Source organism: Streptomyces sp. 3214.6 (genome assembly GCF_900129855.1).
GTDB classification, from domain to species: Bacteria; Actinomycetota; Actinomycetes; order Streptomycetales; family Streptomycetaceae; genus Streptomyces; species Streptomyces soliscabiei.
The window spans coordinates 5,198,026-5,313,368 of the sequence record NZ_LT670819.1; the positions used below are offsets into that span (position 1 = coordinate 5,198,026).

Annotated in this window: 90 protein-coding genes, 10 tRNA genes, 3 rRNA genes, 1 other RNA gene and 1 riboswitch (2 of these 105 only partly in view); of the genes, 57 read left to right on the forward strand and 47 right to left on the reverse strand. The window is 70.3% G+C overall.

The window, feature by feature from the left end:
- The 9 genes from B5557_RS23420 to B5557_RS23460 form a co-directional block, all read left to right on the forward strand.
- On the forward strand, nucleotides 1-73 hold the 3' portion of the coding sequence (locus tag B5557_RS23420; RefSeq protein WP_079661308.1) for an SCO3933 family regulatory protein. Its footprint begins 284 nt before the window's first position; only the last 73 of its 357 coding nucleotides appear in the window; the start codon falls outside the window, past its left edge; the stop codon is at nucleotides 71-73.
- Nucleotides 73-1,452 carry an FtsK/SpoIIIE domain-containing protein gene (locus B5557_RS23425; RefSeq protein WP_079661309.1) on the forward strand — a complete coding sequence of 460 codons (1,380 nt, stop codon included), beginning with the start codon at nucleotides 73-75 and terminating at the stop codon, nucleotides 1,450-1,452. Before B5557_RS23420 ends, B5557_RS23425 begins: the two co-directional genes overlap by 1 nt.
- Before the next feature lie 83 nt (nucleotides 1,453-1,535).
- On the forward strand, nucleotides 1,536-2,165 hold the full coding sequence (locus B5557_RS23430; RefSeq protein WP_079661310.1) for a DUF2637 domain-containing protein: 630 nt from the start codon (nucleotides 1,536-1,538) through the stop codon (nucleotides 2,163-2,165).
- An 11-nt stretch (nucleotides 2,166-2,176) separates the two neighbouring features.
- Nucleotides 2,177-2,368, forward strand: coding sequence for a mobile element transfer protein (locus tag B5557_RS23435; RefSeq protein WP_079661311.1), 192 nt, complete (start codon nucleotides 2,177-2,179; stop codon nucleotides 2,366-2,368).
- Between the two features lie 16 nt (nucleotides 2,369-2,384).
- Nucleotides 2,385-2,579 carry a hypothetical protein gene (locus B5557_RS23440; protein WP_079661312.1) on the forward strand — a complete coding sequence of 65 codons (195 nt, stop codon included), beginning with the start codon at nucleotides 2,385-2,387 and terminating at the stop codon, nucleotides 2,577-2,579.
- A 24-nt stretch (nucleotides 2,580-2,603) separates the two neighbouring features.
- Complete coding sequence (locus B5557_RS23445) at nucleotides 2,604-2,855, forward strand: SpdD protein (protein WP_079661313.1); 252 nt, start codon at nucleotides 2,604-2,606, stop codon at nucleotides 2,853-2,855.
- Between the two features lie 162 nt (nucleotides 2,856-3,017).
- Nucleotides 3,018-4,298: a replication initiator gene (locus tag B5557_RS23450; RefSeq protein ID WP_079664950.1), complete on the forward strand. Its 1,281-nt coding sequence runs from the start codon at nucleotides 3,018-3,020 to the stop codon at nucleotides 4,296-4,298.
- The gene (locus B5557_RS23455) at nucleotides 4,291-4,524 is read left to right on the forward strand and encodes an excisionase family DNA-binding protein (RefSeq protein ID WP_079661314.1); all 234 of its coding nucleotides are present in this window, start codon (nucleotides 4,291-4,293) and stop codon (nucleotides 4,522-4,524) included. Before B5557_RS23450 ends, B5557_RS23455 begins: the two co-directional genes overlap by 8 nt.
- 10 nt (nucleotides 4,525-4,534) lie before the next feature.
- Complete coding sequence (locus B5557_RS23460) at nucleotides 4,535-5,764, forward strand: tyrosine-type recombinase/integrase (protein ID WP_079661315.1); 1,230 nt, start codon at nucleotides 4,535-4,537, stop codon at nucleotides 5,762-5,764.
- Nucleotides 5,765-5,786: 22 nt separating this feature from the next.
- Here B5557_RS23460 and B5557_RS23465 read toward each other — a convergent pair whose 3' ends face one another.
- Both B5557_RS23465 and B5557_RS23470 read right to left on the reverse strand, forming a co-directional pair.
- Nucleotides 5,787-6,095: a hypothetical protein gene (locus B5557_RS23465; RefSeq protein ID WP_143688219.1), complete on the reverse strand. Its 309-nt coding sequence runs from the start codon at nucleotides 6,093-6,095 to the stop codon at nucleotides 5,787-5,789.
- Between the two features lie 132 nt (nucleotides 6,096-6,227).
- Nucleotides 6,228-6,315, reverse strand: a tRNA-Ser gene (locus B5557_RS23470).
- Nucleotides 6,316-6,386: 71 nt separating this feature from the next.
- Between B5557_RS23470 and ffs the strand changes: the two genes are divergently transcribed.
- The 6 genes from ffs (at nucleotide 6,387) to B5557_RS23505 (ending at nucleotide 16,593) form a co-directional block, all read left to right on the forward strand.
- Nucleotides 6,387-6,485: signal recognition particle sRNA small type (ffs, locus tag B5557_RS23475), an RNA gene on the forward strand.
- Nucleotides 6,486-6,565: 80 nt separating this feature from the next.
- Entirely contained in the window at nucleotides 6,566-8,968 is a 2,403-nt protein-coding gene (locus B5557_RS23480) for a DNA polymerase III subunit gamma and tau (protein WP_079661317.1), read from the forward strand.
- Between the two features lie 149 nt (nucleotides 8,969-9,117).
- Entirely contained in the window at nucleotides 9,118-10,371 is a 1,254-nt protein-coding gene (purD, locus tag B5557_RS23485) for a phosphoribosylamine--glycine ligase (protein ID WP_079661318.1), read from the forward strand.
- 359 nt (nucleotides 10,372-10,730) lie between these two features.
- The gene (locus B5557_RS45305; protein WP_231976468.1) at nucleotides 10,731-13,721 is read left to right on the forward strand and encodes a hypothetical protein; all 2,991 of its coding nucleotides are present in this window, start codon (nucleotides 10,731-10,733) and stop codon (nucleotides 13,719-13,721) included.
- 305 nt (nucleotides 13,722-14,026) lie between these two features.
- Nucleotides 14,027-15,550 (forward strand): N,N-dimethylformamidase beta subunit family domain-containing protein, encoded by a 1,524-nt coding sequence (locus tag B5557_RS23500; protein ID WP_079661319.1) that lies wholly within the window; start codon nucleotides 14,027-14,029, stop codon nucleotides 15,548-15,550.
- Between the two features lie 143 nt (nucleotides 15,551-15,693).
- Nucleotides 15,694-16,593: a phosphoribosylaminoimidazolesuccinocarboxamide synthase gene (locus B5557_RS23505; RefSeq protein ID WP_079661320.1), complete on the forward strand. Its 900-nt coding sequence runs from the start codon at nucleotides 15,694-15,696 to the stop codon at nucleotides 16,591-16,593.
- A gap of 95 nt (nucleotides 16,594-16,688) precedes the next feature.
- Here the strand turns inward: B5557_RS23505 and B5557_RS23510 are convergent.
- From B5557_RS23510 to B5557_RS23545, 8 genes are all read right to left on the reverse strand, one after another.
- A tRNA-Gly gene (locus B5557_RS23510) sits at nucleotides 16,689-16,764 on the reverse strand.
- 37 nt (nucleotides 16,765-16,801) lie between these two features.
- On the reverse strand, nucleotides 16,802-17,410 hold the full coding sequence (locus B5557_RS23515; RefSeq protein ID WP_079661321.1) for a response regulator transcription factor: 609 nt from the start codon (nucleotides 17,408-17,410) through the stop codon (nucleotides 16,802-16,804).
- Entirely contained in the window at nucleotides 17,407-18,657 is a 1,251-nt protein-coding gene (locus tag B5557_RS23520) for a sensor histidine kinase (protein ID WP_079661322.1), read from the reverse strand. Before B5557_RS23520 ends, B5557_RS23515 begins: the two co-directional genes overlap by 4 nt.
- A gap of 29 nt (nucleotides 18,658-18,686) precedes the next feature.
- Nucleotides 18,687-19,430, reverse strand: coding sequence for an ABC transporter permease (locus B5557_RS23525; protein WP_079664951.1), 744 nt, complete (start codon nucleotides 19,428-19,430; stop codon nucleotides 18,687-18,689).
- Nucleotides 19,431-19,516: 86 nt separating this feature from the next.
- Nucleotides 19,517-20,497, reverse strand: a complete 981-nt coding sequence (locus B5557_RS23530) for an ABC transporter ATP-binding protein (RefSeq protein WP_079661323.1) — start codon at nucleotides 20,495-20,497, stop codon at nucleotides 19,517-19,519.
- 170 nt (nucleotides 20,498-20,667) lie between these two features.
- Nucleotides 20,668-20,740: transfer RNA gene (locus B5557_RS23535), tRNA-Gly, on the reverse strand.
- 79 nt (nucleotides 20,741-20,819) lie between these two features.
- Nucleotides 20,820-20,891, reverse strand: a tRNA-Gly gene (locus tag B5557_RS23540).
- Between the two features lie 163 nt (nucleotides 20,892-21,054).
- Nucleotides 21,055-21,372: a histone-like nucleoid-structuring protein Lsr2 gene (locus B5557_RS23545; protein ID WP_079661324.1), complete on the reverse strand. Its 318-nt coding sequence runs from the start codon at nucleotides 21,370-21,372 to the stop codon at nucleotides 21,055-21,057.
- 332 nt (nucleotides 21,373-21,704) lie between these two features.
- Between B5557_RS23545 and purS the strand changes: the two genes are divergently transcribed.
- From purS to purM, 7 genes are all read left to right on the forward strand, one after another.
- Nucleotides 21,705-21,977 (forward strand): phosphoribosylformylglycinamidine synthase subunit PurS, encoded by a 273-nt coding sequence (gene purS / locus B5557_RS23550; RefSeq protein ID WP_020131278.1) that lies wholly within the window; start codon nucleotides 21,705-21,707, stop codon nucleotides 21,975-21,977.
- Nucleotides 21,974-22,678 carry a phosphoribosylformylglycinamidine synthase subunit PurQ gene (gene purQ / locus B5557_RS23555; protein ID WP_079661325.1) on the forward strand — a complete coding sequence of 235 codons (705 nt, stop codon included), beginning with the start codon at nucleotides 21,974-21,976 and terminating at the stop codon, nucleotides 22,676-22,678. The genes purS and purQ overlap by 4 nt, the downstream gene beginning before the upstream one ends.
- Complete coding sequence (gene purL, locus B5557_RS23560) at nucleotides 22,675-24,933, forward strand: phosphoribosylformylglycinamidine synthase subunit PurL (RefSeq protein WP_079661326.1); 2,259 nt, start codon at nucleotides 22,675-22,677, stop codon at nucleotides 24,931-24,933. The genes purQ and purL overlap by 4 nt, the downstream gene beginning before the upstream one ends.
- Nucleotides 24,934-25,081: 148 nt before the next feature.
- Nucleotides 25,082-25,888 carry a maleylpyruvate isomerase family mycothiol-dependent enzyme gene (locus B5557_RS23565; protein WP_079661327.1) on the forward strand — a complete coding sequence of 269 codons (807 nt, stop codon included), beginning with the start codon at nucleotides 25,082-25,084 and terminating at the stop codon, nucleotides 25,886-25,888.
- Nucleotides 25,889-25,946: 58 nt separating this feature from the next.
- Nucleotides 25,947-26,411 carry an META domain-containing protein gene (locus tag B5557_RS23570; RefSeq protein WP_079661328.1) on the forward strand — a complete coding sequence of 155 codons (465 nt, stop codon included), beginning with the start codon at nucleotides 25,947-25,949 and terminating at the stop codon, nucleotides 26,409-26,411.
- 232 nt (nucleotides 26,412-26,643) lie between these two features.
- On the forward strand, nucleotides 26,644-28,173 hold the full coding sequence (purF, locus tag B5557_RS23575) for an amidophosphoribosyltransferase (protein WP_079661329.1): 1,530 nt from the start codon (nucleotides 26,644-26,646) through the stop codon (nucleotides 28,171-28,173).
- Nucleotides 28,174-28,210: 37 nt separating this feature from the next.
- Nucleotides 28,211-29,311 (forward strand): phosphoribosylformylglycinamidine cyclo-ligase, encoded by a 1,101-nt coding sequence (purM, locus tag B5557_RS23580; RefSeq protein WP_079661330.1) that lies wholly within the window; start codon nucleotides 28,211-28,213, stop codon nucleotides 29,309-29,311.
- A gap of 90 nt (nucleotides 29,312-29,401) precedes the next feature.
- On the opposite strand, the gene B5557_RS23585 is transcribed toward purM, so the two are convergent.
- Both B5557_RS23585 and B5557_RS23590 read right to left on the reverse strand, forming a co-directional pair.
- Nucleotides 29,402-29,662, reverse strand: a complete 261-nt coding sequence (locus B5557_RS23585; RefSeq protein WP_079661331.1) for a DUF3073 domain-containing protein — start codon at nucleotides 29,660-29,662, stop codon at nucleotides 29,402-29,404.
- Between the two features lie 311 nt (nucleotides 29,663-29,973).
- Entirely contained in the window at nucleotides 29,974-31,077 is a 1,104-nt protein-coding gene (locus B5557_RS23590) for a Leu/Phe/Val dehydrogenase (RefSeq protein WP_079661332.1), read from the reverse strand.
- Nucleotides 31,078-31,264: 187 nt separating this feature from the next.
- Between B5557_RS23590 and B5557_RS23595 the strand changes: the two genes are divergently transcribed.
- Nucleotides 31,265-32,110: a hypothetical protein gene (locus B5557_RS23595; RefSeq protein WP_079661333.1), complete on the forward strand. Its 846-nt coding sequence runs from the start codon at nucleotides 31,265-31,267 to the stop codon at nucleotides 32,108-32,110.
- 634 nt (nucleotides 32,111-32,744) lie between these two features.
- Entirely contained in the window at nucleotides 32,745-32,951 is a 207-nt protein-coding gene (gene bldC, locus B5557_RS23600; protein WP_003949541.1) for a developmental transcriptional regulator BldC, read from the forward strand.
- Nucleotides 32,952-33,424: 473 nt separating this feature from the next.
- Here bldC and B5557_RS23605 read toward each other — a convergent pair whose 3' ends face one another.
- From B5557_RS23605 to B5557_RS23635, 7 genes are all read right to left on the reverse strand, one after another.
- Nucleotides 33,425-33,616 carry a DUF6274 family protein gene (locus tag B5557_RS23605; RefSeq protein WP_079661334.1) on the reverse strand — a complete coding sequence of 64 codons (192 nt, stop codon included), beginning with the start codon at nucleotides 33,614-33,616 and terminating at the stop codon, nucleotides 33,425-33,427.
- 179 nt (nucleotides 33,617-33,795) lie between these two features.
- Nucleotides 33,796-33,870, reverse strand: a tRNA-Asp gene (locus B5557_RS23610).
- Nucleotides 33,871-33,964: 94 nt separating this feature from the next.
- Nucleotides 33,965-37,948 carry an ATP-dependent RNA helicase HrpA gene (gene hrpA, locus B5557_RS23615; RefSeq protein WP_079661335.1) on the reverse strand — a complete coding sequence of 1,328 codons (3,984 nt, stop codon included), beginning with the start codon at nucleotides 37,946-37,948 and terminating at the stop codon, nucleotides 33,965-33,967.
- 116 nt (nucleotides 37,949-38,064) lie between these two features.
- Nucleotides 38,065-38,138: transfer RNA gene (locus B5557_RS23620), tRNA-Phe, on the reverse strand.
- Between the two features lie 24 nt (nucleotides 38,139-38,162).
- Nucleotides 38,163-38,237 (reverse strand) — tRNA-Asp (locus B5557_RS23625).
- Nucleotides 38,238-38,275: 38 nt separating this feature from the next.
- Nucleotides 38,276-38,348: transfer RNA gene (locus B5557_RS23630), tRNA-Glu, on the reverse strand.
- Nucleotides 38,349-38,428: 80 nt separating this feature from the next.
- Nucleotides 38,429-40,057: a metallophosphoesterase family protein gene (locus tag B5557_RS23635; protein ID WP_079661336.1), complete on the reverse strand. Its 1,629-nt coding sequence runs from the start codon at nucleotides 40,055-40,057 to the stop codon at nucleotides 38,429-38,431.
- A gap of 85 nt (nucleotides 40,058-40,142) precedes the next feature.
- Between B5557_RS23635 and B5557_RS23640 the strand changes: the two genes are divergently transcribed.
- From B5557_RS23640 to B5557_RS23690, 11 genes are all read left to right on the forward strand, one after another.
- Complete coding sequence (locus B5557_RS23640) at nucleotides 40,143-40,493, forward strand: metallopeptidase family protein (RefSeq protein WP_079661337.1); 351 nt, start codon at nucleotides 40,143-40,145, stop codon at nucleotides 40,491-40,493.
- Nucleotides 40,494-40,588: 95 nt separating this feature from the next.
- Entirely contained in the window at nucleotides 40,589-41,152 is a 564-nt protein-coding gene (locus tag B5557_RS23645) for a hypothetical protein (protein WP_079661338.1), read from the forward strand.
- A gap of 304 nt (nucleotides 41,153-41,456) precedes the next feature.
- A complete protein-coding gene (locus tag B5557_RS23650; protein ID WP_079661339.1) occupies nucleotides 41,457-43,691 on the forward strand; it encodes a DEAD/DEAH box helicase in 2,235 nt (744 codons plus the stop codon).
- Nucleotides 43,692-43,916: 225 nt separating this feature from the next.
- Nucleotides 43,917-47,018: an FG-GAP repeat domain-containing protein gene (locus B5557_RS23655; protein WP_079661340.1), complete on the forward strand. Its 3,102-nt coding sequence runs from the start codon at nucleotides 43,917-43,919 to the stop codon at nucleotides 47,016-47,018.
- A gap of 48 nt (nucleotides 47,019-47,066) precedes the next feature.
- The gene (locus B5557_RS23660) at nucleotides 47,067-48,590 is read left to right on the forward strand and encodes an amino acid permease (protein ID WP_079661341.1); all 1,524 of its coding nucleotides are present in this window, start codon (nucleotides 47,067-47,069) and stop codon (nucleotides 48,588-48,590) included.
- Nucleotides 48,591-48,706: 116 nt separating this feature from the next.
- Nucleotides 48,707-48,779: transfer RNA gene (locus tag B5557_RS23665), tRNA-Lys, on the forward strand.
- Nucleotides 48,780-49,007: 228 nt separating this feature from the next.
- Nucleotides 49,008-49,412, forward strand: a complete 405-nt coding sequence (locus B5557_RS23670) for a hypothetical protein (RefSeq protein ID WP_079661342.1) — start codon at nucleotides 49,008-49,010, stop codon at nucleotides 49,410-49,412.
- Nucleotides 49,413-49,505: 93 nt separating this feature from the next.
- Entirely contained in the window at nucleotides 49,506-51,881 is a 2,376-nt protein-coding gene (locus tag B5557_RS23675; protein WP_079661343.1) for a glycoside hydrolase family 3 C-terminal domain-containing protein, read from the forward strand.
- Between the two features lie 130 nt (nucleotides 51,882-52,011).
- The gene (locus tag B5557_RS23680; protein WP_079661344.1) at nucleotides 52,012-52,806 is read left to right on the forward strand and encodes a DeoR/GlpR family DNA-binding transcription regulator; all 795 of its coding nucleotides are present in this window, start codon (nucleotides 52,012-52,014) and stop codon (nucleotides 52,804-52,806) included.
- A 16-nt stretch (nucleotides 52,807-52,822) separates the two neighbouring features.
- Nucleotides 52,823-53,200, forward strand: coding sequence for a DUF4406 domain-containing protein (locus B5557_RS23685; RefSeq protein WP_079661345.1), 378 nt, complete (start codon nucleotides 52,823-52,825; stop codon nucleotides 53,198-53,200).
- On the forward strand, nucleotides 53,197-53,865 hold the full coding sequence (locus B5557_RS23690; RefSeq protein ID WP_079661346.1) for an NUDIX domain-containing protein: 669 nt from the start codon (nucleotides 53,197-53,199) through the stop codon (nucleotides 53,863-53,865). The genes B5557_RS23685 and B5557_RS23690 overlap by 4 nt, the downstream gene beginning before the upstream one ends.
- A gap of 33 nt (nucleotides 53,866-53,898) precedes the next feature.
- On the opposite strand, the gene B5557_RS23695 is transcribed toward B5557_RS23690, so the two are convergent.
- Nucleotides 53,899-54,540, reverse strand: a complete 642-nt coding sequence (locus B5557_RS23695; protein ID WP_079661347.1) for a GTP cyclohydrolase II — start codon at nucleotides 54,538-54,540, stop codon at nucleotides 53,899-53,901.
- Between the two features lie 128 nt (nucleotides 54,541-54,668).
- Nucleotides 54,669-55,280 carry a MarR family winged helix-turn-helix transcriptional regulator gene (locus B5557_RS23700; RefSeq protein ID WP_079661348.1) on the reverse strand — a complete coding sequence of 204 codons (612 nt, stop codon included), beginning with the start codon at nucleotides 55,278-55,280 and terminating at the stop codon, nucleotides 54,669-54,671.
- Between the two features lie 103 nt (nucleotides 55,281-55,383).
- Between B5557_RS23700 and B5557_RS23705 the strand changes: the two genes are divergently transcribed.
- From B5557_RS23705 to B5557_RS23720, 4 genes are all read left to right on the forward strand, one after another.
- On the forward strand, nucleotides 55,384-56,511 hold the full coding sequence (locus B5557_RS23705; RefSeq protein ID WP_079661349.1) for a dihydrofolate reductase family protein: 1,128 nt from the start codon (nucleotides 55,384-55,386) through the stop codon (nucleotides 56,509-56,511).
- A 95-nt stretch (nucleotides 56,512-56,606) separates the two neighbouring features.
- Nucleotides 56,607-56,680: transfer RNA gene (locus tag B5557_RS23710), tRNA-Met, on the forward strand.
- A gap of 300 nt (nucleotides 56,681-56,980) precedes the next feature.
- Nucleotides 56,981-57,147: riboswitch (cyclic di-AMP (ydaO/yuaA leader) on the forward strand.
- Nucleotides 57,148-57,156: 9 nt separating this feature from the next.
- Nucleotides 57,157-58,194 carry a M23 family metallopeptidase gene (locus tag B5557_RS23715; protein WP_079661350.1) on the forward strand — a complete coding sequence of 346 codons (1,038 nt, stop codon included), beginning with the start codon at nucleotides 57,157-57,159 and terminating at the stop codon, nucleotides 58,192-58,194.
- A gap of 254 nt (nucleotides 58,195-58,448) precedes the next feature.
- A complete protein-coding gene (locus tag B5557_RS23720) occupies nucleotides 58,449-59,393 on the forward strand; it encodes an aldo/keto reductase (RefSeq protein WP_079661351.1) in 945 nt (314 codons plus the stop codon).
- A 69-nt stretch (nucleotides 59,394-59,462) separates the two neighbouring features.
- On the opposite strand, the gene B5557_RS23725 is transcribed toward B5557_RS23720, so the two are convergent.
- The 4 genes from B5557_RS23725 to B5557_RS23740 all read right to left on the reverse strand — a co-directional run bounded on the left by B5557_RS23725 (nucleotide 59,463) and on the right by B5557_RS23740 (nucleotide 64,633).
- Entirely contained in the window at nucleotides 59,463-60,878 is a 1,416-nt protein-coding gene (locus B5557_RS23725; RefSeq protein ID WP_079661352.1) for a PrsW family intramembrane metalloprotease, read from the reverse strand.
- A gap of 57 nt (nucleotides 60,879-60,935) precedes the next feature.
- Nucleotides 60,936-61,787 (reverse strand): tRNA (guanosine(46)-N7)-methyltransferase TrmB, encoded by an 852-nt coding sequence (gene trmB / locus B5557_RS23730; RefSeq protein WP_173877722.1) that lies wholly within the window; start codon nucleotides 61,785-61,787, stop codon nucleotides 60,936-60,938.
- Between the two features lie 89 nt (nucleotides 61,788-61,876).
- The gene (gene lhgO, locus B5557_RS23735; protein WP_079661353.1) at nucleotides 61,877-63,094 is read right to left on the reverse strand and encodes an L-2-hydroxyglutarate oxidase; all 1,218 of its coding nucleotides are present in this window, start codon (nucleotides 63,092-63,094) and stop codon (nucleotides 61,877-61,879) included.
- Nucleotides 63,095-63,208: 114 nt separating this feature from the next.
- Nucleotides 63,209-64,633 carry an MFS transporter gene (locus tag B5557_RS23740; RefSeq protein WP_079661354.1) on the reverse strand — a complete coding sequence of 475 codons (1,425 nt, stop codon included), beginning with the start codon at nucleotides 64,631-64,633 and terminating at the stop codon, nucleotides 63,209-63,211.
- A 705-nt stretch (nucleotides 64,634-65,338) separates the two neighbouring features.
- Here B5557_RS23740 and B5557_RS23745 point away from each other — a divergent pair.
- Both B5557_RS23745 and B5557_RS23750 read left to right on the forward strand, forming a co-directional pair.
- Nucleotides 65,339-67,459: an asparagine synthase-related protein gene (locus B5557_RS23745; protein ID WP_079661355.1), complete on the forward strand. Its 2,121-nt coding sequence runs from the start codon at nucleotides 65,339-65,341 to the stop codon at nucleotides 67,457-67,459.
- A gap of 247 nt (nucleotides 67,460-67,706) precedes the next feature.
- A complete protein-coding gene (locus tag B5557_RS23750) occupies nucleotides 67,707-71,189 on the forward strand; it encodes a BTAD domain-containing putative transcriptional regulator (RefSeq protein WP_079661356.1) in 3,483 nt (1,160 codons plus the stop codon).
- On the opposite strand, the gene B5557_RS23755 is transcribed toward B5557_RS23750, so the two are convergent.
- Nucleotides 71,176-73,062 carry a sigma-70 family RNA polymerase sigma factor gene (locus B5557_RS23755; protein WP_079661357.1) on the reverse strand — a complete coding sequence of 629 codons (1,887 nt, stop codon included), beginning with the start codon at nucleotides 73,060-73,062 and terminating at the stop codon, nucleotides 71,176-71,178. The two genes, B5557_RS23750 and B5557_RS23755, sit on opposite strands and share 14 nt — an antisense overlap.
- A gap of 272 nt (nucleotides 73,063-73,334) precedes the next feature.
- The gene (locus tag B5557_RS23760; RefSeq protein ID WP_079661358.1) at nucleotides 73,335-74,108 is read right to left on the reverse strand and encodes a TetR/AcrR family transcriptional regulator; all 774 of its coding nucleotides are present in this window, start codon (nucleotides 74,106-74,108) and stop codon (nucleotides 73,335-73,337) included.
- A gap of 378 nt (nucleotides 74,109-74,486) precedes the next feature.
- Between B5557_RS23760 and B5557_RS23765 the strand changes: the two genes are divergently transcribed.
- The 3 genes from B5557_RS23765 (at nucleotide 74,487) to B5557_RS23775 (ending at nucleotide 78,702) form a co-directional block, all read left to right on the forward strand.
- Complete coding sequence (locus B5557_RS23765) at nucleotides 74,487-75,866, forward strand: NAD(P)/FAD-dependent oxidoreductase (protein WP_079661359.1); 1,380 nt, start codon at nucleotides 74,487-74,489, stop codon at nucleotides 75,864-75,866.
- Nucleotides 75,867-76,092: 226 nt separating this feature from the next.
- Nucleotides 76,093-77,745 (forward strand): ATP-binding SpoIIE family protein phosphatase, encoded by a 1,653-nt coding sequence (locus B5557_RS23770; protein ID WP_079664953.1) that lies wholly within the window; start codon nucleotides 76,093-76,095, stop codon nucleotides 77,743-77,745.
- Nucleotides 77,746-77,886: 141 nt separating this feature from the next.
- Nucleotides 77,887-78,702, forward strand: coding sequence for a class I SAM-dependent methyltransferase (locus B5557_RS23775; RefSeq protein WP_079661360.1), 816 nt, complete (start codon nucleotides 77,887-77,889; stop codon nucleotides 78,700-78,702).
- 54 nt (nucleotides 78,703-78,756) lie between these two features.
- On the opposite strand, the gene B5557_RS23780 is transcribed toward B5557_RS23775, so the two are convergent.
- On the reverse strand, nucleotides 78,757-80,046 hold the full coding sequence (locus tag B5557_RS23780; RefSeq protein ID WP_079661361.1) for an MFS transporter: 1,290 nt from the start codon (nucleotides 80,044-80,046) through the stop codon (nucleotides 78,757-78,759).
- A 104-nt stretch (nucleotides 80,047-80,150) separates the two neighbouring features.
- On the opposite strand from B5557_RS23780, the gene B5557_RS23785 reads away from it, so the two are divergent.
- From B5557_RS23785 to B5557_RS23810, 5 genes are all read left to right on the forward strand, one after another.
- Nucleotides 80,151-80,699 (forward strand): MarR family winged helix-turn-helix transcriptional regulator, encoded by a 549-nt coding sequence (locus B5557_RS23785; RefSeq protein WP_079661362.1) that lies wholly within the window; start codon nucleotides 80,151-80,153, stop codon nucleotides 80,697-80,699.
- A 654-nt stretch (nucleotides 80,700-81,353) separates the two neighbouring features.
- Nucleotides 81,354-82,879 (forward strand): 16S ribosomal RNA (locus B5557_RS23795).
- 301 nt (nucleotides 82,880-83,180) lie between these two features.
- Nucleotides 83,181-86,301 (forward strand): 23S ribosomal RNA (locus B5557_RS23800).
- An 87-nt stretch (nucleotides 86,302-86,388) separates the two neighbouring features.
- Nucleotides 86,389-86,505, forward strand: a 5S ribosomal RNA gene (gene rrf, locus B5557_RS23805).
- Together the 16S, 23S and 5S rRNA genes form the textbook arrangement of a ribosomal RNA operon.
- A 69-nt stretch (nucleotides 86,506-86,574) precedes the next feature.
- Nucleotides 86,575-87,126 (forward strand): GNAT family N-acetyltransferase, encoded by a 552-nt coding sequence (locus B5557_RS23810; RefSeq protein ID WP_079664954.1) that lies wholly within the window; start codon nucleotides 86,575-86,577, stop codon nucleotides 87,124-87,126.
- Nucleotides 87,127-87,130: 4 nt separating this feature from the next.
- Here B5557_RS23810 and B5557_RS23815 read toward each other — a convergent pair whose 3' ends face one another.
- From B5557_RS23815 to B5557_RS23845, 7 genes are all read right to left on the reverse strand, one after another.
- Complete coding sequence (locus tag B5557_RS23815) at nucleotides 87,131-88,711, reverse strand: type IV secretory system conjugative DNA transfer family protein (RefSeq protein ID WP_079661363.1); 1,581 nt, start codon at nucleotides 88,709-88,711, stop codon at nucleotides 87,131-87,133.
- A 15-nt stretch (nucleotides 88,712-88,726) separates the two neighbouring features.
- Nucleotides 88,727-90,157 (reverse strand): ATP-binding protein, encoded by a 1,431-nt coding sequence (locus tag B5557_RS23820; RefSeq protein ID WP_079661364.1) that lies wholly within the window; start codon nucleotides 90,155-90,157, stop codon nucleotides 88,727-88,729.
- Between the two features lie 14 nt (nucleotides 90,158-90,171).
- Nucleotides 90,172-91,731, reverse strand: coding sequence for an SCO6880 family protein (locus B5557_RS23825; protein WP_079661365.1), 1,560 nt, complete (start codon nucleotides 91,729-91,731; stop codon nucleotides 90,172-90,174).
- Nucleotides 91,728-93,059, reverse strand: coding sequence for a hypothetical protein (locus B5557_RS23830; RefSeq protein WP_079661366.1), 1,332 nt, complete (start codon nucleotides 93,057-93,059; stop codon nucleotides 91,728-91,730). The genes B5557_RS23825 and B5557_RS23830 overlap by 4 nt, the downstream gene beginning before the upstream one ends.
- On the reverse strand, nucleotides 93,049-93,873 hold the full coding sequence (locus tag B5557_RS23835; RefSeq protein ID WP_079661367.1) for a hypothetical protein: 825 nt from the start codon (nucleotides 93,871-93,873) through the stop codon (nucleotides 93,049-93,051). The genes B5557_RS23830 and B5557_RS23835 overlap by 11 nt, the downstream gene beginning before the upstream one ends.
- Before the next feature lie 201 nt (nucleotides 93,874-94,074).
- Nucleotides 94,075-94,383 carry a hypothetical protein gene (locus B5557_RS23840; RefSeq protein ID WP_004000049.1) on the reverse strand — a complete coding sequence of 103 codons (309 nt, stop codon included), beginning with the start codon at nucleotides 94,381-94,383 and terminating at the stop codon, nucleotides 94,075-94,077.
- Between the two features lie 402 nt (nucleotides 94,384-94,785).
- Nucleotides 94,786-96,147: a S53 family peptidase gene (locus tag B5557_RS23845; protein WP_079661368.1), complete on the reverse strand. Its 1,362-nt coding sequence runs from the start codon at nucleotides 96,145-96,147 to the stop codon at nucleotides 94,786-94,788.
- Nucleotides 96,148-96,456: 309 nt separating this feature from the next.
- On the opposite strand from B5557_RS23845, the gene B5557_RS23850 reads away from it, so the two are divergent.
- Nucleotides 96,457-97,011, forward strand: a complete 555-nt coding sequence (locus B5557_RS23850; RefSeq protein ID WP_099937218.1) for a GNAT family N-acetyltransferase — start codon at nucleotides 96,457-96,459, stop codon at nucleotides 97,009-97,011.
- Nucleotides 97,012-97,093: 82 nt separating this feature from the next.
- Here B5557_RS23850 and B5557_RS23855 read toward each other — a convergent pair whose 3' ends face one another.
- On the reverse strand, nucleotides 97,094-97,336 hold the full coding sequence (locus B5557_RS23855) for a DUF397 domain-containing protein (protein WP_079661370.1): 243 nt from the start codon (nucleotides 97,334-97,336) through the stop codon (nucleotides 97,094-97,096).
- A gap of 134 nt (nucleotides 97,337-97,470) precedes the next feature.
- On the opposite strand from B5557_RS23855, the gene B5557_RS23860 reads away from it, so the two are divergent.
- Nucleotides 97,471-98,220 carry a trypsin-like peptidase domain-containing protein gene (locus B5557_RS23860; protein WP_079661371.1) on the forward strand — a complete coding sequence of 250 codons (750 nt, stop codon included), beginning with the start codon at nucleotides 97,471-97,473 and terminating at the stop codon, nucleotides 98,218-98,220.
- A 16-nt stretch (nucleotides 98,221-98,236) separates the two neighbouring features.
- Here the strand turns inward: B5557_RS23860 and B5557_RS23865 are convergent, their stop codons facing one another.
- Nucleotides 98,237-99,013, reverse strand: coding sequence for a carbonic anhydrase (locus B5557_RS23865; RefSeq protein ID WP_443031269.1), 777 nt, complete (start codon nucleotides 99,011-99,013; stop codon nucleotides 98,237-98,239).
- 238 nt (nucleotides 99,014-99,251) lie between these two features.
- On the opposite strand from B5557_RS23865, the gene B5557_RS23870 reads away from it, so the two are divergent.
- On the forward strand, nucleotides 99,252-100,259 hold the full coding sequence (locus B5557_RS23870) for an NlpC/P60 family protein (RefSeq protein ID WP_079664955.1): 1,008 nt from the start codon (nucleotides 99,252-99,254) through the stop codon (nucleotides 100,257-100,259).
- Nucleotides 100,260-100,428: 169 nt separating this feature from the next.
- Nucleotides 100,429-101,139, forward strand: a complete 711-nt coding sequence (locus B5557_RS23875; protein ID WP_079661373.1) for a phosphatase PAP2 family protein — start codon at nucleotides 100,429-100,431, stop codon at nucleotides 101,137-101,139.
- Nucleotides 101,140-101,215: 76 nt separating this feature from the next.
- Here the strand turns inward: B5557_RS23875 and B5557_RS23880 are convergent, their stop codons facing one another.
- On the reverse strand, nucleotides 101,216-102,781 hold the full coding sequence (locus tag B5557_RS23880) for an FAD-binding oxidoreductase (protein ID WP_079661374.1): 1,566 nt from the start codon (nucleotides 102,779-102,781) through the stop codon (nucleotides 101,216-101,218).
- Between the two features lie 118 nt (nucleotides 102,782-102,899).
- Nucleotides 102,900-103,070: a hypothetical protein gene (locus B5557_RS44270; protein WP_173877723.1), complete on the reverse strand. Its 171-nt coding sequence runs from the start codon at nucleotides 103,068-103,070 to the stop codon at nucleotides 102,900-102,902.
- Between the two features lie 164 nt (nucleotides 103,071-103,234).
- Here B5557_RS44270 and B5557_RS23890 point away from each other — a divergent pair, with 164 nt between their 5' ends.
- Together B5557_RS23890 and B5557_RS23895 are read left to right on the forward strand one after the other, a co-directional pair.
- Nucleotides 103,235-104,071, forward strand: coding sequence for a hypothetical protein (locus B5557_RS23890; protein ID WP_079661376.1), 837 nt, complete (start codon nucleotides 103,235-103,237; stop codon nucleotides 104,069-104,071).
- A 121-nt stretch (nucleotides 104,072-104,192) separates the two neighbouring features.
- The gene (locus B5557_RS23895; RefSeq protein ID WP_079664956.1) at nucleotides 104,193-104,444 is read left to right on the forward strand and encodes a hypothetical protein; all 252 of its coding nucleotides are present in this window, start codon (nucleotides 104,193-104,195) and stop codon (nucleotides 104,442-104,444) included.
- Here B5557_RS23895 and B5557_RS23900 read toward each other — a convergent pair.
- Entirely contained in the window at nucleotides 104,430-104,762 is a 333-nt protein-coding gene (locus tag B5557_RS23900) for a metal-sensitive transcriptional regulator (RefSeq protein ID WP_079661377.1), read from the reverse strand. The two genes, B5557_RS23895 and B5557_RS23900, sit on opposite strands and share 15 nt — an antisense overlap.
- 214 nt (nucleotides 104,763-104,976) lie before the next feature.
- Here B5557_RS23900 and B5557_RS23905 point away from each other — a divergent pair, with 214 nt between their 5' ends.
- Nucleotides 104,977-105,597 (forward strand): DUF47 domain-containing protein, encoded by a 621-nt coding sequence (locus B5557_RS23905; protein WP_079661378.1) that lies wholly within the window; start codon nucleotides 104,977-104,979, stop codon nucleotides 105,595-105,597.
- Nucleotides 105,598-105,604: 7 nt separating this feature from the next.
- Nucleotides 105,605-106,603 (forward strand): inorganic phosphate transporter, encoded by a 999-nt coding sequence (locus tag B5557_RS23910; protein ID WP_079661379.1) that lies wholly within the window; start codon nucleotides 105,605-105,607, stop codon nucleotides 106,601-106,603.
- A 979-nt stretch (nucleotides 106,604-107,582) separates the two neighbouring features.
- Here B5557_RS23910 and pstB read toward each other — a convergent pair.
- The 7 genes from pstB to B5557_RS23945 form a co-directional block, all read right to left on the reverse strand.
- Nucleotides 107,583-108,359: a phosphate ABC transporter ATP-binding protein PstB gene (pstB, locus tag B5557_RS23915; protein WP_079661380.1), complete on the reverse strand. Its 777-nt coding sequence runs from the start codon at nucleotides 108,357-108,359 to the stop codon at nucleotides 107,583-107,585.
- A gap of 41 nt (nucleotides 108,360-108,400) precedes the next feature.
- Complete coding sequence (gene pstA / locus B5557_RS23920) at nucleotides 108,401-109,465, reverse strand: phosphate ABC transporter permease PstA (RefSeq protein WP_079661381.1); 1,065 nt, start codon at nucleotides 109,463-109,465, stop codon at nucleotides 108,401-108,403.
- Complete coding sequence (gene pstC, locus B5557_RS23925) at nucleotides 109,462-110,481, reverse strand: phosphate ABC transporter permease subunit PstC (protein ID WP_079661382.1); 1,020 nt, start codon at nucleotides 110,479-110,481, stop codon at nucleotides 109,462-109,464. The genes pstA and pstC overlap by 4 nt, the downstream gene beginning before the upstream one ends.
- 143 nt (nucleotides 110,482-110,624) lie before the next feature.
- A complete protein-coding gene (pstS, locus tag B5557_RS23930) occupies nucleotides 110,625-111,758 on the reverse strand; it encodes a phosphate ABC transporter substrate-binding protein PstS (RefSeq protein WP_079661383.1) in 1,134 nt (377 codons plus the stop codon).
- Nucleotides 111,759-112,036: 278 nt separating this feature from the next.
- The gene (locus B5557_RS23935) at nucleotides 112,037-112,558 is read right to left on the reverse strand and encodes an NUDIX hydrolase (protein WP_079661384.1); all 522 of its coding nucleotides are present in this window, start codon (nucleotides 112,556-112,558) and stop codon (nucleotides 112,037-112,039) included.
- Between the two features lie 22 nt (nucleotides 112,559-112,580).
- Nucleotides 112,581-113,822 carry a CHAD domain-containing protein gene (locus B5557_RS23940; RefSeq protein WP_079661385.1) on the reverse strand — a complete coding sequence of 414 codons (1,242 nt, stop codon included), beginning with the start codon at nucleotides 113,820-113,822 and terminating at the stop codon, nucleotides 112,581-112,583.
- Nucleotides 113,803-115,343, reverse strand: the 3' portion of a protein-coding gene (locus B5557_RS23945) for an RNA degradosome polyphosphate kinase (RefSeq protein WP_099936539.1). The gene runs 817 nt beyond the window's last position; 1,541 of the gene's 2,358 nt are visible here — the last part of the coding sequence; the start codon falls outside the window, past its right edge; the stop codon is at nucleotides 113,803-113,805. Before B5557_RS23945 ends, B5557_RS23940 begins: the two co-directional genes overlap by 20 nt.

A 115,343-nucleotide genomic window follows, 5' to 3' on the forward strand; every position in this document is an offset into this window, starting at 1 on the left:
TCACGGCATCGCCTTCCGTGCCGCCGCCGTCACCCCGGCCGCGTTCCCGGCCGCCATGGGGGCCTCGGCCTGATGTCCGATCTCGCGACGCTTCTGGAGGTGGGTGGTCCTGTCGCCGTGCTCGGCGGTGGGGCCGCCTACACCCGGGCCAACCACCCGGCCCTGTACTGGTCCGCCGTCGGCGGGCCGATATCCACCGTCCGGCTGCTCAGCTCGTACGCCTCGGTCATGGAAGCCTGCGGCCTGACCGTCGCGCCGTCCCGGCTGAGCATCCTCGCCGTCAAGGCCACGACCCGGCGGGAGGTGCGGCCCGTCCCGCCTCGCCGGGGCATCATCCGGCCCACCTCGACCGGCTTACGGCTCCGTCTCCGCCTCGCCCCGGGACAGGAACCCGCCGACGTCGCCGCCTCGGCCGAACGGCTGAGGCACGCCTGGGGCGTCCACGCCGTCTACGTCACTACCGTCAAGCCGGGCGTCGTCGAACTGCGGCTGGTCGGCTTCGACGTCCTGCGCAAGGTGCGGATGCCGCGCAAGCTCGACGGCGGGTTCCTCAAGGTGCCGGTCGCGCTGAGGGAGGACGCTATGCCCTTCGTACGCGACTACCGGGCCGTTCCCCACCAACTCACGCTCGGCGCAACGCTGTCGGGCAAGTCCATGTACCTGCGGCACCTGGTCACCGGACTCGCCCGTCACGACGTCGCTCTCGTCGGCGTCGACTGCAAGCGCGGGGTCGAGCTAGCTCCGTTCGCCTCGCGCCTCTCGGCACTCGCCACCGACCCGGACGAAGCCGCAGAGCTCCTGCCCGTCCTGGTCAAGGAAATGGAGGATAGATACGACCTGATCAAAGCCCGGCAGGGCATCGCCCCCAGCACCCCCGACGAAGAGATCACCTCCGACATCTGGGGGCTGCCCGAGAGCGAACGACCCGTGCCCGTCGTCCTGTTCGTCGACGAGGTGGCCGAACTCTTCCTCACCGCCACCCGCAAGGACGAGGAACGCCGCGACGAGATGGTCACCCAGCTCATCCGCCTCGCCCAACTCGGCCGCGCGGCCGGCATCTACCTCGAAGTCTGCGGGCAGCGCTTCGGGGCCGAACTCGGCAAGGGCGCGACCATGCTCCGGGCCCAGCTCACCGGCCGGGTCTGCCACCGCGTCAACGATGAGGCCTCCGCGAAGATGGCTCTGGGCGACATCGCGCCGGAAGCCGTCCTCGCCGCCTGCGCCATCCCCGCAGAGCGCCCCGGCCTCGCGGTCGCGGGCGACACCTCCGGCGGCTGGTCCCGCATCCGCACCCCCTACCTCTCCCTCGGCGACGCCGCTGACGCCTGCCGGGAGACGGCCCACCTGGTGCCGGACCTGCCCGCGCTGAAGCCCTTCCGGCCCTACGTGCCCGTACCGCCGCCCGTCGAGCAGCCGAGGCCTGTCGTCCAGCCGCGCCCCGTCACGGACTGAGCCCGCTCCCGCCCCGGTCGGCGTGACCGTCTCGCGCCACGTCCATACCCCTCCCATGCCTGAACCCGGAAGGAGACGCCCTCATGCGCGCCCAACTGGCCCGGGTAGACGCGGTGCTCGTACAGGCGCTCATCGCCGCCGCGCTGTCCTTCGCCCACATTCACGACGTCGCCGTGGCGGCCGGACAGGACGGCTGGAAAGCCTGGGCCTACCCCGTCTCCGTAGACCTGCTGCTCGTCGCCGCCTGGCGTCGACTGCGCTCCGGGTCGTCCAAGGGTGCGGCCTGGTGCTGGTTCGTCATCGCGCTCGCCGCCTCCCTCGGCGCGAACGTCGCCACGGCCGGCCTCCTCGACCTTGCCGACGTCCCGGCCTGGCTGCGCATCCTCGTCGCGGGCTGGCCCGCCGTCGCCTTCCTCGGCGGCACCCTCCTCGCCCACTCGCCCGCAAAGGCGGCCACGGCCGTCGAGACGACCGAGGACCAGGAGGACGAACCCGAACACCCCGAACCCACACCCGACCCGCCCGGCCGACCTGCCATCGAGGCACCACCGGAACAACCCGCCGTCCCCGTCCCGGCCGCCCTCATCGACCACGCCCGCAAGGTCGCCGCCCAGCACCACACCCGCACTGGCGCCCCGATCGACACCCCGACCTTGCGCGCCCGCCTCGGCGTCCCGGCACCCATGGCCGACGCCATCGCCGCCCACCTCTGAGAGGAAGTCCGATGTCCGCGAACCGCCGCTTCCGCAACGTCACCCGCATCGGCCCCGTGCAGGTCGGCACCGCCTACGACCACCGGGGCCGCGAGAAGCACACCGCCGCCTGCACCGCCCCGCGCTGCAACTTCTCCGCCGACTACGACAGCCGCGCCGCCGCCGAGCTGGCCGCCCGTACCCACCGCTGCCCCGTCCGCTGAAAGGACCCCGTACCCCGTGACCGTCAGCCTGCCGCTCGTCGTCGTCCTCGGCTTCTTCGCCTGGGCGGCCGTCAAGTACCTCGGCGTCCGGACCTGGATCGTCGTGCTGATTGCCCTGTTCGGTTTCTGGCTCTCGCACACCTTCCTTGCCCCGGCCATCGAGTCCGGCACGCGCTCCGGAGTCACCGTCATAAACGGCCAACACATCTAGACGAGTAGACAGGAGATCTCGGCCATGTTCCTGCCCAAGTACCCGGACAACCCCACCCCGCCGCCCGCACACACCCACGCCCCGACCGACCCGGCCCCCGTCCCGATGCGGCGCTCGCTCCCGTCGATCTCCCTCGATCAGAAGACCGTCGCGGCCGTGCTCGTCGGCGGAGTCGTCCTCACCGCGCTGCTGGCCGCCGTCGCCGTCACGGCCATCTCGGTCGCCGTCGCCGCCGTGGTCCTGCGCTCCCTGCTCGGCGAACACCACCGCCGCTGACCTGCTGCGGCCAGACCTCCGGGGCGGCGCGACACAGCCACGCATCCGCCGCCCCGGCGGCCCACCCCTCCCGAAGTGCCCGTCAGAAGGAGCACCGCCATCTTCACCAGCAACACCCCGCCCCCACTCCCGGAACTCAGCAACCTCGCCGCAGGCGGCACCCTGCCCGGTATCCTCCGCCAGCTCTCCGGGCTCGGCGGCTGCACCCACCCCATCCGCCTCGACGGCCACCGCACCGAATACGACGTCGACACCGCCACCGGCGAGATCGGCCGCATCCTCCACCACCTCGACTCGGGCGACCTCCCGGCCGGCCAACTCCTCGTCCGCTGCAACAACCGACGCACGACCCGCTGCCCGGCCTGCTCCGAGGTCTACCGCCGCGACACCTTCCAACTGATCACCGCCGGACTGCGCGGCGGCAAGGGCACCCCCGAACACGTCGCCACCCACCCCCGCGTCTTCGCCACCTTCACCGCCCCCGGCTTCGGCCCGGTCCACAACCGCCGCACCGACGGACGCCCCTGCCGCTGCGGCGTCCGGCACGACCAGGAGGACGAAGCGCTCGGCACCCCGCTCAACCCGGACACCTACGACTACGAAGCCGCTGTCCTGTGGAACGCACACGCAGGCCCGCTCTGGCGCCGCTTCTCTACGTACCTGCGCCGGGAGGTCGGCAAGCGCGCCGGACTGTCACAGCGGGATCTCCGCGACCACGCCCGCGTCTCCTTCGCCAAGGTCGCCGAGTACCAGAAGCGCGGCGCGGTCCACTTCCACGCCGTCATACGCATCGACGGCCCCGGCGGCGGCGACACCCCGCCCCCGACGTGGGCCACCGCCGAGCTGCTCACCGACGCCATCGGCGCTGCCGCTGCCAAGGTCCACGTCGACGGACCCACCATCGACGGCCGCGCCCACACCTTCGCCTTCGGCCGCCAACTCGACGTCCGCACCATCCGATCCGCCGACTTCAACGACGGCCAGGAGCTCACCGAACGCGCCGTCGCCGCCTACATCGCCAAGTACGCCACCAAGGGCGCAGAGACCGCCACGGGAGCTCTCGACCGCCCGCTCAAGTTCGTCGCCGAACTCGCCCAGCTCGACATCAGCGAGCACGCCCGCCGCCTGATCCGAACCGCCTGGGCGCTCGGCGCACGCAAGGACCTCGAACACCTCCGCCTGCGGGCCTGGGCCCACATGCTCGGCTTCCGCGGCCACTTCTCCACCAAGTCCCGCCGCTACTCCACCACCCTCGGCGCGCTCCGCACCGCCCGAGCCGAATGGCGACGAGCACAGGCAGCAGCGAACGAACCCACCCCCGAGACGACGTACGTGCTCGCGCATTGGGTCTTCGCCGGAACCGGCCTCTCCGACGCCGAAGCCTGGCTCGCCGCATCCCTCGAACCCGCCCCCGGAACGGAAGGAGAGCCCACTCATGGCTGAGCCGCAAGCCACTGTCACCCTGCTGGGACCCTTCGACCCGTCCTTCGTCCTCTTGACCGTCGAGGAAGCGGCCCGGCGGCTCCGCATCGGCCGCACGACGTGCTTCCGGCTCGTCCTGGCCGGAGAGATCGAGTCCGTCACCGTCGGGCGGCTCCGTCGAGTCCCCGCCGACGCACTGCCCGCCTACGTGGCCAAGCTGCGCCACCGACCCGCCCACGCGGCCTGAGGGAGACGACATGGCAGAGAAGAACCGCAGCCGACAGCCCAACGGTGCCTCCTCGATCTACCTCGGCAAGGACGGCAAGTGGCACGGTCGTGTGACCGTCGGCGTCCGCGATGACGGCAAGCCAGACCGCCGCCACATCGAGCGCAAGACCAAGGCCGAGGTGACCAAGGCAGTCCGCGAGATGGAGCGGGCCCGGGACGACAAGAAGCTCAGGAAGCCGGGGCAGAGCTGGACACTCCAAGCCTGGCTTGAGCACTGGGTCGAGAACATCGCCAAGCCGTACGTCTCCGAGAACACGTACGACGGGTACGAGGTCGACGTCCGCGTTCACCTCGTCCCCGGCTTGGGCGCCCACAAGCTCGACCGTCTGGAGCCTGAGCACCTTGAGCGCTTCTACGGGAAGATGCAGGCGTCCGGGAGCTCGGCCGGCACCGCCCACCACGCCCACCGGACGATCCGGGTCGCCCTCGGTGAAGCCGTCCGGCGCGGCCACGTCGCCACCAATGCGGCCGAGATCGCCAAGGCTCCTCGCCTCGAAGAGGAGGACATCGAGCCGTACACGATCGAAGAGGTGCAGAGCCTCCTCGTCGAGGCGGCCAAGCTCCGCAACAGCGCGCGCTGGGTCGTCGCCCTGGCGCTCGGCCTCCGTCAGGGTGAGGCGCTCGGCCTGCACTGGGAAGACGTCGACCTCGACCCGGGGTACGTCCGCATCCGTAAGAACCGGCTCCGCCCGAAGTACGCGCACGGCTGCGGTGCCAATCCGTGCGGTAGGAAGGCTGGCTACTGCCCCAAGAAGGAGCAGACCCGTCGCGAGCACAAGTCCACCAAGTCCCGAGCCGGACGGCGCACCATCGGCCTGCCCGATCCGCTGATCAAGATTCTGCGCCAGCACCAGGAAGCCCAGGAGCGGGAGCGGATCGCGGCGGGTGCTGACTGGGAGGGCAAGGGGTACGTCTTCGCCTCGCCGATCGGCGGACCGCTGAGCCCCAACACCGACTTCCATGTCTGGAAGAGGCTTCTCCGGGACGCTGGCGTACGGGACGGCCGTCTCCATGACGCTCGCCACACCGCCGCGACCGTCCTCCTGATCCTTGGCGTCCCGGACGTCGTGATCGACTCGATCATGGGTTGGGAGCCTGGGGGAGCCGCCCGGATGCGCGCCCGGTACATGCACGTGACCGGGACCATGCTTCGCAAGGTCGCGCACCAGGTTGGCGACGCGCTCTGGGGTGACGTCTGACGCCCTGGGGGGGGGGGCCGACTCAGCTGGTCGCGAGGATCAGGCTCAGTGCAAGCAAGGCAAGTCCTGCCACGGCTATGACACTGCCAATGAGCTTGAAGAATCCAGGGCTGAGGCTCTCGGTGTCCGCGAGGCTCAGATTGCCAGTGCGCTGGCCCCTCAGCTCCAGAGCGGCTCGTCGGCGCGCCAGCGTTGTGTCAACGGCACCGCGCAGGTTGAACGCCCACCTCGCTCCGATGTAGACGGCTGCGGCCCCCAGGGCTGCGAGGAGAATCAGGACTGCTGTCGGGTCGGACGAGGCTGCGGCCGATGTAGTGGCGATCATGAGCATGACGAGCAGCATCGCAGGCGGCTGAATCGGATGTCACCGGATCGGCGAACTGAGACGGAAAGTGAGACGGACAACGTCGAAGGGGCCCGCTGCGAACAGCGGGCCCCTTCGACATCGTGCCCGGTGAGGCACTGGCGGAGGATACGAGATTCGAACTCGTGAGGGGTTGCCCCCAACACGCTTTCCAAGCGTGCGCCCTAGGCCTCTAGGCGAATCCTCCGCCGCAAACAATACAAGACGTTGAGGAGTGCTCGCGAACTCGTTCCCCCCGCTCAGATCCTGTAGCCTGTGCGAAGCCCCTCACGCGGCGCTATCTGACTGAACTCCCCCAGGGCCGGAAGGCAGCAAGGGTAGGTTGGCTCTGGCGGGTGCGTGGGGGGCGCTTGCGTTTCACCGGCTCGGCGATGCCCAGGGGGCCCCGGGATCGTGCGTGGGGCCCGATGTCAGTGGTCGCCTATAACCTCGTATGCGTGTCGTCTCTCGCGCTGTACCGCCGCTATCGCCCGGAGTCGTTCGCCGAGGTCATTGGGCAGGAGCATGTCACCGACCCGCTGCAGCAGGCGCTGCGGAACAACCGGGTCAATCACGCGTACCTGTTCAGCGGGCCGCGTGGGTGCGGGAAGACCACCAGCGCGCGCATCCTGGCCAGGTGTCTGAACTGCGAGCAGGGGCCCACGCCGACTCCGTGCGGGGAGTGCCAGTCCTGCCGTGACCTCGCGCGCAACGGGCCCGGCTCCATCGACGTCATCGAGATCGACGCCGCCTCCCACGGTGGTGTGGACGACGCCCGTGACCTGCGGGAGAAGGCCTTCTTCGGGCCCGCCGGAAGCCGCTACAAGATCTACATCATCGACGAGGCCCACATGGTCACGTCGGCCGGTTTCAACGCGCTCCTCAAGGTCGTCGAGGAGCCCCCGGAGCATCTGAAGTTCATCTTCGCGACCACGGAGCCCGAGAAGGTCATCGGCACCATCCGGTCACGGACCCACCACTACCCGTTCCGGCTCGTGCCGCCGGGCACGCTGCGGGAGTACCTCGGCGAGGTGTGCCAGAAGGAAGGCATTCCCATCGAGGACGGCGTCCTGCCGCTCGTCGTGCGTTCCGGCGCGGGATCCGTGCGTGACTCCATGTCCGTGATGGACCAGCTCCTCGCCGGTGCGGGCGACGCGGGTGTGACATACGCCATGGCCACCTCCCTGCTCGGCTACACCGAGGGCTCCCTGCTCGACTCCGTCGTGGAGGCCTTCGCCACCGGTGACGGCGCCGCCGCCTTCGAGGTCGTCGACCGGATCATCGAGGGGGGCAACGACCCGCGCCGCTTCGTCGCCGACCTGCTGGAGCGGCTGCGCGACCTCGTGATCCTCGCCGCCGTTCCGGATGCGGCGGACAAGGGGCTGATCGACGCCCCGGCGGACGTCATCGAGCGCATGCAGGCCCAGGCCGGCGTCTTCGGTGCCGCCGAGCTCAGCCGTGCCGCCGACCTGGTCAACGAGGGCCTCACCGAGATGCGCGGCGCCACGTCGCCCCGCCTCCAGCTCGAACTGATCTGCGCGCGCGTGATGCTGCCCGCCGCCTATGGAGACGAGCGGTCCGTCATGGCCCGCCTCGACCGCATCGAGCGCGGCGTGAACTTCTCGCCGGGCGGCGGTGGCGGTATGGGTATGCAGGGCGCCCCCACGATGGCCCCCGCCATGCCTGCCATGGGGTACGTGCCCGGCCCCGAGGCACACGGCGGCTCCGCCATGGGCGAGGGCGCGTCCATCCCGCCCGGCAGCGGGGCCGCGGCGGCCCGCGCGGCGGTACGAGGGCAGGGGCCCGGGCCAGGACCGGGGCAGGGGCAGGGGCAGGCTCCGGGGCAGGCGGCTGCGCCTGCCGCCGCCGGGCCCGCGCCGATCCAGCCCCCGGCCGCCGCGCCTGCGGCCACCCCGACGCCCGCTCCCACTCCCATGCCCGCTCCCGCTCCTGCCGCCCCTCCCGTCGACGAGCCTCCCGTCCAGCCCGCCCCCGGCGCCTGGCCCACCCCCACCGCGGCGGGCAGTGGCCGTCGTCCCGGCGGCTGGCCGACGGCCGCCCCCGCGGGTGGTGGTGGACGCCCGCAGACACCCGCCCCCGCCGGACCCCCGGTCTCCGCCCCGACGGCGCCCCCCGCGCCCGCGTCCGCCCCCGGGCCCGGGCCCGCTGCCGCGTATGCGCCTCCGTCCGGCGGCCTCGACCCCCGCATGCTCTGGCCGAACATCCTGGAGGCGGTCAAGAACCGTCGGCGCTTCACCTGGATCCTGCTCAGCCAGAACGCGCACGTCGCCGGTTTCGACGGCGCGACCCTTCAGCTCGGCTTCGCCAGCGCCGGCGCCCGCGACAACTTCGCGAGCAGCGGCAGCGAGGATGTGCTGCGACAGGCGCTGGCCGAGCAGTTCAGCGTCCAGTGGAAGATCGACGCGGTAGTCGACCCGTCCGGCGGCTCGGCGCCCCCGCCGACCGGCGGTTTCGGCGGCGGAGGCAGTGGCGCCGGTGGCGGTGTCGGCGGCGCTTCGGGCGGCTACGGCAGTCCCGGCAACGCCGGTGGTTACGGCAGTTCCGGCGGCTACGGCGGTGGCGGTACGTCCGCCCCATCGGCCCCGTCGGCCATGAACACGGCAGCACCCCAAGCCCAGGCACACGCGCAGGCACAGGCACCGACCGCTCCCGCCGCCACCGCCCAGCAGGCGCCCGCTTCGGCGCCCGCCCCCGCGGCCCCCGCCCCCGAGCCGGTGGCTCCCGAGGACGACACCCCTGAGGACGACGACCCGGACCTCAACGAGTCGGCCCTCTCCGGCTACGAACTGATCGTCCGGGAGCTGGGAGCGACGGTGGTGGAGGAGTTCACCAACGAATAGCGCGAAGAGCGCGAAGAAATGCGCGGGCGCGGAGAGACGCGCGAGGCGGAGAGCACGACGGGTTGTTCGTAGGAACGCACAGTGCCGTCGCGCCCCGGCCTTCGGAAGCCCGCACAAACGCCCCGGCCCCGGCCGGTTAGGCTGACCCCGTGAACGTCCTCGTCATCGGCAGCGGCGCCCGCGAACACGCCCTGTGCCGCTCACTGTCCCTCGACCCCGCCGTCACCGCGCTGCACTGCGCCCCCGGCAACGCCGGCATCGCCGAGGTCGCCGAGCTGCACCAGGTCGACGCCCTGGACGGCGAGGCCGTGTCCGCGCTGGCCGTCGAGCTCGGCGCCGAGCTGGTCGTCGTAGGCCCGGAGGCGCCCCTGGTGGCCGGGGTCGCCGACGCCGTGCGCGAGGCGGGCATCCCGGTGTTCGGCCCCTCGAAGGAGGCCGCTCAGCTGGAGGGCTCCAAGGCGTTCGCCAAGGACGTGATGGCCGGGGCCGGTGTGCCGACCGCCCGCTCCTACGTCTGCACGACCCCCGAGGAGGTCGCCGAGGCCCTCGACGCCTTCGGCGCGCCGTACGTCGTCAAGGACGACGGTCTCGCCGCCGGCAAGGGCGTCGTCGTCACCGACGACCTGGAGGCCGCCGCGGCGCACGCCGCCGCGTGCGAGCGAGTCGTCATCGAGGAGTTCCTCGACGGCCCGGAGGTCTCCCTCTTCGCGATCACCGACGGCGAGAGCGTCGTCCCGCTGCAGCCCGCCCAGGACTTCAAGCGCGCGCTCGACGGCGACGAGGGCCCGAACACGGGCGGCATGGGCGCCTACTCGCCGCTGCCCTGGGCCGACCCGAAGCTGGTGGAGGAGGTCCTTCAGACCGTTCTCCAGCCGACCGTCGACGAGATGCGCCGCCGGGGCACCCCCTTCTCCGGTCTGCTCTACGCCGGCCTCGCGATCACCGGCCGCGGTGTCCGTGTCATCGAGTTCAACGCCCGCTTCGGCGACCCGGAGACACAGGTCGTCCTGGCCCGCCTGAAGACGCCGCTGGCCGGAGTCCTGAAGGCCGCCGCCACCGGCGACCTCGCCGACCTGCCGCCCCTGCGCTGGAGGGACGACGCGGCCGTCACCGTCGTCATCGCCTCGCACAACTACCCCGGCACCCCGCGCACCGGCGACCCGATCACCGGCCTCGCCGAGGTGGCCGCCGAGGACGCCCCGCACGCGTACGTCCTGCACGCCGGGACGAAGGACGACGACGGGACGGTCGTCAGCGCCGGTGGCCGTGTGCTGTCCGTCACCGCGACCGGTGCCGACCTCACCGAGGCCCGCGAGCGCGCGTACAAGGCGGTCGCGCGCATCGGCCTCGACGGTTCCCAGCACCGTACGGACATCGCCGCGAAGGCGGCTGCGGACGCGTAACACGTGTTCCGAGCGGACGGACCGGCGGGCGTGTGACGCGCGTCTCAGTAGGTATGTCCCAGGCCCCGGGCCTCAGGGAACTCCGCATGGAGGAGCCCTGAAACCTGGGGCCTGATCGTTGCCCACCGTCATCCACCTTTCCCCAAAGCCATTCCATCGAGTGAGCGCTGAGCTATCCGGCTGACGTGGGCCGGAGTGCCAACTAGGGTGCGGCGCAAGCGTCCCGGCACAGGTTCCGGCACTTGGCCCACCGGCATTGCGATGTCAGTGGGCGGTGCCACAGTGGGGGAGTGAGCACTGCGAAGACAGCCGGGGGAAACAGGACTGCAGGGAGGGGGTGAGGTCCGGTCGTGACCGGTATGCGTGTGGAGGTGGGCGCGCAGGCCGCGCGTGCCCGGGCGCTCGCCGTGCTGCGTATCCGCAGCCGGGCACTCGCCGTCGCGCTGCTGCCCGCGGCAGCCGCCGTGATCCTGCTCGCGGGCGGTTCCACCGGGCACCTCGTGGGCCAGGGGTGGGACACCGCACGCTGGGCCGTGGTCGTCGTCGCGGTCGTCGTGCTGCTGGCCGCCGGTGTCATCGCCCTGGTCGTGGCCCGGGCCCGGCCCGCCGTCAGTCCCACGGTCGCGATCGCCGAGGAGTCGGCCCCCGACCTGTACCGGCTGGTGCGTGACCTCGCCGACCGCCTCGACGTCCCGGCGCCCTCCGCGATAGCGCTCACGCCGGACTGCGACAGCTGGCTGGAGGACCGCACCCACCCGGCGCACGGCCCGCCCCCGCCCCGCGACGGCGACGAGATAGCGGGCGCGGGAGGTCCCCACGGCCCCCTCCACCGTCGTACGACGGCGGCGCCCGTCCTCGTCATCGGCTCGCCGTTCCTGTGGTGGATGCGCGTCGGTGAGCTGCGCGCCGTCCTCGCCCCCGTCGTCGCCGGTACGGGACCCTCCGCGCACCCCGACATAGCCGCGGCCCGGCGCTTCGTGCGCGGGCTGGACGCCGCGGTGGCCGGCTGCGCCTCCCGGGGCAACCGTTATCCCGTCCTGCGGCCGGCCTGCTCGGGCATCGGCTGGGTCGCGCGGCTGATGCTGCGTGGCTGCCAGGTCCACGCCGGCGAGATGGAGCGGGGCGTGGCCGCCGCGGCGGCCGAGCGTGCACAGGCTGTGGATTACGGGCTGCGGATCGTCGCCCAGGAGCAGGTGGGGCTGGCGTACGCGGGCTGGGACCGGCTCCTCACGCGCGTGGCGCTGCCCGCCTGGCGGATGGGCCGCTGGCCCTCCCGGCTGGACGCGGGGGTCGTCGCCGCCCTCACCGAGCTGTCCCGGCGCGACCGCCTGGCCGAGGGCTTCGCCTCCCGGCTCGGTGAGCGCCCCGCCTGCGACCTGCTCGAAGAGCCCGGCACCATCGACGAGGCGGCCTCGCTGCTCGCCGCCCGCCTCTTCCACGGCGGGCCCGCGGACCCCGGCCCGGACTGGTCGCCGGTGGCCTGGGACGACTACCCGGACGAGGTCGTCGACCGCAAGTGGCGCACCGACGCGGCCCGCCTCCACCGCGTCCTGGACGCCCTTGGCGTCCGCCGCACCCCCGACCCCGTCACCCACCCCCACGGCCCCACCCTGTCCCGCATCTTGGACCACCTGACAACCACCCCCCAGCAACAACCCCACCCCAACCCGGAGACCGGGCCCAACCCGGAGACCGGGCCCCACACGGCGGACGGTGCCCGTGCGGTGGACGGTGCCCGCGCGGTGGACGGTGCCCGCGCGGTGGACGGTGCCCGCGCGGATGGGCCCAATGCGGCGGATGGGCCGCGCATGGCGGATGGCACTCACGCGGCGGAGAGGCCCCGCATGGCGGATGGCACTCACGCGGCGGATACGCCCCGCATGACGGACGGGTCCCACGCGGTGGACGGGTCCCATGCGGTGGACGGGCCTCGCATGGCGGACGAGTCCCACACGGCGGACGGGCCCCGTGCGGCGGACGGGGCCTATATGCCCGACGGGGTCCAGGTGCCGGACGGGATCCACCTGCCGGACAACTCCCAGGTCACCGGTACCTCTCGGATCGCCGACGACTCCCGACCGCTGGACGACTCCCGACCGCTGGACGACTCCCGACCGCTGGACGACTCCCGACCGCTGGACGACTCCCGACCGCTGGACGACTCCCGACCGCCGGACGACTCCCGACCGCCGGACGACTCCCGACCGTCAGACGACTCCCACGTCGCGGACACCTCCCATCCGTTGGGCGCGACCCCTCCCACGGACGCCTGTTACCCGACGGACACAAGCTCCTGGAGGGACACTCCGCGTCCGAGGGACACGGTTGTTCCCCCGGACCCGGTCGCCCCGACGGACCCGGGCGCCCCGACGGACCCGCTCCGCCAGGCTGGCCGCCCTCGGTCGGCGAACCCGCCCCGGCCGGAGGACCAGCTCCAGTCGACGAACCACTCTGAGCAGGTTGACCGCCCCGAGTCGGCCGACCGCTCCGACTCGGCGGGCGGTTCCCGCCGGACGGATGCGCCTCATCCGGCGGACCCGGCCCATCCGGCGGACCCGGCCCATCCGGCGGACCCGGCCCATCCGGCGGACCCGGCCCATCCGGCGGACCCGGCCCATCCGGCGGGCCGTCCCGCGTCGGTTGACCGTCCCGCGTCGGTTGGCCGTCCCGCGTCGGCGGACGGCCCCGCCTTGGTTAACCGTCCCGGCTCGGTTGACCGACCAGTCCCGGATGACCGCTTCGGCTCCGTTGGCCGACCCGAGTCGGCGGGTGGTTCCGGCCGAGCGGACACGAGGCCGCTGCCCGAGGTGCCGGGCAGGCCCTCGGCTCCGGAATCCGGACGGATGCCCTCCCGGTCTGCCTCCGCCGAATCTCCCAACGCCCCTACTCCCGCTCCTCACCCCATCCCCACCCCCGACAGTGAGGACCCCCCGCCTCCCAACCCCCGTAGCGCCGCTCTGGCCGCTCGGCTTGGGGTCGAGGTCGGGCGGGAGGAGGCGGTGGCCGCATTGGCCGCTCCGGCCGGCTCCCCGTTGCCCGGGCAGGGCCCGGACATGGCCCTGTGGGACGACGACGCGCTCCCCCTGTTCCCGCTCCAGCCCCCGCGCACCGACCGCGAGCTGCTCGCCGACCACGTCACGGCGATGGTCTGCTGCGCCGCGATGGACACCCTCGGCGCGACGCCGGGCCTCGACTGGCTCGACGGCCCGACCCTTCTGGTCGACGGCCAGCGCGTCGCCGACCTGACCCCCCGCATCCTCAGCCTCGTCGAGGACGGCGACGCGGCCCCCCTGCGCACCTGGCTCGTGGAGCTGGGCATACGACCGGAGAAGCCGGTACGGCTCGGCTGAGCGCATTCGGGCGCGGGCACCGATGCGGACGCGGGGGCCGCCCCCGGAATCCCGCCGCCACCGCCACCCGCCAACCCCACCCCCCAGCCCTCACCCCTCAGCCGCCGAATACCTATCGGAGCGACGGATTCCACTTTCGGCCAATTCGCAATGAATAGTGACTGTCTGCGCGCGTTATGTGATGTGCTGGGACCGATAGCGCCCATGGCAAGGGCTTGCGACATAGGACATGCGACATCCGACGAACGCGCACGGCCGCCACGTACGCACGAACCATCACGGGGGCACAAGGGAGGGGGAGCACCATGGGACCCGGACCAGAACCGGAGCGCATCCGCCGATGGGAGTCGGGAGCGCTGGCCCACGCCGTGACGGACCCCTTCGGGCAGGGCCCCGTCCCGTGGCTGCGCGGCAGCGAGACGTACTTCGACGACACCGGAAACGTCGTCCCCTGGTACGTGGACCAGACCCCCGCCCCCGCCACCGCCACCCGCCGCGGGGCACCCCGCGTCCCCGCCCCCCGCGGCGCGGACGCCGCCGGCGGCCCCCGCTCCGCCGACGACGTCCGACGGCAGATCAAGGGCTTCATTTCCACCGGCGCGGTCGCTCCCGGCGACGCCGTCGACTTCCACATCACGGTCGACCCGCCGCAGGAATTCAGCGTCGACATCTACCGCATAGGCCACTACGACGGCGACGGCGCAGCCAAGATCACCACCAGCCCGCGCCTCTCCGGCATAGTCCAGCCCCCGCCCCTGACCGCGGACCGCACGGTCTCCTGCCACCACTGGTGGCTCTCCTGGCGCCTGCAGGTGCCGTCGTACTGGAACGTCGGCGCGTACGTCGCCGTCCTCACCACCGTCGACGGCTACCGCTCCCACGTCCCCTTCACGGTCCGCGACAACCGCCCCGCCGACCTGCTCCTGGTCCTCCCCGACGTCACCTGGCAGGCCTACAACCTCTACCCGGAGGACGGTCGCACCGGCGCCAGCCTCTATCACGCCTGGGACGAGAGCGGCCGTCTCCTCGGCGAGGCCGACGCCGCCACCACGGTCTCCTTCGACCGGCCCTACGCGGGCGCCGGCCTCCCCCTCCATGTCGGCCACGCCTACGACTTCATCCGCTGGGCCGAGCGCTACGGCTACGACCTCGCCTACGCCGACGCCCGTGATCTGCACGCCGGTCACCTCGACCTCGCCCGTTACCGGGGCCTCGTCTTCCCCGGCCACGACGAGTACTGGTCGACGCCCATGCGCCGCACCGTGGAACTGGCCCGCGACAGCGGCACCTCTCTGGTGTTCCTGTCCGCGAACTCCGTGTACTGGCAGGTGGAGTTGGGGGCGTCGCCGTCCGGCGTGCCCGGCCGTCTGCTCACCTGCCGCAAGCGCAAGGGGCCCGGCAAGCCTGTCCTGTGGCGTGAGATCGACCGCGCCGAGCAGCAGCTGGTCGGCATCCAGTACGCGGGCGGGGTGCCCGATCCGCACCCGCTGATCGTGCGCAACGCGAACCACTGGCTGTGGGAGGCGACCGGCGCGGGCGAGGGCGACGGTATCGAGGACCTGGTCGCGGGCGAGGCCGACCGCTACTTCCCGCGCACGCCCCTCCCGCCCCACGAGGAACGCATCCTCCTCGCTCACTCCCCGTACACCGACACCGAGGGCGCCCAGCGTCACCAGGAGACCTCCCTCTACCGCGCCCCCTCCGGCGCCCTGGTCTTCGCTTCCGGAACCTTCGCCTGGTCCCCGGCCCTGGACCGCCCCGGCCATGTGGACGCCCGTGTCCAGCGCGCCACCGCCAACCTCCTGGACCGCATCTGCAAACGCGACTGACGCCCGTACGCCGCTCGTCCCACCCGCTGTCCTTGGTCGATCCCGATGTACGGGACAATCGACCCACTAGGCCCGCCCGTCTCCCACCACCACCCTGCTCGAGCCCTGCGGGCACCCCTTTGTTTCAACCACGGGGAGGAACCGTGTCCGGATTCGTAGAAAAGCCCGAGCCTCTTCAGGTGCCTGGCCTGGTGCATCTGCACACCGGCAAGGTGCGCGAGCTGTACCAGAACGAGGCGGGCGATCTCGTGATGGTGGCCAGCGACCGCACGTCCGCCTTCGACTGGGTGCTGCCGACCGAGATCCCCGACAAGGGCCGCGTCCTCACGCAGCTGTCCCTGTGGTGGTTCGACCAGTTCGCCGACCTGGTCCCGAACCACGTCCTGAGCACGGAGCTGCCGGCCGGCGCGCCCGCCGACTGGGCCGGCCGCACCCTGATCTGCAAGTCGCTGCGGATGGTCCCAGTCGAGTGCGTGGCCCGCGGCTATCTCACCGGCTCGGGTCTCGCCGAGTACAAGGAGTCCCGCACGGTCTGCGGCCTCGCCCTGCCCGAGGGCCTGGTCGACGGCAGCGAACTGCCCGCGCCGATCTTCACCCCCGCCACCAAGGCCGCCGTCGGCGAGCACGACGAGAACGTGTCCTACGAGGAGGTCGCCCGCCAGGTCGGCGCCGACACCGCCGCCGAGCTCCGCCAGGCGACCCTCACCGTCTACGGCCGCGCCCGCGACATCGCCCGCGACCGGGGCATCATCCTCGCCGACACCAAGTTCGAGTTCGGCTACGAGGGCGAGACCCTGGTCATCGCCGACGAGGTCCTCACCCCGGACTCCTCCCGCTTCTGGCCCGCCGACCGGTGGCAGCCCGGCCGCGCCCAGCCCTCGTACGACAAGCAGTTCGTGCGCGACTGGCTGACCTCGGCCGAGTCCGGCTGGGACCGCGCCGGCGAGCAGCCCCCGCCGCCGCTTCCCCAGCAGATCGTGGACGCGACCCGCGAGAAGTACGTCGAGGCCTACGAGCGCCTGACGGGCACCCGCTGGAGCTGACCGCACGACGGGGGCCGCCGACAAGGGCCCACGACAAGAGCCCATGGCGAAGACGCCACGACAAAGGCCCCGGTCGATGACCGGGGCCTTTGTGCTGGAGCGGACGACGAGGCTCGAACTCGCGACCTCAACCTTGGCAAGGTTGCGCTCTACCAACTGAGCTACGTCCGCACTGCGCCGTGGTGAATGTGCCGTGGCGCGAGGCCAACTATACCCAACCCCGCTCCCGGGCGACCCGCACCGCTGCGTGCCGGTTCTCCGCCCCGAGCTTGGACACGGCCGACGACAGATAGTTGCGGACCGTCCCCTGCGACAGCGCGGCCCGCTCGGCGATCTCCGCGACGGGTGCCCCGTCGGCGGCGAGTTCGAGCACCTCCGTCTCGCGCGAGGTCAGCGGCGAGTCCCCGGCGGCGATCGCGTCGGCCGCCAACTCCGGGTCGACGTAACGGTTCCCGGCGTGCACGGTACGGATGATCTCCGCGAGTCGCTGCGCGCTCACCGTCTTCGGGACGAACCCGCGTACACCCGCAGCAAGCGCCCGCTTGAGGTGTCCCGGCCGGCCGTGGCTGGTGACGATCAGTGTCTGGCAGCCGGGCAGTTCGGTGCGCAAAGATGTGGCGACCTTCACACCGTCCGCGCCCGGCATTTGAAGATCCAGCACGGCCACGTCGGGCCGGTGCGCCCGCGCCATCGCCAGCGCCTCCGGTCCGGTGGCCGCCTCGGCGACGATCATCAGGTCGTCCTCCAGGGAGAGCAGCGCGGCCAGGGCGCCCCGGATGAGGTGCTCGTCATCGGCGAGCAGTACCCGCACCGTCATGAAGTGACCTCTCTCACAGCAGCCTTTCCGCTCAGCGGTACCTCGGCGACCACCCGGAACACGCCCGCTCCGACGAGCCCGGACTCCAGCGTTCCGTCGACCCCCTGCAGCCGTTCCCGCAGTCCGGCGAGTCCCGACCCGCCGCCGCCTTCGGCGGGGGACCCGGCGCCGTCGTTCTCCACCGTCAGCACCACATGTCCCGCCGTCCTGCGCAACGCCACCGAGCAACGCCCGGCGTCTCCGTGCCGCAGCACGTTGGTGGTGGTCTCCCGCACCACCCAGCCGAGCGCGGACTGCACCTCGGCGGGCAGCCCGCCGCTCTCCCCGCTCACCTCGCACGCGATCCCGGCCGCCGTCAACACGCCCTGCGCTCCCGCGAGTTCGACGCCGAGGTCGGCCTCCCGGTAGCCCCGTACAACAGCGCGTACCTCCCGCTGCGACTCCTGCGCGATGCGCTGCACCTCGATCATCTGCTCCAGGGCGTCCGGCCGTCCGCGCCGGGCCAGCTGCACGGCCAGCTCGCTCTTCAGGGCGATCACCGCCAGATTCCGGCCCAGCACGTCGTGCAGGTCCCGCCCGAACCGCAGTCGTTCCTCGGCGACGGCGAGCCGGGCCTCGACCTCGCGGGCCCGTTCCGCCTCCCAGAGCACGGACAGGGTCCAGGCGCCGCAGCGGCAGGCCAGCAGCGAGAGGAGCGTTCCGAACGCGGTCAGCGCCCCGACCATCACGATCCCGGCGGGGTCGGGGTCGGCCCAGGCGAACGCGGCCATGAGCACCACGGCGAGGACGGCGGACCCGCGCAGGAACACCCGTACGGGGGTGACGAGCCCGTACAGCAGTCCGAAGGGCAGCAGCGCCGCGCCGATGAACAGTCTGATCGCCACCGGGTCGGTGCCGCCCTGCCCGGAGAGGGCCAGGATCAGCGCCAGCTCCAGGGCGAGCAGGACGGTGGCGGGACGTAGCGCGCGGGCCGGGAGTTCGGTGCGGCCCAGGTAGTGGTCGAGCACCGACCGGGTGAGCCGGTTCGTCTCCGCGCACTGCAGGACGCCCACGAGCAGCAGCAGCCCGCCGAGGACCAGCGGCACGGGCCTGCGGTGGACGCCGCCCACCAGCGGCAGCGCCAGCCAGGACGCGGAGAAGAGCCAGACCGTGGCGTACCAGGTGATCAAGGTCTGCAGCTCGACCCGTTGCGCCTTGCTGCGCTCCCGCCAGTGGCGCCGCTGCCACCCCCGTATCCAGCCCAACACCGTTCCCCGCCCCCTCAGGCCCTGTCGGCCTAGCGCCTCGGCTCCCACCGGAACCACCGCTGTACAGCAAACACCGCCAGTACCGTCCAGGCCAGCGCGGTCGCCAGGGCGCCCAGGGCCTCGTACGCCGACAGGTTTCCGGTCCAGCCGCCGCGGATCAGGGTGATCACCGGGGACAGCGGCAGCAGTTCGCAGACGGAGGCGAGCCGGTCGGGCAGCAGTTCCAGCGGGACGGTCACCCCGGAGCCGGTCATCGACACGAGCACCATCGGCATCGTGGTGACCTGTGCGCTCTCCACGGTCCGGGTCACCGTCGCCGTGACAGCCGCGAGCGCCGCGCACATCACCAGGCCCAACAGCAGCCCCAGCACCGCGAGATGGGGCGCTTTCGGGGCCGGTACGTCGAGCAGGACCGTGGAGCCGGCCACCAGCACCAGGGACTGCACCAACCCGGTGGCGAGGACCGGCAGCGCCGCCCCGCCGAGGATCTCGGCGTCCCGCAGCTCGCCGGTCCGCAGCCGCTTCAACACCAACTCCTCGCGCCGGGCGGTGTAGATGGCGGCCAGCGCCGAGTACACCCCGAACAGCAGCGAGAACCCGATCGCGGCGGGCAGCAGCACCAGTCCGACGCTGAGCCCGACATCCTCCACGCCCATGTCGTCGACGACCGACGCCAGGCTGACCGGCAGCACCAGCGGCACGAACACGGCCGTGATGATCGTGCTCTTGCTGCGCCCGAGCAGCGTCAGCTCGGCTCGCGCGAGGGCGACCATCCGGCTCGCGGGAGTCGTGGCCGTACGCCCGTCCGTACCGGTGGCGGCCGCGCCCCTGCCCTCGGAGTCCTGCACCGTCGCCCCGCTCATGCCGCGGCCTCCTCGGTCTCGCCGGTCTCGCCGGTCGCACCGGCCTCGTCACGGTGCGACGCCTCCCGGGCGATCCCAAGAAACGCCTCCTCTAGCGAGGCCGACCGCACGTCCAGCCGACGTAGTTCGACGCCGGCCCGCTCGGCCCACACCAGCAGGCCGGTCGCCGCGCGCTGCAGCTCCCGCGTGCGCAGCCGTACGACGCGGCCCTCGCTCTCGTGACCGCACACGCCCAGCTCACCCAGGGGCGGCAGGTCGCCCATGAAGTACCCGTCGGGCAGTTCGAAGGTGATCCGGGACGGCTGGGCGCCGGTTACCTCGGCGGGTGTCCCCGCGGCGGCGATGCGGCCCTGGTGCAGGATGGCCAGCCGGTCGGCGAGGTGCTCCGCCTCCTCCAGGTAGTGGGTGGTCAGCAGCACCGTCGTACCGGTGTCGCGCAGGGCGCGTACCAGGTCCCAGGTGTCGCGGCGGCCCTCGGCGTCCAGGCCGGTCGTCGGCTCGTCCAGGAACAGCACCTCGGGCTCGCCGAGGACGGCGAGCGCGAGGTCGAGGCGTCGGCGCTCGCCCCCGGACAGCTGCTTGACCCGGACGCCGGCCCGCCCGGCGAGCCCGACCAGTGCCAGCGCCTCCCCGACCGGGCGGGCGCCGCTCACGCAGCCGGCCCACATCCGCGCGGTCTCGGCGACGGTCAGCTCGGAGGGGAAACCACCCTCCTGGAGCATCACGCCGGTGCGCGGCCGTACGGCGGCCCGCCCTGTGTACGGGTCATGGCCGAGCACGGAGACGCGCCCGCCGTCGGGCCGCGCGAGGCCCTCCAGCAACTCGACGGTCGATGTCTTTCCGGCGCCGTTGGTGCCCAGCAGCGCGAAGATCTCACCGCGGTCGACATGGAAGGAGATCCCACGGACCGCTTCGAACCCGCCCCCGTAGACACGCCGGAGGCCCGTGACCTCAATCACGTGTTCATTCGTGTTCATGCCTCCAGCGTCCCCGCGGTCGGAGGCCGTCAGCAGTGCGAGGTGTCACCACTCCGTATGACAAATGTCAGTCGGTCGCTCGCGCCGCGGATCGCTTCGCTCACGCCGCACGCCCGCACGCCCGCACGCACGAAAAAGCCCCCCGGTGGAAGCCGGGGGGCTTGATTCAGAGCGGACGACGAGGCTCGAACTCGCGACCTCAACCTTGGCAAGGTTGCGCTCTACCAACTGAGCTACGTCCGCATTGCCTCCGACCAGCTTTCACCGATCGGCGCGAGCACCAGCCTACCCGATCCACGACAGTGGTCGGACGGCCATGCAGAGCGGGTGACAGGAATTGCACACTGCGCCTTCCCCCTGGAAGGGGGATGTTCTGCTACTGAACTACACCCGCATGTACTCCGTGAGCTGGGCCTTTTCGGCCTCGCCCCTCGGCGTGCTCCAGACTCTAGCCGACCGGGAGGGGTGCAGCGCAAGTCGGTTCGTTCGAGGGGCGGGTGACCGGCCGTCGGCCCACGGCTCTGCGGGTGCCGTTCAGCGACGCGCCTCGCCGGGCGTCACTGCGCGTCGGCGAACGCCTCGTAGATCTTCTTGGGGATACGGCCGCGGGCCGGCACCTCCATCTTGTTGGCCTGGGCCCAGGCGCGGACCGCCGCGGGGTCGGGGGCGACCTCCGTCTGCTTGTACGCCCTGCCCGACCTCGACCGCTTGCGGCCGGCTTCCACGTAGGGCGCAAGCGCCTTACGCAGTTTCTTGGCATTGGCTTCATTCAGGTCGATCTCGTACGACTTGCCGTCGAGTCCGAAGGCGATCGTTTCCGCCGCTTCCGAGCCGTCGATGTCGTCAAAGAGAGTGACCACGACCTTCTGCGCCACGAATATCGGTCCCTTCGTCCGGCACCGCATACAGCTCAGCTGCGGCGAAGTGCCGAGTCTCGGCTATTTCCAATTCATTTGTACAGTGCGCGGAATGCATTGTGAAGCCCGACTAAATCTGTCCGCGTGTCCGAGCGCAATAGGTATCCGGGACTGTTCGGGGATCTTTCCAGTAACTTTTCGTGAACGCCCCCCTCCGATGCGGGATCGTGATGGCCGTCACGTAGCTTCCTACAACTCTACTCGCGTAGAAATTTTGTGCGGGTAGTCTGAAGACACCTGTTGGAGACACCCGCAGGAACCTGCTCAGCACCACACCACCGGGAGTGCCAGTGGCACGCGTCGTAGTCGACGTCATGCTCAAGCCGGAGATCCTCGACCCCCAGGGCCAGGCGGTGCAGCGCGCACTGCCGCGGCTGGGTTTCGAAGGCATCTCCGACGTACGTCAGGGAAAGCGATTCGAACTGGAAGTTGACGGACCCGTCGACGAGGCAGCCCTCGCCCGCATCCACGATCTTGCGGAATCCTTCCTCGCCAACACCGTGATCGAGGACTTCACGGTCAAGGTCGAGTCGGAAGAAGCAGTCGCGGGAGCCGCGAAGTGACCGCTCGTATTGGCGTCGTCACTTTCCCGGGAAGTCTCGACGACCGGGACACCCAGCGGGCGATCCGCCTCGCGGGCGCCGAACCCGTCGCGCTCTGGCACAAGGACAAGAACCTCCACCAGGTCGATGCCGTGGTGCTGCCCGGCGGTTTCTCCTACGGCGACTATCTGCGCGCCGGAGCCATCTCCCGCTTCTCGCCGGTGATGGAGACCGTCATCGAGCAGGCGAAGGCCGGCCTCCCGGTCCTGGGCATCTGCAACGGCTTCCAGATCCTCACCGAGGCCCACCTGCTTCCCGGCGGGATGCTCGGCAACGACCACCTCCACTTCATCTGCCGCGACCAGAAGCTGCGGGTGGAGAACGCGGACACCGCCTGGACCGTCGACTACGAGGCGGGCCAGGAGATCCACATCCCGCTGAAGAACATGGACGGCCGGTACGTCGCCGACGAGTACACCCTCGACAAGCTCGAGGCCGAGGGCCGCGTCGCCTTCCGGTACCTGGCCCGCGACGGAGTCGCCAATGAGCGGGGTAACCCCAACGGCAGTCTCCGCGACATCGCCGGCATCACCAACGAGGCCGGCAACGTCGTAGGCCTCATGCCGCACCCGGAGCACGCCGTGGAGCCGCTCGTCGGGTCGGGCCGCACCGACGGTCTCCCGTTCTTCACCTCGATCCTCAAGAAGCTGGTCAACGCATGAGCCGGACGCCTCTGGACACGGTCGAGCACGCGACCGAGACCCCCGACGTCGAGCTGCCCTGGGCCGAACTCGGCCTGAAGAAGGACGAGTACGAGCGGGTCGTGGAGATCCTCGGCCGCCGGCCCACCGGCGCCGAGCTCGCCATGTACTCCGTCATGTGGTCCGAGCACTGCAGCTACAAGTCCTCCAAGGTCCACCTCCGCCAGTTCGGTGAGAAGGCCCCCCAGTCCGACGCGCTGCTCGTGGGCATCGGCGAGAACGCGGGCGTCGTCGACGTCGGCCAGGGCTATGCGGTCACCTTCAAGGTCGAGTCGCACAACCACCCGTCGTACGTCGAGCCCTACCAGGGCGCGGCCACCGGCGTCGGCGGCATCGTCCGCGACATCATCGCGATGGGCGCGCGGCCGGTCGCCGTCGTCGACCCGCTGCGTTTCGGCGCGGCCGACCACCCCGACACCAAGCGCGTCCTCCCGGGCGTCGTCGCCGGCATCGGCGGCTACGGCAACTGCCTGGGCCTGCCGAACATCGGCGGCGAGGTCGTCTTCGACGCCTGCTACCAGGGAAACCCGCTGGTCAACGCGGGTGCCATCGGTGTGATGCGGCACGAGGACATCCACCTGGCGAAGGCCTCCGGCGCGGGCAACAAGGTCATCCTGTACGGGGCTCGGACCGGCGGCGACGGCATCGGCGGCGCGTCGATCCTGGCGAGTGAGACCTTCGACGACGCCAAGCCCTCGAAGCGTCCGGCCGTGCAGGTCGGCGACCCCTTCCAGGAGAAGCTCCTCATCGAGTGCACCCTGGAGGCCTTCGCCGAGAAGCTGGTCGTCGGCATCCAGGACCTCGGCGCGGCCGGCCTGTCCTGCGCCACGTCCGAGCTCGCCTCGAACGGCTCCGGCGGCATGCGCGTGACCCTGGACGACGTACCGCTGCGCGACTCGACGCTCTCGCCCGAGGAAATCCTCATGAGCGAGTCGCAGGAACGCATGTGCGCGGTCGTCGAGCCGGAGAAGGTCGACCGCTTCCTGGAGATCTGCGACAAGTGGGACGTCATCGCCACCGTCATCGGTGAGGTGACCGACGGCGACCGCCTGGAGATCTTCTGGCACGGCGGCAAGATCGTCGACGTCGACCCGCGCACCGTCGCCCACGACGGCCCGGTCTACGAGCGGCCGTACGCCCGCCCGGACTGGCAGGACGCCCTGCAGGCCGACGACGCGAACAAGCTGCCCCGGCCGCAGACGGGCGAGGAGCTGAAGGACCAGGTCCTCAAGCTCGTGAGCTCGCCCAACCAGGCCTCCAAGAAGTGGATCACGTCCCAGTACGACCACTTCGTGCAGGGCAACACCGTCCTCGCCCAGCCCGAGGACTCCGGCATGATCCGGATCGACGAGAAGACCGGCCTCGGCGTCGCCATCGCGACCGACGGCAACGGCCGCTACGCCAAGCTCGACCCGTACGCGGGCGCGCAGCTTGCCCTGTCCGAGGCGTACCGGAACGTGGCGACGACCGGCGCCAAGCCCCTCGCCGTCTCCGACTGCCTGAACTTCGGCTCGCCGGAGGACCCGGCGGTGATGTGGCAGTTCGCGGAGGCCATCCGTGGACTCGCCGACGCCTGCCAGCAGCTCGGCACCCCGGTGACCGGCGGCAACGTCTCGCTCTACAACCAGACCGGCGAGGTCGCCATCCACCCGACCCCCGTGGTCGCGGTGCTGGGAGTCATCGACGACGTCGCGCGCCGCACGCCCGTCGCCTTCCAGGAGGAGGGCCAGCTGCTCTACCTCCTCGGTGACACGCGTGAGGAGTTCGGCGGCTCGGCCTGGTCGCAGGTCGTCCACGACCACCTCGGCGGTCTGCCTCCCAAGGTCGACCTGGAGCGGGAGCGGCTGCTCGGCGAGATCCTGATCTCCGCCTCCCGCGACGGCATGATCGACTCCGCGCACGACCTGTCCGACGGCGGTCTGATCCAGGCGGTCGTGGAGTCGGCGCTGCTCGGCGGCAAGGGCGCCCGACTGGTCGTGCCGGACGGGCTCGACGCCTTCACCCTCCTGTTCTCCGAGTCGGCCGGCCGCGCCGTCGTCGCCGTGCCGCGCTCCGAGGAGCTCCGCTTCAACGACATGTGCGAGGCGCGCGGCCTGCCCGTGACCCGCGTCGGCGTCGTGGACGGTGACACGGTCGAGCTCCAGGGCGAGTTCGAGCTGTCGCTCGAGGAACTGCGCACGGCCCACGAGGAGACCATCCCGGCGCTGCTCAAGTAATCAGTCGTACGACGCCGAAGGCCTCGCCGGTTCACCACCGGCGGGGCCTTCGGCGTGATCGTCGTACCGTCACCGGCGACCCGGACGCAGGCTGAGGCGTTCCCCGTGACAGGGCAGGGAACGGCACGCACTGGCTAGGCTCACCGCCATGCCCCCGGCCAAGAAGCGCACGCGCGCCTACGACCCCGTCAAGATCCGCGCCGCGGTCACCGCGCAGTTCGGGAACGTACGCCGGGCCGTGGCCACGCTCACCCCCGAGCAGCTCGCCCTGCCCACGCGGCTGGCGGGCTGGACCGTCCAGGACCTCGCCGCGCACGTCACCATGGCGGTGGAGACCGTCAGCCGCAACCTCGACCGGCCCGAACCCCCGAAGGCCGAGCTCGCCCTCCTGGACTGGCCGTTCGCCACCGCCGTCCGAGCCGCCGGGATCTCCGACGACACCCTGGACCTCGCGGCCGCCCACCCCGGCCAAAACGCCCTGAACGCCCTCTACGCCCGCACCGAGGAACGGCTCACCGAGGCCCTCGCCACCGCCCCCGGCGACCGCCTCCTCGCCGCCCGGACCGGCGCCATCGCCCTCGCCGACTACCTCGTCACCCGCACCGTCGAACTCGTCGTCCACACCGACGACCTCAACGCCGCCGTCCCCGGCCTGGACATCCCCTACGACCGGCAGGCGCTCGCGGCCGCCACCCGGCTCCTCGCCGACGCCCTCGCCGTCAAGGCGCCCGGCGGCGCGACGGAGGTGCGGATCCCGCCGTACGCCGTCGTGCAGTGCGTCGAGGGCCCGCGGCACACCCGGGGCACCCCGCCCAACGTGGTCGAGACCGACCCGCTGACCTGGATCCGGCTGGCGACCGGCCGGGTGACCTGGCAGGACGCCGTCGAGGAGGCGAAGGTCGGCGCGAGCGGCGAGCGGGCGAACCTCGCGGAACTGCTGCCACTGATGTCGTAGCGGGACGCCACTGGTGCCGTGAGGGGAACCGGTCGTCTCCGGTGACCGTCACATCGGCATGCACACGTATGGGCACAAGCAGCGCATGATGGTGACGGCCGTGGCCGTCCTCGTCCCGCTCGCCGCGGCCTGCGGAAGCGAGAAAGCGGACGGCGGGCAGCCCGGCAGCGGGTCGGTGAGCGCCGAACAGCCCGTCACCGGGGTCCGGTGGAACGTCGACAGCGTCACCGTGGACGGTGCCACCCACCGTGCCCCCTCCGGGGCGCACGTCGAGATCGAGGACGGCAAGGCGGCGGGCAACTACGGCTGCAACAACTTCACCGCCAAGGTCGTCGTCGGGGTCGACACCATCCGGTTCACGGACTCCCGGTCGACCAGGATGGCCTGCACGGACCAGCCCATGTCCTTCGAACGCACGCTGGCCGGCACCCTCGGTCAGGGTGCGCTCACCACCAAGGTCAAGGGCGCCACGCTGACGCTCGCCACGGCCGACGGCGACCAGGTCCGGCTGACCAGGAAATGAGACCGGCCCGCGCCCGCCGGCATCATCGGTGTGCGACACCTCACTCGCGCACCCGGAACGGGTCCTCGCCGAATCGCCCCCGCAGCGCGTCCGACCGTCCAGTGGATCACTAAATCCGCCGCCTGACCTGCGAAAACAAGTCGATCATGGATGTGTCCACCCCCGAGTGATCCAGTTACCGGCGAGTATCCCCAATTCGGACCAGTGGACGACCTCGCCTACACTCGATGGCGTGCCACGTGGTGACGGTCGACTCAGTCATGATCTGCTCCCCGGCGAGAAAGGCCCCCAGGACGCTTGTGGCGTCTTCGGAGTCTGGGCTCCCGGTGAAGAGGTCGCCAAGCTCACTTACTTCGGGCTCTACGCCCTCCAGCATCGAGGCCAGGAATCCGCGGGAATCGCGGTCAGTAACGGCTCCCAGATCCTTGTCTTCAAGGACATGGGGCTCGTTTCCCAGGTCTTCGACGAGACCTCGCTCGGTTCGCTCCAGGGTCATATCGCGGTCGGACACGCCCGCTACTCGACCACCGGCGCCTCCGTGTGGGAGAACGCCCAGCCGACGTTCCGTGCCACCGCGCACGGCTCGATCGCGCTCGGCCACAACGGCAACCTGGTCAACACGGCGCAGCTCGCCGAGATGGTCGCCGACCTCCCGAAGAAGGAGGGCGGCCGTACGCCTCGCGTGGCGGCCACCAACGACACCGACCTGCTGACGGCCCTGCTGGCCGCCCAGGAGGACGCGGACGGCAAGCCGCTGACCATCGAGGAGGCCGCCCACCAGATCCTCCCGCAGGTCAAGGGCGCCTTCTCCCTCGTCTTCATGGACGAGCACACCCTCTACGCCGCCCGTGACCCGCAGGGCATCCGTCCGCTGGTCCTCGGCCGCCTGGAGCGCGGCTGGGTCGTCGCCTCCGAGTCCGCGGCCCTCGACATCTGCGGCGCCGCCTACGTCCGCGAGATCGAGCCCGGCGAGTTCATCGCCATCGACGAGAACGGCCTGCGCACCTCCCGCTTCGCGGACGCGAAGCCCAAGGGCTGTGTCTTCGAGTATGTGTACCTGGCCCGCCCGGACACCGACATCGCCGGCCGGAACGTGTACCTCTCCCGCGTGGAGATGGGCCGCAAGCTCGCCAAGGAAGCGCCCGTCGAGGCCGACCTGGTCATAGCGACCCCGGAGTCCGGCACCCCGGCCGCCATCGGCTACGCGGAGGCCTCCGGCATCCCCTTCGGCGCGGGCCTGGTGAAGAACGCTTATGTCGGCCGGACGTTCATCCAGCCGTCGCAGACCATCCGCCAGCTCGGCATCCGCCTCAAGCTGAACCCGCTGAAGGAAGTCATCAAGGGCAAGCGCCTGGTGGTCGTGGACGACTCGATCGTCCGCGGCAACACCCAGCGGGCCCTGGTGCGCATGCTCCGTGAGGCGGGCGCGGCCGAGGTCCACATCCGGATCTCCTCGCCGCCCGTGAAGTGGCCCTGCTTCTTCGGCATCGACTTCGCCACCCGCGCGGAGCTCATCGCCAACGGCATGACGATCGACGAGATCGGCACCTCGCTCGGCGCCGACTCCCTCGCCTACATCTCCATCGACGGCATGATCGAGGCGACCACCATCGCCAAGCCGAACCTGTGCCGCGCCTGCTTCGACGGCGAGTACCCGATGGAGCTCCCGGACCCGGAGCTGCTCGGCAAGCAGCTGCTGGAGACCGAGCTGGCGGCCGGTCCCGCAGCCACGGCCGCGGCCGACGCGATCCGTCGCCCGTAAGCCTCGTACGTATCACCAACCCGAAAGATCCCAGGCAATGTCTGCTGCTTCTGATCAGTCGGTTCCGCCGACGGGCACTCCTTCCGGTACTTCCTACGCGGCTGCCGGCGTCGACATCGAAGCGGGCGACCGCGCCGTGGAGCTGATGAAGGAGTGGGTGAAGAAGACGCAGCGCCCCGAGGTCCTCGGCGGCCTCGGCGGCTTCGCCGGCCTCTTCGACGCCTCCGCCCTCAAGCGCTTCGAGCGCCCGCTCCTCGCCTCCGCCACCGACGGCGTCGGCACCAAGGTCGACATCGCGCGACGGCTCGGCGTGTACGACACGATCGGCCACGACCTGGTCGCCATGGTCATGGACGACATCGTGGTGTGCGGCGCGGAGCCGCTGTTCATGACCGACTACATCTGCGTCGGCAAGGTCCACCCCGAGCGGGTCGCCGCCATCGTCAAGGGCATCGCCGAGGGCTGTGTGCTGGCCGGCTGCGCCCTGGTCGGCGGCGAGACGGCCGAGCACCCCGGCCTCCTTGGCGAGGACGACTTCGACGTCGCCGGCGCCGGTACGGGCGTCGTGGAGGCCGACCGGCTGCTCGGCCCGGATCGCATCCGCACGGGTGACGCGGTGATCGCCATGGCGTCCTCCGGTCTCCACTCGAACGGGTACTCCCTGGTCCGGCATGTCCTGCTGAACCAGGCGGGCCTCTCCCTCGACGCGCGGATCGACGAGCTGGGCCGCACCCTCGGCGAGGAGCTCCTGGAGCCCACCAAGATCTACTCCCTGGACTGTCTGGCCCTCACCCGCACGACGGATGTGCACGCCTTCTCGCACATCACCGGCGGCGGCCTCGCGGCCAACCTGGCCCGTGTGATCCCGGACGCGCTGCACGCGACCGTGGACCGCTCCACCTGGACCCCGGACCCGATCTTCGACCTCGTCGGCAGGACCGGCTCCGTGGAACGCCTGGAGCTGGAGAAGACCCTGAACATGGGCGTCGGCATGATGGCGATCGTGCCCGAGGAGTCGGCGGACGTGGCCCTGGCGACACTGGCCGACCGCGGGGTCGACGCCTGGATCGCCGGCGAGATCACCGAGCGCGGCGCGCACACCACGGGAGCCGAACTGGTCGGCGACTACGCGAGCTGAGCCGACCGGCCGGGCCGGATGGACCGAGTAGGCAGCACAAGGCCCGGTCGGTGACAGAAGTCACCGACCGGGTGGGTGCTCAGTACAAGGTCAAGCGCCGCGACGGTGTTGCGAGGAGTCCTCGCCGTCATCCTCGTCGTCGTCCGCCCCGTACAGCTCGGCGTACCGGGCGTACGGGTCGTCCTGCTCATCGTCATCGTCATCGTCCTCGAACGGTTGACCGTTCGGCGGAATGTTCGATGGCGATGCGCCCAGCTCTTCGGCCAGGCGTGAGAGATCCGTCCCGCCGCTGTTGTACTTCAGCTGGCGGGCGACCTTCGCTTGCTTGGCCTTGGCCCGGCCGCGCCCCATGGCTCGACCCCCTCAACGACGGGGCTCGACGGCCCCAGGTTGACACGCGTTCATGATCCAGGACGGTCTCTCCATAGAGAGCCCGTCGTAGGGCTCCCACGGTACCTGAGCCCACGCCCGTACGGTACGTCGCCCGTAGCACGCGCGTCTGCACAGCACCTTTCAGGCGACCCGTCCTTGCTGGTCAGTGGCGATTTTAACCACTTATCGGCGGCCGACCCGCCGGGAAGAGTGAGAGTTCTCTCCAACTTTCCACCGGCCGGTACCGCCGAAACCCTCGGACGGGTCCCCCTGGGGTCCTTACCGGAACCTCACCAGCCGCGCGCCTGGGCCGCCTCGTGCATCCGCTGCTCGGCGATCCGGTCGGCCGCCGCGGCCGGCGGAATCCCGTCCTCCTTCGCACGTGCGAAGATGTCCAGCGTTGTATCGAAGATCTTCGCGGCCTTCGCCCTGCACCGCTCGAAGTCGAACCCGTGCAGCTCGTCGGCGACCTGGATGACCCCGCCGGCGTTCACCACGTAGTCCGGCGCGTAGAGGATCCCGCGGTCGGCGAGGTCCTTCTCCACGCCCGGGTGGGCGAGCTGGTTGTTGGCCGCACCGCAGACGATCCGGGCGGTCAGCACCGGCACCGAGACGTCGTCGAGCGCCCCGCCGAGCGCGCAGGGCGCGTAGATGTCGAGGCCGTCGACGCGGATCAGCGCCGCGGTGTCGGCGACCGCCGTCACCCCCTGCGGGTGCCGGTCGAGGATCCGGCGCACGGCGTCCTCGCGGACGTCCGTGATCACGACCTCCGCACCCTCGTCGCGCAGATGCTCCACGAGGTGGTGGCCGACCTTGCCGACGCCCGCGATGCCGACCTTGCGGCCCCGCAGCGACGGGTCGCCCCAGAGGTGCTGGGCGGAGGCCCGCATGCCCTGGTAGACGCCGAAGGCCGTCAGCACGGACGAGTCGCCGGCGCCGCCGTTCTCCGGCGAGCGGCCGGTCGTCCAGCGGCACTCGCGCGCCACGACGTCCATGTCGGCCACGTACGTGCCGACGTCGCAGGCGGTCACGTACCGCCCGCCGAGCGAGGCCACGAAACGGCCGTACGCGAGCAGCAGTGCTTCGGTCTTGAGCGTGTCGGGATCGCCGATGATCACGGCCTTGCCACCGCCGTGGTCCAGTCCGGCCATGGCGTTCTTGTACGACATCCCGCGCGCGAGGTTCAGGGCGTCGGCGACGGCCTCCGCCTCGGTCGCGTACGGATAGAAACGGGTACCGCCGAGGGCAGGGCCCAGAGCGGTGGAGTGGAGCGCGATGACGGCCTTGAGGCCACTGGCGCGGTCCTGGCAGAGCACGACCTGCTCATGGCCCCCCTGATCCGAGTGGAACAGGGTGTGCAGTACGTCAGCAGGTGCGCCGGATACGTCGGTCACGGTAGTGACTCCCGGGTAACTAGCGGCGGTCGGGGCGAAGGCACCGTAAGGGTGGCGGGCCTGTGGTCCGAGCGTAGAGCCTGCGTGGCCCGCCGATCTCGCAGTGTCGGGGATCACCTTCTCGCGGAGTACCGCCGTGCGACGATTTGCAGGGTTTCCTTGTCGGCCGAAGGGGGAGGGAGCAGGCGTGCCCAAGGTGTCCTCGGTGATCGTTCCGTACGCGGTCTATCTGCGCGTGTACGAGCCGCTGGCCGCCTTCCCCGAGCCCGAACGCACCCACTGGGCGAACTACGCCCGCCGCCCCGAGCTCCCCTCCTACCAGGACGAGCTGCGCCGCGCGCTGGCCGACCTGCTGCCCACCCCGCCGGTCGCCGTGCCGGTGCAGGAGAGCGGCGACGCGTTCGTGACCGAGGTGGACGGCGTGCTCTGCGTCTGCCCCTGGCGCACCCGGCTGCGCGGCTGGCTGGCGCTGGGCGAGCTGGCCGAGGAGCTGCCCCGGCCGGTCCTGGAGGCCGCGCTCCCCGAGGTCGTCCGTCTGCAGGCGGCCAAGGACCACGAGCGGTGGCTGGCGCGCAACCCCGACGCCCGCCCGTGGATCCGTACGGCCGCCTGGCAGGTGCCCCTCAACTGGTTCGTCCTCGTCTCCGACGAGGAGCGGGAGTACGGCAAGGGGACGGCGGCGGAGGTGGCCCCTGTGCTGCGCTACCGCACGCCGATGGTGCAGGCGCGCCGCAGGGTGGCCCGGTCGCTGCGCACGCTGAAGGACGCCATGGACGAGGGGCCGCTGATCGACGGCCTGCTGGACGTCGGGCGCTGGCTGGAGGAGTTCCACCCGCGTTCGCTGGTGGAACTGGATTACGGCGGCCTGGTGCATGTCCTGCCGGCCGGCGAGCTGGAGGACGACCACTCGGCGAAGGACGTGGCCGAGGGCATCGAGGCGCTGCGGCTCGGGGACGGCGCGGCGGCCGGCGAGGCGTACGCGCGGCTCGTGGAGCGATGGCGGTCCGTACGGGACCGGCGCTCCGCGAACTGAGTCGACCCCGCGAAGCCGGCCCGCCAAGCCGGCCCCGCGAACGGGGTTGGGCCTCCGCTTTGACCTTCGGCCGCTGTGAACTGACGATGTGACAGGGGCGACAGCGCTTTCATAAGTGACGTACGTCACGGCCATGGAGCGGTCGGACAGCGTACCGTCAACCGCACTTCACGGAACTGACGGGACGTAGGTCCCGATCCGGGCTTTTGTCGCAAGGGTGACGGACCGCACGTACGCGGCCCTTGCGCCACTTGCCCATCCTCGTGCCAAAATAGGACAAGGAGTCCGGGGAGGGCTCCTCCGCCTACTTATGCTCCACTGTGGGGGGAAATCTCAGCATTGCACGCTTTGGGGGGTCTCGTGACTCCTGATCGCCCCTGTGACTGATCGTCACAGTGGCGTGACTGTCCGCTATGGCATGGTCCATCGGCTTCCGTCGCCGATGAACACCTGGGGGGCAATTCCATCGGTTTGGCCGACGCGGCTGGACAGATGGTGTAGTTGTAGTGCCGAGGACAAGCCGTTCGTCCTATAACCGACTCGACTCGCGTCCGCCATTTCGGGCAACGCGGGTCAAGGTGCAGAATTTAGAGGAAAGAACCGAGAAGGTTCGGTTCTCCCGAGGAGGCCGCTCATGACCGCTCGCACCCCTGATGCTGAGCCGCTGCTGACCCCGGCTGAGGTCGCCACCATGTTCCGTGTGGACCCGAAGACGGTCACGCGGTGGGCGAAGGCCGGCAAGCTCACGTCGATTCGTACGCTCGGCGGACACCGCCGTTATCGCGAGGCCGAGGTCCGCGCACTGCTTGCGGGCATCCCGCAGCAGCGCAGCGAGGCCTGAACAACTTAATAACCGGGCAACACGTCAGGTCCCCCAACCTGTTCGGACGCCCGGAACGCAGCTCCAAGCGACGTGGGTCCTGCCCCAACAGGCCCCTCGCCCACTGGGAACGTCGTCGATCGCGCTGGACTCCGCCGGGTCCAGCGCGATCTTTTTTGTGCGCTTGAGACGGCTCGAGCCCCCTCGCAGGGTCGTATCAGGTGACTCTGTGATCGACCTTGTCGGACTCTGGGGAGGCTCTGGGAGGGCTCCTGGGGGCATCCATCGGACTTCCTCCGGACATCCTCCCGAGTGGTGCAATTGCACATATAAAATTGACCAGTTGTAGGAGACGGGTAAGAACCCATGTTTTCAAAACTCATGCGGTGACACCCGTCACATGCCAGGGGCCTTGTCGCCTCTGACTCGTGTGAGCTAAAGGGGGTTGGGCGGGGTCGGGGTCGGGACCGGGGCGGTAGGTCACGCGGTGCCGGTCACGCCGTGGACGGGCCCTCCCCCTCGACGGCTCCCTCGGGGGCCTGGGCGCCCCGTGTGGCGCCGTCCATCGCCAGCCGCTGTAAGCGGTGGCAGATCAGGCAGTGGCGGGTCAGATGCCCGTAGGACGACGCGGCCGACAGATGCGCGCGGAGCAGCGCCCGCGTCTCGTGCCTGACCGATGCCGCCATACCCCACCTCCATGGGGGCCACGCGGGAACGGGCCCTGAGATCTGGGTACCGGCCCAATGTGACGCCGTCAAGGGCGCGCCTCAGGAGACAGAAAAGCCCGAATCCGAAGATCCGGGCTCCTCCGCACGAAGAAGGCCCGCTTCCCGGTACGGGATGCGGGCCTTCGTTCGTTTCACTGCGGTCCTGACGGGATTTGAACCCGCGGCCTCCACCTTGACAGGGTGGCGAGCACTCCAAACTGCTCCACAGGACCAGGTTTTGCGGCACTTGATGTTGCGTTGTGCTGCGAGAAGGACTGTACAGGAGGGTGAGCCCGCTGGTCGAACTCACCCTGAGTACAGGAGCCGTCACGGCGCCGCCGCGTCGATCGCCTTCACGATCCGCTTGTCGGAGACGGGGTACGCCGTGCCCAGCGCGTGGGCGAAGTAGCTGACCCGGAGCTCCTCGATCATCCAGCGGATGTCCAGCACCGAGGAGGGGACCGGCCGGCCCTGCGGGAGTTGTTCCAGCAGCCAGGCGTACTCGTCCTGCATCTCGTGGACCTTCTCCATGCGGCTGGTGTCCCGCTGCACGCCGGTCGGCATCTGCTGCAGCCGCCGGTCCACAGCCACCAGGTAGCGCATCAGGTCGGGGAGCCGGCGCAGGCCCGCCCAGGTCACGAAGCCCGGCTTCACGAGGCCGTCCAGCTGCCCCCGCACGTCCGTCAGGTTTGCCAGCAGCACGGGACTGCGTACGCCCTTCAGACGGCGCTCACACGCCTGCCAGGCGGCCAGGACCTGCTGCACCTGTCCGACCGTCCGCGCCGTCATGTCGACGATCTCCGCGCGCACCTTGTCGTACAGCTTCCGGTACGACTCCTCGTCCCACGCCGGCCCGCCGAAGTCGGCGATCAGCCGGTCCGCGGCCGCCATCGCGCAGTCGTCGAACAGCGCCTGGATGGAACCGTGCGGATTCGCGGACAGCGCGAGCTTCTGGGCGTTCGTCAACTTCTCGGATGCGAACTTTGCCGGGTTGACCGGGATGTTGCGCAGGATCAGCCGACGCGTGCCCTTCCACATCGCCTCCGCCTGCTCCGCCTCCGTGTCGAAAAGGCGTACGGAGACCGTGTCGCCGTCGTCGACCAGCGCCGGGTACGCCTTCACCGGCTGGCCGGCGCGACGGGTTTCGAAGACGCGGGTGAGCGCGCCGATCGTCCAGTCGGTCAGGCCCGAACGCTCCAGGGCCTCGCCGCCCTGCTGTTCGGCGGTGGCCGCGGCCGCCTGCGAGATCGCCTGCCTCGCCTTCGGCTTCAGCCGGAGCTTCAACGACTCCAGGTCCTTGTCCTCGGCCAGCTTGCGGCGCCGCTCGTCGACGATCCGGAAGGTGATCTTCAGATGGTCCGGGAGTCGCGACCAGTCGAAGTCCTCCGCCTCGAACGGGACGCCGACCATGCGTTTCAGGTCGCGGGCCATCGCCGTGGTGAGCGGCTCCTGGAGAGGCACCGCCTGGTCCAGGAAACGCTGCGCGAAGTTCGGCGCCGGCACGTAGTTGCGGCGGATCGGCTTCGGGAGGGAACGGATCAGCTCCGTGACGACCTCCTCGCGCAGACCGGGGATCTGCCAGTCGAAACCTTCGCCCGTCACCTGGTTGAGGACCTGGAGCGGGATGTGGACCGTCACGCCGTCGGCGTCCGCACCCGGTTCGAACTGGTACGTGACCCGGAACTTCAGCGGGCCCTGCCGCCACGAGTCCGGATAGTCGGCCTTCGTGACCGCCTCCGCCGACTCCCGGATGAGCATCTCCCGCTCGAAGTCCAGGAAGTCGGGCTGCTCGTGTCGTTTGTGCTTCCACCACGAGTCGAAGTGCGCGCCGGACACCACGTGTTCGGGCACCCGCTGCTCGTAGAAGTCGAACAGGGTGTCGTCGTCGACGACGATGTCCCGGCGCCGGGCCCGGTGCTCCAGTTCCTCGACCTCGCTGAGGAGCCGGCGGTTGTCGGCGAAGAACTTGTGGTGCGTACGCCAGTCGCCCTCGACCAGCGCATTGCGGATGAACAGCTCGCGCGAGGTCTCCGGGTCGATCCGGCCGTAGTTGACCTTCCGCTGGGCGATGATCGGCACGCCGTACAGCGTGACCTTCTCGTCCGCCATCACGGCCGCCTGGTCCTTCTCCCAGCGCGGCTCGCTGTATGTCCGCTTCAGGAGATGCCCGGCGAGCGGTTCGACCCACTCCGGCTCGATCTTCGCGTTGACGCGGGCCCACAGCCGGCTCGTCTCCACCAGCTCGGCGGACATCACGAAGCGCGGCTGCTTCTTGAACAGGGCCGAGCCCGGGAAGATCGCGAACTTGGCGCTGCGCGCGCCCAGGTACTCGTTCTTGTTGCCGTCCTTCACGTCTTTCATGCCGATGTGCGAGAGCAGACCGGCGAGGAGGGAGACGTGGACGTTCTGCTCGGCCGCGTCCTCCTCGTTCAGATGGATCCCCATCTGCTTGGCGACCGTGCGCAGCTGCGTGTAGATGTCCTGCCACTCACGGATGCGCAGGAAGTTCAGGTACTCCTGCTTGCACATACGTCGGAAGGAGGAGGAGCCGCGCTCCTTCTGCTGCTCGCGGACGTACCGCCACAGGTTGAGGTAGGCGAGGAAGTCGCTGGTCTCGTCCTTGAAGCGGGCGTGCTGCTGGTCGGCCTGCGTCTGCTTGTCGGCAGGGCGCTCGCGCGGATCCTGGATGGACAGCGCGGCGGCTATGACCATGACCTCGCGCACACAGCCGTTCTTGTCGGCCTCCAGGACCATCCTGGCCAGGCGGGGGTCGACGGGCAGCTGGGCCAGCTTGCGGCCGGTCTGCGTCAGTCGCTTGCGGGGGTCCTTCTGGGCCGGGTCGAGCGCCCCCAGCTCCTGGAGCAGCTGAACGCCGTCGCGGATGTTGCGGTGGTCCGGCGGGTCGATGAACGGGAACTTCTCGATCTCGCCCAGGCCCGCCGCGGTCATCTGCAGGATGACGCTCGCCAGGTTCGTACGGAGGATCTCCGCGTCCGTGAACTCCGGACGGGCCAGGAAGTCGTCCTCGTCGTACAGGCGGATGCAGATGCCGTCGCTGGTACGGCCGCAGCGGCCCTTGCGCTGGTTGGCGCTGGCCTGCGAGATGGGCTCGATCGGCAGCCGCTGGACCTTGGTGCGATGGCTGTAGCGGCTGATGCGGGCGAAGCCGGGGTCGATGACGTACTTGATGCCCGGGACGGTCAGTGATGTCTCGGCCACGTTCGTGGCCAGAACGATCCTGCGACCTGTGTGCGGCTGGAACACCCGGTGCTGCTCGGCGTGCGACAGCCGGGCGTAGAGCGGCAGTACTTCGGTGAACCGGTACTTCTTCTTCTCGAGCGCGTCCGCGGTGTCGCGGATCTCCCGCTCACCGGAGAGGAAGACGAGGATGTCGCCCTTTCCCTCGGCCTGGAGCTCCTCGACCGCGTCGCAGATGGCGGTGATCTGGTCGCGGTCGGCGTCGTCGGAGTCCTCTTCGAGGAGCGGCCGGTAACGGACCTCCACCGGGTATGTCCGCCCGCTGACCTCGACGATCGGGGCGTCGCCGAAGTGCCTGGAGAAACGCTCCGGGTCGATGGTCGCGGAGGTGATGACGACCTTGAGATCCGGACGGCGGGGCAGTAGCTGGGCGAGGTAGCCCAGCAGGAAGTCGATGTTGAGGGACCGCTCGTGGGCCTCGTCGATGATGATCGTGTCGTAGGCGCGCAGCTCACGGTCGGTCTGGATCTCCGCGAGGAGGATGCCGTCCGTCATCAGCTTCACGAAGGTGGCGTCCGGGTTCACCTGGTCGGTGAACCGCACCTTCCAGCCGACGGCCTCACCGAGTGGCGTCCGGAGCTCCTCCGCGACCCGCTCGGCGACCGTACGGGCGGCGATACGACGGGGCTGGGTGTGCCCGATCATGCCGCGGACGCCGCGCCCCAGCTCGAGACAGATCTTCGGGATCTGGGTCGTCTTGCCGGACCCGGTCTCACCGGCGACGATCACGACCTGGTGATCACGGATGGCGGCCGCGATCTCGTCCTTCTTCTGGCTGACCGGAAGCTGCTCGGGATACGACACGGCCGGCACACGGCCGCGCCGCAGCGCCATCCGCTCCTCGACCTGCGCGACCTCCGCCTCGATCTCGGCGAGGACGGCGGCACGGGCCTCCGGCTTGCGGATCCGGCGCGCGCCTTCGAGCCTGCGCCCGAGCCGATGCGCGTCGCGCAGGGACAGCTCGGCCAGGCGGGGAGCGAGAGCGCCGAGGGCGGGAGTACCGAGGGCGGGAGTACCCGGAGCGGGGGCGCCGGGGGCGGGGTGCGTAGACATACGCGATCCAGGATCTCATCTTGGCGAAAGACTGGGCGAGTGCTTTTGGGGCCGCCTCGCCTGACGCGGAGCGCCGAAAACCCCCTCCAGTTTCCCGGAGGGGGTTCTCGTTCTTGTGGCTGGGGCCGGGGTCGAACCGGCGACCTATCGCTTTTCAGGCGATCGCTCGTACCAACTGAGCTACCCAGCCACGAGGTTTCACGTGAAACCTCAGCGGTCCTGACGGGATTTGAACCCGCGGCCTCCACCTTGACAGGGTGGCGAGCACTCCAAACTGCTCCACAGGACCAAGCTGTTGCGTACGACAGTGTCGCACACGGTGTTGCGTGCCCCCAACGGGATTCGAACCCGTGCTACCGCCTTGAAAGGGCGGCGTCCTAGGCCGCTAGACGATGAGGGCTATCGGCCCGCCTGGGCGCTTCTCAGCGCGTCGGGGACGTCATGAGCATATGGGATGGCGGCGGGTATCGCCAAAACGGTTTACGGGGCCGTCCTGGAGGGGGTCCGGGAGGGCGTTGCGGGGGCGGATTCGGGGGCGGTTCCGGGGGCCGTTCCCGACGGGGTGAGGGGTGGGGCGGGCGAGGGGCTGGGGGACGGGGCGGCGCCGGGCTGGTTCTCCTTCGGGAGGTGGCGGCTGACCTCGGCCGTCGTCAGGCCCAGGCCCCCGAGTTTGATTTCGTCCCAGGCCTGGAGGCGGCGGGTGTCACGGTCGAAGTAGAGGATCGACGCCTCGATGGGGTCGGGGTACTTGCCCTCGACGGCCCGTAGGCCGCTGCCGCCGGTCGAGCCCTCGACGCGCAGCCGGGTGCCCTTCTTCATGACCTCCGTCTGCTCGTGGTGGAGGTGGCCGGCCAGGACGAGGGGCACCTCGCCGTCCGTGCCGCGGGCGGCGGACGGCTCGTGGGCGATGGCCACGTCGGCCGGGGTGCCGACGGCCTTCTGGGCGCGCAGAGCCTGGGCGAGGCGTGCGCCCGCCGCCTCCTGCGTCTGGTCGGCGCCCGGCACGGTGGAGCGGTCGGGGGTGAACTGGGGGTCGCCGATGCCGGCGAAGCGCAGTCCGGCGAGGGTGACCGCGCGGCCGTCGTCGAGGACGTGCACGTTCTTCATGCCCTGGAGGTAGCGCTGGGTGAGGAGGGAGTCGTGGTTGCCCCTGACCCAGACGTAGGGCGCGCCCAGCGTGGCGATGGGGTCCAGGAAGCCGTTCTCGGCGGCCGTGCCGTGGTCCATGGTGTCGCCGGAGTCGACGATCACGTTGACCTTGTACTGCTCGACGAGCGAGGCGATGATCTTCCAGCTCGCTGGGTTGAGGTGGATGTCGGAGACGTGCAGGACGCGCACGGTCGTCGGGTCCGGCTGGTAGGCGGGGAGCGTGGAGGTGACGTCGTAGAGCTTGGTCACGTTGGTGACCAGGCGGGCGAGTTCCTGCTGGTAGACGTCGAACTCGGTGACGATGCTGCGCGCGTTGCCGACGAGGGAGGGCGCGGAGGACAGCAGGCCCGAGAACCGCGGCTCCAGCACCGAGTTGGGATTCCAGGTGGCGAACGCGGTCGCGCCCGAGGCGGCCAGGAGGGTGAAGGCGAGGCCGCCGGCGGCGAGGGCGCGGCGGGGGCGGCGGTAGACGGCCAGGCCGAGAGCGGCGGCGCCGGAGACGACGGCGACGCAGGAGCGGACGGCGAGGTCGAGGGTGCCGTGCTCGACGTCACGGGCGACCTCGTCCTGGAGGCCGGAGAGGCGCTCGGGGTGGTCGACGAGGGCCTGGGAGCGGACGGGGTCGAGCTGGTCGACGTTCACGTCGAGGCGCACGGGGGCGTGGTGGCTGTCCAGGGAGAGCGCGCCGAGCGGGGAGACGTTGATCTTCGTGCCGCCGGTGACGGACGGGCGCAGGGTCATGGTCGTGTTCATGGGGCCGACAGGGACGCGGACGTCGCCGACGATCAGCAGGCCGAGCCAGGCGCCGAGGAGGACGACGGCGGTCATGCCGAGGGCGCGGGCCCAGGGGTTGGGGCGGGCGGCGAGTTCAAGAGCGGGGTTCCTGCGGTTCTTGCGGGTTCTGCGCTGGGTGGGCTTGAGGCGGTTCAGGGCTGCGGCGGGGACGCGGACGCGGGCCATTGGTGCCGTATGCCCCGGTCCGGGCGCTGGTATGCGGACGGTTCATGCCCTCCATACGTCGGGGTCGTACCGGACAATGGGGTCTGTGCTGGAGATGACGCGCGAGGAGTTCGAGGAACTGGTCGCCGAGGCGCTGGACCGGATTCCGCCGGAGTTGACGCGGCTGATGGACAACGTCGCGGTGTTCGTCGAGGACGAGCCGCCGACGGAGGATCCGGAGCTGCTCGGGCTGTACGAGGGGACTCCGCTGACGGATCGCGGTGAGTGGTACGCCGGGGTGCTGCCGGACCGGATCACGATCTACCGGGGGCCGACGCTGCGGATGTGCGCGTCACGGGAGGAGGTCGTCGCGGAGACCGAGGTGACGGTGGTGCACGAGATCGCCCATCACTTCGGCATCGACGACGCGCGGCTGCACGCTCTCGGTTACGGCTGAGCCGTCCGGCAGGGGGTGCGTGTCCTGCGCGTGTCTTCTTGTGGGCGGCGGGAGTTGGGCACGTCGACTCTTACGCCTGCCGCGGAGGTGGCCCCGTGCGCCCCTTGTACGTACCCGTTCGTCTGGCCGTGACGGCTCTGGCCGTCGCCGCGGCCGCCGGCTGTATGAGCGTGGGGGACGAGGAGGGCGGCCGGGCCAAGCCCTCGCATTCGGCGGGGCAGCACGGCGGTGAGGCGCCGGACGGGGGCTCGGCGGGGGCGGGCGGCGGGTTCGGGCTGGGTGCGGCGGGCGGTGGCGACAGGCACGGGCACGGGAAGGGCGACCGGGGCAGGGCGAGCGCGTCGGCGTCCGCTGATGCCGCGCCGTCGGCGGGTGTGAGCGCGCCGGCCTCGGCGGGGGCGGTGCGGCCGGGGCCGAGTGAGAAGCCGGGGGCGTCGACGCCGACCAAGGCGCAGCCGACGGTGCCCACGCGTTCGCCGGACCCGGAGCCGCCCGTGCCCTCGCCGGAGCCTCCGCCGCCGTCGCCGGAGCCGACGGTGGCCGAGCCGTCGGCCTCGGCGCACGAGGGCGGCGGGGGGCCGGCACCGCAGCTGGCGGAGCGGGAGCCCGCGCCGGAGGCGGCGCCGGAAGCGGCACCCGAGGCGGGTTCGCCCACCTAGGACGGGACCCTTGGCCGGTCCGGGACAGGACCTTAGGCCGGTCCGGTGCGGGGCCTCGGAACGGCAGGGTGCAGGGCCTGGATGGCTGCTGAGCTGCGGTGATGGAGCTCAGTTTGCCTTCGGAGGCAAGGGTGCGTATGGTAGTAGATCGTGTGATCCCATTTGCCCGGCGCCACCGCAGAGCGCGCCGTGTGGCGCGTACTCTCCCCAGCCGTGGCGGACCGCATAGAGGCGGTCGTAATGCAATGCGAACACGGAGTTGACGGGCGCGTGCCGACGAGACTCCGGAAGGTTTCGCATTCGCATGTCCATTTCCAGTACTGATCACGCCGTCGTGCCCGAGAGCAACGACGAGGCGATCGAGCTCACCGAGACCGCGGTCGTCGAGACCGAAGCCGCAGAGGCTTCCGTCGACGACTCCGCCGCGTCCCCCGAGCCGACCTTCGCCGACCTCGGGCTCCCCGAGGGCGTCGTGCGCAAGCTCGCGCAGAACGGCGTGACCACCCCCTTCCCGATCCAGGCCGCGACCATCCCGGACGCCCTGGCCGGCAAGGACATCCTCGGCCGTGGCCGCACCGGCTCCGGCAAGACCCTCTCCTTCGGTCTGCCGACCCTGGCCACGCTGGCCGGCGGGCACACCGAGAAGCGCAAGCCGCGCGCCGTCATCCTCACGCCGACGCGTGAGCTGGCGATGCAGGTCGCGGACGCGCTGCAGCCCTACGGCGACGTCCTCGGCCTGAAGATGAAGGTCGTCTGCGGCGGTACGTCGATGAGCAACCAGATCTACGCCCTGGAGCGCGGCGTCGACATCCTCGTCGCCACCCCGGGCCGGCTGCGCGACATCATCAACCGCGGCGCCTGCTCCCTCGAGAACGTGCAGATCGCCGTCCTCGACGAGGCCGACCAGATGTCCGACCTGGGCTTCCTGCCCGAGGTCACCGAGCTGCTCGACCAGGTCCCGGCCGGCGGCCAGCGCATGCTGTTCTCGGCCACGATGGAGAACGAGATCTCCACGCTGGTCAAGCGCTACCTGAGCAACCCGGTCACGCACGAGGTCGACAGCGCCCAGGGCAACGTCACGACCATGTCGCACCACATCCTCATCGTGAAGCCCAAGGACAAGGCGCCGGTCACCGCCGCGATCGCCTCCCGCAAGGGCCGCACGATCATCTTCGTCCGCACCCAGCTCGGCGCCGACCGTATCGCCGAGCAGCTGCGCGACTCCGGTGTGAAGGCGGACGCGCTGCACGGTGGCATGACCCAGGGCGCGCGCACCCGCACGCTGGCCGACTTCAAGGACGGCTACGTCAACGCGCTCGTCGCGACCGACGTCGCCGCCCGCGGCATCCACGTCGACGGCATCGACCTGGTCCTGAACGTGGACCCGGCCGGCGACCACAAGGACTACCTGCACCGCGCGGGCCGAACGGCGCGGGCCGGCCGCACCGGCACGGTCGTGTCGCTCTCGCTGCCGCACCAGCGCCGTCAGATCTTCCGGCTGATGGAGGACGCGGGCGTCGACGCCGGGCGTCACATCATCCAGGGCGGCGCCGCGTTCGACCCGGAGGTCGCCGAGATCACCGGCGCCCGGTCGATGACGGAGGTCCAGGCCGAGTCCGCGGGCAACGCGGCACAGCAGGCCGAGCGTGAGGTCTCCCAGCTCACCAAGGAGCTGGAGCGCGCGCAGCGCCGGGCGACCGAGCTGCGCGAGGAGGCCGACCGTCTGGTGGCCCGCGTGGCGCGTGAGCGCGGCGAGGACCCCGAGGCGGCTGTCGTCGCGGCCGCCGAGGCGGTCGTGGAGCAGAACACCGTGGCGGAGGCGCCGGTCGAGACCGTGGTCTCCGAGCAGCCCGCCGAGCGTCCCGCGTACGAGCAGCCGCGTCAGCGTCGTGACGAGCGGGGCAACTACGAGCGTCGTGACGACCGTCGCGACGACCGCGGTGGCCGTTCCTTCGAGCGCCGTGACAACGACCGTGGCGGCTTCAACCGCGACCGCCGTGACGGCGACCGCGGCGGGTTCCGTCGTGACGACCGTCGTGACGACCGTGGTGGCCGTTCGTTCGAGCGCCGCGACAACGACCGTGGCGGCTTCAACCGTGACGACCGTGGTGGCTTCAACCGTGACCGTCGTGACGACCGTGGTGGCCGTTCCTTCGAGCGTCGTGACGAGCGCCCCGCTGGCGGCTTCAGCCGTGACCGCCGCGACGACCGCCGTGACGACCGTCCCTCCGGTGGCTTCCGCCGTGACGACCGTCCCGCGGGCGGCTTCAACCGCGACCGCCGTGACGAGCGTCCCTCCGGTGGCTTCCGCCGCGACGACCGCCAGTCGGGTGGCTTCAACCGCGACCGTCGCGACGACCGTCCGTCCACCCACCGGGGCAGCGACCGTCCGTTCAACCGTGACCGTCGCGACGACCGCCCGGGCTTCCGCTCCGGCGGCCACGACCGCCCGTTCGGCCGCCGTGACGACCACCGCGGCACCGGCTCCGGCACGACCGGCCGCCGCGACGACAAGCCGCGCTGGAAGCGCAACGGCTGACGTGACGGCTGTCGCCGGCTCATGTGAGTGAACGCCGTGGCCCCCACCGAAATTCGGTGGGGGCCACGGCGTTTTCGTGCGCCCGTACGGCCTGAACCCCCTTTCTCCGCAGCTGTGAAGCGACTGTAGGATCAGCAGACTTCTGAGACGGATGTGAAGGCCGGGGGGCCAGGGACGCCAGGGGCGTCCAGTCGGATTCGTCTCCGTTCCCGGGGAGGGACCCTCTTGGCTCGTCATGTCTCCGCACGCCTGCGACTCGTCGCCGCCTCCGCCGTCCTGGCAGCCGGCCTGAGCCCGCTGCTCTCGTCGAACGCCGTCGCGGACACACCGCAGGAGACGGTGGTGCCGGCGGCGTTGCGGGACGCGTACACAGAGGGAGCGATTTACGGAGGGTTGGAGCTTTACGGAGAGCACGAAGCCGGCACCCAAGGCGTGTTCCACACGCTGGAGGGCTCCGGGCTGGTCTGGACGCGGTACTCGGACGGCACCTCCACCAAGGTCGTCAAGCCGACCGGGTACGACAGGTGGGGGGCGACCAGCGGGGACGCGCTCGCCTTTTTTTACTACGGCGACGGCCACCCCGATCGGGTCCAGCTGTGGAACGCGGCCGACGGCACCACCCGTACCATCCAGGCGCCGTCCGAGGACATACAGGTGATGGCCGCCTACGACGACTTGGCGGTCGCGGAGAAGCGGGTGACCGACGGCACCACGGAAGGGTGGGAGAAACACCTGCTCTTCCCGAACGACGACGGCACCACCCGTGACGTACCGGTCACCGGAGTCCCCGAGGGCGTGCAGCTGGGGGATCCGCTGGGCGGGAAGACGGACGTGCTGTTCTTCGGCGCGGAGAAGGACGGGAAGTTCCTGTCCGTCCAGGTCGACCGCAGGACCGGACAGGCCACCGGGTGGACCCCGCCGCTCGCCGAGAAATACTCCTACGCACACGTGACCGACGATCACCTGGTCCTGTACAACCTCCGCGACTCGGTCGTCCTGGTGTACGACGCAGCCAAGCTATCCGCAGGGCCGGTCGAGGTCGCCCCGGGCGGGGGTTCTTTCTCCGCCAACGCGGGGAATTTCGCCCTCGTGGGCGACTGGATCCTCCACCAGCCCAAAGGCACAGGGCCAGTGATCGCGAAGCCTCTCGCCGGCGGCCCCGCCGTCACCCTGCTGACCTCGTCGTACATGAACATGGCCAACGTCTCCGACGGCACCGCCGTCGTCGTGGGCCGTACCTCCGACACCAACGACGACTGGGGCGTCCAGCGCATCCAGCCTGGCCCGGACGGCGTTCCGGCCGTCACCCAGGTGAAGGCGCTGCCCAAGCCGCCGCTCAAGATTCAGGGGGTGTCGCTGGACCACGGTCTGCTGGTGGTGACCGACCAGGAAAGCCCCGTGGCCGGCGGGGGCTGGCGGACCACGCGTGAGCGAACGGTGGCCCCGACCGGCGTGCCCGCCTTCGGCGAGTCCTCGATCTTTCTGAACGGTGGCACGGTCGGCAACTGCGCTGCCGGTGACGTCACTTGTTCCTCCATCTGGGGCGCTGCCGACGGGGAGCTCGTCTGGCTCGAGCACGACCCGGAGACGAACAGCGACCGACTCAGCAGCGCCGGGTCCGGCTACCCGATCAGGGAACGGAAAGTGCCTGCGGGCGGCCGGATCACCGATGTCTCCGGCCGCTATGTGATCTACACGACCGCCACCCAGCAGTCCGTCTACCGCATCGCCAGCACCAGCGCCGCGACCGTCACCCGCGCCCCCGGCGCCGCCGCCCTCTCCGGCGACACCCTGTGGACGCCGGGGGCGACCCCGGGAACCCTGACGGCGTACGACCTCACGGCAAGGAAGACCAGCGAGACGGTCACCACCGATGCGGGTTGCACCCCCACCGACCTCGAGGCACTGGGGCGCTGGATCTACTGGACCTGCGACGGGCGCGCGGGCGTCTACGACCGTGCGGCGGGCAGGTCCGTGCCGGTTCCTGCCGACGAGGCCGCGCTCGGCGACGGGTACGTCGTCACCCACGACAAGCAGGCGGGGAAGCTGGTCCTCACCACGGTGGCCGACGGCACTCCCGCGAGCCGGGTCATCGGCGATCTGCCCGACACCGGCGTCTCACAGCGCGGCGTGCGCTGGACCGTGGACGAGTCCGGGGCGAACGCGGCCTACGTCGACGCCCAGGAACGGGTGCATCTGGCGCCCTCGGGTGTGGCGCAGCAGCCGCTGCGGCAGCTGGAGCCCGCCCAGAGCGTGACCCAGACCTCTCCCGGCACCCGCACCCTGACGTCGGTGCTGCTGTCGAAACCGGCCGCGGGCTGGAGCCTGGAGGTGCGCAGCAGGGCGACGGGCAAGCACGTCGGCGGCACGGACGGCGGGGCGGTGCGCGGTGCGTTGAACGTCAACTGGAACGCCACCGACCCGTCCGGGGTGAAGCCTCTTCCCAATGGCTTCTACGACTGGACCGTGACCGTCAGCCCCGCCGACGGCGTCGGCGCCCCCCTCCAGGTGCGGGGCACGGTCAGGGTGGTGAACGGCAGTGCCGCGTTCCACGACTACGTGGGACCGGGGGCGAAGCCGGACGGTGCGGGCGACCTGCTGACCATGCCCGCCTCGGGCACTCTGACCTACCAGCAGGGCACGGGCCAGGGCACGTTCTCCGGCCAGGTCAGCGGCAGCGGCTGGCCCACCGGCATCAAGGCGGTGCCCATCGGCGACCTGAGCGGGGACCGCTGCAACGACGTCCTCGTGCGGCTGAGCAGCGGGGCGCTGCGCCTGTACCGGACGGGCTGCGGTGGCGCGGTACGGCCGACATCGCCGTACACCACGCTGGGCACCAGCGGCTGGACCCAGTTCGACGTCCTGACCTCGCCGGGTGATCTCACGCAGGACGGTCGGCCCGACCTGATCGCCCGCAACCCGTCGACCGGCAAGGTCTACATGTACAAGGGCACGGCCGCCGGAAAGCTGGCCGCTCCCGTGAAGCTCTACGACAACTGGAAGTCGTACAAGAAGATCATCGGCGTCGGCGATCTCAATGGCGACGGCATCGGTGATCTGCTCGTCCAGGACACGTCCAACAACCTGTACCGCTACCTCGGCAAGGGCAACGGCACGTTCTCGGCGCGCGTGAAGCTGTTCGCGAGCTGGGGGGGTTCGTACAACGCGGTCACCGGGGTCGGGGACATCACCGGGGACGGGAAAGCGGACCTCGTCGCGCGGGACACGGCGGGCGGGCTGTACCGGATTCCCGGCACCGGGACGGGCACATTCGGGCCGACGATCAAGATCGGCGCCGGCTGGCAGAACTACAAGGGCATTTTCTAGCCAAGTTGTGACGTGTGTCACGCCTCCGGTGAGGGAATTGCTGGGGGCATGACAGATGACGCCATGGTGAGTGGGCTGTCGGACGAAGAGCGGCTGGCCCAGCTCGGTTACACGCAGGTTCTTGCCCGCCGCATGTCGGCGTTCTCCAACTACGCGGTCTCCTTCACGATCATCTCGGTCCTGTCGGGCTGCCTGACGCTGTATCTGTTCGGCATGAACACGGGCGGACCTGCGGTGATCACCTGGGGCTGGGTGGCCGTCGGCCTGATGACGCTGTTCGTGGGTCTGTCGATGGCCGAGATCTGCTCGGCGTATCCGACCTCGGCGGGCCTGTACTTCTGGGCGCACCGGCTGGCGCCCCCGCGGTCGGCGGCGGCCTGGGCCTGGTTCACCGGCTGGTTCAACGTGCTGGGGCAGGTCGCGGTGACCGCCGGCATCGACTTCGGCGCCGCGTCCTTCCTCGGCGCGTACCTGAACCTCCAGTTCGACTTCGAAGTGACCCCGGGCCGGACGGTCCTGCTCTTCGCCGGGATCCTCGTCCTGCACGGCCTGCTCAACACCTTCGGGGTGCGGATCGTCGCGTTGCTGAACAGTGTGAGCGTGTGGTGGCACGTGCTGGGCGTGGGCGTCATCGTCGGGGCGCTGGCGTTCGTCCCCGACACCCACCAGTCGACGTCCTTCGTGTTCGGCGAGTTCGTCAACAACACCGGCTGGGGCAGCGGGGTGTACGTCGTGCTGCTGGGCCTGCTGATGGCCCAGTACACCTTCACCGGCTACGACGCGTCCGCCCACATGACGGAGGAGACCCACGACGCGTCGACGGCGGGCCCGAAGGGGATCGTGCGGTCCATCTGGACGTCGTGGATCGCCGGCTTCGTCCTGCTGCTCGGCTTCACGTACGCCATCCAGTCCTACGACGCCGCCCTCACCTCGCCGACCGGCGCGCCGCCCGCCCAGATCCTGCTCGACGCGCTCGGCGCGACCGCCGGCAAGCTGCTGTTGCTGGTCGTGATCGGCGCCCAGCTGTTCTGCGGGATGGCGTCGGTGACGGCCAACAGCCGCATGATCTACGCGTTCTCGAGGGACGGGGCACTGCCGTACTCCCGTCTGTGGCACACGGTCAGCCCGCGCACCCGCACGCCCGTCGCGGCGGTCTGGCTCGCGGCCGGCGGCGCGCTGCTGCTGGGCCTGCCGTACCTGATCAACGTGACCGCGTACGCGGCCGTCACCTCCATCGCCGTCATCGGCCTCTACATCGCGTACGTCATCCCGACGCTGCTGCGCGTCCGCAAGGGCGAGGCCTTCCAGCGCGGGCCATGGCACCTGGGCCGCTGGTCGAAGGCCGTCGGAGTGGTGTCGGTGGCGTGGGTGGCCGTGATCACCGTCCTGTTCATGCTGCCGCAGGTCTCCCCGGTCACCTGGGAGACCTTCAACTACGCCCCGCTCGCGGTCCTTGTCGTTCTCGGCTTCGCGGGGGTGTGGTGGCAGGTCTCGGCCCGCCACTGGTTCCTCAACCCCGACCACGAACGGACTGCGGCCAGGGAGGCGGCGAGGGCGGGGAAGACCCTGTAACCGGCAGGCCCGATGACTGATCTTCGCCCTTCCGCACGCCTCGACCCGGCCGTGTCACCGATACCCGATCGGAGACACGGCCGGGTCCGGCTATGCTCGGGGAGGCAACATCGCCTGGGCCGTTAGCTCAATTGGCAGAGCAGTGGACTTTTAATCCATTGGTTGTGGGTTCGAGTCCCACACGGCCTACGGGTGGTGGTCGGGGGATATGGCCTCTGACCTGCTATGCAGCGCTCGGGTCGGCTTCGGCCGGCTCGGGCGCTGACTCGTTTTCGGGGTCTTGCGTGAGCGGATGATGCGGCGGAGTGCCGGCGCTGACTTTCGTCGGCGTGCGGGTCGGCGTCCGGCTACCAAAGTCACGGGGCGGTGGACGAAATGGCGACGTGTGGGCGCCGCGGCCGGTGGCACGTTGGCTTCATGAGTGAAGACGAGACACTCCTGGCCCGGGGCGACTACGTGGGCGCCACCGCCGACGAGCTGCGCCGCAGGACCTCCGCGGACAAGATGGCCGGCGTGGTCAGCCAGAAGGCGTTGTTCCTGCGTCGCGGCAAGGTCTCCCTGCACGAGGACCGGCTGGTGCTCGGCGCGTGGGGCGAGGCCGGGGACCTGGTGCTGCGCCGAGCGGACATCACCTCGGTGGAGGTCAGGTTCACCGACCTGTACGGCCGCTTCATCGGAGGTCTGCTGAACGCGGGCAAGCCGTTGATTCTGGGCACCGTACCCGCCGGGGAGGTCTACCTCCTGATCGACCGCAAGGAATTCATGGAGACGACCGACGACCGCGCCTGGGCCGCACGCATCGAGGCGTGGCTGAGCAGGTGAGTCACAGGGCCCTGGCGGAAGCAGCGACCAAAGTCGCCGTGGTTCGGCATTTCGGCCGGTGACCGGTCCGTTTCTACGCTGCGAGGCTGCCTCATGGACAAAGCGAAGATCTCCCGTCGGGCCTTCGCCGGCCTGGCGCTGGCCGCCTGCACGGGTCTCGTGACGCCGATGGTGAAGGCCCCCCGGGGACGGCGGGTCGATGCGCTGCTGGCCAGGATGTCCGTCGCGGACAAGATCGCGCAGCTGAACATCCCGGTCTGTCTGCCGCAGGAACTCCTGGGCGACTCCACGGATCCGACCGGCACGCGCGAGCACCGGGAGGCGTACGTGCGCGGTGAGACGGTGGTCGGGGAGAAGGCGGACCGGATCACACTGGGCCCGGGCGGCGGATTCTTCGGCCTGGTCAACCAGTCCCTCTCCGGCTCCGTCCCGGTCCCCCATCCACTGAGCCCGCGGCAACAGGCGCTGCAGCACAACCACTTGCAGCGCCTCGCCCGCGCCAACCCGCTCGGCATCCCCCTCCTGCAGATCAGCGAGGGCACCCACGGCTCGGTCGGCCCCGGCTCGACCATCTTTCCCGAGGGGCTCGCGCTGGGCGCCACCTTCGATCCCCAGCTGATCGGCCGCGTGTACGGTGCGGTGGCCCGCGAGTCACGGGCGGTCGGTATCCACGCGCTGAGCACCATCATGGCCGAGCTGAACCGCGACCCCCGCTACGGGCGCGGCATCTGGTCGTTCAGCGAGGACCCGTACCTCACCGCGCGCATGATCGAGGCGCTGGTCCCGGCGATGCAGGGCGACGACCTCGCCTCCCCCGAGTCGGTGGTCACCTCCCTGTGCACCTTCCCGATGGAGGCGCCCAACACCGGCGGCCTGGAGACCAGTTCCATCGAGATCGGTGAACGTGCCTTCCGCCAGACCCACTTGGAGCCGTGGCGGGCGGGGTTCGGTCCGGCGGGCGCGCTGATGACCGAGGCGAGCGAGCAGACGATCGATGGGATCGTGGTGCACGGCTCGCGCAGGTATCTCACCGAACTGCTCCGCGACGAGCTGGACTTCCGCGGGGTCGTCATCGGCAATGACGTACGCAGTCTCGTGCGCGAGCACGTGGCGGGCACCGCGCGCGAGGCGGCCGGGCTCGCCCTGCGGGCCGGGGTCGACATCAGCCTGTCGTGGGACGAGATCTACCTCGACCAACTGGCCGCCGCAGTACGGGAGGGCGGCGTCGAGGAAGCGCTGCTCGACCGTGCGGTACGCCGGGTGCTGACCCTGAAGGAGCGGCTCGGCCTCTTCGAGAACCCGTACGTCGATCCGGACCGGGCCGAGCGGGTCGTCAACTGCGCGGGGCACCGCGAACTGGCGCTCCAGTGCGCCCGGCAGTCGCTCGTGCTGCTCAAGAACGACCCCGCAAAGGGAGGCGAGGGACGAGGACTGCTGCCGCTGTCGCGCGACCGGGTGCGCACGCTCGCCCTGATCGGCCCGAACGCCGACGACCGGCTGAACCTCCTGGGTGAGTACAACGCCTACCCCGCCCTGCATCCCACCCCCTCGATCCGCGAGGCGCTTCGAGAACTGGTGGGCGACGACGTACGGATCGTGCACGCACGCGGCTGCGACGTGATCGGAACCGACACCTCCGGCCTCGCGGCCGCACGGGCGGCGGCGCTCCAGGCGGACGTGGCGGTCGTCGTGGTCGGCGAGCAGACCAAGGGCGGCTACTTCTCCCCCGACCGCACCGACGGCGAACTGAAGGACACCGCCTCGCTGGACTTGACCGGCGTACAGGAGCGGCTCCTGAAGGAGGTGCACGCGACCGGCACACCGACCATCGCCGTGGTCGTCACCGGCAGGGCACTGTCGCTGCGCTGGGCGGCCGCGCACCTGACCGCCCTCCTGATCGCCTGGCTGCCCGGCGAGGCCGGGGGCCGGGCGGTCGCCGAGGCGCTGTTCGGCGACGTCGAGCCGACCGGCAGGCTGCCCGTCACCTTCCCCCGTGACGTGGGCCAGCTCCCTCTGTCGTACGACCAGAAGCGCGCCCGAGCCGACGCCGACGACTACATCGACATGCCCTCCACACCGCTCTACCCGTTCGGCGCGGGCCTCGGTTACACCACGTTCCGCTACGACCGGATCCGGCTGACCGCCGACACCATCAAGGCCAACGCCACGACCCGGGTGCGCGTCGACATCACCAACACGGGACAGCGGGCCGGCACGGAGGTGGTGCAGCTGTACGTGACCGACGACCAGGCGTCGGTGTCGCTGCCGTACATCCGGCTGCGCGGAGTGCGGAAGGTCCATGTGGAGCCCGGCGAGCGGGCCACCGTCACCTTCGACATCATGCCGAGCCGGGACCTCAGCCTGGTGGACGACGAACTGCGCACGGTCGTCGAGCCGGGCACGTTCGAGATCAAGGTCGGGCGCTCCTCGACGGACATCCGCCGACGGGCGACTCTCCGAGTCACCTGACGCTGTCCGCTGCTCAGCGGCCCGCCGTGCGTGAGCGATGCGTGAGTGCTCGTCCCCCGGGAGCGGGCAGCCCTCGCCCGTTCGAACAGTCGTATGTTCGTTCTCTCATCGACATGGTAGAAATGGTCGCATGGATGTAGCCGACCGTCTCGACCTGACCCTGCGCCTCGTTCAGGGGCAGGAGCCCGGGCAGCGGATCACTGTGGCCGAACTCGCTCAGCGGCTCGGGGTCTCCGAGATGACCGTGCGCAGGGATCTGGACGCGCTGGAGCGGCAGGGGCTGGTGCGGCGCGTGCACGGTGGGGCCGTTCCCGGGCGGCCGCGTGCGGAGGGCGGCGGCTTCGAGGCGCGGCAGGAGTGGCAGGCGGCGACGAAGGACCGGCTGGGCGCGGCCGTCGCCGGGCTGGTCGAGCCGGGGTCACGGGTGCTGCTGGACGCCGGTACCACGACCGTGCACGTGGCCGAACACCTCGCCGCGCGGGGCCCGTTGACCGTCGCGGTGCTCAGTCTGCAGGCGGCACTGCGGCTGGCCGACCGGCCCGGCATCGAGCTGGTCGTCGTCGGCGGTCGCTCGCGTCCCGGTGAGCGGTCCCTCGTCGGGCCGTTGGCCCTGCGCACCCTGGAGTCCCTGGCCTTCGACGTGTTCGTGATGTCGATCGGCGGGGTGCACGCCGTGCACGGCTGGTCGGAGTTCTCCCTGGAGGACGCTGCCGTCAAGCAGACGGGGCTCGGTCAGGCCGCCCGTACGCTCGCCGTCGCCGACGCGACCAAGCTGGGCGTGCGCGCGTTCAGCCAGGTCGCTCCGCTCGACGCCGTGCACACCTTCGTCACCGACGCCGCCGCGGCCGACCCCGCCACCCACCCCGGCGGCCCCCAGACCCTGGACGCCCTGCGCGAGGCCGGCGTCAAGACCCGCCTCAGCTGAGGAGACGTAGACGTATATGACGCCGCTGATGATCCTGGTCGCCGGACCGTACCGTTCGGGTACCGGTGACGACCCCGCCAAACTCGCGGACAACGTGCGGGCCATGAACGAGGTCGCCCTCACGCTGTTCCGCGCCGGGCACCTGCCCGTCACCGGAGAGGCGCTCGCGCTGCCCCTGCTGGAGGCGGCGGGCGGCGCCGCCCCAGGCGACCCGCTCTTCGATGAGCTCTTCCACCCTGTCGCCGAACGCCTGTTGGACCGCTGCGACGCGGTGCTGCGCATCGGCGGCCCCTCGCAGGGCGCCGACCGCATGGTCGAGCGGGCCCGCGCCCGGGGCATGCAGATCTACGCCGGCCTCGCCGACGTCCCGACCCCCGCAGGGAGCCCCGCATGACCGCCGGCATCGACACCCCCGACCCCCGGGGCCGTACCGGACTCGACCGTCAGGGACGTGACCTCACCGGCAACGACCGGGTCCGCATCCTCGACGTCGAGGTCCTCGCCTGCGACTGGTCCGTCCTGCGCCGCACCACCTTCGACTACCGGCACAGCGACGGCCACGTCAGCCGCGAGCAGCGCGAGACCTACGACCGGGGCGACGGCGCGACGATCCTGCTCTACGACCCCGACCGGCGCACCGTCCTGCTGACCCGTCAGTTCCGGCTGCCCGCGTACGTCAACGGGCATCCCGACGGCATGCTGCTGGAGACCGCCGCCGGGCTCCTGGACGGCGACGACCCGCAGGAGGCGATCCGTCGTGAGGCCGCGGAGGAGACGGGACGCACGGTCCACGACGTAGAGCACGTGTTCGACGCGTTCATGAGCCCCGGCTCCGTCACGGAGCGGCTCAGCTTCTTCGCCGCCCCCTACGACGCCTCCGCCCCCGGCGTCGACACGGCGGGCGTGGCGGCCGAGGGCGAGGACATCACCGTCGTCGAAGTCCCCTTCGCCGAGGCCCTCGACCTCGTCCGCACGGGCGCGATCGCGGACGCGAAGACCATCATGCTGCTCCAATGGGCAGCCCTGGACGGCCCGTTCGGGCCCGAGAGGGGGCGCTGACGCCCGGTCCGGGATCGGCCCCGGAATCAGCCATCAGCCGACGTTCAGCCCCGTGAGGTCCCCCAGCGGCAGCGTGTGCTGGGTCTGCAGGACCTTCGCGCGCAGGTAGCGGACGTTGTGCGGGGTCGTGAAGACGCCCGTCGGGACCCGGTCCTGGACGTCGATGCCCAGTTCCCGCAACTGGTCGGCCTTGTCGGGGTTGTTGGACAGGAGATCCAGGCTCGTGATGCCCAGGGCGCGCAGCATCTGGGCGGCGGCCGTGTAGTCGCGGCCGTCCTCGGGCAGGCCGAGCGCGGCGTTCGCCTCGTAGGTGTCCAGGCCCTGGTCCTGGAGGGCGTATGCGTCGAGCTTGTTGTAGAGGCCGATGCCGCGGCCCTCCTGGCGCAGGTAGAGCAGGACGCCGCCCGTCGCGGCTATGCGCTCCACCGCCTCGCGCAGCTGCGGCCCGCAGTCGCACCGCGCGGAGCCGAAGACGTCGCCGGTCAGGCACTCGGAGTGCAGCCGGACCAGCGGGGTGGTGCCGGGCGCGGGCTCGCCGAGGACGACGGCGACGTGCTCCTGGCCGTCGGCGAGGCCGTGGAAGGTGACCAGTTCGGTGTCGACGGAGTAGCCGTCGTGGAAGCGAAGCGGTACCCGGACGCGGGCGCGCTGGGTGGCGGCGGGGGTGTCGGGCATGCGGGTCTCCCGGGTCCGGTGGTGAACAGTGGCATACGGTCGGTTTCTGCTTCAGATTTGAAGCAGTTCCGACGAATCGAGACCCTACCCCATGCTTGAAATTTGAAGCAACCGAATTGTGATGCGCCTCATGAGGTCCCGGATACCTCGGCGCCCTCCGAGGCCCCGGCACCCTCCGAGGCTCCCGTGGCCTCCGAACCGGCGCCCTGCGAGGCCCCGGAGCTTCCGGAGCACGGCGACGATCGTCGGCGCCACGGAAGGTCCTCGGGCGCGACCTCGTTGCTGTCGTCCCCCTGGAACCCGCGTACGACCTGGGTGAAGATCTCCTCCAGCTGTCCCACCTGTTCAGGGGTGAGGCGGGCGAAGAGGGAGGCGCGGACGGTGTCGACATGCCCGGGCGCCGTCTTCTCCAGGACCGCCATGCCCTCGTCCGTGAGGACCGCGACACTCCCGCGCTTGTCCCAGCTGCAGTCCTCGCGCCGCAGCAGCCCGTCCTTCTCCAGGCGGGTCACCGCATACGTCAGCCTGCTGCGGGTGATCTTCAGCTGCTCCGCGAGCTCGGTCATCCGCAGGCTCCGCTCCGGTGTCTCGGAGAGGTTGGCGAGGATGGAGTAGTACAGGTGAGGCATGCCGGCCTCCTGCTGGAGCTGCCGGTCGATCGCGTCCTCGACGAGGAGGTAACCGGCGACGTATGCGCGCCAGGCGCGTTGCTCCTCGGGGGTGAGCCAGCGAGTCGTCATGCGACCAGTGTAGGTTTGTTTCAATCTTGAACCAAGAGGCCCACGTCAACCCACGTCACCCACCTCTCGCCCACCTCCACCCACGCCACCGGGGAGCGCGTCGATGCCGTACCCGTACGTCCTGCTGTCCGCCGCCGTCTCCCTCGACGGCTACCTGGACGACACCACCCCCGAGCGCCTGCTCCTGTCCAGCCCCGCCGACTTCGACCGCGTCGACGAGGTGCGGGCCTCCGTCGACGCCATCCTCATCGGCGCCGGCACCATCCGCGCGGACAACCCCCGGCTCCTCGTGAACTCCCCGGAGCGGCGCGCCTCCCGCGTCGCCGACGGCCGGCCGCCGTACCCCCTCAAGGTCACGGTCAGCGGCTCCGGCGAGCTCGATCCCGCGGCGAACTTCTGGCACACGGGCGGCGAGAAGGTCGTCTGTACGACGGACAAGGGCGCCGAGCGCGCCCGCGCACTCGGGATCGCCGCGGACGTCGTCCCGCTCGGCCCCGAACTGGACTGGCGCCACCTACTCGAACATCTGCACGATGTGCGGGGTGTGCGGCGGCTCATGGTCGAGGGTGGCGGCACCGTTCACACACAGCTGCTCCAGCAGGGCCTCGCCGACGAACTCCAGCTCGTCGTCGCCCCGCTCTTCGTGGGTGACCCGGACGCGCCCCGCCTCTTCGGGCCGGGCGGCTACCAGGGCGGACGGCTGCGCCTGGTCGAGACGCGGCGCATCGAGGACGTCGTACTGAACCGCTACCAGCCCACCGCCCCCGGCGTCGGACTCCTCCCCGCCGCGGCCGACCGCCACTGGCTGGCCCTCGCCTGCGAGCTCGCGGCGCAGTGTCCGCCGTCGCGGACCGCCTTCAGCGTCGGCGCGGTGATCGTGGCCGCCGACGGTACGGAACTGGCCCGCGGCCACTCCCGCGAGGCCGGCGATCCGGTCGTGCACGCCGAGGAGGCGGCCCTCGCGAAGCTCGACCCCGCCGACCCCCGGCTGCCCACGGCCACCGTGTACAGCAGCCTTGAACCCTGTGCCCGTCGCTCCTCCCGCCCCTCCCCCTGCGCCCGCCTCATCCTCGACGCGGGCGTGCGCCGGGTGGTCACCGCCTGGCGCGAGCCCGACACCTTCGTGACGGAGGCGGACGGAACCGGGCTCCTGGCGTCCGCGGGCGTCGACGTCCTCGTCCTCCCGGAGTTCGAGGCGCGTGCGAAGGCCTCGAACCGGCACCTGGAATGAGGCGGCGGGGGCGGGGGATCGGGGCGGGGCATCGGGGGCGGCGGTAAACGTGGTGTTTCACGTCCCGGAAGTAGCGTAGACTGGAGTCACAACGACGCGGGGTGGAGCAGCTCGGTAGCTCGCTGGGCTCATAACCCAGAGGTCGCAGGTTCAAATCCTGTCCCCGCTACTGAAGGCCGAGGGCCGGAATCCGAAAGGGTTCCGGCCCTCGGTGCATATCCGGGGCAATTCAGCGCACGTCGGGGACGCCTCAGCGCGTGTCCCTGACATGTGGCCGGTTGGTTACTGTGCGTACGCCGTGTTTTCGGACGCCTCTTCCGTCAACTCGCCCGTTTTTCACCGGTCATGGGGCGAAAGTCCCAGGCCGAAAATGTTGTTGATCAAGCAGAAGTGCTTGGAAACCGGCCCCCAGGTCTATTAACGTTCGATAACGCAGCGCGGTCGTCCCAGCCGTCACAAGAGTCGGCTCCGTGCGCATGTGCCGAATCCCGTAAGGGAACCGGGGAACCACCACCTTGGGGTGAATCGCACGGAAGCCACCGTGAACTCGCGGAGTCCACGGCAGGTATACGCGCGTAGGAGACCTTCCCGCTCCGAACCCGTCAGCTAACCCGGTAGGCGACGGAAGGAAAGGAGTACGCCCGCGTGGCGTCCAACCGGCCTGCCCCAGAAGCCCCGTTCGTGCCCGCCCAGCGGTCCACCGAGACCTTCGGCTACGGCGACTACCGCACCGACGAGGGCCCCTGGGAGGAGTGGAGCCCCACCGCGGAGTCCATTCGCCCGGTACGCGGCAAGCACCGCGTCGCCAAGCAGCGCGGCGGCGGGTTCGCCCGCAGCTCCACCGTCCTCGGCGTCGGCGTCATAGCCGCCATCAGCGCGGGCGGCATGGCCAGCGCCAACACCGGCAAGGCCCCCGTCTCCATCTCCCTGTCGGACCTGCAGAACGTCGGCTCGCTCATCTCCGACGACGAGCCCGCCCAGGACGCCGCGCCGGCCCTGGCGACCTTCGGCTCCGAGACGACCGCCGAGGACAGCAGCCAGAGCGCCTCCGACGCCGGTGAGGCCCTGCGCAGCCGGATCATGGCGCAGGCCGAGTCGCAGCAGACCCAGATCGAGACCAAGGCCCAGGCCGCCGCCGAGGCCGCCGCGGCCAAGGCCGCGAGCGACGCCGTCGCCAAGGCCGAGAAGGACGCGAAGGCCAAGGCCGACGCCGCAAAGGCGAAGGCCGCAGCGGAGGCCGCCGAGAAGGCCGAGGCCGCGCGCCTGGCCGAGCTCGCCAAGCAGTACACGCTGCCGACCTCCTCGTACACGATCACCTCGACCTTCGGTCAGGCCGGCTCCATGTGGTCCTCCGGCTACCACACGGGCCTGGACTTCGCCGCTCCCACCGGCACGCTCATCAAGGCCGTCCACAGCGGCACCGTCACGGAGGCTGGCTGGGCCGGTTCCTACGGCTACCGCACCATCCTGACGCTGGACGACGGCACCGAACTCTGGTTCTGCCACCAGTCCTCGATCAGCGTCAGTGTCGGCCAGAAGGTCGGCACCGGCGACGTGATCGGCCGCGTGGGCGCGACGGGCAACGTGACCGGGCCCCACCTCCACCTCGAGGTCCACCCGAACGGCAACTCCAACGGCGTCGACCCGATGGCCTGGCTGCGCAGCAAGGGCCTCAACCCCTGAGCCGCCCCTCCGGGGAACACCTGTCAGACCCGTAAGGCCCGTCAGACCCGTAGTACCCGGAACACCCCTGAGGGCCCCCTCGGGGGTGTTCACGTGCTCCGTCCACGTGCTCCGTCCACGTGCTCCGTCCACGTGCTCCGTCCACGTGCTCCGTCCACGTGCTCCGTCCACGTGGGCTGATCACGTGGGCTGTTCACACGTTCTTCGTGTTGCCCAGGGAATGGGTGTGCCGCCCGCGCCCGTTGATGTGAAGCATGACTTCTCTTCGCAAGCTCGGCTCCTCCGACCTCGAGGTCTTCCCGCTCTCCCTCGGCGGCAACGTCTTCGGCTGGACCGCCGACGAGACGGCCTCCTTCGCCGTCCTCGACGCCTACGCGGCCGCCGGCGGCAACTTCCTCGACACCGCCGACGCCTACTCGGCGTGGGTCCAGGGCAACTCGGGTGGTGAGTCCGAGACCATCATCGGCAACTGGGTGAAGCAGCGCGGCAACCGCGACGACGTGATCATCGCCACCAAGGTCAGCCAGCACCCCGAGTTCCCCGGCCTGACCGCGGCCAATATCAAGGCCGCCGCCGACGCCTCCCTGCGCCGCCTCGGCACCGACCACATCGACCTCTACTACACGCACTTCGACAAGACCGAGGTGCCCGTCGAGGAGATCGTCGGCGCGCTCGACGAACTGGTGAAGGCCGGCAAGGTCCGCCACATCGCCGCCTCCAACATCTCCCCCGAACGCCTCCAGGAGTCCCTGGAGTTCTCCGACCGCGAGGGCCTGGCCCGGTACGTCGCCCTCCAGCCCCACTACAACCTGGTCTCCCGCGGCACCTACGAGGGCGGCCTCCAGAACCTCGCCGACCGCTTCGGCCTCGCCGCCGTCCCGTACTACGCGCTGGCCTCCGGCTTCCTCACCGGCAAGTACCGGCCCGGTACGACGGTGCAGAGCGCCCGCGCCGCCGGTGCCGCCAAGCATCTCGACACGGAGCGGGGCCGGAAGGTGCTCACCGCCCTGGACGAGATCGCCCAGGCCCACGACACACAGGTCGCCACGGTCGCGCTGGCGTGGCTCGCGGCGCAGCCCACGGTGGCCGCGCCGATCGCCTCCGCGCGGACGGTCGAGCAACTGCCGGCGCTGCTGGAGGTGGCGGAGCTGGAACTGACGGACGCGGAGGTCACCAGGCTGACCCAGGCCTCGGCCTGAGCTTCTCCTACTCCTCCTGAGCCCTTTCCTCCTCCTGAGCCCTCTCCTGCTCCGGCCTCCCTGTACTGGTTACGACTGGTAGGGGTTGGCAGCCGGGTACGGCTGTGCGGGATACCCGTAGCCGTGCCCGTACACCTGCCCCGCCGGATACCCGTACCCGGCGGGGTGACCCGGCCCGTATCCCTGGCCCGGCCCCTGGCCGTACCCGTACGCCCCATACACCGGCCAGGGCGGCGCGGTCACCCTGACCGGCGGGGCCGTCATCCGGGCGGCGTGGTCCAGCGCGGGCCGGGCGATGTCCTTACGCCGCCACAGTTCGTTCAGCAACTCCCGCTCCCGTACGACGAAGTCGGCGTTCGCCCGCCCCCGCCGACCGCGGTGCCGCAGGAACGCCAGGGACGTCGCGTACGCCTCGTACCGCGCCACCTCCCGCGCCGCCGTTTTGCCGAGGTGGCGGCCCGCGTACACACGGGCCACCCGCCGGGCCCGCATCGAGCCGAGCGCGAACGGCTCGGCCGGGGTGAGCCAGCCGGCGGCCGCATAGGCGGGCAGCTCCTCGCGTACGGTGCGCAGCTCGCGTTGGCGCGTCCACACCACCAGCCAGGTCAGCAGCCCGAACGCGGGCACCATGAACGCCGCGTACACCGCGAAGAAGCCGAACTCGCCGAACGTCGAGGAGCCGTTCCACAGGGCGTGCATGCCCATCGCGAGAAGCAGCCCGGACAGCGGGAGCAGCACCCGCCGCAGGCGCTGACGGTCCCCGGAGAGCGCTGCGACGCCGAAGCCGATGCCGGTCAGGACGGTGAACAGGGGGTGCGCGAACGGCGACATGACGACGCGTACGAAGAAGGTCGCGGCGGTGACGGAGGCGATGCCGCTGTCGCCGCTGAGCTGGTCGGTGCCGAAGGCGGTGCCGAGGTACAGGATGTTCTCGGTGAACGCGAAACCGGTGGCGGTGACGCCGGCGACGACCACGCCGTCGACGATCCCGGTGAAATCCCGCCTGCGGAAGAGGAAGACGAGGAGGACGGCGGCGGCCTTGGCGGACTCCTCGACGATCGGCGCTATGACCGTCGCCCCCAGGGTGTCCGCGCTGGACGGGTCGGCGGTCGAGGTGGCTATCCACCGGGTGGCGAAGCTGTTGGCGACGATGGCGATCAGCGCCGCCGCGCACGCACCCCAGGCGAAGGCGAACACCAGGTTCCGCCAGGGCCCGGGTTCGACCCGGTCCAGCCACCGGAAGGCGGCTATGAGCAGCGGCACGGGCAGCACCGCGAGCCCGAGCCCGACCAGGAACCCCTCGGTTCCGGTCTGCTCCCGCACCAGCGCGAGGATGACCAGCCCGGACAGCGTGAGCAGCATGATGAGCGCCCCGTACCGCAGCCATCTGCGCTGCCACCAGTGCGCGTGCCTGAGCACACCGTCCTCGGGAGCGCCGCCGGGGGGATGCGGCGGGTAGGGCGGAAACGGGGGACTGATGGCCACGGCATCGACCCTAACGAGGGAGGGGACTGTGGTGGAGGGGCGGTCGGTCAGTGATCCCTAGGCCGGTCGGCGATTCCCGGGGCGGACGCGATGCTGTACGCGGCGGAAGAGCAGATCGTTCACGACGTGGCCCTTGTCCAGGCCCTGCCCTTCGAAACGGGTCAGCGGCCGGAACCCGGGGCGGGGTGCGAACCCGCCGTCGGCCTGGGTGTTCTCGAATTCGGGGTGCGCGGTGAGCACGTCCAGCATCTGCTCCGCGTACGGCTCCCAGTCCGTGGCGCAGTGCACGAGCGCGCCCGGCCTGAGCCGCGTCGCGGCCAGGTCGAGGAACGCGGGCTGGATGAGGCGCCGCTTGTGGTGGCGCTTCTTCGGCCAGGGGTCGGGGAAGTAGACGCGCAGTCCGTCGAGCGAGTCCGCCGGCAGCATCTCGCGCAGCAGGATGATCGCGTCGCCGTTGGCGACCCGGACGTTGGTCAGCCCGTTCTGGTCGGCGAGGTTGAGCAGGTTGCCCTGGCCGGGCGTGTGCACGTCCACCGCGAGGATGTCGGTGTCGGGGTCGGCGGCCGCCATCTGCGCGGTCGCCTCGCCCATGCCGAAACCGATCTCCAGGACGACCGGACGGTCGTCGCCGAACAACTCGGCGAGGTCGACGGGGTGCCCGTCGATGTCCAGTCCCCACTTGGCCCACAGCCGCTGCAACGCGTCCGCCTGCCCGGCCGTCACCCGGCTGCGCCGGGGCTGGAAGCTCCGGATCCGCCGCTCGAAGTGCGACCCGGCGGGATCGGCCTTGGGCCCGTCGGGGAACCGGGGCTCCCCCTTGGTGCGGGTATGCCGAACGGACTCACCCGGGTGGTGCTCGCCGCCGGGGGAGGGCTGGGGGATTTCGGGGGTACTCACGGAATCAGACACAGTGGGGTCGATTTTACGGGGGCCGGGCGGGCGGCCGTGAGCCGAGGCCGGGGCGAAGGCTTCGGCCGAGGCCCTGGCGAAGGTGCCGGTCACGACGCCTCCAGCACTGCGAGTGCTCTGCGGGCCACCTCCCGCCCGATCGGCAGCGAGGCGGTGGCGGCCGGCGAGGGCGCGTTGAGCACATGCACCGTGCGCGGCCCCTCCCGGATCAGGAAGTCGTCGACCAGTGTGCCGTCCCGCAGCACCGCCTGCGCGCGTACCCCGGCCTCGGCCCGCACCAGATCCCCGTCCTCCACGGCAGGCAGCAGGCGGCGCACCGCGTCCGCGAACGCCCTCCTCGACAGCGACCGCCGCAGCTCCCCGACGCCGTACCGCCAGTGTCGCCGGCCCATCCGCCACAGCCCGGGCCACGCCGCCGTCGCCATCGCCTCCCGCGGCCGTACGACGCCCCATCCGTACCCCTCCCGGGCCAGCGCCGGCACGGCATTGGGGCCGATGTGCACGCCGCCGTCGATCCCTCTGGTCAGATGCACCCCGAGGAACGGGAACGCCGGATCGGGCACCGGATACACCAGTCCGCGCACCAGCTCCGGGCGCGCCAGCTCGTAGTACTCGCCGCGGAACGGCACGATCCGCACCTCGGGGTCGTCGCCCGTCAGCCGGGCGATCTCGTCGCAGTGCAGTCCGGCGCAGTTCACCAGCACCCGCGCCCGGATGACGTCCCCGCGCCCGGTGAGCACGGCCACCCCGCGCTCCGGCCGCCGGTCGACGCGCACGACCTGGGCGCCGTAGCGGATCTCCGCCCCGGACGCCTGGCCCAGCTGTCGTGCGACGGCCGTGTAGTCGCAGATCCCGGTCGTGCGTACGTGTATGGCGGCGAGGCCGCGCACCTCGGGCTCGTACTCCGCGATCTGGGCGGCGCCCAGCTCCCGCACCGGAATGCCGTTCTCCCGGCCGCGCTGCACGAGCGCGTGCAGCCGGGGCAGCTCCGCGCGCTCCGTGGCGACGATCAGCTTGCCGGTGACGGAGTGGTCGATGCCGTACTCCGCGCAGAACTTCGTCATCTCGGCCGCGCCGCGCACCGCGTACCGGGCCTTCAGGGACCCCGGCCGGTAGTAGATCCCGCTGTGGATGACGCCGCTGTTGCGGCCCGTCTGATGCCGGGCGACTCCCGGTTCCTTCTCCAGCACCGTCACCCGTGTGCCCGGCGCGGCGCGCGTGATCGCATACGCCGTGGACAGCCCGACGATCCCGCCGCCGACCACGAGCACGTCACAGTCATAAGCGATCCCCGACACGTGCACCACCTCCCGCCTCCGATAGTGCACTGCGCCACTGACAACGCCTTCAAACCCGGGGAAGGGCACGACGCGCCCGCGACCCCGAAATGGAAGAAACCGGGCATCCGGGGATGTAACGGCCTAAGCCGGTGTCATCAGTAACGGCCGGGCCCGCTCCCGCAGCTCCACCACGCGCGGCTCGTCGCCGTACGGCTCCAGCCGGTGAAGGAGATCCTTCACATACTCCGTCGTCCGCGCGGAAGAGATCCGCCCGGCGACCTCCACCGCCCGCACCCCCTGCTCGCAGGCCGCGTCGAGATTCCCCGACTCCAGCTCGGCCACCGCGGACACGACGAGCCGTAACCCGTGCGACCGCACGAACTCCTCCGTCGGCTGAGAAAGCGCCTGCTCGGTGAAGCGCCGCACCTGACGCGGCGCCTTCAGATCGCGGTAGCACTCCGCCGCGTCGGCGGCGAACCGGTCGTAGGAGTAGAAGCCGAGCCAGGACGGGTCGTGATCGCCGTCCCGCGCCCGCTCCAGCCAGCTCTCGGCGGCCTTGAGCGCGGCCCCGGCGGCCTGCGCGTCCCCCGCGCGTGCGTGCGCGCGTGCCTCGACGAGCCGGAAGAAACTCATGGTGCGGGCCGTGGCCAGCCCCCGGTTGCGCTCCAGGGCGGCCTGCGCGAGGTCGACGCCCTCGTCGCCGAAGCCGCGGTATGTCGCCTGGAGGGACATGGAGGCCAGCACATACCCCCCGAGGGGGACGTCCGCCGCCGCGCGGGCCAGGCGCAGCGCCTGGATGTAGTACCGCTGCGCGGCCTCCTGCTGGCCGGTGTCGAAGGCCATCCACCCGGCCAGCCGGGTCAGTTCTGCGCTGGCCCCGAACAGGGCACGGCCGACTTCGTCGGAGTACGAGCCGAGCAGCAGCGGCGCGGCCTCCACCCGCAGGCACTCCGGGACCATGGACGAACGCCAGTCGCCGCCCCCGTACTTGGAGTCCCAGCGTCTGGCGTCCTCGGCGGCCTCCCGCAGCTTCTGCACATCGCTGTGGCCGACTTTGAGCGGTGCGCCGGACCCCTCCAGAAGGTGTACGTCCCGCGCCACCGAACTGTCGGCCGGGGTTATCAGCCACCGTGAGGCGGGCGTTGCGTATGCGCTTACCGCGAATGATCCGGCCAGCGACTGCCAGATGCCTCCGGAACCGGCCCGGCGGCCGGCGAGGTCGAGGCGGTAGAGGTCGGTGGCCGAGCGCACCGCCTGGTTGACGTCCCTGGGGAAGGCGAGGCCCACCTCGGGCGCGGGGTCGGCGTCCGCCAGTCCTATCTCGTGCAGCGGCACCGGGCGGCCGAGCTTCTGTCCGATGGCGGCCGCGATGAGATGGGGCGCGGCACCCTGCGGCACCATGCCCTTCGAGACCCAGCGCGCCACGGACGTCTTGTCGTAGCGAAGAGTCAACCCGCGTTGAGCGCCAAGATCGTTGACGCGTCGCGCGAGTCCTGCGTTGCTGATTCCCGCGAGGGCGAGAACGGCGCCGAGTTTTTCGTTCGGCCCGCGTTGCTCCCTGGACATTGCGCCACCCCTCGACACAGACGGCTGCCGCGCTGGCATAACCATGCGGCATTCGTAAACCCAGCGTAGTTCGCCGCATCCCAAGCGTTAAGGGGCATTCTTCCGGTTGGCGGGATTGTGGTCAGTACGAAAGCGCGGGTGCAGGTGCGGATCGTCGCGGTGTGCTCCCGCTGTGTGGTCGTGCGCCCGGCCGTGCGCTCTTCTCCGGCCATCACGGGAGCGGTTCCATGGCACCTGCGTGGGTCGGCCCGCTGTACTGGATCCAGTGGGCTGGGGGACACCGCCGCCTTCATCCCCGCGGGCGGCGGAACGGTCCGGGGGGCGAACTCCGTCTCCCGGACCGGCGCGAGCCTTTCACGGCACGCGCGCGTGCACGGAGCGTGTGCGGAGCCTGCGCGGGACGTTCTCAACACCGGACGCACGCCGGGGATTTGGCCGAAAATCGACCCTCTGTTCCCTGGGTGACAACGTCTCCGACCATGGAAATCGAGGGCGCGCAGGGCGTCCTGGGGGAGCGTACCGGGGGCGCATTCAGGTCGTGGACGCCGGGGTGCGCGCGGACGCCGCAACCGGCGCCGACACGTTCACACGGGCACACTCCCCGGATCGCAAGCGGCGCCGCCTCCTTCTACGGCGCGTTCTTCGTGGCAGCATGTGAACCGTTCGTACGGTGCACTCGGTTGTCCACAGCCTGTGGAGGCGTCGATGCGGTGGTTGGTGGGATGGAGCAGCACCGCCGCGGGTGCGCTGGGCGGAGCCATGGGCTACGAAGGCCGCCAGGACGACGGTGCGGCGTACGGAGGCCAAGTCGGCCACGACGGTGAGACCTTGCACCCGGTCGGCTCCCAACTCCTGTGGGGCGACCCCGATCCGCTGTGGGCGGTCGGCGACTGGCGCCCCGACGAGGTGCGGGTGGTGCAGGCCGACGCCCAGACCCGGATCGCGGTCCTCGGCACCTGCGGGGCGAGCGACGAACAACTGCGCGTCGGACTGTTCGCCGCGCGCGGAGGGGCACTTCGGCATCTGACGGCATGGTCGGGCAGCTACACGGCGATCGTCCAGGTCGGCCGGCGCATCACCGTCTGCGGTGATCTCGCGGGCGCCCGCCCGGTGTTCCACACCCCGTGGGCGGGCGGCACGGCGTACGCGACGGCCGCGCTGCCGCTGGCCGACCTCATCGAGGCCAACCTCGACTTCGGCCACCTGGCGGCCCTGCTCGCCGCCCCCGACGTACCGGCCGCCCTGCACGACTCCACCCCGTACGACGGCGTGCGACGCATTCCGCCGGGGCATGCGTTGATCCTGCGCGCCGGGGCGCGCGAGGTCGCCGGCTACGAGCCGGTCGCCTCCCTCGCCGTGGCGGCGCCCCCGGCCGACGCGGACAGCGCGGTCGACGGCGTGCGCGACGCGCTCATCGAGGCGGTACGCGCGCGTCTGTCCGCGCCCCGGCACGTCCCCGACATCGATCCCGGCCCGGTGCCCGGCATGGGACCCGCCGAACGGCGCGCCGCGCGCGGGATGCCCGTTCCCGGCATCGGCGCCGACCTCTCCGGCGGTCCGGCCTCCGGCACGCTGGCGCTCCTGGCGGCCGGCCTGCCCGGCATGCCCGGCACCCTGCTCGGACACGGCACGGGCGCGGGGGAGCGGCTGCTGGCCGTCACCTTCAACGACCTGGCCGTCGGCGGCCGCGAGGCCGAACTGGAACGGGCCGGCGCCCTCGCGGCCAACCCGCGACTGCACCACGTCGTGGTGGCCGGCAGCGAGGAGACCCTGCCGTACGCGGACCTGGACGGCCCGCTGACCGACGAACCCGGCGCCAGCCTGGTCACGGCCGCCCGCCACCGGGCGCGTCTCGCGGCGGGCAGCGCGGACCACTTCACGGGCTCCGGCGCCCGCCAGGTCCTGGACGCCCACCCGGCCCGCCTCGCCGACCTGCTGATGGACCGCAAGCGCCGCCACCTGGTACGCCCCGTCGCGGCGTTGACGAAGGCCGACGGGTCGGTACTCGTCCCCGCGCGCGTGTACGGCGCGGCCCGCCGCCTGGCCCGTACGTCCTACCGCGCGGGCATGGAGGGCCTGGCAGAACGCCTCCTGCACCGCAGCTTCAGCTTCGACGACCCCGGAGGCGCCGTAGGGGCGTCCCTGGCCGCCCTCACCTGGGGCGGCGCGGGCCCGGCGGCGCGCTGGCTGACGGGTGAGGCGCTGGCTGAAGTATCGGTTCGCCTGCAGGGCGCCGCGCACCGGTCCGGAGTCGGCCCCGGCCAGCGCCCGGGCGACTACCGCGCGCGTGCCGCCCTCACGCGTCATGCCATGGACCTGCGTGTCCTGGAGCAGGCCGCCGAGATCCGCTCCCAGCGGCTGCACGCTCCGTTTCTCGACAACCAGGTCGTCCGCGCGTGCCGGGCGCTCCCCGAGACCCTGCGCGTGCAACCGGGGGCGCGCGCCGCGATCCTGCGCACCGTCCTGAAGGGCGCCGGTGTCACCGACCTCCCGCCCGGCTGGGGCGCCCCTTCCCAGGCCCCGGTCACCGCGGCGGCCCGGGCAGGCCTGCGTATGGCGATGGACCCCCTCCTCACCCTCTTCGAGGCCCCCCTGCTCGCGGAAGCGGGACTGATCGAGGCGAGAGTCGTCCGCAAGGCCCTCAGAGCCGCCGCGGCGGGCGAAGCCCTCCCCCTGGACGGCCTCGCCGACCTGATCTCCCTCGAGATCTGGCTCCGCCGCCTCCTGTCCCGCAGAGGAACCTGCTGGACAGGAACCCCGGCCCGCGCACGCGCGGTACCGGCAGGCATCGCCCCTCAGAGGCGAGCGGTCTCCTCGGGCGGCTGAGGCCGCGCCGCTCCTGCCGCTGCCCGCACTACTGCGGGCAGTCGTGCCGCTGGTGCGGCACGCGTGGGCTCAGCGGCACCCCGCACCGCCGGGCCGCGCCACCCACCCCTCAGCCGCCACGCCGAGCCACGCCAAACGGAGCCGGCCGTACGCACCTGGGGACCGACCCCCGGGCACCCACCCCGCCCCACGACCGACCGCCCCGAAACGCGGTGCCCCCACCTCGTCCCCCGGGGACAATGAACAGGTGCGGTACAGAATCCTGGGCGTCACCCAGACCGAGGACGACCAGGGCATCGCCGTATCCATCCCCGGCCTCCGCCTCCGCACGCTCCTTACCGCCCTGGCCCTCCGCCCGGGCCGCGCCGCCGCCCCGGAAACCCTCATCGACGAGGTCTGGGCCGACTCCCCGCCCCAGGACGCCACCGCCGCCCTCCAGGCCCTTATCGGCCGTCTCCGCCGTGCCGTCGGCAAGGACACCGTCACCTCCGCCCCCGAGGGTTACCGCCTCGCCGCGACCGAGGACGACGTCGACCTCTTCGTCTTCGAACGGCTCGTACGCCAGGGCACCGACACCCTGCGGCAGGGCGACGCCTCCGCCGCCGCCCGCGCCCTCGACGCCGCCCTCGCCCTATGGCGCGGCCCCGCCCTCGCCGACCTCCCCGACCGCACCGCGGCCGCCCGTCCCGAGGCTCTCCACCTGGAAGCCACCCGCGCCCGCGCCGAGGCCGACCTCCTCCTGGGCCGCGCCCGCGAAGCCGTGCCGCGCCTGACGGAACTGACCGCCGCGCACCCCTACGACGAGCCGCTGCACGCCCTCCTCATCCGCGCCCTGCGCGACGCCGGCCGCGCCGCCGACGCCCTCGCCGCCTACGAGACCGCCCGCCGCACCCTCGCCGACGGCCTCGGCGCCGACCCGGGCCCACACCTGCGTGCCCTGCACACCGAACTCCTGAACCGCCCGACACGGACGCACCGTCGCCGACACGACCACGGCCCGGCACCGACCCACCCCCCAGCGCCCCTCGCCGACCTCACCCCGTTCCACCTTCCCGAACGCACCGGCAACATCCGTCCGCGGCTTACCTCTTTCGTGGGCCGGGAACCCGAGCTCGCCGCCATCCGTTCCGAATTGCACAGGGCCCGTCTCGTCACGCTCACCGGACCGGGCGGCTCCGGAAAGACCCGTCTCGCCGAGGAAGCCGCCGCCGGGCTCCCGCAGGCGTGGCTGGCCGAACTGGCGCCGCTCGACCGGCCGGAGGCGGTGCCGGGCGCGGTGGTCAGTGCCCTCGGTCTGCGCGAGACCGTCCTGTTGACCACCGACCTGGCCACCCCGCAGGACGACCCGGTCGCCCTGCTCGTCGAGTACTGCGCACAGCGCAGCCAACTCCTGATCCTTGACAACTGCGAACATGTCATCGGCGCGGCCGCCGCCCTCGCCGAGACCCTCCTCACCCGCTGCCCCGGGCTCACGATCCTCGCCACCAGCCGTGAACCCCTGGGCATCCCCGGTGAGTCGGTGCGCCCGGTCGAGCCCCTCCTCCCCGACCAGGCGCACCGCCTGTTCACCGACCGCGCGGCCGCCGCCCGCCCCGACGCGGTCGCCACCCTGCACGACCGGGACCAGGAGGCGATCGCGGAGATCTGCCGCCGGCTGGACGGGCTGCCGCTCGCCATCGAGCTGGCCGCCGCCCGCCTCCGGATGCTCACCCCGCGCCAGATCGCCGACCGCCTCGACGACCGCTTCCGCCTGCTCACCTCGGGCAGCCGCACGGTCCTGCCCCGCCAGCAGACCCTGCGGGCCGTCGTCGACTGGTCCTGGGACCTGCTCGACGAACCGGAGCGCACACTGCTGCGCGAGCTGTCCGTGTTCGCGGGCGGCTGGGACCTGGAGGCGGCGGAGGCCGTGTGCACCGGCCCCGTCGCGGACCTCGTCGGAGCGCTCGTCGACAAGTCCCTGGTCGTGGCCGCCCCCTGTGAGGGCGACGGCGGCGACGGCATGCGCTACCGCATGCTGGAGACCATCCACGAGTACGCCACCGAACGCGCGGCCGAGTCCCCGCGGTCCCGCGCGGCGGTCGAACGGCGACACCGTGCGTGGGTGCGCGCGCTCGTCGAGCGGGCCGATCCACTGCTGCGCTCCGCGGAGCAACTCCGCTGGATCTCCCGCCTGGAGACCGAGATGGACAACATCCGCGTGGGCCTCCAGCGCGCGCTGATGGCAGGTGACGAGGAGGAGGCCGCCGCCCTCTGCCTCGCCACGGGCTGGTTCTGGTGGCTGCGCAACCACCGCCACGAGGGCGCCGAATGGACCGACCGCACCCTGCGTCTGGGCGCCGTCCTGGACACGCTCCAGCCCTCCCGCACGAACAACAGCCCCGACCGTGCGCCCGCCCGCCCCCTCGACCCCGCTGCCACCCTCACCTGCCGCTCCCTCACCGTCCCCGCCGACCTCACCGCCCGCATGGCCGCCGTCGACCCCGTCGACGCCTTCCTCGAGACGACCCCGCCCGCGCCCGGGGCGGACGGCCACACCCGGTACATGCGGCGCGTGAACCTGCGGATGCTGCATCTGTTCCTGTTGTCGGAGTCCGAGCGGAAGGACGTCGGGGCGGACTCACGCCACCGGCAGTACCTCGTCCGCCTGCGCGCCGACTACGAGCCGGGCGGCCCGCAGGCCGCCGTGATGCCCGGCCTGATCTGGCCGTTGACGGCCTTCCAGCTGCGGGACACGGTGGACGTCCGGAGCATCCTGGACGCGGCCGTCGCCAACTGCCGTGCCTACGGCGGCGACTGGGAACTCGGCTGCACCCTGATGTTCCGCACGCACACGGTCGTCGACTCGTCCGGCGGACTGCACGGCGTCGACGACGACCTGGCGGAGCTGCGGGAGCTCAGCACGCGCGTCGGCGACCGCTGGATGCGGGCCCAGGTGTGCAGTGCGGCCGCCGAGGCGGAGATGGCGCGCAGCCGCTTCGCGGAGGCGGAGCGCGAGTACCGCGAGGCGCTGCGGCTCGCCTACGAGGTCGGGGCGTACACGGAGTCGCCGTTCCTCATCGCCCGGCTCGCGGAGATCGCCTACCGCTCGGGCGACGTCGACGGCGCGCTCGCCGCGCTGGACGAGGCGGACAACGCCGCCGACCGCCACGGCGTGCCGGACGTCCGGGCGTTCGTCCTCCTGCTGCGCGCTCACATCGCACTCTACGAGGGGCAGGCCGCCCACGCGCGCGAGCTCTGCGACCGGGCCCGTACGGCGGCCGGGGAGGGCACACCGCCACCGCAGTTCGCGGCGGCGCTCGGTTTGCTCGACGCGGACCTCACGGCCGCCGAGTCCGGCCCCGAGCACGGTCTGCCGATGCTCGCCGACACGCTGCGCCGGGCGGTGGCCGACGAGTGCGCCGAGACGGTCACCTCGTCGATCCTGGACGGCGCGGCGGACGTGCTGGCCCACCTCGGCGACTTGCCGCGCGCGGCCCGACTCCTCGCGACCGCCGACGCTCTGCGCGGCCCCCACCCGCGCCCCGCCCCGGACCACGCCCGGGCCGAGCGGGCCGAGGCCGCGATCCGTGAGGCCCTGGGCGCCGAAGGCTACGCGGCCGAGCGCACCCGGGGTACGTCCATGACGGTGACCGACGCCCTCGACGAACTCACGCGAGCCGCGCACGACCACCCCGCCCCACCGCCGGACACGGCGCGCCCCGCAGCCTTCCGGTCCGCTACGAGCAGGTGAACGTGGACTCGGCCCAGTCCGCGAGTGCCACCGTGTCGAAGGTGCTGTGCGGCTCGACCACCAGGCGTACGGTCGCGCGGCCGGTGAGGTTCACATGGACGGGCACGGCCGGGTCACCACCCTTGATCACCCCGGACGACCAGAGCCGGTTCCCGTCGCCGTAGACGGAGAAGGAGACCTTGCCGAGCTTCATCGTCAGATCGTCGACGCCGACGAGCGCGTCGTAGGAGGTGCACTCCCGGTTGAGGTCGACGGTGACGGAGGACTCGCCGTGCACGGTCACCCCGCGCCCGTACGGCCGGTCCGCGATGGACAGCCCGTCGTCGCGCTGCCACACCCAGCTGCTGCCGCCGAGCCGGATCTCGGGCCCGGTCCCGTCGCCGGTGACGTCGAAGGACAGCTCGCTCAGCGGGTAGGCGGCCGGAGCGGGCGGCGGCGTGCGTGTGGGGGTCGGGGTGGGCGTCGGCGTCGGGGTCGGCGTCGGGGTGAGGATGGGGGCCGGCGGTGGTGTGGGGGCCGGCGTCGGGATAGGCGTGGGCCTGGGGCTCGCGGCCGGCGTCGGGGCCGCCGCCGGGATGATCGCCGGAGGGTTCGGCTCGGGCTCCTGCGTCGGCGTAGGCGTGGGGGTCGGCTCCTCGGGGCGTGCGACCGGCGCCGGCGCGGATGCCGGGGGCTTGGCCTCGGGCTGCTTGGCAGGACTGCCGTTGCCGACGAGCGCGAGGGCCACGGCGGCGGACGCCACCGCGACCACACCGGCGGCGATGCCGGCCTTCACGGGCGCGCCCAGCCCCTCCGAGGCCAGCGCACCGCCCCCGGCGCCCGTCCCGCCGGAGGAACCGCTCGCCGCGGCGGCCGCGCCCGCCGCCCCCACCCCGGCGCCCCCGGCGAGGAGCGCGACGGCCTTGGCGTACCCGGCGGCGCCGAACCAGCCGATGACCGCGACCGGCACGACGGCGGGGATGCTGCTGGCGACCTCCTCGATCTGCAGGGCGGCCAGCCGGCATTTGGCGCACTCCTCCAGATGCTTGCGCAGCCCTCGTTCCGCGCGGGTGCGCAGTCGGCGGCGGGCGTAGGTGCCGAGCTGGTCGGCGTAGCGGGCGCACTCCTCGTCGCTGGTGAGGGTGGCGCTGACATGGGCCTGGAGATAGGCCTGCTTGAGGCCCTCGCGGGCGCGGCTGGCGAGCACGCGCGTGCCGTTGGCGTCGAGGCCGAAGAGCATGGCGACCTCGCTCGGCGACTCGTCCTCGACCTCGGTGTGCCACAGCACCGCCTGCCAGCGCTCGGGCAGCGAGCGGAAGGCCCGCATGGCCATGGACTGCTCGGCCTCGTGCATCGCGCGCACGTCGGCGCCCAGGTCCAGGCTGTCGTCGTCGGCGACGTCCAAGGAGCGGGCGGACTGCGCGGCGAACACCGCGAAGTCGTCGACGAGTTGCTCCCGCTTCGCCGAGCGCGTCCAGCCCGCGGCGACGCGGCGGACGGAGGTGAGGAGGTAGGCGCGGACGGCGTACTTGGGTCCCGAGCCGCCGCGCACCGCCTGGAGCATGCGGGCGAAGACCTCGGCGGTGAGATCGTCGGCGGTGTGCGCGTCCCGGCAGCAGGTGCGGGCGTAGCGGCGCACGGCGTCGGCGTGACGTCGGTACAGCTCCTCGTACGCCGTGTCGTCGCCCGAGCGCATCCGGCCGATCAGGTCGGTGTCGGCCGGCGGCAGGTCCCGCGGCGGCGGGAGGATGCCCCCGGTCCGCCCTTCGCGCTGTGCCGGGACGGTGCTCTCCACCGGGGCGGCCGGCGGGGTGGGTGCCGGGCCGCTCGCGCGTCCGCCCTGGCTCGGCACCTGCGGTGAACCGAGTGACTCGTCCCGACCGTCAACGCTCATCGCGGAAAGCCCCCCGCCGCCTGCCCTACCAGTCCCGACCACCGGGTCAGGGTGCCATATTGGCTTTTGTTCAGGACCCTGTGGGACGGCCCTACCACTCGTCCGTGCGGACTTGTCGAAACCCAGTACTAGGTTTCACTCGTACGGGGAAGGTTCAACTTTCGTGCCCGGGGCAGGAGTTGAGACTCCGGACCGAAATGCCCCGTATGCGTTCGGGATGGCCGTGGGGGTGAGGGCCGCTCGGCCCCCACCCCCACAGCCACCCTTACGAGTCAAACGGACCGCGACCGCAGGCCCTCCAGCAGGATGTCCAGCAGCCGTGCCGAAGCGGCCGCCTGCTGGGCCGGGTCCGGCAGCGAAGGCGCCGCCGTCGCGATGACCAGCAGCACGTCCGACACCGACACGTCGGCGCGCAGTTCGCCCGCCTCCCGCGCCCGCTCCACGAGCCGGCCCACGACCTCCAGCAGCGCCGCCGCCCCGGCGTCGTCGACGGCGGTCGTCGTGCCGTCGTCAGCGACGAGCCGCAGCTCACCGCTAACCGGCTGGGTCCGCTGCTGCGGCACCCGCGCCCCGTCGGTCGACACGGCCTCGGTGCCGTCCTCGGAGACCCCGACGCGCAGCACCTGCGGCGGCAGCAGCCGCCCCGCGCCGGACGCCACGGACGTCCGCAGGAAGCGCGACAGCGCCGACCACGGCTCGTCCTCCTGGCCGAGCGCCGCCCGCGCCTGGTCGGTCAGCCGAGAGGTCTCCTCCTCGGCTATCCGCCGCACCAGGACGTCCTTGCTCGGGAACCGCCGGTACACCGTGCCGACGCCGACCCGCGCGCGCCGCGCCACGTCCTCCATCGGCGCGCCGTACCCCAGCTCACCGAACACCTCGCGCGCCGCGCGCAGTACGTGTTCCAGATTGCGCTGTGCGTCCACGCGAAGCGGCGCTGACCGCGCGCCGTCCCCGCGTCCGTTTCCCATCGCCGCACTGACCGCACCGACCGTAGCGCCGGATGCGAGGGCTGGTGCGGACGGCCAATGCGAGTTCTGAATGTGCATGAATGATCCCCCGGTAATGACGTCTCCCCCCGGAGACTCTCCCCGCCATCGAAAGCCGGGGTGTGGAACAGGGGACGGCCACCCCGGGCCCGCCCGTCGCAGACCCGCAGAGCGCTTCCCCCTGACACCCCGTCGACTCACGAACATAGTTGAGAGGGAGTCAATTCAGAAGGGGCAGGTTCCGCACGGAGCGCCCCCCGATCGGAGTACGGGTCGTATACGTCCCGATTGCACCCCTTCCCGCACCCCGGCGCACACCCCCTGACCTGCACTCCTGCCCCGTGCTTCGGTGTTTCGGCCAACCCCGCGCCCGCCCGACTCGCGGTCACACAAATTGTCGAGGCTGTGGACAAACTCCAGCGACCGGTGCGTCATGGGATGGTGAAGGAACGTGCGCGCATTCTCGTTGTCGGCGGCGGCTACGTCGGGATGTACACGGCCCTGCGGCTCCAGCAGAAGCTGAAACGGGAACTGGGCCGGGGTGAGGCCGAGATCACGGTCGTCACACCCGACCCGTACATGACGTACCAGCCCTTCCTCCCCGAGGCCGCCGCGGGCGCCATCTCCCCCCGGCACGTCGTCGTGCCCCTGCGCCGCGTACTGCCGCACTGCCGGGTCGTCGTCGGCGAGGTCACCGCCGTCGACCACGCCAAACGCACCGCCACCCTCACCACCCTCGCCACCGACGAGGAGGGCACCGGCCCCCGGCAGCTGACGTACGACGAACTCGTCCTCGCGCCCGGCTCGATCTCCCGCACGCTGCCCGTCCCGGGGCTCGCCGACTACGCCATCGGCTTCAAATCCGTCGAGGAGGCCATCGGGCTGCGCAACCACGTCATCGAACAGATGGACATCGCCTCCTCCACCCGCGACCCCGCGATCCGTGACGCCGCCCTCACCTTCGTCTTCGTCGGCGGCGGCTTCGCGGGCGTCGAGGCGCTCGGCGAACTGGAGGACATGGCCCGCTACACCACGCGCTACTACCACAACGTCAAGCCCGAGGACATGAAGTGGATCCTCGTCGAGGCCTCCGACCGGATCCTGCCCGAGGTCGGCGCCGACATGGGCCGCTACACCGTCAGTGAGCTGCGCCGCCGCAACATCGACGTGCGCCTGAACACCCGGCTGGAGTCCTGCGCCGACCGCGTCGCCGTCCTCAGCGACGGCGCCCGCTTCCCGACCCGGACGGTCGTGTGGACCGCCGGCGTCAAGCCCCACCCGCTCCTCGCCGCCACCGACCTCCCGCTCACCGAACGAGGTCGGCTGAAATGCACCCCCGAGCTCACGATCGACGGCGCCACGCACGCGTGGGCGGCCGGAGACGCCGCGGCCGTCCCCGACGTCACGGCCGGCGAACCCGGCACGGAGACCGCGCCCAACGCCCAGCACGCCGTCCGCCAGGCCAAGGTCCTCGCCGACAACATCGCGCACTCCCTGCGCGGCGAACCTCTGGAGACATACACCCACAAATACGTCGGCTCGGTCGCCTCACTCGGCCTCCACAAGGGCGTCGCCCACGTCTACGGACGCAAGCTCAAGGGCTACCCGGCCTGGTTCATGCACCGCGCGTACCACCTCAGCCGCGTGCCCACCTTCAACCGCAAGGCACGCGTCCTCGCCGAATGGACCCTCTCAGGGCTCTTCAAACGAGAGATCGTCTCCCTCGGATCCCTCGAACATCCCCGCGCGGAGTTCGAACTGGCTGCCGGTGGAAAGCCTTCTGACGAGTCTTCCGGCGACCCGAAGGGGTCGTCCTGACCGATCCAGGAACTCCACCGGCCGCCCCCACGTCTGACGAATGTCGGCCCGGACGGCGGCCACACTGCCAGACTGCTCCCTGCTCATAGCCCCCCGAACCCACGAGGCTGTTCCCCCGTGCTCCACCTCCCGGGTGCTGCAACACTGTGCGGCCACCGCCGCGCGGCCCCCGCAGCCCAGGCCGGGCCCGGAGCCGGCCGACGACGACTACACGAGGCAAGGATTCGTGAACTTCACGCGCTGGAGCGCCCGGCTCCCCGGAACGCAGCGCCGCGCCGCCGCGCGAGCCGAGCACCCGGTCACCACCACGGACCGGCGGAGCGAAGGCTCCGTACCCGCGGCCCGCGCCGAACAACTCACCGACGAGCCGCCCCCCGTGCCCGCCGTCGACGAACTCCCGGTCCGTGAGGTCCTCGACCGCGTCCCGGCCCTCGTCGCCCTCGTCCACGGCCCCGACCACCGCCTCGCCTACGTCAACGACGCCTACACGGCGGCCTTCGGCGCCCGCTCCTGCGGCGAACCCGCGGCCGAGGCCCTCCCCGAGCTGCGCGACCTCGGCCTCATGCCCCTCCTCGACCAGGCGCTGCGCAGCGGCAAGCCCCGCACCCTGAAGTCCCGCAAGGCCCCCGACGGCCGCCACTACACGTTCACCTGCACCCCGGCCGCCGAGGACAACGGCAAGGGCACCGTGCTGATCTTCGCCACCGACGTCACCGATCACGCCGAGGCCGCCGAACGCCTCAGAGCCAGCGAACGCCGCCAGCGCGAGACCGCCGTCACCCTCCAGCGCTCCCTCCTCCCCCAGGAGCTCGAAGAGCCCGACGACCTGCGGATCGCCGCCACCTACCAGCCCGGCGGCACCGAGGCCGCGGTCGGCGGCGACTGGTACGACGTCATCACCCTCGGCGGCGGCCGCACGGCGCTGGTCATCGGCGACGTGATGGGCCGCGGCGTCCGCGCGGCGGCGGTCATGGGCCAGCTCCGCACGGCCGTCCGCGCGTACGCCCGCCTCGACCTGCCCCCGCACGAGGTCCTCCAGCTCCTCGACGGCCTCGCCGCGGAGATCGACGCCAACCAGATCGCCACCTGCGTGTACGCCATCCACGACCCGAACGAGGGCCGGCTGGTGTACGCCTCCGCAGGCCACCTGCCCATCCTGGTCCGCGACGAGAACGGCACCGTCCATCGCGCCGACGAGCCCACCGGGCCGCCCCTGGGCACCGGCGGCTGGATGCACGCCTCCGGCTCGATCCCCCTCGGCCCCGGCTCGACCGCCGTCCTCTACACGGACGGCCTGGTCGAACGCAGGAACGAAGACCTGGACGAGGGCATCGCCTCCCTGGCCCGCGCCCTGTCCGGCGCCACCGGCACCCCCCAGGTCGTCTGCGACCGCCTCGTCCGCTCGGCCGGCGTCACCGCCGATCACGACGACGACGTCGCCGTCCTCGTCCTCCAGCACCCCGCCCGCACCGGCCCCGACGGCGAGCTGTTCCGCAACGCCGCCCTGGAGCTCCTCGGCGGCGTCGAAGCGGCCCCACGCGCGCGTGCCTTCGCCTCGGGCGTCCTCACCAGCTGGCGCTTCCCGGCCGACCTGCACGACCTCGGCGTCCTCGCCGCCAGCGAACTCGTCGCCAACTCCCTCCAGCACGGCATCCCGCCCATGCGGCTACGGCTGCGCCGCACCGACCGCCGGCTGATCATCGAGGTCACCGACGGCGACGACCACCTCCCGCGCCGCCGCCGCGCGGAACCGGGCGACGAGTCCGGCCGGGGTATCGCCATCGTCGCCACGATCGCCTCCAACTGGGGCAGCAGGCGCACCCCGGGCGGCGGAAAGGCGGTGTGGTGCGAGTTCGTCCTGCCGAAGCCGACCGAATGAGACCGGCCCGCACCGACCGGGACGCCACCGACCGGGACGGGGCTGGCATGGGTCCCGGATGAGGCCGAGAAGTTCCTCGAACACCCGTTCCCTCGCGCGCGGCACCTAGGCGAACCCGCCCCCCGGTGCTAGTAGCTCCCCATGGCAGACGCAACGGGCTTTCACCTCAAGGGAAGCGCCCCCGAGCGCTACGAACACTACGTCGCGCCCCTCATGGCGCCCTTCGTCACCGCACTCGTGGACGCCGCGGACCTCTACCCTGGCGCCACCGTCCTCGACCTCGCCTGCGGCACCGGCTTCGCGGCCCGTGCCGCAGCCGCCCAGGCGGGCCCCACCGGCCGGGTCCACGGCATCGACATCGACGAGGACCGGCTCGAGCTGGCGAGGGCCCGTCACCCCCGCCTCTACCCGGACATCGAGTTCACCGCGGCCCCCGCCGACGCCCTCCCCCACCCCGACCGCTCCTTCGACGTGGTCCTCTGCCAGCAGGGCGCCCAGTACTTCCCCGACCTCGACGCGGCCCTGCGCGAGGCCGCCCGCGTCACCCGCCCCCAGGGCCGCTTCGCGGCGACCGTCTGGACCCGCATGGACCAGTCCCCCTACTGCGTCGCCCAGCACCGCGTTCTGACGGAGTACGCCGGCCCGGACGCGGCCGCGGGCTACGCGGCGGCCTTCTCCTGCACCGCCGAACACCTGACGGGCGCCCTCCGCCGGGCGGGCTACCGCACCACGACCCACCACGAGGTCACCTTCACCATCGCGTTCTCCCCACTGGAGGAGTTCGCCCTGGCCCACCTCTCCGCACTCTCCTGGGGCCGGTCGATCACCGACACCGGTGGCGAACAGGCCCTGGCCACCGCCGCACACAGAGTCCGCGAGCACGTGGCCGACCACACCGCCCCCGACGACACGGCGACCCTCCCCTTCACGGCGACCCTCGTCACGGCCACCCGCTGACACGAAAGGCGGCCGCCGCCCTCCCGGACGACGGCCGCCTCCCGCGTACCTGTCTCACGCCTCCGCGGCCACCGGCTCCGCAACCGCGCCACCCCGCGCGACCACCCGCTTGCGCGCCAGCCACGGCTGATCCTGGACGGCGGTCAGCTGCCGCCCCAGCCGCAGCGCGAGGAAGGTGATCCCCAGCGAGAACAGCAGAAACGTCACGATGTACGACGCGTGCAGCGAGGCCCCCATCGGCCCGCCCACCGCCGGACCGACGGCCAGCGCGAGCTGCTTCACCAGGGCGAACGCCGAGTTGTACTGCCCCGCCATCCCCTCCGGCGCCAGATCGGCCACCAGCGGCGCGACCGTCGGCGACAGCATCGCCTCACCCAGCCCGAACAGCGCGTACGTCGACACGAACGCGGCCGTCGCCATCTCCCGGCTCCCATGCCCCAGCCCGGCGTACCCGGCCACGACCCACGCCACGGCCCAGATCAGCCCCACGGCCGCGATCACCCGCGACCGCTTCTGCCGCTCGACGAACTTCAGCACGGCGAACTGCGCGACCACGATCACCGCGGTGTTGGCGGCCAGAGCCGTCCCGAGCGCGGACGTCGAGATCCCGGCGGCCTCGACCCCGTACGCACTCAGCCCCGACTCGAACTGCCCGTAGCAGGCGAAGAACAACACGAAGCCCAGCACGGACAGCTGCACCATGGCCCGATTGCCGAGCAGCTGCTTCCAGCTCCCCCCGGCGGACTGCGGGGCGTCCCCGAGGCGCGGAGCGTGCGGCAGACGCACGGTCGACATCACCACGGCCAGCAGCAGGAACATCGCCGCCTCGATGGCGAACAACAGCGTGAAGGAGGAGACGCGAGTGGTGTCGACGAGATGCCCGCCGATCAGCCCGCCCACGCCGAGCCCGAGGTTCTGCAGAAAGAACTGCATCGCGAAAGCCCGCGACCGGGTCTCCGCGGTCGAGCAGTCCACGATCATCGTCGCCAGCGCCGGCTGCATCACGGCCTGCCCGGCCCCGAGCGCCACAGCGGCGCCCAGTACGGCGGTGGCGTTGCCCGCGAGCCCCAGGCTCAGCGCACCCAGGGCGGCGGTGACCAGGGCGACCAGCAGGACCGGCAGTGGACCGCGCCGCACGATCGCCCGACCGGCGAACGGCAGCACGATCAGCGCGGCCACGGCGAAGACCGTGAGGACGAGCCCCGCCGTCATGGCTCCCAGCCCCCGCACCTGCGCCACATAGACGTACAGGTAGGGGACGGTGAAGCCCAGTCCGAACGCGCTGAGTGCGTTGCCCACGTGGATCCGGCGCATCGCTGCGCCCTTGGCCCTGGTCACGTTCACCTCTCTCACTAGTTAGACCTGAATACTTCAAAGCTAAACTTCGAAGCTAAAGATTATATTCCGAAGGACTTCAAGGCAAAGTCGCCGCGTGCGATACTGCGGCCATGGCCGAGACCCCCGGCGTCACTGAGCCGACCCTCGAAGAGCAGATCGCCGCCTACCAGCGCGAGTTCCAGGACCTCGACCCGCAGGTCGAGAAGATCGTCTCGGCGCTGTCCCGACTCAACCGCCGGATGAACGTCGCCTACGGCCGTCAGACCGCCGACCTCGGCATCAGCAACGCCGAGTGGGAGGTCCTCAAGGCCCTCGTCCTCTCCGGTGCCCCCTACCGTCTGGGCCCCAGCGACCTGGCGAAGCGCCTCGGGCTGACGCCGGCCGCGATGACCCACCGGATCGACCGCATGGTCTCCGAAGGACTGGTGACTCGTGAGAGGGACGAGTCCAACCGGGTCCGGGTGATCGTGGAGCTGACGCCCGAGGGCCGAGAGAAGTGGCTGGAGGCGATGCGTATGGCGACGGTCTTCGAGGGCGACCTCCTCCAGGACCTCTCCGCGGAGGAGCGCACGGCTCTGGGTGAGGTCCTGACGAGACTCCTGCGCAGGGTGGAGCACGCCCAGCCGGACGCCGGCGGTCGGCTCAGCGACCTCGACTAAAAGATCTTGACAGGGGTGGTTGACACCCCCTTGCAGGGTGAGTAGAGTTCTTCGGGTTGCCGGGGAGCCGTAACGGTTCTTCGACAGCACCTCCGCCGCAGAAGCGGCACCTCAAACCATCAGCACGATCTCCCAACGGGATTGCATTCGGTGTGCCCGAATTCAATTCGAGTCGGAGTCGGCAGTCCGATTAGGAACTGCCGAGCAGATCCGCTAAGGTTTGAGACGTCGGAACGGCCCAAACGGCCGCGAAGACAAGCCCCCGCTGACTGGGAATCAGGACCGAAAGGATCTGATAGAGTCGGAAACGCCGGAAAGGGAAACCGCGAAACGAAAAACGCGGAGAACCTGGAAAGCGCCGAGGAAATCGGATCGGAAAAAGATCTGATAGAGTCGGAAACGCAAGACCGAAGGGAAGCGCCCGGAGGAAAGCCTGAGAGAGTCTCTCGGGTGAGTACAAAGGAAGCGTCCGTTCCTTGAGAACTCAACAGCGTGCCAAAAATCAACGCCAGATATGTTGATACCCCGTCCGCGGCAGTGATAGCCGAGGATGAGGTTCCTTTGAAAAAACACAGCGAGGACGCTGTGAACGGCCGGGCTTATTCCGCCTGGCTGTTCCGCTCTCGTGTGTGTGCACCGGATTACCGGTAAACATTCACGGAGAGTTTGATCCTGGCTCAGGACGAACGCTGGCGGCGTGCTTAACACATGCAAGTCGAACGATGAACCACTTCGGTGGGGATTAGTGGCGAACGGGTGAGTAACACGTGGGCAATCTGCCCTTCACTCTGGGACAAGCCCTGGAAACGGGGTCTAATACCGGATATCACTTCCACTCGCATGGGTGGGGGTTGAAAGCTCCGGCGGTGAAGGATGAGCCCGCGGCCTATCAGCTTGTTGGTGAGGTAATGGCTCACCAAGGCGACGACGGGTAGCCGGCCTGAGAGGGCGACCGGCCACACTGGGACTGAGACACGGCCCAGACTCCTACGGGAGGCAGCAGTGGGGAATATTGCACAATGGGCGAAAGCCTGATGCAGCGACGCCGCGTGAGGGATGACGGCCTTCGGGTTGTAAACCTCTTTCAGCAGGGAAGAAGCGAAAGTGACGGTACCTGCAGAAGAAGCGCCGGCTAACTACGTGCCAGCAGCCGCGGTAATACGTAGGGCGCAAGCGTTGTCCGGAATTATTGGGCGTAAAGAGCTCGTAGGCGGTCTGTCGCGTCGGATGTGAAAGCCCGGGGCTTAACCCCGGGTCTGCATTCGATACGGGCAGACTAGAGTGTGGTAGGGGAGATCGGAATTCCTGGTGTAGCGGTGAAATGCGCAGATATCAGGAGGAACACCGGTGGCGAAGGCGGATCTCTGGGCCATTACTGACGCTGAGGAGCGAAAGCGTGGGGAGCGAACAGGATTAGATACCCTGGTAGTCCACGCCGTAAACGGTGGGAACTAGGTGTTGGCGACATTCCACGTCGTCGGTGCCGCAGCTAACGCATTAAGTTCCCCGCCTGGGGAGTACGGCCGCAAGGCTAAAACTCAAAGGAATTGACGGGGGCCCGCACAAGCAGCGGAGCATGTGGCTTAATTCGACGCAACGCGAAGAACCTTACCAAGGCTTGACATACACCGGAAACGGCCAGAGATGGTCGCCCCCTTGTGGTCGGTGTACAGGTGGTGCATGGCTGTCGTCAGCTCGTGTCGTGAGATGTTGGGTTAAGTCCCGCAACGAGCGCAACCCTTGTTCTGTGTTGCCAGCATGCCCTTCGGGGTGATGGGGACTCACAGGAGACTGCCGGGGTCAACTCGGAGGAAGGTGGGGACGACGTCAAGTCATCATGCCCCTTATGTCTTGGGCTGCACACGTGCTACAATGGCCGGTACAAAGAGCTGCGAAACCGTGAGGTGGAGCGAATCTCAAAAAGCCGGTCTCAGTTCGGATTGGGGTCTGCAACTCGACCCCATGAAGTCGGAGTTGCTAGTAATCGCAGATCAGCATTGCTGCGGTGAATACGTTCCCGGGCCTTGTACACACCGCCCGTCACGTCACGAAAGTCGGTAACACCCGAAGCCGGTGGCCCAACCCCTTGTGGGAGGGAGCTGTCGAAGGTGGGACTGGCGATTGGGACGAAGTCGTAACAAGGTAGCCGTACCGGAAGGTGCGGCTGGATCACCTCCTTTCTAAGGAGCACTTCTAGGCAGCCGCAAGGTTGTCCAGAGGCCAGTACATCGGCGTACGTCCGATGCTGGTTGCTCATGGGTGGAACGTTGATTATTCGGCATTCTCAGTCATCTCGGGCTGTAAGTACTGCTCTTCGGAGCGTGGAAAGCTGATCACGAGTGGCGGGGGTGCCGGGCACGCTGTTGGGTGTCTGAGGGAATGAACCCCTCAGTTGCCGGCCCCAGTGAACTCCAGCTTCGGTTGGGGGTGATGGGTGGCTGGTCGTTGTTTGAGAACTGCACAGTGGACGCGAGCATCTGTGGCCAAGTTTTTAAGGGCGCACGGTGGATGCCTTGGCACCAGGAACCGATGAAGGACGTGGGAGGCCACGATAGTCCCCGGGGAGTCGTCAACCAGGCTTTGATCCGGGGGTTTCCGAATGGGGAAACCCGGCAGTCGTCATGGGCTGTCACCCATACCTGAACACATAGGGTATGTGGAGGGAACGCGGGGAAGTGAAACATCTCAGTACCCGCAGGAAGAGAAAACAACCGTGATTCCGGGAGTAGTGGCGAGCGAAACCGGATGAGGCCAAACCTACGACGTGTGAGACCCGGCAGGGGTTGCGTCGTGGGGGTTGTGGGATCTCTCTTCTGTCGTCTGCCGGCGACAGGACGAGTCAGAAACCGTTGATGTAGGCGAAGGACATGCGAAAGGTCCGGCGTAGAGGGTAAGACCCCCGTAGTCGAAACGTCAGCGGCTCGTTTGAGAGACACCCAAGTAGCACGGGGCCCGAGAAATCCCGTGTGAATCTGGCGGGACCACCCGCTAAGCCTAAATATTCCCTGGTGACCGATAGCGGATAGTACCGTGAGGGAATGGTGAAAAGTACCGCGGGAGCGGAGTGAAATAGTACCTGAAACCGTGTGCCTACAAGCCGTGGGAGCGTCGGGCAAGCACTTGTGCTTGCCTCGTGACTGCGTGCCTTTTGAAGAATGAGCCTGCGAGTTTGCGGTGTGTTGCGAGGTTAACCCGGGTGGGGTAGCCGTAGCGAAAGCGAGTCCGAACAGGGCGTTTCAGTAGCACGCTCAAGACCCGAAGCGGAGTGATCTAGCCATGGGCAGGTTGAAGCGGAGGTAAGACTTCGTGGAGGACCGAACCCACCAGGGTTGAAAACCTGGGGGATGACCTGTGGTTAGGGGTGAAAGGCCAATCAAACTCCGTGATAGCTGGTTCTCCCCGAAATGCATTTAGGTGCAGCGTCGTGTGTTTCTTGCCGGAGGTAGAGCACTGGATAGGCGATGGGCCCTACCGGGTTACTGACCTTAGCCAAACTCCGAATGCCGGTAAGTGAGAGCGCGGCAGTGAGACTGTGGGGGATAAGCTCCATGGTCGAGAGGGAAACAGCCCAGAGCATCGACTAAGGCCCCTAAGCGTACGCTAAGTGGGAAAGGATGTGGAGTCGCAGAGACAACCAGGAGGTTGGCTTAGAAGCAGCCACCCTTGAAAGAGTGCGTAATAGCTCACTGGTCTAGTGATTCCGCGCCGACAATGTAGCGGGGCTCAAGCGTACCGCCGAAGTCGTGTCATTCACATAATAGGGCCAACGCCTGTGTGGATGGGTAGGGGAGCGTCGTGTGCCGGGTGAAGCAGCACCGGAAGGTAGTTGTGGACGGTTCACGAGTGAGAATGCAGGCATGAGTAGCGATTCACACGTGAGAAACGTGTGCGCCGATTGACTAAGGGTTCCTGGGTCAAGCTGATCTGCCCAGGGTAAGTCGGGACCTAAGGCGAGGCCGACAGGCGTAGTCGATGGATAACCGGTTGATATTCCGGTACCCGCTGTGAAGCGTCAAACATTGAATCAGGCGATGCTAAGTCCGTGAAGCCGTTCCGGACCCTTCGGGGAATGGAAAGTGGTGGAGCCGACGGACCAGACTTGTAGTAGGTGAGTGATGGGGTGACGCAGGAAGGTAGTCCATCCCGGGCGGTGGTTGTCCCGGGGTAAGGGTGTAGGGCGAATGGTAGGCAAATCCGCCGTTCATATAGTCTGAGACCTGATGCCGAGCCGATTGTGGCGAAGTGGATGATCCTATGCTGTCGAGAAAAGCCTCTAGCGAGTTTCATGGCGGCCCGTACCCTAAACCGACTCAGGTGGTCAGGTAGAGAATACCGAGGCGTTCGGGTGAACTATGGTTAAGGAACTCGGCAAAATGCCCCCGTAACTTCGGGAGAAGGGGGGCCACGCTTGGTGAGAGCACTTGCTGCTCGAGCTGGGGGTGGCCGCAGAGACCAGCGAGAAGCGACTGTTTACTAAAAACACAGGTCCGTGCGAAGCCGTAAGGCGATGTATACGGACTGACGCCTGCCCGGTGCTGGAACGTTAAGGGGACCGGTTAGTCACATTTCGGTGTGGCGAAGCTGAGAACTTAAGCGCCAGTAAACGGCGGTGGTAACTATAACCATCCTAAGGTAGCGAAATTCCTTGTCGGGTAAGTTCCGACCTGCACGAATGGCGTAACGACTTCTCGACTGTCTCAACCATAGGCCCGGTGAAATTGCACTACGAGTAAAGATGCTCGTTTCGCGCAGCAGGACGGAAAGACCCCGGGACCTTTACTACAGTTTGATATTGGTGTTCGGTTCGGCTTGTGTAGGATAGGTGGGAGACTGTGAAGCTTGGACGCCAGTTCAGGTGGAGTCGTCGTTGAAATACCACTCTGGTCGTGCTGGATGTCTAACCTGGGTCCGTGATCCGGATCAGGGACAGTGTCTGATGGGTAGTTTAACTGGGGCGGTTGCCTCCTAAAGAGTAACGGAGGCGCCCAAAGGTTCCCTCAGCCTGGTTGGCAATCAGGTGTTGAGTGTAAGTGCACAAGGGAGCTTGACTGTGAGACCGACGGGTCGAGCAGGGACGAAAGTCGGGACTAGTGATCCGGCGGTGGCTTGTGGAAGCGCCGTCGCTCAACGGATAAAAGGTACCCCGGGGATAACAGGCTGATCTTCCCCAAGAGTCCATATCGACGGGATGGTTTGGCACCTCGATGTCGGCTCGTCGCATCCTGGGGCTGGAGTCGGTCCCAAGGGTTGGGCTGTTCGCCCATTAAAGCGGTACGCGAGCTGGGTTTAGAACGTCGTGAGACAGTTCGGTCCCTATCCGCTGCGCGCGCAGGAACATTGAGAAGGGCTGTCCCTAGTACGAGAGGACCGGGACGGACGAACCTCTGGTGTGCCAGTTGTTCTGCCAAGGGCATGGCTGGTTGGCTACGTTCGGGAGGGATAACCGCTGAAAGCATCTAAGCGGGAAGCCTGCTTCGAGATGAGTGTTCCCACCTCCTTGAGAGGGTAAGGCTCCCAGTAGACGACTGGGTTGATAGGCCGGATGTGGAAGCCCAGTAATGGGTGAAGCTGACTGGTACTAATAGGCCGAGGGCTTGTCCTCAGTTGCTCGCGTCCACTGTGTTGGTTCTGAAACCACGAACAGCCCCACGTTGCCACAGCGTGGTGCGGCTGGACAGTTTCATAGTGTTTCGGTGGTCATAGCGTGAGGGAAACGCCCGGTTACATTCCGAACCCGGAAGCTAAGCCTTACAGCGCCGATGGTACTGCAGGGGGGACCCTGTGGGAGAGTAGGACACCGCCGAACAAATATTGAAAAAGGCCCACACCGTAAATCGGTGTGGGCCTTTTTGTGTTTTCCATTAGTGTGATGCGTATGAATTACGTCATCCGCTCCATACGCGCCGATGAGTGGCCGGCAGCGAAGAAGGTGCGGCTCGCCGCGCTTCAGGACCCGATAGCGCACCTCGCCTTCCTGGAGACGTACGACGAGGCCGTGGCCAAGCCGGACACCTTTTGGCAGGAACGAGCCGGGGGAGTCGCGGAGGGAGCGACCGGAGCGCAGCAGATCATCGCCGAGGCACCGGACGGAGAGTGGATCGGGACCTTGACTGTGCTGGTCGAGGACGCCGGCACGAAGGACTGGGCCGGCTTTCCCGTCGAGCGGAGGCAAGGGCACATCGTCGCAGTGTTCGTGCAGCCCGAGTTTCGGGGCATCGGTCTGACGGAGGTGCTCTTCGACGCCGGTGTGGAGTGGGCGTGGGCGATGGGGGCCGAGCGGGTGCGGCTGATCGTGCATGAGGAGAACACGCGGGCTCAGAGGTTCTACCGCAAGGCCGGGTTCGTACCCAGCGGTGTCGTGGTGCCGTTCGAGCAGGCACCCGGGGAGATCGAGCTGGAGTTCGTGCTCGAGCGCGACGGAGGCTGAAGGACTACACCGGTAGCTCGTCGTTCGGCCAGCGGGCCTTGGCCTGTTCGCGGGAGCGGAGCAGGGCCAGGGTGGGCAGGCCGCGGTTCGTTCCGGTGGCCAGGAGGTCCGGGAGCTGAGGGATCGGGGCCACGGCTGCCACGTCGTCCAGGACCAGGGTGAGTGGTGGGTCGAGGCGACCGGAGGATGACCGTTCGGCCATGCGCCGGCCGCGCTCGACCACGCTGGAGACGAGGGCCGTCAGGAGGGGCATCGCGCCCGGGTTCGTCCTGGGATCCTCGATGGATTCACCTAGCACATAAAGCGTTCCCCCTTCGTCCACGAAGGAATCCAAGGCGAGGGCATCACTTCGGTTGGGAGTGCAGGCCTCGCGGATGTTCACCGTGGAGAGGGCGGAAAGGGCACGGGAGGTCAGTTCCTGGGCGATGTCCCGGCGTTCGGGGTGTGCGGTGAGGGCGGCTTCGAGTTCGCCGGCCGAGCCCGGAGCGGCCTTCGGGTGGGTGCGGAGAGTGCGCACCGCGTCCTGGATTCCGGTGCCCTGGGACCAGCGGTGAACGTGGCGGATGGTGCGGCCGTCGATGGCCGCGGCGTGGAGATAGCTGCGGAGCAGGGTCTCGGCCGTGTCGCTCACCGCTTGGTCCAGGCGGGCGGAAGGACGTATGGGGGCGAGGAGCGCCGCCGCGCGGGAGGCCGCGGTCGGCCTGTCCTCGCAGCCGGCCGTGGGGGACCAGTGGAGGCGGGCCGGGGTGTCGCAGCGGTGGGCCGGGTCGTAGAGATGGACCGGGCCCAGCTTGGCCCTGGCGTCCTTGGTGTCCTGCCAGAGGGCCGGGTCGGAGGTGAGGACGAGTGCGGGGCCGTCGGCGTCCCGTACGGCCTGGGAGGCGGTGGCGTAGCGGGTCGCGGGGGGTGCGTAGTGGACCGTCCCGCCTTCGACGCGGTCGGACTCGACCCATCCGTATGCCGGTGCCTGTTCGGCGGTCGGGCGTGGTGCCGGGGCGGGATGCGACGAGGATGCGGGGGAGGACGGGGACGGCGACGGCGGTGATGTCGGGGCCGTCGTGGTGTTCGGTTCCGCCGTCGGGGTCGGCTCCGGGCGTGCTGTCAGCTCCGTCTCGCGCGTCGCTTCCGTGCGCGGGGCGGGTACCTCGTGGTGCTGGGGCGGGGGGCCCGGGGCGGCGGCGGACCCGGGGTCCGTGTGGACGGTCTTGCGGCGGGCGCGTACCGCCCTCCATCGGGCCAGCGTCCCCATCACGAACACCGTGAGGACGAACAGGATCATCAGTTGGCCGATGAGCAGGCCCCAGAAGAGGCCGTAGCCGGAGAGCCGGGTCGGCTCCGCCTCCGGCCAGGCGCCGGGGATGTCGTGGGGTTGGGCGATGAGATGGCGCATGGCGAGCGGGGTGCGGGTGAAGGTGACGCCGGTCGGCCACGCGCCGTGGGAGAAGAGGCCTGCCAGGCCTGTCGCCGTCCAGACCAGCAGGGTCATGCCGAGCAGGAAGGCGAGTATGCCGACCAGGAGGCCGTCCGGGATGCCTCCTTGGCTGGCGGCCCGGCTCTCGCGGCGCTGCTCGTCACCCGGTCTCATGACCACCCCGCCCCTCTACGCCACCGTTGACTCGGACGAGCCGTCCAGGTCGGCCATGTGCTGTTCCATGAAGGCCGCCGCTCGGCGTTCCTGTTCCAGTTCGGCGGCGAGCAGGGCGTCGTCGGCTGCGGCCGCCTGCTCGGCGGAGGACTCCGTCATGGCGCGGTCGGTGAAGACCAACGGGCGTTCCGTCTCCGTGACCAGGTGTTTCACCACCTGGACATTGCCGTTGACGTCCCATACCGCGATGCCGGGGGTGAGGGTGGGGATGATCTCCACCGCCCACCTCGGGAGGCCGAGGACTCGGCCCGTCGCCCTCGCCTCGTCGGCTTTCTGGGCGTAGATCGTCCTGGTCGAGGCCATCTTCAGGATCGCGGCCGCCTCCTTCGCCGCCGCTCCGTCCACCACGTCCGACAAGTGGTGGACGACCGCCACGAAGGACAGGCCGAGGCGTCGGCCGAACTTCAGCAGGCGCTGGAAGAGCTGGGCGACGAACGGGCTGTTGATGATGTGCCAGGCCTCCTCGACCAGGAAGATGCGCTTCTTCCGGTCGGGGCGGATCCAGGTGTGCTCCAGCCAGACGCCGACGATCGCCATCAGGATGGGCATGGCGATGGAGTTGCGGTCGATGTGGGACAAATCGAACACGATGAGTGGGGCGTCCAGGTCGATGCCGACCGTCGTCGGGCCGTCGAACATGCCCCGCAGGTCGCCGTCGACCAGGCGGTCCAGGACCAGTGCGACGTCCAGGCCCCAGGCCCGTACGTCGTCTATGGCGACGTTCATCGCCTCCGCCGACTCCGGTTCGGGGTGGCGGAGCTGTTCGACGATGTCCATCAGGACCGGCTGGCGTTCCACGATCGTCTCGTTGACGTAGGCGTGGGCGACCTTGAGGGCGAAGCCGGAGCGTTCGTCCAGGCCGTGGCCCATCGCCACTTCGATGATGGTGCGGAGCAGTGCCAGCTGGCCCGTCGTGGTGATCGAGGGGTCCAGGGGGTTGAGGCGAATACCCATGTCCAGGGCGGCCGTCGGGTCCAGGCGGATGGGGGTTATTCCCAGCGCCTGCGCGATGAGGTTCCATTCGCCGACGCCGTCCTCGCCTTGGGCGTCCAGGACGACGACCTGGCGGTCGCGGAAGCGGAGCTGGCGCATGACGTAGGTCTTCTCCAGCGCCGACTTGCCGTTTCCGGACTCGCCGAGGACCAGCCAGTGCGGGGCGGGTAGCTGCTGGCCGTACAGCTGGAAGGGGTCGTAGATGTAGCCCTTCCCGGAGTAGACCTCGCGGCCGATGATGACGCCCGAGTCGCCGAGGCCAGGGGCGGCCGTGGGCAGGTAGACGGCCTGGGCCTGGCCGGTGGAGGTGCGGACCGGCAGTCGGGTCGTCTCGACCTTGCCGAAGAGGAAGGAGGTGAAGGCGTCCGTGAGGACGGACAGCGGATCCCGCATCAGCTCATCAGCCCCTACCTTCGGATTCCGGTGGCGAACGGGAGGGTGTTCACGAACGCCCGGTGGTGCTCTCGGTCGCACCACTCCAGCTTCAGGTACGACTTGCCGGCCGAGGCCCTTATCGTCCGTTTGTCGCGGGCGAGGGCCTCGGGGCTGCGGCTGGAGACGGTGATGTAGCCGACCAGGTTCACGCCGGCCGCGCCGGACGCCAGGTCTTCGCCGCGCTGGTCGAGGCGGGAGTGGGCGGCGACGTCGCGGGGGTCGACGGTGCGGTTCATCTTGGCTGCGCGGCTGGCCTCGGCCTCGTCGTTCGTCTTCTCCGTGAGCATGCGTTCGATGGCGACCTCGGTGGGTTCGAGGTCCATCGTGACGGCGACCGTGCGGATGACGTCCGGGGTGTGGACGAGGAGGGGGGCCAGGAAGTTGACGCCCACCGGGGTCATCGGCCACTCCTTCACCCAGGCTGTGGCGTGGCACCAGGGGGCCCGGGTGGCCGACTCGCGGGTCTTGGCCTGGAGGAACGTCGGCTCCATGGCGTCCAGCTCGGCCGGCCAGGCGTTGCGCTTGGTCATCGCCTGGATGTGGTCGATGGGGTGGTCCGGGTCGTACATGGAGTGGACGAGGGAGGCGAGCCGGCCCTGCCCGAGGGGCTGGCGGACGCGGATGTCCGCCTCCTGGAGGCGGGAGCAGATGTCCGTCAGCTCGCGGGCCATGACGACGGCGAGGCCGGCGTCGCGGTCGAGTTTGCGGCCGGACGTCGGGCGGGCGGCGCGGGCCATGGCATGCGCCTCGGCGGAGAGTTCGCGCGTGTAGTGCATGCAGGCGACCAGGTAGGCGCGGTGCTGCTCGCTGCTGGTGGACACCATGGACTGGAGCTGGTCGTAGGAGCGGGCCAGCCAGTCGGGGGCCTTCTCATCCCCGCGTACGGCGACGTCCTTGGCGTGGGCGTCGGGGTCGGCGGGGAGGGTGCGGGCGAGGATCTGCAGGCGGGTGACGAAGCCGTCGCCGTTCGCCACATGCTTGAGGAGGGTGCCGAAGCGGTCGACGAGGGCCTCCTGGTCCTCGCTGTCGCGCAGGCCGACGCCCGGGCCCTCGATCTCGATGGCCGCCGTCACCGTACGGCGGTCGGCGTGCAGGAGGACGGCGATCTCGTCGGGGCCGAAGGGGGCGGCCAGCCAGCTGATGCGGCCGATGCCCGGGGGCGGGCCGATCTCGATCTCCTGGCCGTCGAGCCGGGTGCCGGCCTCCATGGCGGTGGAGCGGTACGTGGTCCCCTGGCGGAGGGTGCGCTTGTAACTGCGGTTGATCTCGAACCACTTGTAGAACGTGCGGTGCTTGTACGGCACGTAGACGGCGGCCAGCGCGATCATCGGGAAGCCGCTCAGCAGGACGATGCGCAGGGCGAGGACGGGGACGAGGAGGCCGCACATCATGCCGAGGAACGCGCCGATGACGATGAGCGCGATCTCGCCGGTCTCGCGGTTGCGGCCGACGATCGCGTTCGGCCGGGCGCGGCCGATCAGATATGTACGGCGGGGCGCGACCATGTGGGACACATGGGACTCGGTCGTCAACGCCCTTCACCTCCCGTGCGGTTGTTGCTGCTGTTGCGGTTGTTGCCGGCGTGCGGGGTGTTGACCGGGCTGCTCGCGCGGGGCGCGGGTGCGGCGGAGGGGACAGATCCGCCGCCCCCGTTCGAGGAGCGCGAGCTGTGCGCGGCCACTCCGCCACTGGCGGGGTTGGAGGGGCGGGCGCCGGAGGATCCGGACTGGCCGCCGCCGTTGTTGTCCGCACGGGTGCTGTGCGTCTTGATGCCCTGGGCGACGAGGGTCGCCGGGGAGCTGATGACGGCGGCGGCCTTGCCTTCGGCGCCCTGCATGATGCGGTTGTTGCGGCCGCCGGCGATCTCGTCGCCGAAGCCGGGGACGAAGCGGTAGATCATCGCGCTGGCGAAGATGGCGAGCAGGATGATCGAGAGGCCGGAGACGACGGCGGAGAAGGCGTTGGGGCCGTCGTCCGAGGACAGTGCGCCGGCGAGGCCGAGCACTATCACGATGACCGGTTTGACCAGGATGACGGCGATCATGATGCCGGCCCAGCGGCGGACGTGGCTCCACAGGTTCTTGTCGACCAGGCCCGCGTAGACGACGGTGCCGAGCAGCGCGCCGACGTAGAGGAGCGCGGCCCTGATGACGAGCTCCAGCCAGAGCACTCCGGCGGCGAGGATCGACACGAGCGAGACGACGATCAGCATGATCGGGCCGCCGCCGATGTTCTCGCCCTTGGCGAGGGCCGCGGAGAAGGTGCCGAAGAACGTGTCGGTCTGGTTGCCGGTGGTCTTCGCGAGGACGTCGGTGATGCCGTCGGTGGCGGAGACGACGGTGTAGAGGATGAGGGGGGTGAAGGCGGAGGCGAGGACGGTCAGCCAGAGGAAGCCGACGGCTTCGCCGATGGCGGTGGTGAGGGGGACTCCGCGCACCGCGCGCTTGGCTACCGCCAGCAGCCACAGCAGGAGCGTCAGGACGGTCGAGGCGGCGAAGACGACGGCGTACTGCTTGAGGAACCTCTCGTTGGTGAAGTCGACGTTCGCCGTGTCCTTCACGGCGTCGCTGAGCTTGTCGACGGTCCACGCGGCGGCGTCGGCACAGCCCTTGGCGAGGGAGGAGAGGGGGTCGAGGGTGTCGGAGACGCCGGGGTTGGTGGTGAGGGAGCCTCCGTTGCCCTTCTCGCAGTACTTCTTGGCCTCGCCGGAGATGAGACCGCAGTCCACGCTGTCGGACGGTGACGGCGTCGGGTCGGGCGAGGGGGCCGCGAAGACGCGGGTGGCCAGCAGCACGGCCGACGTCTGGACGGCCGTCACCGCTCCGGCGAGCGTGAGCAGGCGGCGCGGGTTAGCGGGCATACGTGAACCCTCCGTACTCCTCGATGGCCTTGCTGATCTCGTCGGAGGTGGCGGCCGGGTCGTCGCCGGGGACGGGAGCGGGGCCGTCCTTCTGCTCGTCGTCGACGATCTTCCAGTCGCCGCCCGTCCACTGGAGGTCGAAGGTCCAGGTCTTCCACGACGAGGTGACGGGGTCGGTGGAGGTCGTCCCGGACATGCCGATGAGGCCCAGGTACCAGACGGCGACCTTGGCGGTGCCAGTGGAGTAGGCCTGGGCCGTCGTGCCCACGGGCACCACGCGGGAGACGAAGGTGTTGCCGTCCGGGGCGTTGCCGTCGCCGTCGAGGCCCATCTTCGCGAGGAAGTCGGTCGAGTACGCCTGGTCCATGGCGCCCTGCAGCTTGCTCGCGGCCGCGGTGGTGTAGAGGTTGTCGACGAGGGCGTGCCGACTGTTCTTCTGGAACATGCCGGTCGAGCCGAGCGCGACGGCGTAGTTGGCGGCGGCGGACTGGGCGCCCTGCTGGGTGTGGGCGAACCCCGAGGGGATGCCGTTGGTCTTCGACTCCACCGGTTTTGTTCCGGTGGCTGCTGTGCTGGAGGACTTGGGGTTGTTGGTGCCGGCGGGGCCGTCGGTCGTCGTTGAAGAGGAATCGTCTCCTCCGCGGTTCGCGAAGGCGATTGCCGCGATGAGGACGACGACGACGCCGACCACCGTGACCAGGCTCCGGGAGGAGGAGCGGGGGCCTCTGCGGGCGCCGCCGTAGGGGTCGGCCTCGGGTAGGCGGACGCGGGTGCCCGCGGGTTCGCCGTAGTCGTGTTCGTCGCCGGGAGTCATGCCGCGTACGCCCCCTCGGTGCCGTTGCGGACCGCGTAGAAGTACGACGGTAGCCGTGCTGGTTCCCGCGCGGGCGCGGTGTGGTGACTCGACATCAGGGACATCAGGGAAACGCAACCTCAGCCGGTGGGCACGACAGGTGGGTGGGGACGGCGGGCCGGGCGCGCCCGGACGGGACTGGGGGTGGTGCGGGGGACGCTGTTACACGGCCATGCCGTACACGATCGTGAACAGTGTCCCGAGTGAGCCGATGATGAAGACGCCCGTCAGGCCCGCGATGATGAGGCCCTTGCCCTGTTCCGCACTGAAGGTGTCCCGCAGGGCAGTCGCGCCGATGCGTTGCTTGGCCGCGCCCCAGATGGCGATGCCGAGGCAGATGAGGATGGCGACCGCCATCACGACCTCGATCATCACCTTGGCCTCGTTGCCCAGGCTGCCGAAGGGCCCCCAGTCCGGAGCGATCCCGCCGATGATGGTGTTGATATCGCCCTTGTCGGCCGCAAACAGCATGTAAGTCACCGCCCCTGGTGGGTAGTTCCGCAGTTCCCCTGCCGGTGTGCAGAGGTCACGCCTCATTGTCGCCGACGAAGCCGCCGTCCGTATGTCGACTTGGCGTCATTGTCGGTCAGGATTCGTACGATTGACTCGTACGGTCACTCTGTGTATCACGGCAGGTTACGCCGGGCAATGAGGCCGGAGCGGAACCTGTGGTGTGGTTCCGTCGTTAGCCCACTTCACGGCTCCGTACCGTTTCTGACGGCTGGTCGGGTGAGCGTACGTTTCGATGTTCTCATCGATGGTCTCATGACGAACGGCGAGCGGGCCGCGGCTGGATGCCGCGGCCCGCTCGCCGTTCGCCACGTGTGGCCCCCACGGCCCACTGTGGCTGCTTCGGGTGACGGAGGATCAGGGTCAGCCGGTGAAGGCGCCGATGCCCTCCGGGGTGCCCCAGCCGGTCGGGCCGTCGTAGCCGGACTTGGCGGTGCAGAAGTAGCTCGTCGCGCAGGTGCCGTTGTTGCCGCTGGTCACGTCGTTGAGGGCGGACGTGCCGGCCGCGGCGTAGGGGTAGGAGGCCGGGTAGTCGCTGCTGCCCGGGGTCCCGGCGAGGGCGTAGACGCTCGCGATGATCGGGGCCGAGGCGCTGGTGCCGCCGTAGGTGTTCCAGCCGGTGCCGTCGGCGCCGTAGGTGTCGTAGACCGAGACGCCGGTCGCCGGGTCGGCGACGGCCGAGACGTCGGAGATCATGCGCTTCGAGCAGCCGGTGTCGGTCTGCCAGGTCGGCTTGGCGTCGTACGAGGAGCAGCCCGAGCCGGTGCCCTCGGTGCTGCTGGTCTTCCAGACCGACTCCGTCCAGCCGCGGCTGTTGGAGGCGGCGGACAGCTTGGTGCCGCCGACGGCGGTCACGTACTTGGAGGCCGCCGGGTACTCGGCGCCGTACGCCTCGTCGCCCGCGCTGACGGTGATGGCGACGCCCGGGTGGTTGAAGTACGAGGAGTCGTAGCTGGTGTCGGAGGACGACTCGGAGCCGCCGTAGCTGTTGGAGACGTACTTCGCGCCCAGGGTGACCGCGCGGTTCACCGCGGTGCCGAGGTTGGCCATCGAGGAGGACTTGGCCTCGACGAGCAGGATTTTGCAGTTCGGGCAGACGGCGGAGGCCATGTCGAGGTCGAGCGAGATCTCACCGGCCCAGCCGCTGTTCGCGGTGGGGAGGGAGGTGGTGGAGCCCGTCTGGCTGACCTTCTTGAAGCAGCCGTTGGAGGTCGTGCAGGCGGGGAGGCCGTAGTAGTCGCGGTAGGTGGCCAGGTCGGACTCCGCGTTGGGGTCGTCGTACGCGTCGACGATCGCGATGGTCTTGCCGGAGCCGCCCGAGGACGCGGCGTCGGTCAGGCCGTAGGCCGACTGGAGGTCGGAGGGGCCGTAGCCCGTGGGGGAGTCGGTGGCGGCGTTCGGCGAGACCGTCTTGGGCGCGATGCCCTTCTTGGCGGCCTGCTCCTCCTGGAAGGCGGTGGTGCCGCCGGTGACGCGCAGCGCGTTGCAGGACGCGAACCCCTTCTTCGGGGTCTGGTCGCACTGCTGGGTGTAGGTCACGTGGGCCTTCGCGACCTGGGTGGCGATGGCGCGGGCGCTGACCTTGGAAGGCGTCGGGGTGGCTGCGTCGGCGTGGGCCGCGGTGCCGAGACCGGCGATGACGAGGGCGGCGGTGGCCGCGGCGGCGGAGCCTATTCGGTGCCATCTGCCGCGTATGTGGGGGGTGTTGGGGGTGGGCGTACGCAACGTACAGCCTCCTGCGTGAGGTGGACAGAGGCCTGCGGGTGGGGACCACCGGCGTGGTTGCCGGTGGGGGCGGCGGCCCGCGGACGACGTTCCCTTGTTGAGTACGCGACAACAAGACAGGTGGTGGAATCCTGACTTCCGCCTTACTGAAGGGGGTTGGGGGATTGCTGATCAATGGCGGGGCGATGGTGCGCGGATGGCCGGAACTTGACCTCGGGTGTGCCGATCCCCGGCACGGGACGCCTGTGGCACGATGCCGCGGTGAACGCCCCCGTGTCCGCCGTGCCCCCTGTCGTCCCCGCAGGTCGGATGGCCTGTGTCGAGCAGCCGGTGCTCACCCTCCCGCGCGCCGGGCTGGAGCTGCGGCCCTGGGAGGCGGGGGACGCGTCCGCGTTGGTGGCGGCCGCGGGCGATCCGGCGATCGGACAGTGGAACCTGCTCGCCGTGCCCGATCGGGAGGCCGCGGTACGGCGGATCGAGCGGATGCGGGAGCGCTGGCGGGTGGAGACCGGTGCGATCTGGGCGGTCGCCCGGTCCCGTGCCGACGGCGGTGAGGTTGTCGGGCTGGCCGGCTGGAACGACGTCGATCTCGACGGCGGCAGCGCGGAGATCGTCTACTGGCTGCTGCCGGCCGCCCGGGGCGGCGGTGTCGCTGTCGAGGCGGTCGGCCGGCTCACTCGGTGGGCCTTCGACGACCTCGGCCTGCACCGCCTGCGCCTGTGCCACGCGGTCGCCAACGAGGCGTCGTGCCGGGTGGCGCGAAAGGCGCGGTACGCGTATGAGGGCACCATGCGCAGCGCCCTGTTGCACGCGGACGGGTGGCACGACCAGCACCTGCACGCGGTGGTGCGGGGCGATGTCTGAGACGTGGGCTGTGAGAACTTGCGGTGCGAGGCGGGCTGTGCAAAGGGGTGCTGTGCATGGGGCGCCGGGTGGGGGCGTGCGGTCAGTCGAGCTCAACGCCCTCCACGAAGTGGTCGAATTCGCCTGCCTGGACGCCCAGCACGAACGCGTCCCACTTGCGCCGGTTCGTGGTGACGACGTTGTCCGGGTCGCTGGTCTCCCGCAGGTAGACGGGCGCCTCGCCGTCGTCCCCCGCGCCGAAGGCGATCTCGATCCACGGGCCGGGGCCGGTCGCGTCCGGCGGGGCGGCACGGGTCCAGATGAGGTCGGGGGGGATTTCAGCCATCGGAAGTGTCCTTAGGGGGGTGATGAGGCCCGGCGGACAAAGCCGGGAGGTTTTGAGGGCCAAGTGCGGGTAGCGTCGTATGAGAATGCATGTCTCTGACGTTTCTCTCACCTTCGTGGGACACAGTGAACCCGATGAAGCGAAACGCACTGCTCGGTGCGGTCGTCATGTTGGCCGTCACCTCCGCCTCCGAAGCGACTGCCGACGGCGCGCCCGGCCCCCTGGGGGTCACGGCCGTCGCGGTGGCGACCCCGAAGTTCGCACGGGTCGGCGCGTTGTTCAGCGCCGACGACGCGGTCGCCGGCAGACTCACCGGCGAGCATTTCTGCACCGCGTCCGTCGTGCACAGCCCGCACCACGACCTCATCGCCACCGCGGCGCACTGCCTCAGCAGCGTGTCCGGCGAACTGGCGTTCGTACCCGGCTACCGGGTCGGACAGGCCCCCTACGGGGTCTGGAAGATCAAGCAGTCCTTTATGCCCGACGGCTGGAACAAGGGGCAGGACGAGGACAGCGACGTGGCCTTCGCCGTCCTCGGAGAGAAGGACGGAAAGAACGTCGAGGACGTTGTCGGCGGCAATCGTTTTGTGACGCGTACCACAACCGGGGCCACGGCTGTCACCGTCACCGGCTACCCCGACTCCGTCGAGGCGCCGATCCGCTGTACGAACCGGCCCACCGCCCACAGCGCCACCCAGCAGCGCATCACCTGCCCCGCCTTCACCGGCGGCACCAGCGGCAGCCCCTGGGTGAACGGCTACGACGAGGTCGTGGGCGTCCTGGGCGGTCACGAGCAGGGCGGCGCCACGCCCGACATCTCGTACAGCGTGGTCCTGGGGGCGGAGGCCGCGGAACTGTACAAGGACGCGACGTCCGCCCCCTAGGGCAGGCCCTCAGGGGCTACGCGAGGGTGTGGACGAGCTGGGTGGTCAGTTCGTAGCGGGCGCCGACGACCGCGAGCTCGCCGGCGGATATCTTCGCGGCCAGGTCGGGCACGGCGGCGAGGCGTGCGCGGACGGCCCGGACGTTGGCGTCGACGGTGGAGTCGACGCGGGCGTCGCCCTGCTTCGTGCGGTCTATGGACGGGATGATCTGGTCGGCCAGGTACTGGATGTGGGCGGGCAGCTTGTCGCCGGTCAGGTCCGCCTGTACGGCCGCCTTCACCGCGCCGCACGACTGGTGGCCGAGCACCATGATCAGCGGGATCCCCAGTTCGAGCACGCCGTAGGCCACGCTGCCGAGTACGGCCTCGTCGAGCACCTCGCCCGCGGTGCGGACCGTCATCAGGTCGCCGAGGCCCTGGTCGAAGACCAGCTCGGGCGGCACGCGGGAGTCGATGCAGCCGAGGACGACGGCGAACGGATGCTGACCCGCTGTCAGGCTCTGTCGTACGGCGGGGGTTTCGTCCGGGTGTCGCTCGCAGAAGGTGCGCCAGCGGCGGTTGCCCGCGGCCAGTTCCCGCAGGGCTTCGTCGGCCGTGCCGGGACGGGCGGTGGTCCAAGGGCCGGTGGCGGGCGTGGAGGCGGACACGGGGGCGGTGGCGGACGCGGGGGCGGTGGCGAGGGCCGCGCCGCCGACGGCCAGGGCGCCGGCCATGCCGCCGCGCAGAAGGGCGCGACGGGCGGTTCCGTGGGGGGTGTTTCGGGGGATGTTTCCGGGGGTGTTCTCAGAGCTCACGGGGTGGAACGTATGACCGAGGCCGAAAATGATCGCTGCCGTTGCCGAATCATGGGCATGAATGGGGAAGGCAGGAGCGAACGTTGGGCGATGCTTGACGCGGCCCGGGGCTGCCGTTGACCCGCCTGCTCCGGCACGCGGGGATCCGTGGATCGAGCCGTCCTCCCGTGTGATCACCCCGTGGCCCGGAGGCCGCCTCTACACTGGCGTGGGCGGACTCCCGGGCGGCGAGGGGTGGTTGACGGTGCGTAGGACGTGGATCGTGGCGACTGCTGCCGTCAGTGCCGGAGCCGCCTTCATGATGGCGCTCGTCATCGGGGTGTACGTCGTCGGCGGGAACATGGTGAACGGCGTGGGCGGGGCGTCCCGGTCGCTGGCCAAGGGGGCCGTGCCCGCCGCCTATCAGACGCTGGTTCAGAAGTGGGGCAACCTCTGCGCCGCCATCAACCCCGCACTGCTCGCCGCCCAGCTCTACCAGGAGAGCGGGTTCAACCCGAGAGCGCAGAGCGCCGCCGCCGCGCAGGGGATAGCGCAGTTCATCCCGGGCACCTGGGCCACGCACGGAGTCGACGGAGACGGGGACGGCGACCGCGACGTCTGGGACCCGAATGACGCGATTCCGTCGGCCGCGTCGTACGACTGCCAGCTCGCGTCGTATGTGAAGAGCGTCCGCGGGGACATCACGAAGAACATGCTCGCGGCCTACAACGCGGGGCCGGACGCGGTCATCAAGTACGGCGGCGTACCGCCGTACAAGGAGACCCAGAACTATGTGAAGACGATCACGACGCTGGAGGAGTCCTTCGCCGCGCCCGTCAGCCGGGTGGATCCCTCCAAGCAGGCCGCGGGGGCCATCTACTTCGCCCAGAAGAAGCTCGGCACGCCCTATCTCTGGGGCGGGAACGGCACCGCTGACCAGGGAGGACGGTTCGACTGCTCCGGGCTGACCAAGGCCGCCTACGAGAGCGTCGGGATCACCCTGCCCCGGGTCGCCAACGACCAGTACAACGCCGGCCCGCACCCCAAGCGCAGCGAGCTGCTGCCGGGGGACCTGGTGTTCTTCTCGACCGACCTCGGCAACTCGCGGGCCATCCACCACGTGGGGATCTACGTCGGGGGCGGCTACATGATCGACGCGCCCTACACGGGAGCGGTCATCCGGTTCGATCCCATCGACACGGCAGAGTACTTCGGGGCGACCCGGGTCACCGAAGATGGCGCGAAAGCGCTCCCCACGACGGTCTGAGGCAGGCCCCGGACCCGGCCTCTGAGCTGCGGGGATCTGTCTCTCTTCGATAACGTCTGAGTGATCATTCAGTGGAGAGTGGAACGTATCAACCGGGGCCGTGCGTTCCTGTTGAGGCGGGCGCATGTGAGGTGCGCCGGGCAGCACACGACGAAGGGGCCGCAGCACCATGGCTGGACTCGCCGAATCCGGGTCGAACCCCGACGTCGACCTGCTCTATGACATCAACGGCCTGGCCAAGGACGCCCCGCACTGGGTCGACCGGGCCGTCGAGTTCGTGGGCGAGTACGGGCTGCTGCTCGCCATGGTGCTGCTGATCGTGTGGTGCTGGTGGGGTGTGCGGCGCCGGCCCGGTGGGGCCGAGGAGGCCGCGGGCTCCGTCGCCGCGCTGGTGTGGGCGCCGCTCGCCGCCGGGATCGCCGTGCTGGTGAACGTGCCGATACGGGGGTTTGTGGAGCGGCCCCGGCCCTTCCTTGACCATCAGGGGCTGGAGGTGCTCGTCTCCGGCAAGACCGACTACTCCTTCGTCAGCGACCACGCCACCCTCACCATGGCCATGGCCGTCGGACTGTTCGTCGCCAACCGGAAGTTCGGGCTCGCGGGGATAGGGATCGCCCTGCTCGAAGGGTTCTGCCGGGTCTTCATGGGGGTGCACTATCCGACGGACGTCGTCGGCGGGTTCGCGCTCGGGACCGCCGTCGCCCTGCTGCTGTCGCCCGTCGCCTCCATGATGCTCACACCCGTGCTGAAGGCCGTCGACCGCTCGCCCCGCGCCGGGTGGATCGTGCGCAGCCGGGCCGCTCGGACCGGCGAGCGGGACGGGCTCATCCCGGGCGCGCGCAGCGAGGTCGCCGCGGAGGAACGGGACCTCGCCGCCTAGCTCATCGCCTGCGGTCAGTGTGTACGCGGTCAGCCTGCCCGAGGTCAGAGTGCCTGCGGTTCAGAGTGCCTGCGGTTCAGAGTGCCTGCGAGTAGGTGAAGAAGCTGGTCGGGTCGTACTGCTTCTTCAGCTGGGTCAGGCGCGGGAGCGCTTCGCCGTAGTACGCCTTGCGCCAGTTCGTGAGGGTCGGGTCCGCGTAGTTCTGGTAGGCCGCGCCCGAGGCGTACGGGGTCATCGCCTTGTGGGCCGTGTTCAGCCAGGACTGGGCCGTCGTACCGGCCGTGCCCGCCCTCCACGACACGATGTACTGGGCCAGCATCCGCGAGCGGCGGTGGACGAACGCCGTCGCCGTGGGGGAGACCCGGTTGACCGCGCCGCCGAGGGCGATGAGGGCGATGCTGCCGGCACCGCCCTGGACTGTCCTCATCTGCTTCAGCAGGGTCTGGATGCCGGCCGTCGTCAGCGAGCGGTCGAAGAAGTCCGAGCGGGCCGTGTACGTCTCCCGGCCCAGCTTGCCCTGCGCGGCGCGGCCCGGGGTGGAGCCGGGGAGGTGGCACTGGGCGTCGGTGGTGAAGGAGGAGCAGCCGGCGTACGCCTCCATCGCCTCCTCGTAGCCGCGGCGGCGCAGGGATACGGACGACGCCCGGGCGCCCACCTTGTCGGCGAGGCGGTCCACCGCGTTCTGGAGCTGGCCATAGGTGCCGATGCAGAACGCGGCCACCGAGACGGTGGGGGTGCCGCTGCCGTTCTCCAGGTGCAGGGAGGACCAGATCTCGTCGGGCTGCGACGGACCCCACTCCTGCCAGGCCTTTATCACCGCGGCCGCCTTCGCCCAGGGCCAGGTGAGGTAGCCCGTCACCGCCTGGGGCGCGGGGTGGGTCTTGAACTGCAGCTCCGTGACGACGCCGAAGTTGCCGTTGCCGGCGCCGCGCAGCGCCCAGAACAGGTCCTTGTTCGTCGTCGCGTTGGCGGTGAGCTCCCTGCCGTCCGCGGTGATGATGGTGGCCTGGGTGAGGCTGTCGCAGGTCAGGCCGTAGGCGCGGGAGACGACGCCGTGGCCGCCGCCGAGGACCAGACCGGAGACGCCGACGGTGGGGCAGGAGCCCGCCGGGATCGTCACGCCCTTCGCGGCGAGCGCCCGGTAGACGTCGATCAGCTTGGAGCCCGCGCCGACCACGGCCGTCGTGCCGCTCGCGCGGACCCGGTTCAGCTTGGAGACGTCGATGATCAGCCGGCCGTCGCCGGAGGACCAGCCGCCGTAGGAGTGGCCGCCGTTGCGGATCGCGACCTTCGTCCGGTGGGCGCGGGCGTACGCCAGGGCCGTGCGGACGTCGTCGGCGTGGGCGACGTACGCCACCGCCGCCGGCTTGAGGCCGTCGAAGCGGGTGTTGTAGAGCTGGCGGGCCGTCGCCCAGGAGGCGTCGCCGGGGCGGACCAGGGTGCCGTCCAGATCGCGGGCCAGCGCGGTCCAGTTGGCGGGGGCGGAGACGCTGGTGGTGGTGAAAGGGCTGTTCGGACCGGTGCCGCCGGCGCTCCCGGTGGCCGAGGTGGAGGCGTGCGCGCTGCCGCCGGTCGCCTTGCAGGCGGTCACTGCCGCCGCGACCGCTGCCGTGCCGCCTGCGATGAACGTACGCCGTTCCATGTTCTTGCGCCTTCCCTCGACCGGCTGTCGGCTTCATGCAGCGAGACGGGGACATGGGACCACGGGTTCCGGCCCGCGTCGGCGGTGACGGAACAGTGACGTCCGTGACATCAGCCGGTCAGCTGTGGATGTGGCTCTCCGCGTCCGATCTGGCCAGGCTTCTCGCGCGGCGGGCCGGGCCGCGCCAGCCGCAGGTGCAGCGGGCCAGGCAGAAGCGGCCCTGTTCGACGGTCGTGGTGCTGTGGTCCTCGTCGGTGCGGGGATGGTCCGAGCCGTCTTGCTGTGTCACGCAGACAACGGTACCCATGCTCGGTAAAAGACCCGTATGGCGGTCGCAAGCCGCACGCAATCCGGCCACAAGCCCTCGGCTCTGCGTGACGGGGGCACCTACCCGTCGTTAACCGGAACGACAGGGGGCCCGTGACGGACGTACCGGCTGGGGGTAGGCAGGCCATGGCGGAGCGGCAGCGCAAGCACGTGGGTGCGGCGGTTCTCTCGGGGATCGTGGCGGGGATCTGTGCGGGCACCGCCGGGTGCTCCGGGGGCGGGGCCGCCGCCGAGGACGGCCGGGCGGCCGATCCCGTGGCCACACTGCACCGAGTTGCCGACACCCTCGTCGAGGCGGGCACGTCGAAGGCCCGTACGTCGATGGAGATGGCCACCGGCGGGACCCGGGTGACCATCCGGGGCCAGGGGGTCTACGACTACCGCAAGCAGCTCGGGCAGCTGAGGGTGCTGCTGCCGCAGGACCCGGCCGGGGCGAGCGAGCACCGGCCGATCACCGAACTCCTCGCGCCCGGGGCCCTGTTCATGAAGAACCGTGGGGCCGGCGTGCCGGACGACAAGTGGGTACGGGTGGCGACGGCGACCCTGTCCGACGGGAACCTGGTGACGGGCGGGGCCACCGATCCGTTCGCCGCCGCCGAGGTGCTGCGGGGGACGCGGACGGCGACGTACGTCGGAAGGACCGAGGTGGCCGGGACGGCGGTGCGGCACTATCGCGGGACGGCCGATCTGGCGGTGGCCGCCGAGGACGCGTCCGCGGGGGGACGGGACGCGCTGCGGGCGGCGGCGAAAGGGTTCGCCACGGCTCGGGTGCCGTTCGACGTCTACCTCGACGACGAGGGGCGCATCCGGAAGGTCCGACACCGGTTCAGTTTCGTCAACGGGAAGCAGAAGGAGGCCGTCGCGGTCGCCTCCACGACGCTGCTGTACGACTTCGGCGCGCCCGTCGATGTGCGGTTGCCGGCCGCCGGGGACATCTACGCGGGGCGGATCGCGCAGGAATGAACCTCACTCGGAGCGGACAGATTCAGCCACAGGGTGGGCACAAGGACTAGCCCGTCCGTGCCATGCGCGCGGTGTATAGCGCTCCCTACTCTAGGAAGCCGGTGACGGCAGAGACGAGGTGATGCGCGTGGCTCCGGGCGGCGGTACGGCAGTTCAGGACCACGTGGCCCTCGCCGAGATCGAGCTGTGTGGAGAGCTGATCATCGCGGCCTCGGCCGCAGGTGAGGAACGGCTCAGTCTGGAGAGCATCGATCAGGTGCTGCGGGTGGGGGAGGAGCAGGTCGAGGAGGCGGCGCGGGAGCGGGCAGGGGAGAGGGAGCGTGATCGGGCGGGGCGTGGTGAGCGCGGGTCCGGTGGGTCAGGTGCGCAGTAGGCGGCCGATCGCCTTGGTCGCTTCCTCCACCTTCGCGTCGATCTCGTCGCCGCCCTTGACGGCCGCGTCGGCGACGCAGTGGCGCAGGTGCTCCTCCAGGAGCTGCAGCGCGAAGGACTGCAGGGCCTTGGTGGAGGCGGACACCTGGGTGAGTATGTCGATGCAGTAGGTGTCCTCGTCGACCATGCGCTGCAGGCCGCGGATCTGGCCCTCGATGCGGCGCAGGCGCTTGAGGTGCTCGTCCTTCTGCTTGTGGTAGCCGTGGACCTGTCCCGATTCGGGGGCGGGGGCTTCCGTGCCGGCCTCGGTGGTCGTCATCCTGTCCTCCAGCGCTCCAGCTCCAGACCCATACCCCTACTGGGTATATGGTACCGAACTTCGGCGGGTATACGGCCCCAGCAGGGACTTCGTCGGTCGCCCCCCTGCCGGTCGCTCTCCCTCATGGGTGACACTGGGGGGCGGCCGTTAGCCGTGGCCGGATGATGCGCCTAGCATCAGCCTGACCGAAACCGATGCATCTTGAGGACCCCACGTGCGATTTCGTCTGACCCCCAGGGAGACGAGCTTCTACGACATGTTCGCCGCATCCGCGGACAACATCGTCACGGGCTCGAAACTCCTGATGGAACTGCTCGGGGCGGACCCCGCCAGCCGGGCCGAGATCGCAGAGCGTATGCGGGCCGCGGAACACGCAGGTGACGATGCCACGCACGCGATCTTCCACCAGCTGAACTCCTCGTTCATCACGCCGTTCGACCGTGAGGACATCTACAACCTCGCGTCCTCGCTCGACGACATCATGGACTTCATGGAGGAGGCCGTCGACCTGGTCGTCCTCTACAACGTGGAGGAGCTGCCCAAGGGGGTCGAGCAGCAGATCGAGGTGCTGGCGCGGGCGGCGGAGCTGACGGCCGAGGCCATGCCGAACCTGCGGACCATGGAGAACCTCACCGAGTACTGGATCGAGGTCAACCGGCTCGAGAACCAGGCCGACCAGATCCACCGGAAGCTGCTCGCGCATCTGTTCAACGGCAAGTACGAGGCCATCGAGGTGCTCAAGCTGAAGCAGATCGTGGATGTGCTGGAGGAGGCCGCCGACGCCTTCGAGCACGTGGCCAACACGGTGGAGACCATCGCGGTCAAGGAGTCCTGAGCACTTCATGGACACCTTTGCTCTGGTCGTGACCATTGGCGTCGCGCTCGGATTCACGTATACGAACGGCTTCCACGACTCGGCGAACGCCATTGCCACGTCTGTTTCGACGCGGGCGCTGACGCCGCGCGCCGCGCTGGCCATGGCCGCTGTGATGAACCTTGCCGGCGCTTTTCTGGGGAGTGGCGTTGCGCACACCGTCAGCAAGGGGCTGATCGAGACTCCCGACGGGTCGAAGGGGATGGGGATTCTGTTCGCCGCGTTGATCGGGGCGATCGTGTGGAATCTCGTCACGTGGTACTTCGGGTTGCCCTCGTCGTCGTCCCACGCGCTGTTCGGGGGCATGGTGGGCGCCGCGCTCGCCGGGGGCACGGATGTCATCTGGTCCGGCGTGCTCGAGAAGATCGTCATTCCGATGTTCGTCTCGCCGGTGGTGGGGCTTGTCGTCGGTTATCTGGTGATGACGGCTATTTTGTGGTTGTTCCGGCGAGCCAATCCGCACAAGGCGAAGCGGGGCTTTCGGATAGCCCAGACCGTTTCTGCGGCGGGGATGGCGCTGGGGCATGGTCTGCAGGACGCGCAGAAGACGATGGGCATCGTGGTGATGGCGTTGGTCATCGGCGATGTTCAGGGGGCCGACGATCCGATTCCGGTGTGGGTGAAGATCGCTTGTGCGGTGATGCTGTCGCTGGGGACGTATGCGGGTGGGTGGCGCATCATGCGCACGCTGGGGCGGAAGATCATTGAGCTTGATCCGCCGCAGGGGTTCGCGGCGGAGACGACCGGTGCGTCGATCATGTTCACCACGGCGTTTCTGTTCAAGGCGCCGATTTCCACGACGCATGTGATCACTTCGGCGATCATGGGTGTGGGGGCGACGAAGCGGGTCAATGCCGTGAGGTGGGGAGTCGCGAAGAACATTGTCCTGGGGTGGTTCATCACCATGCCGGCGGCTGCGGTGGTCGCGGCATGCGCGTTCTGGCTGGTGAACCTGGCGTTCCTGTAGCCCTCCTGCCCACCCACCCACCCGACTCGGTAGGTCGAAGGGTCACCCAGCACCCCGGGGCTCCGCCCCGGCCCCCGGCGGGGACTGCGTCCCCTGCACCCCTCGCGGGACTGCGTCCCCTGCACCCCTCGCGGGACTGCGTCCCCTGCACCCCTCGCGGGGCTCCGCCCCTTCGCCCCTCGCGGGGCTCCGCCCCTGCACCCCTGCGCCCCGGGGCCGCGCGTCACTCCGGCTCGGTAAGCCGAAGGGGTAACCCCACCCTCGGCGGGGACTGCGTGTTCTGCAACCCCGCCCGAGGGCTTTGCTCCGGGCCCGGCGGGAGTGCGTGTTCTGCAACCCCGCCCGGGGGCTTCGTTCCGGGCCCGGCGGGGACTGCCTCCCCTGCACCCCTCGCGGGGCTCCGCCCCTTCGACCCCCGGGGGGAGCAGTGCGCGCATTAGCCCAGCTTGGTGGGTGGCGTTGCCCTCGTTGGGGTTCTGCCCCGCTCCCCGGCGGGGGGTGCGTTGCCTGCACCTCTTGTGGGGGCTTCGCCCATGTGCCCCCGGAGGTTGGTGCGCGCGTCTGTCCAACTCGGTGGGCTGGGTTGGTGGGTTGGTGGGTTGGTGTGTTGCCTGCGCCTTGGGACTCCGGCCTGGCCTCCCGGCGGGGACTTCGTCGCCCGCACCTGTTGCGGGGCTTCGCCTCCGTGCCCCCGGGGAGTTCGTCCTGGGGCTTCGCCCCGGTCCCCCGCGAGGACTTCGTCCCATGCAACCCTTGCGGGGGTCTTGCCCCCACCCTGGCGGAGCCATCTCTGTGCTCTCGCCCTGGCCGGTGGGGGCCGGCCTCGCCTCGCTGTTCCTTGCCGCCGGCGGAGCCGGCCCCCCTCACGCCCGCCCGTCCGCCGGAGGTAGACGTGAGCCCGCCCCCCGGGAGCCGGGGGGCGGGCTCTTTGTGTCCTCGCGGTGGCACCGCCATGCAGCACCGCGAGGGGTTTGGGGGTTTAGCCGAAGCGGCCGGAGATGTAGTCCTCCGTGGCCTGGACCGACGGGTTGGAGAAGATGCGCTCCGTCTCGTCGATCTCGATCAGCTTGCCGGGCTGGCCGACGGCGGCCAGGTTGAAGAAGGCCGTGCGGTCCGAGACGCGCGCCGCCTGCTGCATGTTGTGGGTCACGATGACGATCGTGAAGCGTTCCTTCAGCTCGCCGATCAGGTCCTCGATGGCGAGGGTGGAGATGGGGTCGAGGGCCGAGCAGGGCTCGTCCATCAGCAGGACCTTCGGTTCCACCGCGATCGCCCGCGCGATGCACAGCCGCTGCTGCTGGCCGCCGGACAGGCCCGAACCGGGCTTGTTCAGGCGGTCCTTGACCTCGTTCCAGAGGTTCGCGCCCTTGAGGGACTTCTCGACGACGTCCGCCAGCTCGCTCTTCTTGTAGCTGCCGTTCAGGCGGAGACCCGCGGCCACGTTGTCGAAGATCGACATCGTGGGGAAGGGGTTGGGGCGCTGGAAGACCATGCCGACCTCACGGCGGACGGACACCGGGTCCACGCCGGGGCCGTACAGGTCCTCGTCGTCCAGGAGCACCTTGCCCTCGACCCGGCCGCCGGACGTCACCTCGTGCATACGGTTCAGCGTGCGCAGGAACGTCGACTTGCCGCAGCCGGAGGGGCCGATGAAGGCCGTCACCGAGCGCGGTTCGACCGTCATCGAGATGTCCTCGATCGCCTTGTGGGCGCCGTAGTAGGCGGTCAGTCCGCTTACGTCGATTCGCTTGGCCATGATTTCTACTTCACTTCCCGATCAGTCGCTGTATGGCCGCGTCAGCGACCGGTCTTCGGGGCCTTCCAGCGGGCGATGCCGCGGGCCACCAGGTTCAGGATCATCACGAAGGCGATCAGCGTGAGCGACGCCGCCCAGGCACGGTCGTAGGCAGCCGTCGAACCCGCGCTCTGCGCGTACTGCTGGTAGATGTACAGCGGGAGCGACGCCTGCGCACCCTCGAAGGGGTTGTTGTTGATGAACGGGTTGCCGAAGACCAACAGCAGCACCGGAGCCGTCTCGCCCGCGATACGGGCGATCGCCAGCATCACGCCCGTGATGATGCCTCCGATCGACGTCGGGACTACCACCTTCAGGATCGTGCGCCACTTCGGGACGCCCAGGGCGAGAGACGCCTCGCGCAGCTCGTTCGGGACCAGCTTCAGCATTTCCTCTGTCGAGCGTACGACGACCGGCATCATCAGGATCGCCAGCGCCAGCGAGCCGGCGAAGCCGAACGGCTGCATGTCCAGCATCAGCATGAGGCTGAGGATGAACAGGCCCGCGACGATGGACGGGATGCCGGTCATGACGTCCACGAAGAACGTGACGGCCTTCGCCAGCTTGCCGCGCCCGTACTCCACCAGGTAGATCGCCGTCAGGATGCCGACCGGGGCGCCGATCGCCGTGGCGAGGCCCACCTGCTCCAGGCTGCCGATGATGGCGTGGTAGATGCCGCCGCCGGGCTCGGAGTCGGCGACCACGCCCATCGAGTGGGTGAGGAAGTAGACGTCGAGGACCTTCGTGCCGCGCTGGATCGTCGTCCACAGCAGGGACACCAGCGGGATGACCGCCAGGATGAACGCCACCCAGACCAGGCTCGTCGCGACCCGGTCCTTCGCCTGGCGGCGGCCCTCCACCTTCGCGGCGATGCCGAACGTGCCGAAGACGAAGAGCAGGCCGGCGATCAGACCCCACTGGACCTTGCTGTCCAGCCCGCCGACGAGGCCGATGAGGACCGCGAGGACGAGGGAGCCGACGGCGATGGCCCAGGGGGACCACTTCGGCAGGCTGGCCGCTCGCAGCGTGCTGGGGGCCTTGTCTGCTACTGCTGCTGTGTGGCTCATGCGTTGGCCCCCGAGTACTCCGCGCGCCGGGCGATGATCATGCGTGCCGCGCCATTGACCAGCAAGGTGATGACGAACAGGACCAGACCGGAGGCGATGAGCGCGTCACGGCCGAACTCCGTCGCCTCGTTGAACTTGCTGGCGATGTTCTGGGCGAAGGTGCCGCCGCCCGGGTTGAGCAGGCTGGCGTGGATGTCGAAGTCGGGAGACAGGACCGTGGCCACCGCCATCGTCTCGCCCAGTGCGCGGCCGAGGCCCAGCATCGACGCCGAGATCACTCCGGAGCGGCCGAAGGGGATCACCGACATGCGGATGACCTCCCAGCGGGTGGCGCCGAGCGCCAGGGCCGCCTCCTCGTGCATCTGCGGGACCTGGCGGAACACCTCGCGGCTGACGTTGGTGATGACCGGCAGGACCATCACGGCCAGCAGGATGCCCACCGTGAGCATCGAGCGCGGGGCGCCCTCGTCCCAGGAGAAGACGCCGGTCCAGCCGAAGTAGTCGTTGAGCCAGCCGAACAGACCGTCCATGTGCGGTACGAGGATCAGGGCGCCCCACAGGCCGTACACGATGGACGGCACGGCGGCGAGCAGGTCGATCACGTATGCGATCGGGCCGCTCAGCCTGCGCGGGGCGTAGTGCGTGATGAACAGGGCGATGGCCACCGCGATCGGAACGGCGATGACCATGGCGATGATCGACGAGACCACCGTGCCGAAGGCCAGGACCGCGATGCCGAACTTCGGCGGGACGATGCCGGTGTTCCACTCGAAGGTGGTGAGGAAGTTGGCGTCGTCCTTGCTGATGGCGAGGTAGGCCCGGTAGGTGAGGAAGGCCGCGATGGCGGCCATGATCACCAACAGGAAGATGCCCGAGCCGCGGGAGAGCGCCAGGAAGATGCGGTCACCGGGTCGGGTGGCGGCGCGGGCCGCGCGCTTCTGCTCGGCGGTCGCGGCCGGCGGGGCCGTGGGGGGAGGGGTGTCGTCCGTGTCTGACTTGTGCGTCGATATGTCCATGGGGGTCTCCGGTCTGCGGAGCCGCCTCGCGGATGTGTGGGCGGCTCGGGTGGGGCCGGGTTGTGGACGGCCCCTGGCGGCGGTGCACCGGACGGGTGCGGTCCGGACCGGGGGCTCCCCGGCGCCGGACCGCACCGCTCAGATCAGCTCAGGCCCTCGATGGTGGTGCGGACCTTGGAGATGATGGCGTCGGGGATCGGCGCGTAGTCGATGCCCGAGAGGATGCCCTGGCCGTCCGTGCTGGCGATGTAGCGCAGGAACGCCTTGGTGGCGGGCAGGGTGGCGGCCTTGTTGCCCTTGTCGCAGACGATCTCGTACGTGACCAGGGTGAGCGGGTAGGCGCCGTCGGCCTTGGTGTTGTAGTCCAGCTTCAGCGACAGGTCGCTGCCGGTGCCGACGACCTGCGCGGCGGCGACGGCCTTGGTGGCGCCGTCGGAGGAGGCCTTCACCGGTGCCGCGGCGCCGGTGTTGATGGCGACGGTGCCCAGACCGTCCTTGGCGTACGACAGCTCCATGTAGCCGATCGCGCCGGGGGTCGACTTGACGCCCTGGGCGACACCGGAGGAACCGGCTGCGGACTGGCCGCCCTTGGCCTGCCAGGCCTTGCCGCCGGAGTAGGGCCAGTCGGTCTTGGCGGTGGCGATCAGGTACTTGGTGAAGTTGTCCGTGGTGCCGGACTCGTCCGAGCGGTGGTACGGCTGGATCTTCTGGTCGGGCAGCTTGGCGGTCGGGTTGAGCTTCTTGATCGCCTCGTCGTTCCAGTTGGTGATCTTGCCGTTGAAGATCTTGGCGATCGTGGAGGCGTCCAGGACGAGGTTGTCGACGCCCTCGACGTTGTAGGCAACGGCGATCGGGCCCGCGACCATCGGCAGGTCGATGCCCTGGCCGCCGGAGCAGACCGACTTCGACGCGGCGACGGCGTCGTCCTTCAGGGCGGAGTCGGAGCCGGCGAAGGCGATCTGGCCCTGCGTGAAGGCGGTGACGCCCGCGCCGGAGCCGGAGCCCTTGTAGTTGACCTGGACGCCGTTGCAGGCCTGCGTGAAGTTCTTCACCCAGGCGTCGATCGCGTTCTTCTGCGCGGAGGAGCCGTCGGCGAGGAGCTGGCCCTTGGCGTCGTCGCACTTGATGGAGCCGGCGGCGGCGGTGGCGGAGGACGGGCTGCTGCTGCCACTGCTGGAGCCGGTGTCGTCGGAGCCGCACGCCGTGAGGGCCAGGGCGCCGGAGACGGCGAGAGCACCGAGGGAGAGAGCCCGCCGGTTCATGCGCTGAAGCTTCACTTGGGGAAGATCCTTCCTGGAGCCGCCGTCCTGAATTCGGCGGCGTGCGGAGTGTGCGAAGTCTGGTCGGAACGGACGTGACCGCCTGGGTCGCGCACCGCACCGCGTAAGGCCGAAATTAGGCAGATCAGGTGAAGGCGCTTACGGGCGCGGGTGAACGGCGGGTGAACCCCTGGGGACGGTGTGGTTAGGTCACGGAACGCTCACGTCGAGGACACGGCCCGGTTCCGGCGGTCACCCGATCCTCCGTCTCTGTGCCGCCCGGTCTTCCGCCTCCGTTATGCCAGGTGGAGGACGTCCAGGAGGGCGTCCACGAGCGTGCGGTCCCTCGACTGGGTCAGCCGGTCGCGGGCGGCCTGCGGCGCGAGCCAGAGGACTCGGTCGACCTCGTGGTTCGGCGTGAACGTGCCGGAGACGGCCTCGGCCGCCCAGTAGTGGACCTGCTTGGGACGGCCGTTCGCCTCGTACTCCATGGTGGGCAGCCGGGCGCCGGGCGCGGCCCGGTGGCCGGTCTCCTCCTCGACCTCCCGCAGCGCGCCCGCGAGCGGCTCCTCACCGCGTTTCAGCTTCCCCTTGGGGTGCGACCAGTCGTCGTACTTGGGGCGGTGAACGAGGCATACCTCCAGTTCACCCCCCGACGAGGAGCGCCGCCACAGCACGCAGCCGGCGGCCCGGACAACGGTGTCGGTGGGGCCAGTGACGTCAGTGGGGCCACTGGTGTCGGTCGGGTTGCTGGTGTGGCTCGGGTCGGTAGGGCCAGTGGTGTCGGTGGTGCCATCGGGATTCTTCGCCGTGCTCATCCGGTACTCACCGCCTGGTGGCTCAGGGTGTGCCGATCGTCTGCTTCTGCCAGGAACGCTGGAACGCGTACCGCGCCGCCTCCACCTCATGCCGCTGGTCGGCGTGCAGCACGCCGAGCGCGTACGCCGTCGCCGGCGCGATCCGGGGCGTACGGGCCGCCTGGGCCGCCGCGGACGCCGCCTCCGAGGCGTCGCGGTGCCGGTCGAGGGCCTGGCCGGCCGAGAGCAGGCGGACGTCCAGGGGGGCGGCGCGGCCGTGGGCGACCTCGCAGGCGTAGCGGTGCAGGCGCAGCAGCAGACGGACCTGGTGCCAGGGCGCGTCCTGCGGATGCGGGGCCGGCTCCGGGGAGAGGCCGTGGATCAGGGCCTCCGCGTTGTACGGGCTGCCCGCGGTGACCAGCGGGAGCGCGGCGACCGCGTCGGACAGGCGCTCCTCGGCCGCCTCGGCGAGCGGGCGCAGGTCGGTCGTGGGGGCGGCGGAGGTGAGGGGGACCTCGCTGGCGAGGACGGCTACCTGGTCCGCGACGGCGTGGAAGCGGGAGGAGCCGAGGGCCTGCAGGGCGGTGGAGTGGGCCCGGGTGCGGGCGAGGGTGAGCTGACGGTCCAGCAGGGCGCCCGCCTTCGCCGCGCCCACGGTCAGGTTGCCGCGGTCCGGGACCGCCGTCGGCCGGTGGGCGGCGGCCCGGTCGGCCACCCGGTCGGCCATCCGGTCGGCCATCCGGTCGGCCATCCGGTCCGCGGCCCGGTCACCCGCGCTCCGGCCGGCCGGCTGGGCCGGTACGGGCGTCGGTACGGGCGTCGGTACGGGCGCCGGGGCGGGCGTCGGGGCGGGCGTCGGGGCGGGCGTCGGGGTGGTGCCCGACAGCCGGTTCAGCGCCAGCAGCAGCCGCTCCAGCCGGGCCCCGTACGCCTGCTCCAGGGCCAACGTGCCCGACAGCCACGCCAGTTCGGGGCGGATGCCCTCCGACCACTCGGCGTCGAGGAGCGGCCGGAAGGTGTGCAGACTGCCGCTGATGCGGCGGGCCGAGCGGCGCAGGGCGCGCACCGCGTCGACGCGCTCCTGAGCGCCGCCCGCGGCGCCGCCTGCGGCGCCGTTCGCCGCGCCGCTCGACGAGCCGTTCGCCGTCGCGCCCCCGCTCTCGCGGTGCAGGCGCAGGGCGCGCAGGAATTCCGTGGCCTGGTCACGGAGGTAGCCCGCGAGGGCGTCCCCCGTGGTCACGGGCCCGGCCTGGGCGTCCGTCAGGTCATGGTGTCGCTGTGCCACGCCGGCGCCTCCGCGCGTCTATGAGCATCTCCTGGATGTTGCGCAGGGGCGCACCGTCCGTGTCCGTCGCGTGCCGGATCCAGTCGCCGTCCGGGCCGAGGTGCCAGGAGGCGGTGGAGTCGGACATACCGGTCTCCAGCATTCGGTTCAGGGACGCCCGGTGGGCCGGGTCGATGACCCTGACCAGGGCCTCGATACGCCGGTCGAGGTTGCGGTGCATCATGTCGGCGCTGCCGATCCACACCTCGGGCTCACCGCCGTTGCCGAAGCCGAAGACACGGGAGTGTTCGAGGAAGCGGCCGAGTATCGAGCGGACCCGGATGTTCTCCGACAGCCCCGGCACGCCCGGGCGCACCGCGCAGATGCCACGCACCCACACATCGACCGGCACGCCCGCCTGGGACGCGCGGTAGAGGGAGTCGATGAGCGCTTCGTCGACGATCGAGTTGACCTTGATGCGGATGTGCGCGGGCCGTCCGGCGCGGTGGTGCTGGACTTCCTTGTCGACGCGCGAGATCAGGCCGTCGCGCAGGGACTTGGGGGCGACGAGCAGCCGGCGGTAGGTCTCGCGGCGGGAGTAGCCGGAGAGCCGGTTGAACAGGTCCGAGAGGTCCGCGCCGACCTGCGGGTCCGCGGTGAGCAGTCCGAGGTCCTCGTAGAGCCGGGCCGTCTTGGGGTGGTAGTTGCCGGTGCCGACGTGGCAGTAGCGGCGCAGGGTGTCGCCTTCCTGCCGGACCACCAGCGACAGCTTGCAGTGCGTCTTCAGGCCGACCAGGCCGTAGACGACATGGCAGCCGGCCTCCTCCAGCTTCCGCGCCCACTTGATGTTGGCGTGCTCGTCGAAGCGGGCCTTGATCTCGACCAGGACGAGGACCTGCTTGCCGGACTCGGCGGCCTCGATGAGCGCGTCGACGATCGGGGAGTCGCCCGAGGTCCGGTACAGGGTCTGCTTGATGGCGAGGACGTCCGGGTCGGCGGCCGCCTGCTCCAGGAAGGCCTGGACGGAGGTGGAGAAGCTGTCGTAGGGGTGGTGCAGGAGCACGTCCCGGGAGCGCAGCGCCGCGAAGACGTCGGGCGCGGACGCCGACTCGACCTCGGCGAGGTCGCGGTGGGTGCCGGCGATGAACTTCTTGTACTTCAGCTCGGGACGGTCGAGGCCGTGGATGCGGAAGAGACCGGTGAGGTCGAGGGGGCCGGGCAGCGGGTAGACCTCGGCCTCGGAGATCTTCAGCTCGCGCACCAGCAGGTCCAGCACCTCGCGGTTGATGGACTCCTCGACCTCCAGGCGCACCGGCGGCCCGAAGCGGCGCCGCATGAGTTCCTTCTCCAGGGCCTGCAGGAGGTTCTCGGCGTCGTCCTCCTCGACCTCGAGGTCCTCGTTGCGGGTGAGCCGGAAGGCGTGGTGCTCCAGCACCTCCATGCCCGGGAAGAGCTCCTCCAGGTGGGCGCCGATGACGTCCTCGATGGGGACGTAGCGGCCCGGGGAGGCCTCCAGGAAGCGGGACAGCAGCGGCGGCACCT

Bases quoted from the DNA above. Each gene is read 5' to 3' on its own strand.
- B5557_RS23425 (WP_079661309.1), top strand. From the start codon at position 73: ATGTCCGATCTCGCGACGCTTCTGGAGGTGGGTGGTCCTGTCGCCGTG.
- B5557_RS23430 (WP_079661310.1), top strand. From the start codon at position 1,536: ATGCGCGCCCAACTGGCCCGGGTAGACGCGGTGCTCGTACAGGCGCTC.
- B5557_RS23435 (WP_079661311.1), top strand. From the start codon at position 2,177: ATGTCCGCGAACCGCCGCTTCCGCAACGTCACCCGCATCGGCCCCGTG.
- B5557_RS23445 (WP_079661313.1), top strand. From the start codon at position 2,604: ATGTTCCTGCCCAAGTACCCGGACAACCCCACCCCGCCGCCCGCACAC.
- B5557_RS23455 (WP_079661314.1), top strand. From the start codon at position 4,291: ATGGCTGAGCCGCAAGCCACTGTCACCCTGCTGGGACCCTTCGACCCG.
- B5557_RS23460 (WP_079661315.1), top strand. From the start codon at position 4,535: ATGGCAGAGAAGAACCGCAGCCGACAGCCCAACGGTGCCTCCTCGATC.
- B5557_RS23465 (WP_143688219.1), bottom strand. From the start codon at position 6,095: ATGCTCATGATCGCCACTACATCGGCCGCAGCCTCGTCCGACCCGACA.
- B5557_RS45305 (WP_231976468.1), top strand. From the start codon at position 10,731: ATGCGTGTGGAGGTGGGCGCGCAGGCCGCGCGTGCCCGGGCGCTCGCC.
- B5557_RS23500 (WP_079661319.1), top strand. From the start codon at position 14,027: ATGGGACCCGGACCAGAACCGGAGCGCATCCGCCGATGGGAGTCGGGA.
- B5557_RS23515 (WP_079661321.1), bottom strand. From the start codon at position 17,410: ATGACGGTGCGGGTACTGCTCGCCGATGACGAGCACCTCATCCGGGGC.
- B5557_RS23525 (WP_079664951.1), bottom strand. From the start codon at position 19,430: ATGGTCGCCCTCGCGCGAGCCGAGCTGACGCTGCTCGGGCGCAGCAAG.
- B5557_RS23530 (WP_079661323.1), bottom strand. From the start codon at position 20,497: ATGAACACGAATGAACACGTGATTGAGGTCACGGGCCTCCGGCGTGTC.
- purL (WP_079661326.1), top strand. From the start codon at position 22,675: ATGAGCCGGACGCCTCTGGACACGGTCGAGCACGCGACCGAGACCCCC.
- B5557_RS23565 (WP_079661327.1), top strand. From the start codon at position 25,082: ATGCCCCCGGCCAAGAAGCGCACGCGCGCCTACGACCCCGTCAAGATC.
- B5557_RS23570 (WP_079661328.1), top strand. From the start codon at position 25,947: ATGCACACGTATGGGCACAAGCAGCGCATGATGGTGACGGCCGTGGCC.
- purM (WP_079661330.1), top strand. From the start codon at position 28,211: ATGTCTGCTGCTTCTGATCAGTCGGTTCCGCCGACGGGCACTCCTTCC.
- B5557_RS23585 (WP_079661331.1), bottom strand. From the start codon at position 29,662: ATGGGGCGCGGCCGGGCCAAGGCCAAGCAAGCGAAGGTCGCCCGCCAG.
- bldC (WP_003949541.1), top strand. From the start codon at position 32,745: ATGACCGCTCGCACCCCTGATGCTGAGCCGCTGCTGACCCCGGCTGAG.
- B5557_RS23605 (WP_079661334.1), bottom strand. From the start codon at position 33,616: ATGGCGGCATCGGTCAGGCACGAGACGCGGGCGCTGCTCCGCGCGCAT.
- hrpA (WP_079661335.1), bottom strand. From the start codon at position 37,948: ATGTCTACGCACCCCGCCCCCGGCGCCCCCGCTCCGGGTACTCCCGCC.
- B5557_RS23635 (WP_079661336.1), bottom strand. From the start codon at position 40,057: ATGGCCCGCGTCCGCGTCCCCGCCGCAGCCCTGAACCGCCTCAAGCCC.
- B5557_RS23650 (WP_079661339.1), top strand. From the start codon at position 41,457: ATGTCCATTTCCAGTACTGATCACGCCGTCGTGCCCGAGAGCAACGAC.
- B5557_RS23660 (WP_079661341.1), top strand. From the start codon at position 47,067: ATGACAGATGACGCCATGGTGAGTGGGCTGTCGGACGAAGAGCGGCTG.
- B5557_RS23670 (WP_079661342.1), top strand. From the start codon at position 49,008: ATGAGTGAAGACGAGACACTCCTGGCCCGGGGCGACTACGTGGGCGCC.
- B5557_RS23675 (WP_079661343.1), top strand. From the start codon at position 49,506: ATGGACAAAGCGAAGATCTCCCGTCGGGCCTTCGCCGGCCTGGCGCTG.
- B5557_RS23680 (WP_079661344.1), top strand. From the start codon at position 52,012: ATGGATGTAGCCGACCGTCTCGACCTGACCCTGCGCCTCGTTCAGGGG.
- B5557_RS23685 (WP_079661345.1), top strand. From the start codon at position 52,823: ATGACGCCGCTGATGATCCTGGTCGCCGGACCGTACCGTTCGGGTACC.
- B5557_RS23690 (WP_079661346.1), top strand. From the start codon at position 53,197: ATGACCGCCGGCATCGACACCCCCGACCCCCGGGGCCGTACCGGACTC.
- B5557_RS23695 (WP_079661347.1), bottom strand. From the start codon at position 54,540: ATGCCCGACACCCCCGCCGCCACCCAGCGCGCCCGCGTCCGGGTACCG.
- B5557_RS23700 (WP_079661348.1), bottom strand. From the start codon at position 55,280: ATGACGACTCGCTGGCTCACCCCCGAGGAGCAACGCGCCTGGCGCGCA.
- B5557_RS23705 (WP_079661349.1), top strand. From the start codon at position 55,384: ATGCCGTACCCGTACGTCCTGCTGTCCGCCGCCGTCTCCCTCGACGGC.
- B5557_RS23720 (WP_079661351.1), top strand. From the start codon at position 58,449: ATGACTTCTCTTCGCAAGCTCGGCTCCTCCGACCTCGAGGTCTTCCCG.
- B5557_RS23740 (WP_079661354.1), bottom strand. From the start codon at position 64,633: ATGTCCAGGGAGCAACGCGGGCCGAACGAAAAACTCGGCGCCGTTCTC.
- B5557_RS23745 (WP_079661355.1), top strand. From the start codon at position 65,339: ATGCGGTGGTTGGTGGGATGGAGCAGCACCGCCGCGGGTGCGCTGGGC.
- B5557_RS23755 (WP_079661357.1), bottom strand. From the start codon at position 73,062: ATGAGCGTTGACGGTCGGGACGAGTCACTCGGTTCACCGCAGGTGCCG.
- B5557_RS23760 (WP_079661358.1), bottom strand. From the start codon at position 74,108: ATGCACATTCAGAACTCGCATTGGCCGTCCGCACCAGCCCTCGCATCC.
- B5557_RS23765 (WP_079661359.1), top strand. From the start codon at position 74,487: ATGGTGAAGGAACGTGCGCGCATTCTCGTTGTCGGCGGCGGCTACGTC.
- B5557_RS23775 (WP_079661360.1), top strand. From the start codon at position 77,887: ATGGCAGACGCAACGGGCTTTCACCTCAAGGGAAGCGCCCCCGAGCGC.
- B5557_RS23785 (WP_079661362.1), top strand. From the start codon at position 80,151: ATGGCCGAGACCCCCGGCGTCACTGAGCCGACCCTCGAAGAGCAGATC.
- B5557_RS23810 (WP_079664954.1), top strand. From the start codon at position 86,575: ATGAATTACGTCATCCGCTCCATACGCGCCGATGAGTGGCCGGCAGCG.
- B5557_RS23815 (WP_079661363.1), bottom strand. From the start codon at position 88,711: ATGAGACCGGGTGACGAGCAGCGCCGCGAGAGCCGGGCCGCCAGCCAA.
- B5557_RS23820 (WP_079661364.1), bottom strand. From the start codon at position 90,157: ATGCGGGATCCGCTGTCCGTCCTCACGGACGCCTTCACCTCCTTCCTC.
- B5557_RS23830 (WP_079661366.1), bottom strand. From the start codon at position 93,059: ATGCCCGCTAACCCGCGCCGCCTGCTCACGCTCGCCGGAGCGGTGACG.
- B5557_RS23835 (WP_079661367.1), bottom strand. From the start codon at position 93,873: ATGACTCCCGGCGACGAACACGACTACGGCGAACCCGCGGGCACCCGC.
- B5557_RS23840 (WP_004000049.1), bottom strand. From the start codon at position 94,383: ATGCTGTTTGCGGCCGACAAGGGCGATATCAACACCATCATCGGCGGG.
- B5557_RS23850 (WP_099937218.1), top strand. From the start codon at position 96,457: ATGGCCTGTGTCGAGCAGCCGGTGCTCACCCTCCCGCGCGCCGGGCTG.
- B5557_RS23855 (WP_079661370.1), bottom strand. From the start codon at position 97,336: ATGGCTGAAATCCCCCCCGACCTCATCTGGACCCGTGCCGCCCCGCCG.
- B5557_RS23860 (WP_079661371.1), top strand. From the start codon at position 97,471: ATGAAGCGAAACGCACTGCTCGGTGCGGTCGTCATGTTGGCCGTCACC.
- B5557_RS23875 (WP_079661373.1), top strand. From the start codon at position 100,429: ATGGCTGGACTCGCCGAATCCGGGTCGAACCCCGACGTCGACCTGCTC.
- B5557_RS23880 (WP_079661374.1), bottom strand. From the start codon at position 102,781: ATGGAACGGCGTACGTTCATCGCAGGCGGCACGGCAGCGGTCGCGGCG.
- B5557_RS23890 (WP_079661376.1), top strand. From the start codon at position 103,235: ATGGCGGAGCGGCAGCGCAAGCACGTGGGTGCGGCGGTTCTCTCGGGG.
- B5557_RS23895 (WP_079664956.1), top strand. From the start codon at position 104,193: ATGCGCGTGGCTCCGGGCGGCGGTACGGCAGTTCAGGACCACGTGGCC.
- B5557_RS23900 (WP_079661377.1), bottom strand. From the start codon at position 104,762: ATGACGACCACCGAGGCCGGCACGGAAGCCCCCGCCCCCGAATCGGGA.
- B5557_RS23910 (WP_079661379.1), top strand. From the start codon at position 105,605: ATGGACACCTTTGCTCTGGTCGTGACCATTGGCGTCGCGCTCGGATTC.
- pstB (WP_079661380.1), bottom strand. From the start codon at position 108,359: ATGGCCAAGCGAATCGACGTAAGCGGACTGACCGCCTACTACGGCGCC.
- pstA (WP_079661381.1), bottom strand. From the start codon at position 109,465: ATGAGCCACACAGCAGCAGTAGCAGACAAGGCCCCCAGCACGCTGCGA.
- pstC (WP_079661382.1), bottom strand. From the start codon at position 110,481: ATGGACATATCGACGCACAAGTCAGACACGGACGACACCCCTCCCCCC.
- B5557_RS23935 (WP_079661384.1), bottom strand. From the start codon at position 112,558: ATGAGCACGGCGAAGAATCCCGATGGCACCACCGACACCACTGGCCCT.